This is a genomic window from Cobetia sp. MM1IDA2H-1 (genome assembly GCF_002916775.2).
GTDB lineage: Bacteria > Pseudomonadota > Gammaproteobacteria > Pseudomonadales > Halomonadaceae > Cobetia > Cobetia marina.
Window position 1 is genome coordinate 1,378,042 of sequence record NZ_CM133225.1, and the last position, 115,343, is coordinate 1,493,384.

Consider the following 115,343-nt stretch of genomic DNA (forward strand, 5'->3'; position numbering starts at 1 on the left):
GCATCAAGGTCACACGTCGTGACGTCTTCCTGCGTCTGCCGTATTTCGATCACATGCACCGTTTCCTGCCTGCGTTGGTGCGGGCCCAGGGCGGCAAGGTGCAGTCCTTGCCGGTGCGCCATCGTGAGCGTGTCGCCGGGGTTTCCAAGTACGGCTTCTTCGATCGATTGTGGGTCGGCATCAGCGACATCATCGGCGTGATGTGGCTGGTGCGTCGCTCGCGCCTGCCCTCGCCGCTGCAGAATCTCTCCGGCAATGCCGTCAGTGAGACGCTGTCGCCGCTGGAGGTCGCGCTCCATCCCGCATGCAGAAACCGTGATGTATCGGAAGTCGGTGAGCATGCCGCCAGAGACATGTCGGGGATCGATACCGGCAGGGCGGCTGGGGCGGTCGATCTCTCTGGCATCGCCACACCTCACGCCGGCGTGGCGCGGGGAGCACACTGATGGATGTCAATCCGTGGTGGGTGGCCCTCGGCTTCGGTGGTCAGGCGCTGTTCTCGGCGCGCTTCATCATCCAGTGGCTGGCCAGCGAGAAGGCGCGTCGTTCCATCGTGCCGCGCGCCTTCTGGTGGTTCTCGCTGGCAGGCGGCATGACCTTGCTGGCGTATGCCATCCACCGCCAGGACCCGGTGTTCATCGCCGGCCAGGGGGCCGGACTCCTCATCTATCTGCGCAATCTGAGCCTGATCAAGCGGGACCGCGCGTCACGCCAGCAGGCGGCCAGTGACGATGCACCGAGCGTCGAGAAGCCCACCGCTTCCTCAAAGGCCTGCGAGCCGGAGGGCTCACTCCTCGCGGCAGGCGACAGTCGGCTGCGGGCCGAGCACGCTCGACTCGCGGAGGAGAATGCCCGACTCACCCATGAGGTGGCGCGACTCGAGGCACGAAGTGCTCGGCACAAGGCATCGTGCGCATGACGACGATGCTTCAAGCCCGTCTCTATCAACGCCTCGCCCGCCACCCCTGGTGGAGCCTTGCGCTGCTGTATCTGCTGGTGTCGGCCATCGGGCTCGGCATGCGCATGCCCTGGCCGGCGGATGAGCCACGCTTCGCGCTCAACGGTCTCGAGATGTGGGTTACCGGCCACTGGTGGCTGCCGCATCGCGGGGGAGAGCTGTATCCCGACAAGCCGCCGATCTTCATGTGGCTCAGTGGCCTGGCCACCGGCGTGAGTGGCGACATCCGCATCGGCTTCGCCTTGCCGTCGCTGATCGCCGGGGTGGTGACGCTGGCGCTGAGCGTGGATCTGATCCGTCGCCTGCACGGGAAGCGCGTCGCCTTCATCGCCGGCCTGTGGCTGATCGCCACGCTGCAGTTCGTGCTGCAGGCACGTACCGCGCAGATCGACATGCTGGTCACCGCCTTCATCATGCTCGGCTGCTGGGGGCTGCTGCGCCATGCACTGCTCGATGATGGTGTGCGCTACTTCCATCTTGGCTGTTTCGCGATGGGACTGGGCATCATCACCAAGGGAGTCGGCTTCCTGCCGCTCCTGATGTTGCCGTTCTGGCTGCTGGCCATGCGCCGAGCGTCGCGCTGGCGCAGCGGTGGCCAGCGTGCCGGTCAGCTGTCCTGGCGTGAGCTGTTGATCGGGCTCTGCTGGTTGCTGGCAGCACCACTGGCCTGGGTCGGGCCGATGCTGGTGATGTCGCTGCTCTCTGCCGACCCGGAGCTGGCAGCCTATCGCGACAACCTCCTGCTCAAGCAGACCGCCGAGCGCTACGCCGACAGCTGGCACCACCTCAAGCCCTGGCACTACTTCCTGACCCAGGTGATTCCCTGGGCGTGGATGCCGCTGCTGTTGACGCTGCCCTGGTGGCCGAAGGCTCTCGCCACCCGCTTGTGGCGTCGTGATCTGCGCGTCTGGCTGCCGTTGAGCGGTGCGGTCTTGATCGTGGTGTTCTTCTCGCTGTCCCCCGGCAAGCGGGGCGTCTACCTCCTGCCGGCGCTGCCGCTGCTGGTGGTCGGCCTGGCGCCCTTGTTGCCCGGCCTGTCCAGAAAGCGGCATGTCGCCTGGCTGGCCTTCGCGCTGTGCGCGGGACTTGCCGGCATCTTTCTGGGCGCGGCACTGCTGGGGGCCGCTGGACTTCCGGCATTGACGAGGCTTGCCGAGCAGGAAGGCCTGGTGCCCTGGGGATGGTGGGGGCTTCTGGGTGGGGCTGGCGTGGCGCTGTGCGCGTGGTGGAAACCGCGCGGTGGCCTGCTCGCGCTGGGCAGCTGGCTGGTGGTCTTCTGGGTCCTGTGGGGGACCTGGGGCGCGCGACTGATGGACCCGGTGCGCAATCCGGCGGCACTGATGGCTCAGGTCGCCGAGCAAAGTGATCACCAGGCGCTGGCGATCCCTGACTTCCGGGAGCAGTACCTCCTGCAGGCGCGCCAGCCGCTATGGCACTTCGGCTACAAGACGTCGGAGGCGGACCAGTTCTCGCGGCTGTATGCCTGGCTGCAAGCGGCGCCGCAGCATCGCTGGGCCCTGATGACTCCCGGGATGCTCAAGCGGCATGCCTGCCTGGAGGCAACGCAGGCCATCACGCTGAGTGAACCGGATGAACATTGGGCTCTGCTGCCCGGAGGAGCGGCGCTGGCGTGTCGTGGCGATGCCGATGCCGCGCCGATGTATCTGGCGCCGACCTCGGTCTCCGATGAGGCGGCGCGGTTGATCGGTCTCCCCGGGCGCCATGACGTGATGACGGAGGCCCGCCCATGAAACGTCAGACACCCCGCTCACGTGTGATCAAGCGCAGCGAGACGGAGCCCGCCACCCGGGCTGGCCGCTGGCGCAAGGCGATGGCGCTGGCCGGAAGCGCCGTCAACTCAGGTGCCAACCTGTGTGCCAGCGAGCGGCTGTGCTGGGCACTGTGGCTGACCCTGCTGATGGCAGGAGCGCTGGCGCGACCCTATCTGCCCATCGATGAAACCCGCTATGTCTCGGTGGCGTGGGAGATGTGGCATTCCGGTCACTGGTTCGTCTCGAGCATGAATGGCGCTCCCTACGCGGACAAGCCGGTGCTGTTGTTCTGGTTGATCCACGCCGGCTGGGCGGTCTTCGGGGTCAATGAAGTCTGGCCGAAAGTGCTGATGCCGCTGGTCAGTCTGCTGGGGATCTGGCAGCTGGGACGCGTCGCTCGCACCCTGTGGCCGGTGGCCGCGGGGGAGGGCGATGAATGGCAGATGCGTGAGCAGTGGGTCTCTCTGACCCGCTGGACGCTCGCCGGTTGCCTGATGTGGATGCTCTACAGCCAGGCCTTGATGTTCGATGTACTGCTGACCACCTGTCTGCTGGGGGCGCTGCGGCCCTGGTGTTCGCCGCTGGGGGCTCAGCCCTTGCCTTGGAAGGCGGTGGCGGAGAGTGGGCTGTGGCTGGGACTTGCCCTGCTGGCCAAGGGGCCGGTGGCGCTGTTGTGGTTTGCTGTGGTGGTCGGCTCGCGCCCCTGGTGGACTCAGGCGAAGGCCCGCCAGGTCTGGGCCGGCGAGTGGCGCGGCTGGGGAATGAGTCTGCTGCTGGGGCTCGTGGTGCTGTGCGTGTGGTTGCTGCCCGCCGTCATCACCGGGCCGGCCAGCTACGTGGAGGACCTGCTGTGGGGGCAGACGGCGCATCGGGTCGTCGCCGCGCAGGATCATGCGCGGCCGCTGTGGTGGTATCTGCCATGGCTTGTGGTGTTGATCTTCCCGTTCAGCCTGCGTCCGCGTCTGCTGCTGGAAGGGTTTCTGGCCTCGATTGCCCAGCGGCCGACGGCCGAGCAGCCATTGCTGAGGCTGGGACGCGTCTGGGCGCTGAGTGGCCTGCTGATCTTCTCGCTCATCTCCGGCAAGCAGGTGCATTACCTGATGCCGCTGCTGGTGCCGCTGAGCCTGTTGCTGGCCTGGGCGGCGCTTCGCCAGCCACCGGCTCATGGGGCGCTGCGGCTGCTGGCGATGACAAGCGGTGGACTGGGCGTTGCCAGTCTGGCACTGGCGGTCATCGTGATGCCGTCACTGGCGCCGACAGGCCTTGCACGATGGTCGGCGGACTCTGCACTGGTGGCCTCAAGCAGTGCCAGCCTGTCGAGTTTCCTGGCTGGCGCAGGCTTGCTGGCATTGATGTCAGGTCTGTGGCCGTCCAGCGCGACGTCTGGGGCAATCAGTGCGCGTCAGGTGTCGGGTGTGCAGACCCGCCACGACGGTGTCCTGAATGCGCAGCGCCGCCTGGTGCTGGGCAGCGTGTTGCTGGTGACCTGTCTGTTGAGCCTGACATTGCGCCCGCTGTGGCCGCATCTGGATCAGACCGCCATCGCGCAATGGATCAATGGCCGACAGCAGGCTGGCCAGCAGGTGGCTGTCGTCGGCTGGGACTATCAAGCGACCTGGCAATTCACCGGCCGTCTGACCCGGCCACTGGAGACGCTCACGCGGGATGCGGGGTCGCTTAGCGCCTGGCAGGCGGCGCATCCGGATGGCTGGCTGGTGATCGAGGCGGAGAAGTGTCTGCGTCTGCCAGGCACGCAAGGCCCGCTGGCCGGCATGCGCGACTGGTGTCAGGCGGCAGCGGATGGCAAGGCGGATACCTCACGGATCTTCCATCAGGGACGCCATCGAGTGATGACGATTCCCGCAGCGGCGTTGGGCGGCTTGCTGTCCGCGTCATCAAAGCGGGACATGTCCGCGCAGGAGAGACAATGAGCATGAAGATTCTGGTCACGGGAGCCGCAGGCTTCATCGGCGCCGCGCTGTGCGAGCGCCTTTTGCAGGAAGGCATGCAGGTCGTCGGACTCGACAACCTCAATCCCTATTATCCGCTGGCGCTGAAGAGGCATCGTCTGGCGCGACTCGAGACGTTGGCCAGCCAGTGTGCGGGAGAGTGCGGCGATGGCCGCCGGCCGGGCAGTTTCCGCTTCGTGCCGCTGGATCTGGTCGAGCGCGAGGCGTTGCTCGCCTTGATGAAGGACGAAGGCTTCGAGGTGGTCGTCAACTTGGCCGCCCAGGCCGGGGTGCGGCATTCCATCAGCCAGCCCTTCGATTACGTCGACAGCAATCTGGTCGGCTTCGTCAACCTTCTCGAGGCGTGCCGTGCCGCGCGTCCGAGTCATCTGCTCTACGCCTCCAGCAGCTCCGTCTACGGGGATGACGCCGCTCAGCCTCTGCAGGAAGCCCAGGTGGGGGAGCGGCCGCTGTCGCTGTATGCCGCCACCAAGCGAGCCAATGAGCTGATGGCCTACAGTTACTCGCACCTCTATGGCATGCCGGTGACGGGGCTGCGTTTCTTCACCGTCTATGGCGCGCGCGGCCGACCGGACATGGCGCCGCTGAGATTCGCGCGCAAGCTGCTGGCCGGTGAGGTGATCGATGTCTACAACCGGGGGCAGATGGCACGTGACTTCACCCATGTCAGTGACATCGTGGAGGGCATCTTCCGTCTCATGCCGCTGCCACCCGCTCAGGTGTCCAGCGCGGCACCGTCACGGGTGCTCAATCTCGGCCGTGGCGAGCCCATCGCGCTGGGAGACTTCATCAACGGACTGGAAGCGGCGCTTTGCATCACGGCCCGCAGACGTCTGCTGCCGATGCAGCCGGGCGATGTCGAGCGCACCTGGGCTGACACCTCGGCACTCCAGGCGCTGACCGGCTTTCGGCCAGTGGTCAGTCTTGCCACGGGGCTTGAGGAGCTGGCCGAGTGGGCGCGGCACTATCCGTCGCTGCTGAGCGAGACGCAGGATGAGCGAGAGCACGAGGCGTCGGAAGCCGCGAGGGGACTGACGGCGCAGCACTTGAGCACCTTGCGCGGCATGACGAGCATCAGACCGCCGGCATCGGCGGGGCTGGCCTTCAGTGCAGAAGCGCCCTTCAAGGCTTGACGGGTTTCCAACGCAGCGGGCCCCGCCACTGAGTGGCGGGGCCCGCTGCGTCCTGCTTCAGTCTGCCGACATCAGCAGCGACCTTCGCAGTTGGCCGGCTTGTCGTTGGCGATGCGCCAGTCTTCCTCGTTGGCCAGGGTGGCCAATGGAGACAGCATCGCGAAGTCGAAGGGCGTCAGGCAGGTGTCGCGTTTCACGCGCTTGGGCCAGTCGTGATTGGCCAGTGCCGAACGCCCGATCGCGACCAGGTCGGCGTGCTCAAGCGCCGCCACTGCCTTCTCGGGGCTGTCCACGCCGCCATTGGTGATCAGCGTGATGTCTGACTCCAGAGCCTTGCGCGATTGGTCGGCCAGCGCCGTCAGGCTCAGCGAGCGCTCGTCAGCATTCGCTGCCTCGGGGAAGGCGGGCGCGGCGACATCGCCACCCGTCAGGTGCAGGAAGTCCAGGCCAGCCTCGATCAGGTGCGAGAAGCGCGCACGAGCCGCGTCAGGTCCACCGGCCCAGCTGAGGTCCGGCTCGGTCACGGTGCCCTGCGACAGCCGCATGCCGAGTGGGAAGTCGTCGCCGACGGCCTCACGCACACTGCGGATCACCGCGAGCGGGAAGGCCAGCCGGGCAGTGGCATCGCCGCCCCAGGCATCGTCGCGCTGGTTGAAGCGCTCACTGATGAACTGGTGGATCAGGTAGCCGTTGGCACCGTGCAGCTCGACCCCGTCAAAGCCAGCTTCCCTGGCCAGGCGAGCACTGGTGGCAAAGCCGGCGATGGCCTCGTGAATCTCCGATTCGCTGATCTCGCGAGCCAGCGGGAAGGGGCCGGAGCCGCCGTAGAAGCTGAGCATCTCGCCACTGGCCCGGCTCTCTGAGGGCGCGACCACCTCATCCTTGAAGCGGTTGTGCTGAGTCTGGGCGCCGGCATGCATCAACTGGGCGATGAGTCGGCCGCCTTGTTGATGCACGGCCTCGACCACCGGGCGCCAGCTGTCCTGCTGGGCCTGAGTGGCCAGTCCCGGCTGGTTGGCGTAGCCCTGGCTGAAGGCCTCATCGGTGTACAGGCCCTCGGTGACCAACAACGAGAAATCGCCGCGCGCGAAATCGCGGTAGTAATCGACCATGTCGAAGTGGACCAGGCCATCCTCCTGGGCGCTGGTACGGGTCATCGGCGCGAGCACCAGGCGATTGCGAAGCTCAAGCTCGCCAAGCGTGTGAGCGGTGAACAGTGTCTTGGTGTCTGTCATGCGTAACTCTCCTGCGGAGATGACTCCGCTGTCGTATCCGGTCGTGGGACCTGCACTGACTGCGTACTGAACAAGACGGAAATCGATGCAGTGCTGGCGTCATGCAGACGCCGTGCAGTGGCCTTGAGGGATGATCGACGGATCATCTGTATGCGATATATCGTGCCTGCCGAGGTGGGGTGTCACAAGCGGGATCACTGGAAGGAGAGTGTTGTCGTTTCGACAACTTGATTGCGTAATTGCCTGAATATCAAGGGATTTTCGTAATCACTTCACGGTTGCTGCATATTGTGGCAACGGTGTACTGCTTTCCATGCACATGCCCTGCACCCACGCATGTGCATGCAACGAAACAGGCCCCACAACCAAGGGTTGCGGGGCCTGTTTCATCCGCGGGAATCGTGTCTAGGGCGAGGGCTCAGCCCGGGCGATCACTTGCCGTCACATTGGGCAGTCTGCTTGCCGCCGGAAGGTGGGCAGCCGAACCAGTTCTCGGTCGGCTTGGCCTGGCCAGTATTGGCATGTCGTCCCCCCTGGCTTCCGATATCCCCGCCGTCGAGGCTCTTCTGTACCTGACGCTTGGCCTCATCCTTGGATTGCTGGCTGGCCTCGGGCTGCTGGTGCTGCTGGTAGTTCGCCCCATTGTCGCGGGAATCCTCAGCGGTACGCGTGGAGTGGCTGGTGGTCGGCTCGCCGTTCGAGGAGTGCTGGGAGGCAGCGGCACCACTGACTCCTGTCTCGGTATTCATCTCGTCGAAGGCATAGGCCGGGGACAGGCTCAGGCAGCCCAGCATCATGGCGGCGATGCCGACACCGTAGCGCGTCTTGCGTGAAGCGCCTGCTCGGAAGGGGGAGGGAGTCGTGAATGACATGTCGAGTGCTCCTTTGGGGAAACGGCGTGGAGCATGGGCCAGGCCATTCCGTGAGCAAGTCAATGAGTGCTTGCTCGTTGTACAAGAGACATCCAGCCGTTGCGCTGTACTGGACGCTGATGGAACAGAGATCGGGGCAGATGACGAGAAATCAACTCTCGCTGACGTTCCTGTATCGCTGGCAGGTGAGGTGGCTTGCGTATCCGGTGGTCAGGGCGGTTATCTGGTGTCGGGCCCTTGAAGTCGTCGCCTGGCATGACAATGTGATGGGGAGAGGGCAACGGCCCCCTGAGAGTTCACCCAGTCAAGGAGACACGCATGACGATCAAGAAAACCGGTTCCGCGCATTGGGAAGGTAGCGTCAAGCAGGGTAAAGGTACCGTCAGCAGTGAAAGCGGCGCCCTCAAGGATCAGCCCTATGGTTTCAATACGCGTTTCGAAGACGGCGCGGGTACCAATCCTGAAGAGCTGATCGGCGCAGCGCATGCCAGCTGCTTCTCCATGGCGCTGTCGATGATGCTGGGAGAGGCAGGCCATGAGCCGAGCGCCATCGATACCCGCGCGACCGTGCATCTGGACAAGGATGACAGCGGTTTCAGCGTCACCAGGATCGCGCTGGTGACCAAGGCCAAGGTGCCGGGCATCAGTGACGCGGACTTCCAGGCGACCGCCGAGAAGGCCAAGGCCGGCTGCCCGATCTCCAAGCTGTTCACTGCCGAGATCACCCTTGAGGCGTCTCTCGACAGCTGAGACGCTCGCCAGCTGCCCTCGGCTCTTTCGGGTGAGGCAGCTGTAGCGCATCCCCTCAGCAGGGGGTTGCGCCAATGAAAAAACCGCCCTGAGGGGCGGTTTTTTGCGTGGTATCTCTCTTTTTCCTAACTCTCTATCTCTCTATCTCTCTTTCTATCCATTTCTCTCTATCCCTATCTCTATCTCCATCCGCTTCCATCCCGGTCAGCGTTCGTCGGGCCTTTTCGCATCATCTGGCTCATCGGGTGGCAGTTCCTCTTCGCTGATCGCCCCGGCATGTTGCATGGCGTTGCGGCGGGATTGCAGACGCGTCAGAGGGGTGCGACTGGGCGTGCGGTACCAGCGGATGTTCTCGCGGGAGCATTGCTCGAGTTCCGCGATCACCTGAGCGCCAAGCAGCAGGATGATGGCACCAACCTCCAGGCCCAGCAGCAACACGATCAAGGTGGCCAGCGAGCCATAGATGGCGCCCACGAAGGACAGGTGAGTGAAGTACCAGCTCAGCGCCAGACGTGTCAGCTCCCACAGGGTCGCCGCGACCAGCCCGCCGACCAGTGCACGGCGAGTGGAGACGCGTGTCTGGGGCAGGATCTTGTAGATGGCGCTGAACAGCCCGAACATGCCGACGATGCTGATCAGGTAGATCACTTCACTGCCCGCCTCGCCGAGCGTGACCTCGATACCCGTCAGCAGGGTCAGGGCATCATTCATCGCCGAGGCCAGTGCCACCAGCAGGGTCAGTGCCAGCAGGCCAGCCCCCAGTACCATCACGAAGGCATAGGGCAGCAGGGCCGAGATCCAGGCACTGCGTTTGCGAATCACCGGGTGCTGATGAAAGATCAGCGCGATGGCATCCTCCAGCATGCGAAAGGCCAGCCCGGCGAAGAACAGCAAGCCCCCCATCCCGATCCAGCTGATCACGTCACGGTTGTCCAGCAGCTTGCGCACGGCATCCAGCAGCACGTCCTCCTGCCCGGGTCCCAGATGCTGGACCTGGATGGCGATGATGCTCATCAGACGTGACTCATCGACCAGATGCGTCAGCAATACGCAGCTCAGGGCGAACAACGGCACGCTGGAGAGCAGGATGTTGTAGCCCACTCCCCCCGCCAGCAGTACGCCACGATTGGCGATGAACTGGCCCAGTACCCGCCAGGCGAAGGCGATCAGGCGGGGGAGAAAGCGCAGCAGTCGCGCGCGCCAGGTATCGTCAGCCGTGTCCGGCATCAATGGCCTCCTGGAGAATCGGTGGACTGGCAAGGCGTCACGAGGTGCCGCCCTTGAGTGCCCGTCGGCTGCGGCTTTCGGCGCGATGTGCCAGCAGGGTCGAGGTCGAATAGAGCGCCAGCCCTGACCAGATCAACACGAAGGTGAGCAGCATCGAGGGCTGCAAGGTCTCGTGGAATACCAGCAACGCGATGGCGAACTGCATGCTCGGATTGATGTACATCAGAAAGCCGACGGTGGCGAGGCGCAGGCGGCGTGCCGCGCCGGCAAAGGCCAGCAGCGGGAGCGCCGTCAGGATACCGCTGGACATCAGCAGCACGCTGGCGGGCAGCTCCAGCGGGCCGATGCCCGTGGCCAGAAAGCGTGACTCGCCTGCCTGCCACAGACCCGCGATCAACAGCAGGGCGAGGGGCGCCAGCATCAGCGTCTCGACGAACAGCCCCGACAGGCCATCCAGCGCGACACGCTTGCGCAGCAGCCCGTAGGTGCCGAAGGACAGCGCCAGCGAAAGGGTGATCCAGGGCAGCTCGGAGAGATTGAGAAACTGCAGGCTCAGGCCCAGCGCCGCCAGCCCCAGCGCCACGCCCTGCAGGCGAGTCAGGCGCTCCTTGAGCACCAGCATGCCCAGTGCCACGTTGACCAATGGCGTCAGGAAGTAGCCGAGGCTTGCCTGCAGCACTTCATGCTGCTCCACCGCGAAGATGTAGATCCCCCAGTTGGCCGCGATCAACAAGGCGCACGCCAGCCCCGGCCATAGTTGCCGTGGCCTGGACAATGCGCTGCGAATCGGTGACCAGCGCTTGAGCAGGCTGATCAGGAGGATGAGAAACACGCAGCTCCACAGGATGCGGTGCAGCAACACCTCCCAGGCGGGGATGCCGGAAAACAGCGCGAAGTACAGCGGAAAGCAGCCCCACATGGCATAGGCCGTCAGGCCGTAGCCGACCCCCTTGAGGCCTTCGCGACGGGCCAGGGCTGCCGCTTCATCGCTCTCGGGCGAGCTCTGCGCCTGGCTCATCGCGAGTCACTCTCGCCATCCTGAGCCAGTGGCTTGCCCGCGATGTAGTAGCCCGAGGGGCTCAGCGCGAGGAAGAAGGTCTCGGCCTCGGGGTAGCCGGCTTCGCGCATTGCCTGGTGGATGGCCTCGCCACAGACGTCACGGACCTGCTGGCCGCGTTCGAACCACAGCACCTCGACGAAGGGAAAGGCATCCACCGTCTGGCCGTCGAAGACATATTGCGTGCTGATGCACTCCAGCGTGAACTCATCGCGCGGCGTCGCCGTGGCCTCACTGAGCTGGTCGACAAGCGTGCGCGAGACGGGGGCGAGACGGGCGGGGGTAACGCCATGGAAGCGAAGCTGAGGCATGCAGGGCTCCTGGAGCACGAATGAGTGGGGGTGACAGCGCGCGTGGTCGACAGGCGGACCGAGGTCCATGCGCCGAGCCTCATCAGCCGGCGCTGACGGAGCCGGCATCAAGCCCCGCGCAACATCAGCATAAGGGGAAGCGATGGCCTGCGTCGTGCCTTCAGGCCGCGGCAGCATGTCGATGGTCAATATATCATCGGCGACTCATGCACACATCCGCTGGCTGAGCCGCGCGGAGTTGTGGGCCAGTTCCCGCATTGCCTCTCACATCTGAGCGCCACAGACGGTAGAATGGGCGCATTCATGCTCGCGATGGCATGCAGGCCTCACACCCTCCATCACCCGCAAGGCGTGTCCCGGGAGGGCGGCATGAGGGCAAGATGACCGAGGATCAGGGAGACGGCATGACAGTGACGAATCCATCAGCAACGTGGGAAGACGCAGGCAAGTTGCGTGTCAGCCTGGTGCAGGCCGATCTGCGCTGGGAAGACCCGGCAGAGAACTGTCGCCTGCTGGGCGAGCAGCTGGACGCCGCTGGCCTGACGGCCGGACCTGACGGCCACAATGCCCTGACCGACCTCATCGTGCTGCCCGAGATGTTCGCCACCGGCTTCACCATGAATTCCCGTGAGATGGCCGAGCCGATGGAGACCAGCGAGAGTGTCGCCTGGCTCAAGGCGCAGGCTGTCGCGCGCGGTTGCGTGATGACGGGCAGCATTGCGGTACTCGAGGGAGACGAGTGCTACAACCGCATGCTGTGGGCCACGCCGAGTGGTGAGCTGAGGCATTACGACAAGCGCCATCTGTTTCGCATGGCAGGCGAGCATGAGCGTTATGGCATGGGCAATGAGCGGGTGATCGTCGAGCTCAACGGCTTCCGGATCCAGCTGTCCGTCTGCTATGACCTGCGCTTCCCGACCTGGCTGCGTCAACGCCCCGTGATTGGCGGCATGAGCGCGGCAGAGTGTGCCACCGGCAGCGCCTTCGAATATGACCTGCTGCTGTGCGTGGCCAATTGGCCGGGCGTACGGCGGCATCCGTGGCGCACCCTGCTTCAGGCACGCGCCATCGAGAATCTGGCCTATGTGGTGGGCGTCAACCGAGTGGGTGACGATGCCAACGGGCTGCACTATACCGGCGATTCCATGGTCTGCGATTTCAAGGGCGAGCCCATCCTCGACCCCGCGCCAGACCAGCCCTTCATCGAGACGGTGACGCTTGAACGCGGCGCCCTCGACGAGTTTCGAACCAAGTTTCCGGCGTGGATGGACGCCGATCATTTCACTCTGGAGGCCTGATGCGCCTGGACAAATTCCTTACCGAAACCACGGATCTCAGCCGCAGCGATGCCAAGAAGGTCGTGCATCGCGGCGATGTCACCGTGGATGGTGAGGTAGTCAAGAACACCGCGCGTGCCGTCAAGGATGGCATGCGCGTCGAATGGAACGGCGAGCACCTGGAACTGATGGGCCTGCGCTATCTGATGCTCCACAAGCCGGCCAATGTCGAATGCACCACCAAGCCGGGCCTGTACGAGCGCGCGCACGACCTGATCGAGCTGCCCAATGTCGAGCGCCTGAGCATCGTAGGGCGTCTCGATGTCGACACCACCGGTCTGGTGTTGATGACGGATGACGGCCAGTGGAACCACCGCGTCACCTCACCCAAGAAAGCCTGTGCCAAGCGTTATCGCGTGACCCTGGCGCGCCCGCTGGAAGGGGATGAGCTGGCGCGTGCCGTGGAAGATTTCGAACACGGCCTGATGCTGGACGGCGAAGAGAAGCCGACGCGTCCGGCACGCCTCGAGATGGAAACGGCCACCGTGGGTCTGCTGTGGATCACCGAAGGCCGCTATCACCAGGTCAAGCGCATGTTCGCGGCCATCGGCAATCATGTCGAAGCCCTGCACCGCGAAGCCATCGGCGACGTGGAGCTGGACCCGGAGCTGGAACCCGGCGAATGTCGCTTCCTGCGTCCGGAAGAGATCGCCAGCTTCTGATTGTCAGCGTCTGACCATCAGCGCCATATCGTCATGAAAAGCCCCCGTCATTTTCCTCAATGGCGGGGGCTTTTTCATGTGCGTCGTTGGCCGCCGAGCCTTGTATCGATCCAACGATCGCGCTTAAGGTAAGCGTTGTCTGCTCGTATTGTGAATTCTTTGCGGGAAGCGCGTTTTGCAGAAGTGAAATTTATACTGAGATCGTCTTCAATCAAACGCTTGTTTCCAGTATTTTCATGACAATGGCGTCTCCATAACAACAACGAGGAAAATCCACTATGTCGTCCCCCTTCACCAAGTCCCACCTGATGAAACCCCTGCCGCTGCGCATGGCGCTGGCGGGCAGTGGCCTGCTGCTGGCGACCCTCTCGGCACCGGCAAGCGCCGCGGAAGATGCCAGTGTGGTATTCGCGGCGCCGCCGTGGCCGGGCGTGACCATGAAGACCGAAATCGCCTCCGAGATCTTCGAGGCGCTGGGTTATTCCCCCACCACGCGTCAGCTGGGCGCGCAGATCACCTATGAAGGCATCTCGCTCGGGGAAGTGGATGTCTATCTGGCCGCCTGGCTGCCGGGGCAGAGCACCATGTACAACGCGGCGATGGAAAAAGGCGCCATGGTCGATCTGGGCAACAACGTGAACGGCGCGCGAGCCAATTTTGCCGTACCGCGTTATGTGGCCGAAGCCGGCGTCACCTCACTGAACGATGTCGACAAGCCGGAATTCGCCGACAAGTTCGACAAGACCATCTACTCCATCGAGATCGGCTCGGGCTCCAGCGAGATCGCCAACCGTGCCGTCGACGAAGACATCTACGGCCTGGGTGACTGGGACCTCAAGGAATCCTCCACCGCCGGCATGTTGGGGACGGTGGCCAATGCCATCAAGCGCGATGAGTGGGTCATGTTCGTCGGCTGGACCCCCCACTGGATGGGGGTCGAATACGACATGGTCTTCCTGGAGGACCCCAAGGACCTGTGGGGCCCGGGTGGCGGCGCCAGTGACGTGAAGACCCTGGCCAACAAGGCATGGTCGCAAGCGCATCCCAACGCCACCGTCTTTCTGGATCAGATCGCCTTCACCTCCGAGGAGCAGAGCGAGCTGATCTATGGCTTTGGCAAGGAAGAGCGCCCGCAGGAAGAGGTGGCTGGCACCTGGATGAAGGCCAATCCCGCCAAGGTCAAGGGCTGGCTGGAAGGCGTGACCACTCGAGATGGCAAACCCGCCTGGCCTGCCGTGCAGAAGGCGCTTGGCCTGCCGGACGCCTGACGTGTCGATCCCGAACCTGTCACTTCCGTCTGCACGGCTGAACACTCGGTCTTGAAACTCGGTCTTGAAACTCGGCGACATTGGATGACACAGCCTGCGTGCCTGTTGTCGCCGGCAATGTCTGATCAGAACCCCGCTCCTGGAGCGGGGTTCTCGCGTTTCTGGCACCTTCTCACTGCCCGTCGAGCCCCATCGCAGCATCGTCATGCAAATCTTGCATGGAAAATCAAAATAAAGAATTGGTCGGACCTGTTCGCGCTGTATCACCATGACCCCGCATTCTGCGTCGCCTCAACGCGCAGCAAACAACAATGACAAGCAGGGTTTACCTCATGGCTGATACTGATTCGTTCGCCGAGCGCGATTCGCGCACCTCTGGTCCTGTCGCGCGCTTGCTGTTCCCGTGGACAGGCTTGCCGCTCTGGAAACAGATCTTCATTGCACTGGTGCTGGGCCTTGGGTTGGGCATCCTGCTCAACCAGACCGGCCGCGTCGATATCGCCGCCGACATCAAGCCGCTGGGGGATCTGTTCATCCGCGCGATCAAGATGCTGATCGTGCCGCTGGTCTTCGTCTCGCTGGTCACCGGCGTGGCATCGCTCGACAACCTTTCCCGCCTGGGGCGTCTGAGCCTCAAGACACTGGGGCTGTATCTGGGCATGACGGCGGTGGCGATCACCATCGGCCTGGGGCTGGCGGCTCTCTTCCAGCCGGGCGTGGGTATCGACCTGGGCAGCGCCGCCGGTGTCGAGGTGCGGGAAGCGCCGACTGCCGTCGAGACATTGCTTGGCCTGGTGCCGACCAATGCCGTCGAGGCCTTCGCCGAGGGCAATGTGCTGCAGATCATCGTCTTCGCGATCCTGTTCGGCCTCTCCATCACGCTGGTCGGGGAGAAGGCGCGTCCGGTGCGCGTGTTCTTCGAGTCCGCGGCGGAAATCATCTACCGCATGACCAGCATCGTCATCGCCTTCACGCCCTACGGTGTCTTCGCGCTGATGGCCTGGGTCGCCGGAACCTACGGGCTGGCGATGCTCGCGCCGCTGGCCAAGGTGATCGCCATCGTCTATCTGGGCTGCATCGTGCACGCCGTGGTGGTGTATGGCGGCCTGCTGCGCTTCGTCGCGCGCCTCAATCCCGTGCGTTATTTCCAGGGCAGTGTCGAGCCGATCATGCTCGCCTTCACCAGTACTTCAAGCTCCGGCACCTTGCCTGTGACCATGATGGCCGCCGAGCAGAATCTGGGCGTCAAGCGCAGCGTCTCGAGCTTCGTGCTGCCGCTGGGCGCGACCATCAACATGGATGGCACCGCGCTGTATCAGGGTGTCTGCGCGCTGTTCATCGCCCAGGCCTACGGTGTCGATCTGGGCATGACCGAGTACGTCACCATCATCATGACCGCCACTCTGGGCTCCATCGGCACGGCGGGCGTGCCGGGGGCGGGGCTGATCATGCTGTCGCTGGTGCTGACCTCCGTCGGCCTGCCGCTGGAAGGGGTTGCCATCATCGCCGGGATCGACCGTGTGCTCGACATGGCACGTACCGGGCTGAACGTGGCCGGCGACTGCGCCGTCAGCTGTCTGGTCGCCAAGAGCGAGAAGGCACTCGATGAAGAGGTCTTCAACACCCCGCACGTGATGCGTTCGACCTTGAGCTGAGCGTCGCGCTGATGGAGGGAAGTGGCCTTCACTTCCCACTGACCGGCAGCCAGGAGGCGCTGCCGGTCGTCCTTCCCCAGGAATCTGTCGCCCTCAGGCCGACAGGCATGTCAAAGATGGTCAGGAGAATCGCGCCATGGAAGCGTCTGCCACACGGCTTTCTGTCAATCGGCTTTCTGCGGCTGGACTCGCTGCTGGCGGGCCCCGCAACGCGCCGGACACCGTCACCCGCTACGGTGTGGTCGGCGGGCTCGGAGCGCTGGGCAGCGCGGATGTATTGCTCAAGACCGTGCGTGCGGCCCAGTACTGCAAGCCCCCGCGCCGGGTGGACATCGCTTTCGAACAACGTCACTTCGAGGATGGTCCCGGCATCGCGGAAGAGGGCTATGACCCGCTGCGCCGCAAGTTCTATGTCTACAACGTGCTCAAGGACATGCAGGGCAAGGTCGAGAATGCGCTGGTGCCATGCTTTCTCTCGCATACCTTCCTGGCCGAGATCACCCCGGAAATCAGCGTGAACGTGGTGGATATCTTCGAGGCGCTGCAGGACCGCATTCGCCGCGAGTACCCTGACGTTCGCAAGATCGGTGTGCTGACCTCAAGCTACGTGCGCGCCTCTGGCATCTTCACGCGTCGTCTGTCCGGGCCCGTATCCGAGCCCATGACCCGACCGGAAGGTGCCGAGCCCGGCGCGGAGCTCGAGGTGCTCTACCCGGAGGCGCGCGTGCAGCGCGAGGCATTGATGGAGGCCATCTATGGCCCGACGGGCATCAAGAGCGGCCATCATGGCGGTGAATGTCTGCAGCAGCTGATGGAAGCCTGCGATAATCTCATTCGTCAGGGAGCCGAGATCATCGTGCCGGGCCTGAGCGAGATCCCGGTGATGATGGCCTCGCTGCAGCCTCTGATTCCGGTGCCGTTGCTGGATTCCAATCGAATCTACGCCGAGTACGCGCTGGGACATGATCGCGAGCAGGAAGGGCGGCAGTTCAAGCTGGGCGTGCTGGGCGGCGTCGGGCCCGCTGCGACGGTGGACTTCATGCGCAAGGTGGTGGGACTGACACGTGCTGAGCGCGATCAGGATCACCTCAAGATGGTGGTGGAGCAGAATCCGCAGATTCCCGATCGCACCGCCAATCTGATCGGCAACGGGGAAGACCCGAGCATCCCGATGCTCGCCACCTGTCAGCGACTGGAAGCGGACGGTGCCAATGCCATCGCGATTCCCTGCAATACCGCGCATGCCTTCGTGGCGCGTATCCAGCCCTATATAGGCATCCCGATCATCAACATGCTGACGGCGGTGGTTGATCATATCGCCGCGCGGGAGACGCCGGTGGCGCGGGTCGGGCTGCTCGCGACCAGTGGCACCGTGGCCAGTCGGGTCTACCACGACATCCTCGAAGCCTCGAGGCGTGAGACGCTGGTGCCGGACGCCTCCCATCAGGCTTGCGTGATGGACGCCATCTACGGACAGCAGGGCGTCAAGGCGGGTCACACCTCAGGCGAATGCAGTCTGATGCTGGAAGCCGCCATCGAGCACCTGCTGGCCCAGGGGGCAGAGGTGGTCATTCTGGGCTGTACGGAGCTGCCGCTGATCGAGTTGCCGAAAGCGTTGCGTGAGCGCGTAGCCTTGCTGGACCCCTCGGAGATACTGGCACGCCGCTGCATCGCCTTGGCGCAACAGCCCGATGACGTCGAGTTGGAGAATGTGGCGCTGTGAAAACAGCGAGGGAAACAGACAGCACTGACTACGCGGAAGGAAGGAAGGAAGGAAGGAAGGAAGGAAGGCATGCAAGAGGACAGGAAGACCAGCCACGCTATACTGCGGCGCTACATGCCTAACTCCAGGAAATCGCCGTGGAAATGAACTGGCTGGAAGACTTCCTCACGCTGGCCGTCACGCGCAATTTCTCGCGCGCGGCTGAGTTGCGCAACGTGACTCAGCCGGCCTTCAGCCGCCGGATACGCAATCTGGAATACTGGGTGGGCGCGACCCTGATTGATCGCAGCCTGTTTCCGGTTGGGCTGACACCGGCCGGCGAGTCCTTCCAGCGGACGGCGCAGGATGCGCTCTCGGTATTGCGGGTCGGGCGGGAAGAAGCACTGGGCTTCGTGCCCAAGATCGAAGAGGTGGTGTCGATCTCGGCCTCCCACACGCTGGCGGTCAGCTTCTTCGTCGACTGGCATGAACAGCTCCAGACCCGGCTGGGCAAGCTCAAGGCGCGTATCGTGCCGGACCACGTCGCCGGCTGTGTCGATGCGCTGATCAGCGGCAACTGTGATCTGATGCTCGCCTACAACAGCCCACTGCTGCCGACGCTCACCGACATGGTGCGCTATCCCTCCATCGTGCTGGAATCCGAGCGTCTGGTGCCGGTGAGTGCAGTGGATGGGGCAGGGCAGGCGTTGTTCTCGCTGGAAAGCGACACTCCGCAACCGTATCTCTGCTACTCCAGTGACAGCTATCTCGGTCGGCTCACCGCGCTGATCCTCAATCGGGAATCCCTCTCGGCACGCCTCAACTTCTGCTACGAATGCTCGATGTCAGATGTGCTCAAGCGCGGGGCCCTGGCCGGCAGTGGTATCGCCTGGGTACCGGAGCGCGCCGTACGGGATGAACTCAACGCCGGTCGCCTGCGCATCGTCGGGGATGACCGCCACACCGCTCCTCTGGATATCTGCCTGTTTCGGCATGCCGAGCACGAACAACAGGTCGCGGAGCGCATCTGGCAAGCCTGTCTGGACACGCAAGCCAGCCGCACAGTCACCTCCGCCACTCAAGGGTGACCTCTCGGCCATAACGCCAGTGGCGGTGAGCGTCATCCGCCCACCGCCACTGGTCTTCGCTCTCATCCATCATCTCGCCAGGCCCGCGCAAGGGTATCGCAGACTCACGACAGGCGCCGTGAATTGGCCGTCGTGCGCTTGTGCAGCGGCTTGATGAACTGCGTACCCCTCGTCCACCACGGCACGACCTTGCCACCCGACATCGCGTTCATCCACGCCTTCTGCATCACGAACCACATCTCCCAGCTGGCGGCGATCTTCTCCGACACCATCTTCTGGTTCTCCGCGATCATCTTCGGATCCAGCGGCGACTGCGTCCCCCACAGCTGCGTGCGCGACATGATGGTGGACATCGCCGTCGACCACATCTCCACCGACGTCGTCCCCAGCTTCCAGACATCGAACATCGCAGCAGGTGTCGTCGGGACCAACTCAGACCAGGCAGGTTGTTGAGTCATTGTGCTCTCCACGTAAAGGAACCTCATGACAGTCTTACGCCTGTTGATGCTGCAGTGCAACATTAGTTTTTTATATCCCTGAATGTGAGCGCGAGGCAGAGCCTCCCTTATCACCACTTTCCATACAAAACAATGAGTTAGCGATAGGTGATGGCTTGGGAAGCCGGAATTTTCCGTGCCTTGGCGGAAATTTCCCGTGGGGCTGGGGAAAGTGGATTTTTGGGATTTGTTGGCAATGTCTTACGTAGGCGTATGAATTTTATGAGGCTGGGTATCAGTTCAGTCAGACAGGGCACGTAGGTGTTGGCGAACGTCGCGGAAATTTCCGGCGCGAAGTTAGGTGCGATAGAGCGGAGGGGTCGGCGAGGCGTGTTGGAGATCGAGTTTAGTGTCTTGTTAATGCGACGCAGAGTGTCGCGTTGAACTAACGATTTCTTCTCGCGCTTGCCTCGACTCGGCTATTATTAGGTTTCTTGAAATTTCCTATATTTTAATATGCATTTCTCGCCAAGGCAGGACGCCATGGTGGAAGGCCATGAGACGGAGCTCGCCCCAGAGGTAAGCGCCGTGCGGTAGCCGTGCTAAAAGTAGAAGGTTAGTTGATCTTGGGACTCATAATCCCTTGGTCGCTGGTTCGAGTCCAGCTGGGCCCACCAATGAAATCAGCGTCTTAAGAGTTTTACCTGGTGAGTCCCATAGTCCAAGGGTACAGTTTCGGTACAGTGCCGATCCTTCAGCCCCCTGGAGACTTTCATGGCCACCATCGTCAAGACCCCTGCCGGTAGCTGGAAGGTCGTCATCTGCAAGACCAGCTGGCCTACCACTGTTAAGACCTTCCGCACTAAGCGTGACGCTCAAGATCTGTTTAAGTAGACGCTGAACAATCCGGTGCGTTCTTGGCTTCAACCTGATGATTTTTGGTGAACATGGCGAGACGGCAAACGAGGGCTCTATGCCTATACCAATCTCTGGGATCAGGCGAAGAAGCAGGCCAAGCTCGATGACCTCCGCTTTCATGGCCTACGCCATGAAGCCGTCAGTCGCCTGATAGAGGCGGGTTTTTCCGACCATGAGTTCGCGGTAATCAGCGGCCACAAGTCTATACAGGCCCTGAATTCAAGCAATAAGCGCAGCACCTGCGGTATCCAGGCCTCCTGAGTATTCCTTAGAAAAACCTGCGCCGGAGTCCGGTAGCCGAGTCGCTTCCGAGGACGGTCATTCAGCTTTTCGACCACCTTGCGTAGCTCTGCATTGCTGACTTGGCGGAAATCCGTTCCTGTGGGGAAGTACTGCCGTATCAAGCCATCCGTATTCTCGTTGGTCCCACGCTGTCCAGAGCAGTGGGGATCGTAGAGGTACATCCCGTCGTCACGGCCTTGGCCACCGCTTCGTGGCCAGCGAATTCCAAGTCACTATCCAGTGTGACCGACTGGACCGCTCCCCGACGCGGCATCAACAAGCGGATCATGGCTGCTTGCGTCAACTCGGCCGATATCCTGGGCAGTCTTGCCGCCAGTAAATAGCCACTGCGACGCTCGACCTGCGTGACCAAGCCTGATTGCTAGTGGCCCTATATCACGGTGTCGCCCTCCCAGTGGCCGATGAAGCGCCGCTCATCAATTTCAACTGGGCGGCTCTCGATACCGACTCGGTTAGGGATCTGCCCAACCCGGCGCTCTTAACGTGCGTGCGGTGCTTATTGTGGCGTTTGGGCTGATGAAGATGCCGCCAAAGATCATCACTCCGCACCTTATCGCCCCAGATCAAGGAGTCGATTCATTGATGACTGACACTAATGCCAGCCAAGGGCGCCATGAAGCCACTGATTCGCTATGAGCCCCACTCCTCACGTAGCCGAACGTCAACGGCGGCCATCATGCCGGGAAGGTGCTTTGTTCACTTGGTAGCAGTGCGGCGCCGATGATCACTGAGTGTCTGGGCCTGCTCGGGATCATAGCCATCAGCGGTGGCGTTACGGCGAATTTCACGGCTGATCGTGCTGCTGTGGAGGTTCAGCTCCCTGCCGATCTGGCGCTGGCTCATGCCCAAGTCATAACGGGCGTGGATCTGGTATCGTTGGGTCTGGGTCAGCTGTCGGTATTCCATACTGTGCTTCACTTTGGTCGGTGAGCCGAGAAGGGTACCGGCGCTGGCCCTCCTGCCTCTACCGTGCGGTCCAAAGTGCTGCGTTTATTCTATGAATCCAGGGATTCTACGGCGATATACACACCTATGGGCAGAAGATTTAGTTTTGAAGCTGCATGGGTTGAGAAAAATCTAATGTATTTGGCCTGATATGGGATAAATTTGTGTGGTTAGAAGCTGCTTTCGACGCAAAGCCGACGTGATAAAAAATGGTGCATGTGAGTTCATTCCTGTTGTGTGGTTTGCAAAATTTACTGCCTTATTCTGTCAAGATATAATGCATTACTCTGATATGTTTCAATAGCTTAAGGGGAGGCGGATTTCGATATGAAAAGAGTTAAGCTTATAGGGGGGGGCATTTAGTCGTTGGCTTGTCAGTTAAATTGTTGGTAGGCTTTGATCTATGGTACTGTCGTCTAGTGGTCTAAGACGCCCGCCGATTACGTCTGTTTGTTAAAGCGGGTAACTGAGGTTCGAATCCTCACGGTACCACCAATATCAGGAATTTATATGAATAGTGAGGGGCTAAAGCAGTTTCTAGCTACTGTTGGTGATGCTGTCCATTCAGTGAATACAATCTGCGTGGGTCTAACCTCTGTGCGTTCAGGAACGATAGAAAAGCCAGAGGACCTGACAATAAGTTGGTCAAGCTCGGACCCTGCGACTTCAGCTTCGAAAGCTCGTTTATTTGCTCTTCGAGCTTCATTAGTGTTTGTAGAGGAAGCACTTTTGAAGTACTTAGGGTTTTTAAAATCCTGCATCTTTGCCGATGATAAATTGCGAAAGGCACTTTCTACAGAGAAAGCCGCAGATAAAGTAATTGAGGTCTCTAAGCATCTTCCCAATGCAGAGCCATATTGGTGCCCAATGGTTGTGTTACTGGTACGTTGGCGGAATAGAGTTGTTCACAGTTCGAATGTCGGGCTAACAGTTAACCAGAAAAAATTGTTAATAGATAACGCACAATTGTTGAAGGATAGGCATGCTGGAATTGATATTGATAAAACTATTAATAACTTCGGTTCTGGTCAAATAACTCTCAAGGATTTTACGACGCTTATAGCAATAACAGTGCGATATGTGCGCCACATCGACGAAGAGCTAAAGCCCAACATTTATACTGTTGATGGGTTCTTTAATTGGCTGGAGCAAAGAGATCTAATAGGGGCGTACAATAGTGTAATTAACGCTAATGGTGAAGCCACTCGCCGCCGAAAGCTAAAGGCATTCATTAATACGGAGTTTTCCGATATTTCAGATGAGCTCATCGAGAGATTATTTAAACACGGACCAGTGAGACTTTGAAATATATGATATCGTGTTGATGGTTGATAATACGGCTTCGTTGTTTTCTTAACTGATAGTTTTTGCAAGGTCTACGTTTTTTTCATGTTTTATACAGATGATTTTATGTGGGAAGTGATGGGTATAAGGGCGTTGCCGCCGGTGCTTTATCACTATACGTCAATAGAAACTTTAGCATTGATATTGGAAAACCATAATTTACGCTTTTCCCGACTTGATAGTGTTAACGATCCAGAGGAGGCCACTGCTTCAGATCTTACAGCTGCATCAACGCTTGTATTTGGTTCATGTTGGACGGCGCAAGATCGAGAATCCATTGCTATGTGGAAAATGTATACGCCAAATATGCAAGGGGTGCGTATTCGTCTCCCAAATAACCCGTTTCTAGGACGTAATGCCCCTACCGTATGGGAAAAGGGAGGTGCTACACAGCGCATTGATGCTGAGATTGTCATAAATCGCGGAAATGGAGGCCTCGGCATTTCTACTTATTACGTCACTGGTCCAAATAAAATTCATTATACTGATGACAAATCTTATCTAAACGGGACATGCTTGGTGGATGATGATGGACGTTGGTCCGTGCAACTGTACGACCTTGGCATGGTAAAGAACACTTATTGGTCATTTGAAGAAGAGTGGCGGTACAAGGTACTCGCTACCTTCTCAGAGATACCTCTTCACGAACCCAACCTTCAAGCTCATCCGGCTTTTGATCTTACGAACTATCCAGTGCTTGAAGAGGCACTTTTTGTACCTTTAGCGAAAGATTGCTTCGACGAAATGGAAGTTCTGCTTGGCCCTCGTGTAACACTAGAGCAAGAGCTGATAGTTAATAATCTTCTTAATAAGTATGCACAGAAAGCAACTTTAAGACGAAGTGAAATTAATGTGAGGATGTGAAGAAAAAGGACTCTTCGATGCCAGGTGTGGAATTAGTGTCCTGAAATGGTCCAAGATATGGGTGCCCGAACAGACTGGAGAATTGACATGGATGGTACTCAGATCCTGACCCTTGGCTTGGGCTTGGCAAGCGCCTTGGAAACCCAAGGACCAGTATCTGGGCACCACATCATCCCCACATCGTCTCGAGCTTTACGTGGAAGCCGATCGGGGCAGTTTTCATGCCTGCCCGGAATGCGGCAAGGCATGCCCGGCGCATGACTTTGCCGACAAGTCCTGGCGACACCTGAACTTCTTCCAGCATCATTGCTATCTCCATGCCAGCATCCCTCGCATCCGGTGTCCAGAGCACGGCGTCAAGCGAGTCGAGGTGCCCTGGGCTCGCCCTGACCGCGGCTTCACACCGTGGTATATACAGGCTGCCATGTCGCTGGTGAGGGAGATGCCTGCGCTCGCCGTCTCTCGGCAATTGGAAGTCACTGACAAGCGTCTGTGGCGAATCATGCATCAATACGTAGGCCGCATGCAGGGAAATTTGGATCTTTCTCAGGTTGCCAATGTCGGGATAGAAAAAATAGTATTACGCCGATATGTGATGCGTGATGCGTGATGCAGTGGCAGACCACACTCTTCTCAATCTAATGGCAAAAGCACTCAATACGTTAGAACGACATGCTGACCAGGTTGTGAGGCGCTGGCACTCATTCCTGACGAGCGCACGTCTAGAATGTATGAATGTCCTCTTTCAATTAGCCAGATCACCTCCGTGCGGCTACCGAAACAAAAGCAATTTCATTGTGATGATCTACTAGGACGGCAGTCCCGTGGGATGCATGCTGGATGAAGTTAAATCTACATAAAAATTCGAAGAGATCCTTTACTACCAGGCTATGAGTCATGGCAATCAGTAGCTCAAGTCTCTTAATACCCCTCAAGATGTGGTAATCACCAGCACTCTGGGCCTCTTCTTGTATCTTAATGTGGCTATAATTCAGAGATTACACGTCCATCGCTTCAAGATCACAATATTGTCCCTCAAAACACAATAAATGGCTAAATTGAAAAGAGGAAGTTATCTCGCCTTTTTGGCAATTTGTAGATGAACATGGATGGCCCAGATGCCTCAGGTGCTTTCTGTCCAACAAACTTGCCTTTATTCCAAAGTGTTGGTGTACAGAAGATTTCTGTCGAGACGCTCATGGTATTTTCCTCCACCGGGCGGGGGGGGGGGCAAAGGGTGGCTCAATTCAAGCTCGACATGTTCTAAGGTTAATTTACAGTCGGGACTCTGACCCTAGATTCATAGAATAACCGCAGCACTTTGGACCGCACGGTAGAGGCAGGAGGGCCAGCGCCGGTACCCTTCTCGGCTCACCGACCAAAGTGAAGCAGAGTATGGAATACCGACAGCTGACCCAGACCCAACGATACCAGATCCACGCCCGTTATGACTTGGGCATGAGCCAGCGCCAGATCGGCAGAGAGCTGAACCTCCACAGCAGCACGATCAGCCGCGAAATTCGCCGTAACGCCACCGCTGATGGCTATGATCCCGAGCAGGCTCAGACACTCAGTGATCGTCGGCACCGCACTGCTACCAAGCGGACAAAGCGCCTTCCCGGCATGATGACCGCCGTTGCCGGTCGGCTACGTGAGGAGTGGAGTCCAAAGCAAATCAGTGGCTTCATGGCGCCCTTGGCCGGCGTTAGTGTCAGTCATCAATGGATCTACTCCTTGATCTGGGACGACAAGGCACAGGGTGGTGACCTTTGGCGGCATCTCCGTCAGCCCAAACGCCGCAATAAGCACCGCACGCACGCCAAGAGCGCCGGGTTGGGGAAGATCCCCAACCGAGTCGGTATCGAGCACCGCCCAGATGAGATTGATGATCGGCGCTTCATCGGCCACTGGGAGGGCGACACCGTGATACAGGGCCACAAGCAATCAGGCTTGGTCACGCTGGTCGAGCGTCGAAGTGGTTATTTACTGGCCGCACGACTGCCCAAGATCTCGGCCGAGTTGACGCAAGCAGCCATGATCCGCTTGTTGAAGCCGCGTCGGGGAGCGGTCCAGACGATCACACTGGACAATGGCTCGGAATTCGCTGGACACGAAGCAGTGGCCAAGGCCGTGACGGCGGCGATGTACTTCTGTGATCCCTACTGCTCTGGACAGCGTGGGACTAACGAAAATACGAATGGCCTGATACGGCAGTACTTCCCCAAAGGAACGGATTTCCGCCAGGTCAGCAATGCAGAACTACGTAAGGTGGTCGAAAAGCTGAATGACCGTCCTCGAAAGCGACTCGGCTACCGGACACCGGCGCAGGTGTTTCTAGGAAATACTCAGGAGGCCTGGATACCGCAGGTGCTGCGCTTATTGCTTGAATTCAGGAGTTTAAGCCACCAGCCTCAACTGCTGTCTTTCGAAGCGTGATGAGGTGGCGGCCTTCTACTAGGTTTTTTTAAACTACGGTGAGGGTGTCATTAATCATATGACCTTGCATAGCGCTGATTATTGACTTCATAGTAAGCCCTTCTTCTTCCAGTAACTCAGCTGCGTTAGCTGTCCAAACTAAGTCCCCAGGTTCGGTAAATGTGGTGCGGAGTGAACGTACCACATAAGTTGCATGTTTAGCCCATTCAATAAAGGTGTCTTCTGACCAAAAGCTAACTTCTGTTGTGTGTGGTGTGGCGGCCTCTCTGATTTTTTCTACGCTAGAAACAATTACAGGTGTAATTTCGACATTGGAAAATTCAGGGTGGTTTTGTTTGATCCACGATGGGTGGGAAGCCGCTTGGCGAGCTTTTTCCACATGAACACTACCGTCTGGGTCGGCACCTACGTAATCCTCAAAGACAATTCCATGATCTAGAGAAACCCACCATGGATCAGGGGAACCTTCTTTTTCTATCTTGTGAGAGATAAATCCTAACAATTCGCCAAGAGATTTTTGTGCTTGCTCGAAGGTTTCGTGCTTCTTGAGGCCGTTAAGTATATCTGATTCTAATTGAGCAAATTTACGGTTGTGAATGGTTCCAAGGCTTTTAAGTTTTAACCCAATTCTTTCAACCTGGTCCTTAGTGGCGATATCTGTCGTTGCAATACCTTCTTCTTCAGGGTTGTTGGCTCTTGTAAAGCTTGCTAGCCAGCTAAGCTCGGGGGCGGCTTTATAAGCTGCGGAGAAGTGTAGTCTTATTTTTTTCTCCAAGCTGTTATCACAGTTGTTCATGGCAACGTACGCAGCCTTACCTGCTAAGTAATGCCAAAGCGCTCGGTAGCCTCTTAGTTCGGAATCTCCTAAAAAACCTAATACGTTTTCAGCTGATTCTACAGCTTGTTGATAGTTTTTTCGCCAAATAGCAGTCTGGTATTCAATTTCATGTTGCACTGCGCTGTCAAGCTCTTCGATTGCCGGAAGCCCTGAGCGATGGCTCTTGGATCGTTCTTCAATAATCATTTGGTTAGCCTGAGCCCACTCTTGACCATTGGCCTGGAATATTTGATAAAGCTCCAGCATTTCTTCTGCGGTTCTGTCAGATGATTGTTCCACACCAAATTTTATTTCAGCCTGTAATTCTGGGTGAAGATACTTTCGGCGTTTAACATCCGCAATGTAATCTGGAAGGTCTTCGCCAGTTATGACAACAGCGGAGTAGTCTTCAAGAGATCTTGTGCATCTTCCAATGGCTTGAACTACTCGGGTTAGTACGCGTTCATTAAAAAGGATGTTTGCTCCCATTCGCGACATGAGGAATCGCTCTTGAGAGTTCATCGCTTTTGGTAAACCTTCGATAAATAGAAGCCGGCACTCATCACTGGCAAAATCAACGCCATCGTAGCGGTTTGCTGCAATAACAGCGGCATGAGATGAGGAGGTAAACGGTGTCTTTGTTTCCTCAATTTCCTGAGGCCAGAAAATTTCAAGTGAGGGTATTTCTTCAAGTTTTTCAGAAATTGTAGAGGCTTTTTTGTCACTCGGAGTTAGGAATAAAGACCTTGTAGTCTTCTCAACAAGTTTTCTTTTGAAAGCCTCGGTTTCAGAGTCATCTAAAGACATCTCAGGAAAAATAAAAAATCTTCTTCCCACTCCTTGGGCGTCCCAGCCATCTGGTGGGTTTAATCTGTGAATGTTTTTTCTCCCGGTCAGGCGCTCAAGATCCCCCCCAGCTCCGAGAGTTGCGGACATGAAGATTCGTTGCTTTGGAGAGCAGAAAGGTAAGTGTGAGAAAGTCGGAGGTAATAATGGGCGGATTAGAATGCCTTGTGTGGAAAGAAATATTTGGCAGGCATCTAGGTTGTCACGCAGATAAGACCAAGGAAAATATAGTGATGTTCCCTGAACGTTTGCATCCAGTGCTTCAATTAATTCATCTTGTATATCCAGCATGGTAGATATTGGAAGCATATCTACCCATGATCTATCTGAAATATCATCCCACTTGCCTCGAAGTCTGGTTGCATCGAGAGTATTGATATGAGGCTCGATGATGGAGCAGATAATATCTAAGGTGGAAGATGATTTTTCAGTAGTTCTATCTATGAGTAGACTCCACTGACTAGCAATATAGTTTTCAGATGTGTGTGCATCGTCAAGGATTAATATGTCACAGTCTTTAAAGTAAGAGTTCGTGTTGAAAAGTGCGGAGTAGGTCGCGATGCCTATTCTTTTGACTTGCTGGAAATTTGTTTTGGATGCTGGGGAGAATTCGTGTTGAGAGCCAGTGAAAACTTCAACTGAAAGTCCGTATTTTTCTTCAGCCTGGTTAGCTACTTGATAGGCCAGCTGCTTTGTTGGACAAAGGAAAAGAACTTTTTCTTGGTATTTTATTCTTCTCCACTCTGCAATCAGTAGGCCGACTAAGGACTTTCCGCTACCAGTTGGTAATTGAAGGGCTACATCTGATTTATCTTGTGGGAGTTCAGCGTAAGCTTGCATGATTGCCGCTTGGTGCGGCAAGACGTCAGGGAGCTTTCTGCGGCTCAAGTCCCGGAATAGCTTATCCGGTGACGACGGAACTGTAGAAGTGCTGGAAATTGATCTAAAACCCATTATCAGACCCTGCTCTTGATAGCTTTTGTACTTACAAATTTAAGTGCTTGGTTTTTTGCGGCAGTGCTTTCGTTTAATTTACTTTGAGTAAATTGTTGGATGCTGATACTGCTTCCATACGAAATTTATCTCTTCGTAACCCATTTTTCTATTCTTAGTGTAGATTTTCAATCCTACGTGGATCAATTTTTTTGGTGATTGAAATCTTGGGTGTTGATGTGATAGAGATTTTCCTTGCGTCGGCGAATATTCCTCTGTGAATCCCTCCATACTGACTTGACGGCAGCAGTACACTAGGTTCTGTACGAAAAGTCGGCTCGTAGGAAGCGAAGTATGTAAGCTAGGCATACCATCGCATAAAAGCTACGGGCCAGCTTTTCATATCGTGTCGCAATACGACGAAACTCTTTCAGCCAACTGAAAGAGCGCTCCACGAAATTCGCTGACGGTACATGGGTTTATCGAAAACCCGTGGAAGGCCTGGACGGGGTTTTCGCTTTATCCTTCGTTGGGCGATGATCGGCTTGATTCGAAAGCGGTCGCAGTAACGGCGCAGCTCATCACTGTTATAGCCTTTGTCTGCCACGATGTAGCAGCAACGTTTTCGTGGCCGACCGAGACTCCCCGGTAGATGAACTTATTCCAGGATGAGCATGAATTACAGGGTATCCGACTCTTGGCCTCCCGATAGTGTGAAAGCGATGGGCCAGCCAAGACGATCACAGTTCATATGGATTTTGGTCGTGATGCCCCCACGACTCAGACCCAACGCATGGTCTAAGGGTTCTTCAATCCCCCTTTTTGCCTCCACCAGCAGAGGCGCGTGTTGCTCGAACAGCGGTTGAGTCGATCATCCAGGTCTCGAGATCCATCAGGCCATCTTCATGAAGTCGAAGTTGAAGCCGCGACAAGACCGCCTCAAAGGTACCGTCATCACGCCATTGTTGGAACCTGGCGTGGACACTACTCCAAGGGCCATAACGTTCGGGAAGGTCGCGCCACTTGGCGCCAGAGCAGAGGGCCCAAAAGATACCGTTCAGCATCTGCCTGTCGTCTTTCCTAGGCCTGCCCATCGACTGAGCCGGTGAGACAATGTCTTCGATCAACTGCCATTGGCTATCAGAGATTGCGTAGCGCCCTGTCATATCGCACCTATGCTGGATGTGCATGAGTCACATTAGCAAGAACGACACTTCGTACAAAACCTAACGGTACACACCAGTTTCCTGTGCTATCTTCAACCTTCGCTAACCTACTGAATCCAAAGAACTGTACCTTTCCCTCGATCACGGCTGCTTTTCCTTGAATGTCAGTAACATACTGATTTAAAAGCGAACTCATAATTCCCTAGTCTAATCCTTAAGGTTTCAGTCGACTAGTACCTCCAGCCTTATTCTTCCTCCCCAGCCAAGCCCCCGTACTTCCCTTTGAAATACAGCAGTGGCCGAGCGGTCGCACCAACATCCAGATTCAGTCCCTTTACTTCCCCGATCACGATCAGGTGATCACCTGCGGGGTGCTCTGCGTGAATCTTGCAGTCGAGCCAGTGCAGACTGTCATTGATGACCGGGTTGCCGAGGGGGGAGAGCTGCCAGTCGATGCCTTGCCATTTGTCTGCGCCGCGCATGGCGAACTGGGTGGAGACATGGCTCTGCTCGCTGGAGAGGATGTTGACGGCGAAGCGCTCTGCCTGGCGAATCTTCGGGTAGCTGAACGAGCTTGCCTTGACGCTGAAGGAGACCAGCGGTGGATTCATCGAGACGCTGTAGAACGACTGGCAAGTGAAGCCGATGGGTTCTTCGTCGACCTGGGTAGTGATGATGGTGATACCGGAGGCGAAGTGGCCGAGGGCTTCACGGAAACTGGCGGAGTCGATGGTGGGGGCTGGGTTAGTGTTGGAGAGCGACATGGCAAATCCTGGGAGATTGGGGAGGTGGTAATTGTCAGCCGTAGGGGAAGGGCTGCAGCGATAGCGCTGGTCTGGGCGCTTGAGTGACAGGGGTGAGAGTGATGAAAAAATGGCCGTCGTGAATCCTTCACGATGGCCATTTTTGTTTGCGGCGGTGTCCGCCACTGTTGCTTTCACTCTTGAGCACGACTGTCGGGCCAAGCCCGGCGTTATTTCTCAGTGCTGTGCCTTGGCCAGTTCAGTGTTCTGCCAAGCGATCAGCGCTGCGCTTCGAGTTCCTTGCGCACGATGGCGGCGCCGGCGCTGAGTGCCTGCAGCTTGCCGCGGGCAACTTCACGGGAGAGAGGTGCCATACCGCAGTTGGTGCAGGGGTAGAGCTTGTCGGCATCCACGAACTTCAGTGCCTTGCGCAGGGTCTCGGCGACTTCTTCCGGTGTCTCGATGGTGTTGTTGGCAACGTCGATGGCACCGACCATGACCTTCTTGCCACGGATCAGCTCGATCAGCTCCATCGGCACGTGGGAGTTGTGACATTCCAGCGAGACGATATCGATGTTGGATTGCTGAAGCTTCGGGAAGGCTTCTTCGTACTGACGCCATTCGGAGCCCAGGGTGTTCTTCCAGTCGGTGTTGGCCTTGATGCCGTAGCCGTAACAGATGTGGATGGCGGTCTCGCACTTGAGGCCTTCGATCGCACGTTCCAGCGTGGCGATTCCCCATTCATTCACTTCATCGAAGAAGACGTTGAAGGCCGGTTCATCGAACTGGATGATGTCGACGCCCGCCGCTTCAAGTTCCTTGGCTTCCTCGTTGAGGATCTTGGCGAATTCCCACGCCAGCTTCTCGCGGCTTTTGTAATGGCCATCGAAGAGGGTGTCGACCATGGTCATCGGCCCCGGCAGCGCCCACTTGATCGGTTGATCGGTCTGCGAGCGCAGGAACTTGGCATCCTCGACGAACACCGGCTTCTGGCGAGAGACCGGGCCGACCACGGACGGCACGCTGGCCTCGTAACGATCACGGATCTTGACGGTTTCGCGCTTCTCGAAATCCACGCCATTCAGGTGCTCGATGAAGGTGGTGACGAAGTGCTGACGCGATTGCTCGCCATCGCTGACGATATCGATCCCGGCGTGCTGCTGCTCCTGCAGGGAGACGCGCAGGGCATCCTGCTTGCCCGCGACCAGTGCCTCACCTTCGAGCTTCCAGGGGGACCAGAGGACCTCCGGTTCGGCGAGCCAAGACGGTTTCGGCAGGCTGCCAGCGGTGGAGGTCGGGAGTAATCTCGTCATGATGAATAACCTTGTCCTTGGAATGGTTCAGATAGCGAATGTCGTTCGTCGATCAGCGCGCGCTGTTTGCGGATCAGTGAGCTGACCGATGATGGATTTATTTGTTGGCTGACCAGTTGGCGGACCACTGCTCGAGCAGGCTCTGGTAGGGCTTGATGAAGCTCTCTTCCACGAACTTGCCTTGCTCGATGGCGAGCTGGCTGCGCTCTTCGCGGTCGTACACGATGCGCGTCAGTGAATGGTCCTGTTGCTTCAGGCTCGCCTGATAGGATTTGCCGGCCACGGAATTGGCGTTGTAGACCTCGGGACGATAGATCTTCTGGAAGGTGTCCATGGTGCTGATGGTGCTGATCAGTTCCAGATTGCTGTAATCGTTGAGCAGGTCGCCGGTGTGATAGAAGGCCAGCGGCGCAACGCTGCCCGGCGGCGTGAAGTAACGCACCTTCAGGCCCATCTTGCTGAAGTACGCATCGGTCAGGGAATCATCATCCTGGCGATATTCCACCCCGAGGATCGGGTGCACGTTCTCGGTCTGCTGATAGGTCTTGGTGGTGGAGACGCTGATGCAGATGACCGGCGGCTTCTTGAAGCATTCCTTGTAGGCGGGGGAAGCCACGAAGGCCTGGAACAGGTTGCCGTGCAGCTCACCGAACTGCTCCGGTACGCTGAAGGAGTCCTTGCCCTTGTTGTGCTCCAGCAGGCGTACGCTGAAGTCATAATCACGCACGTAGGACGAGAAGTTGTTGCCGGTCACGCCATCAATGCGCTGATTCGTCTGGTGGTCGACGATGGTGGTCTGCAGGATCTCGATGATCGGCAGGGCATTGTCGGAACGCGCCGCATCGATGTTCAGCTCGACGGAGATGATGTCCAGCTCGACGGAGTAGCGATCGCCCTTGGGGTTGTCCCAGTTGGCCAGCGCATTGAATCGGTTGTTGATCATGTTCAGCGTGCTGCGCAGATTCTGCTGACGGCTCTCACCACGCGCCAGGTTGGCGAAGTTGGTGGTTAGGCGGGTGTTTTCCGCCGGCGTGTAGTTCTCGTCGAAGCGCAGACTCTTGATGCTGAAACCGAATTCGTTGCTCATGGTCGTTCACCCTGATCCTGAGAGAGAAAATTCACTGTGTCGTCGATATCTTCCCGTGATCTTTCAGGCGTCTCGTGAGCAGGTTGCTCTCTGTAAGAATGCATCCATGCCGGGAGAGGCACGCTGCTCGCCATCACGTTCCATGTGCTGGCTGTGAAGTGCAGCGTCATGGGAAGTCTTCATCAACGATCTGATGGAGGTGAGTATCTAGTGCCTAGCTCCATGAGACAAACTGGATTTTTTAATGTTCAAGTTGAGTAAGATTCATGATGAGGGCGGGCGTCATTTCGGGCGCTATGAAAGCCGGCGAATCGAGCGGGGATAGGCGGGCTCAGCAAGCGCGCAATGTGAGCCGCAGAGACGTTGACGCGAGGAGTAGGTAAGAAGGGAAAGAGGGGTAAGAGGGGCAAGAATGGAAAACACACACGCTGGCCCGAACTTCCGCTCGGGCCAGCGTGTGTAGCAAGCACCTGACGCTTCAGAGCACAACACCCTCATGCACTCTTCACGTTCTCCATACTCGGCCATGATGATGCAGCTGGTTCATGAGGCGAGCGGCTGATGATTAGGCGCGACCAGGCCATGACGGCGCATGCGGCGGTAGATGGTGGGGCGCGAGACGCCGAGTTGGCGGGCGACCTGGCTGATGTTCCAGTCCGTGTGGCGCAACAGTTCGAGCAGTTTGTTGGCGTCCGCATCAGCCCCTGCATCGGGCCCAGCAGACGTGAGCGCTGGAGAGGCCGGGTTCGAGGAAGCGCCGGATGTAACGGGGGAGGAAGCGGCAAGCGGGCTGGCAGCCCCGCGGGCGCTGCCGGTGTGGGTCTGGCAGACCTCCGGTAGGTCATGCAGGGTGATTTCATCGCCTTCCGCGGTGGCCATCGCGAAAGCAATCGCATTGCGCAGTTGGCGGATATTGCCAGGCCAGTGATGATTCAGCAGCGCACTGATGGCATCGGCGCGCAGGTGGAGTGTCTGGTCGCGTTCGGCCTGTAGCTCCGCATGCAGCTTGCGAATGAGGTAGTGGCGGTCGGCGCGCTCACGCAGCGCAGGTAGCAGGAGTTCGGCGCCGTTGAGTCGGTAGTAGAGGTCTTCGCGGAATTGCCCGCTGGCGATCAGCTCCGTGACATCGCGATGCGTGGCAGTGATGACGCGAATATCCACCTTGATGGGCGTCTCGGCCCCCAGTGGCGACACCTCTCGCTCGGCGAGCACGCGTAGCAGGCGCGACTGGAGCGGCAGCGGCATGTCGCCGATCTCATCCAGAAACAGTATGCCGCCGTCGGCCTGTTGGATCAGGCCACGCATGCCCTTGGGTCTTCCTCCCGTGAAGGCGCCCGGCAGATAGCCGAAGAGTTCGCTTTCAATCAGCGATTCCGGAATGGCGGCGCAGTTCACCGCCACGAAGGGTGCCTTGGCGCGTGGCCCGCTGTCATGCAGCGCCCTTGCCAACACTTCCTTGCCGGTCCCCGTCTCGCCACGAATCAGGATGCTTACGTTCTCATGGCGCATGCGGCGCGCCAGCTTGAGCAGCCGGTGCATGGAAGGGTCATCTCCCGCGAGCTGGTCCAGCTCGGGCACCGGGTCATCCTGCTGGTTGACAGTGGGGAGGGCCTTCACCGGATAGCCGCGCGGCTCGATCAGGGTCACGAAGACGGTGGCATCGTCCGCCCGCAGGCGGAATGCACGAATCTGATCCCGGTTGGCGTGCGGAATACTCAGCAGCTCATTGAGCTCTCCATCGAACAGTTGCGTGACGGCGGGCAGGGTGGAGACCGTCCACGGTGGCCAGCGTTCAAGATGCGCATCGATCAGGCGTCGGCCTTCGTGATTGGCGGCGATCACCTTGCCATCTTCCTGAATGACAAACAGGCCACGGCCATTCAGGTGCACGAATTCCCGCGCGGTGTCGAAGCGCAGGATCAAGCAATCCCGATAGCGATGCAGGAAGTAGGCATCCTCGATCATGCGGGCATGCAGGGTGACCAGGGAAAGCGCAAAGGTCTGGCTTTCCTGCGGGCGGGGCGATTTCAGCGCCGAGATGTCGAGGGCGGCGATCACTCGGCCCTGGGGGTCGGTGATGGGGGCCGCGGTGCAGGTCAGGTCGATGTGGGTGGCATCGAAGTGCTCACGCTGATGGCAGGTGACGGCTGCGCCATCGTGCAGACAGGTGCCCGCCGCCGAGGTGCCGGCATAGCGCTCGTTCCAATCTGACCCGAGGTAGAGGCCCGCGCGTCGCAGCTCACTCAATTGGTCACGCTGACCGCGAAAATCCACCGCGATGCCGCGTTGATCGGTGAGGATAAGCGCATAGCCATGTTGTGCGATCTGACTATAGAGCCGCTCCACCCCGGCACGCGCCACGTGCAGCAGCTCATCCGCCGATTCCTGATGATCGCGCAGCGCCTGCTGGGTGAGAACGCGGACCGGGCGAGGGCGGCTGGGGTCGAGCTGGTATTCCTCCAGACAGCGCTGCCAGGAGCGACGGATAACGTCGCGCTGCGTCTCGGGGAAGACGTCGCGGCCTTCGCCCAGTTGCATCAGGGTCTGGATATGCTGCCGCTTGTCGGACGGCATCGTGTCGAGTTGGCGGATCATGGCTGCCTCGGCGCTGGCCGTCTCGAGACGGCTCTTTTGATAGTGGCGATGGCGCTTGTGAAAGTGACTATGGCGCTTGTGAAAGTGGCAAGCGCAGTTGTCACAACAGGGGCCATGGCAAAAGCGGCGTGTGCTCCCTCAAGCGTATGCGGTGTGGCGGGAGCGTCAATCATCCTGTCCTGCATCCTTGGTCGGGGCGTTACAGGTGTAACGCGACGTGTCAGGCGTACGGCGTACAGTTGTCACGAAGAAGGTAAAAAGCCCAGCGAGACGAAGAGGGTGGTGATGCGGTAGTGGCGCATATTTGTCATGCACGACAGGTGCTTACGAGCTTTGTCAGGCGTGCATGACAAAGCTGGCATGCTTGATGCCTTGGATGGAGGGCGTGACTACAACATCCAACAACACGCGGAGAGACGCCATGACCGCACGCACGCCAACTCAGATCGCTCAGCAATGGCTCGATGATTTCGAGTCCTCCCTGGCTCAGCGCGATATCGCCCGGGTTCTCTCGTTGTTTGGCGAGGAATGCTTCTGGCGCGATTTGATCGCCTTCACCTGGAATATCAAGACCTCAGAGGGCAAGGACGAGATCCAGTCGATGCTCGCGGCGACCCTCGAGCATGTCGCTCCCTCTCGCTGGCAACTGGATGGTGAGGCCAGTGAGGCCGGCGGCATCGTCGAAGCCTGGTTCACCTTCGAGACCGCAGATGCACGTGGCAAGGGCTTGTTGCGCCTGAAGGAAGGGCGCTGCTGGACACTGTTGACCGCCATGCGTGAACTCAAGGAATTCCCCGAACCGCTGGGTATGCAGCGTCCCAAGGGCGCCGAGCATGGTGCCAACAAGCAACGTGAGACCTGGCTTGAGTCGCGTCAGCGCGAAGAGGCTGAGCTGGGCTACGAGCGCCAGCCGTACTGCGTGATCATCGGTGGCGGTCAGGGCGGTATCGGGCTGGCCGCAAGGCTCAGACAGATGGATGTGCCGACCATCGTGATCGACAAGAATCCACGTGCGGGCGATGCCTGGCGCAATCGCTACAAGTCCCTGTGTCTGCATGATCCGGTGTGGTACGACCACATGCCTTACATCCCCTTCCCGGCAAACTGGCCGGTCTTCGCGCCCAAGGACAAGGTCGCGGACTGGCTGGAGATGTACACCAAGATCATGGAGCTCAATTACTGGAACTCCACGGCCTGTGAGAGTGCGCACTTCGATGAGGCAAGCGGCGAGTGGGTGGTCGAGGTGGTGCGCGACGGCAAGCCCGTGACCTTGCGGCCCAAGCAGCTGGTGCTGGCCACGGGCATGTCGGGCATGCCCAACGTACCGCACTTCCCGGGGGCCGAGTCCTTTGAAGGCGAGCAGCAACACTCCAGTCAGCACCCGGGACCGGATGCCTACCGTGGCAAGAAGGTGATCGTGGTGGGGGCCAACAATTCCGCTCACGATATCTGCGCTGCGCTGTGGGAGCACGATGCAGACGTGACCATGCTGCAGCGCTCCTCCACGCATGTGGTGAAGTCCAACTCGCTGATGGAAGAGGCGCTGGGACCGCTCTATTCCGAACAGGCAGTGCAAAACGGCATCGATCATCACAAGGCGGACCTGATCTTTGCCTCGATTCCCTACCGGATACTGCCCGACTTCCAGCGGCCGATCTTCGAGGCGATCCGCAAGCGCGACGCCGACTACTACCGTCGGCTGGAGGCGGCGGGCTTCCTGCTCGATTTCGGTGATGACGATTCGGGCCTGTTCCTGAAATACCTGCGCCGGGGCTCCGGCTACTACATCGATGTGGGCGCCTGTGATCTGGTCGCCAATGGTGACATCAAGCTGCGCAGTGGCGTCGGCATCGAGTGCATCAATCCGCGCTCGGTCACCCTGACCGACGGCACGGAATTGCCCGCCGATCTGATCGTCTATGCCACCGGCTACGGCTCGATGAACGGCTGGGCGGCACGCATCATCTCGCAGGAGGTCGCCGACAAGGTCGGAAAATGCTGGGGCATGGGCTCCGATACGCTCAAGGACCCCGGCCCCTGGGAGGGAGAGCTGCGCAACATGTGGAAGCCGACCCAACAGCAGGCGTTGTGGTTCCACGGCGGTAACCTGCACCAGTCCCGTCACTACTCCCAGTATCTGGCGCTGCAGCTCAAGGCGCGGCTCGAGGGTATCCCGACGCCTGTCTACGGCCTTCAGGAAGTCCACCACCTGAGCTGAGGCCAGTGGCGCTGGGCACTGTGCCAGCGCCGTGGCAGCAGCGCAGCATTTGCAGATTTCAGTGAGAGATTCAGGAGACGACTCATGCAACTGAACGACAAGATTGCACTGGTGACAGGGGGGGGGCGCGGGATCGGTCGGGGGGTCGCGCTGACATTGGCCAAGGCGGGGGCGGATGTCGTGGTGGCGGATCTGGATCTTGCCATCGCCCGTGAGACCGCGGCGGACGTGGAGGCATTGGGTAGACGGTGCCTGGCGCTACAGGTCGACGTCTCAGATGCGGCCTCCGTGCGGCGCTTGATCGAGGAGGCCGAAGTCGGGCTTGGCCCGCTCGATATCGCCGTCAACAATGCCGGCATCATCGGCATCCATTCACTTGATGCACTGACGGTGGAGGAGTGGGATCGCGTCATGAACGTCAATGCGCGAGGCACCTTCCTGTGCACTCAGGCCGAGGTCGCCGTGATGCGCTCACGCCGCGTCGGGCGGATCATCAATGTGGCCTCGATGGCTGGCAAGGTCGGCTTCCCTGATCTGTCTCACTATTGCGCTTCGAAGTTCGCGGTCATCGGCTTTACCAACGCCGTCGCCAAGGAAGTGGCAGCGGAAGGCATCACCGTCAATGCGCTCTGCCCGGGAATCGTCGGCACCAGCATGTGGCGGGGCGAGAGCGGACTCTCGGCACGCTGGAGTCAGGAAGGCGAAAGCGAGCCCGCTGCATGGGAGCGCCTGCAGAAGAGCCTGCTACCTCAGGGAGTCGCCCAGACCCCTGAGGACATGGGGCAGCTCGTGGTCTACCTCGCCCAGGCCGAACACGTGACAGGGCAGGCCATCGCCGTCGATGGTGGCTTCACGCTATGAGTCGGCAATGAGCCAGCATTGAGTCAGTACTGAGAGCAAGGCTGAGCTCAGTGGCTGACGGCAAGGAGTGATCGCATTACACAACGCCGCCTCTCAGGAATGGGAGGCGGCGTTGTGGTATCTGGTCAGTTGCTCAGAGTATTCAGTCCCACTTCACTCTGCACTGAGCGGCTAGCGATAGGGATCAGTAGAGGTGAACGGCTTCCAGGCGGGCGAGCGATGCCCCTTGTTCGTCGGTCAGGGTCAGTGTCTTGCCTTCTATCTGCCAGCCCGACACCTCGTTGAGTGTCGCGAGGAAATCGCGTTCGAGCGTCGCTACTTCACCGGGGCAAGCCATGCGAGTGGTGGCCAGACGGCCGAAGCCGAGTTCTTGCTCGTCATGGTGATATTCCCCCATCAGGCGATTGCAGCCGGTGGAACCGGCCACTCGCGAGTCTTGTGTATGCAAGACGATATGGGCTTCACGCTTGCCATCCACCACGGGTGTCGGCTGGTCCTCGAGTGCCACCAGCTTCCAGTAGGTGTTCTCTAGCGGCTCGTCGACGGCTTGAGAGTCGGCGGAGGATTGAGCGCCTGCGCAGCCGCTCAAGGTGAATACTGCGCTCATCACGGCGGCCCATGTCATCACTTGCGCTTGTTTCATGCGGGTGTCTCCCTCACTAATAGGTTGTCTACGTCGATTTCGGGGCTGTGCTTTTCGGTCTGTGCTTTCCGGGGGCTGGGCTCCAGGAGCGCTGGAGTCTCTCGCAGACAGCAACATCGCCAGCGTGGTCATCTGAAGCGTTGTAGGCTGAATCAGGAAGACGCGTTACGCATTCTGAAACAATCGCCAAGGAGTTGTCATGCCAGCCACCCGCACGACCTCGTCCGCGAGAGAGCGGATACATCTGTGGTGGGATCTGTTCATCATCGTGCTCGTGATCGCCAATCTGGCATTGCTGCTGTTCGATAGTCTCTTCCTGATTCCCCCGCTGAACACAGCCTTCGCGGCCGTGACACCCGGGTTGCATGCGGCCTATGAGCAGAACATCCACGCCAATTTCCTCTCCATCGACCTGGCGTTCGTCGCCGTCTTCCTGCTCGATGTGCTGGCGGGGTGGGCAGTGGCCATTGCGGAGCGACGCTATCACCGCTGGTTCTTCTATCCCTTCGTGCACTGGTATGACGTGCTGGGGTGTATCCCGCTGAGCGGCTTCCGTCTGTTGCGTGTGTTGCGTGTGATCTCGCTGCTGTTCCGTCTGCAACGCCTCGGCATGATCGATGTTCGCCGCTGGTACCTCTACGGAGTGGCGGCCAAGTATCTCGACATCCTGCTGGAGGAGCTGACGGACCGTATCTCCCTGCGCATGCTCGATAACGTGCAGCAGCAGTTGCGTGATAGCGATGACCTCTCATCGTCGGTGATCGAGCGTGTGGTGGAGCCTCGCAAGCAGGCCTTGATCCAAGAGATCAGCCTACGACTCGAGTCCATGGCAGGGGATATCTATACCCAGAACCGCGACGATACCCTGCGCTATGTGCGGGGGCTGGTCAGTCGCACCCTGGCGGAGAGCCCGGAGCTCCAGCGTGTCTCGCGCCTGCCCATGGGCACCCAGCTGACGAAAGGGCTGGAAAGCTCGCTGTCGGATCTGGCCTGTCACCTTGTCGATGAAGCCTTGGCGGGCCTGCGCTCCAAGGAGTTCTCGGCGCTGGTGGGGCATCTGGCAGAGAGTGGTTTCGATGCCTGGGCGCGCACTGACCCGAGAACTGAGCAGATCACCGAGCAGGTGCTGATCGACATGCTGGAGCTGCTCAAGGAGCGCATCGCCGTGAAGAGCTGGCAGAAGAAATACGAGTGAAGACAGGTGTGCCTGCAGGGTCATGTCGCGCCTGGCCCGCGTGCAGGGCAACTCTCTGCACGGGGCAGCCCCTTGAAAGTCGGTCACGACCTCCCGACATCAGTATCTCGGCAATGGATCTGTAACACCCAAAAGGACGTCTCGATGTCATATGCACCGCAACCCTCAAGCGACACTCACGACCTCGAGCAGGCGAAGACGTGGCTACGTACCTACCAGCGAGTGCGAGCTGCCACCGAGGCGATCTGTGCGCCGCTGCACAAGGAAGACTACATGGTGCAGAGCATGGCGGATGTCAGCCCGCCCAAGTGGCACATCGCCCATGTCAGCTGGTTTTTCGAGGCCTTCATCCTGAAGCCGTTTCAGCCCGGCTATCAGACGCTCGATCCCGCCTACGATCACCTCTTCAACTCCTACTACGAGACCCATGGCGTGCCGTTCCCGCGGGCTGAGCGTGGCGCAATCTCGCGCCCGACCGTCGACGATGTCTATCGCTATCGGGCGCACGTCGATCAAGCCATGCAGGCCTTGCTGAAGAATCCGCCCCAGGAACATCTGCCGGAGATTCTGCGCCGTCTGGAGCTGGGTCTACCGCATGAGCAGCAGCATCAGGAGCTGCTGTTGATGGACATCAAGCACATCCTGGCGCAGAACCCGCTGTGTCCGGCTTATCGGGTTGATCTGGCGCCAGGCTTGGCACCGACGCCTGCGCGGGAGGTGCCGCCGCTGGGCTGGCTGGCCTATCCAGCCGGGATTCGCGAGATCGGCCATGATGCATCCGAGGGTGGCTTCGCCTACGACAACGAGATGGGCCGCCACCGTCAGTTCGTCGAAGCGTTTCAGATGGCGGATCGTCCAGTGACCAACGGCGAGTTTCTCGCCTTCATGCAGGACGATGGATATGCCACTCCCGAGCACTGGCTGGCGGATGGCTGGGCGACGGTCAAGGCGGAAGGTTGGCGGGCACCGCTTTACTGGGTCGAGCGCGACGGCGTCTGGCATCACTACACCCTGGGCGGCCTGGTACCGGTGGACCTGAGCGCGCCGGTCTGCCATGTCAGCTTCTTCGAGGCCGATGCCTATGCGCAATGGGCGGACGCGCGTCTGCCCACCGAGGCCGAGTGGGAGACAGTCGCTCAGGATGTCCCCCTGACGGGCAATTTCGTCGATCAGGATCATCTGCAGCCAATCGCAGCCGCGAAAGCTGACGGCATGCCGGGTCAGATGTTCGGCGATGTCTGGGAGTGGACGGGGAGTGCCTATCGTCCGTATCCCGGCTTTCGCAAGCTGCCGGGCAGCCTCGGCGAGTACAACGGCAAGTTCATGTCCGGTCAGATGGTGTTACGCGGAGGCTGTTGTGCCACGCCGGCAGACCACATCCGCGCGACCTATCGCAACTTCTTCCCGCCCGAGGCGCGCTGGGCATTCTCCGGCTTCCGGCTCGCCAGGGATGGTGGGGTATGATGGGCTGCCCCCCTTCAGAACGCGTTGCCAAGTACCTTCATCTGCCGCTTTAATCTGCCGCTTCTATCTGCCGCTTCTATCTTCTAACTCGTAAAGGAGTGTTCATGGCCGACCACCCCGAACCGCGTATTACGCTGCATCCGAAATCCTCGCGGGTGCGAATCCTGGTCGGTAAGACAGTGATCGCTGACACCGGCAGCGCGCTGGAATTGCGCGAGAAGGGCTATCCGCCGAGGCTCTACCTGCCGCGCGCCGATGTGGCGATGGCGAAGCTCTCGGTCTCTCACACCCTCACCCATTGTCCCTTCAAGGGCGACAGCACCTATTACTCGCTGCCAGATCTTCCTGATATCGCTTGGAGTTACGACCAGCCCATCGAGGAGATGCAGGCGATCGCCGGGCGATTGGCATTCGATGCTGACAAGGTCTCGTTGGAGGTGGAGTGATGTCAGTCAGGGCAGCAGGCTAGCAGCCTTGGCTTGACCCGCTGACCAAAATCACCGCATGTTTAACATGAGCTATAGCTTGATGACTCCAACTCGGACGGAGATGACAAGATGCGAAAAATGATAAGAGCGCTGTCATTATTCTCGGCAATGTTTCTGTTAGCGGCATGTGCGGATAGCCATCAGCTCACGAAGTCGGCTGGTTCACCGACATTTTCCCTAGATTCCTCTGACACTATCTATGTATCAGTGCCAAGAGATGGTGTTTATGGCTCTCAGCGTTATACCGGCTCTGGCCTGACGACCGCTCAGATAATTCAAGGCGCGTTTCTCAAGCACGTAGATAGCGTGAGTTACGGCAACTCTACTCAGTCAAGAGACGATGCGTGGGAAGCCGCTATGGAGGCCGGCGCTCTCTATCTGGTCTATCCCACTATCTTGCATTGGGAGGATAGGGCCACTGAGTGGTCGGGCAAGCCTGACCAAGTCGAGGTCAAGATGCAGGTGATAGACGTTGCCACGAATACCACGGAAGCCACCGCGATAGCCAAGGGCAAGAGTGGGTTGGCCACCATGGGAGGGGATCATCCTCAGGATCTCTTGCCAGACCCGGTTAATGAATTCGTTTCATCGCTGTTTAATGCCCAATAAGTTAATGAAAACAGTGGCTTGATCGCTGGTCAGTCATTAGAATCCTGCGCTTGCTGCACCGCGCCCAGCCATCGGGCGCGGTCATTGTTCATCCGCATTGGCCTGCCGCAAGCGCGCCGCAGCCTTATCTTTCCCTTATCCAGACTCAGTACTCCGGTTGGACGAATCACCCCGCTTGATTCCTTTCCGTACAGGCTGCACCAGGAGTCAAGACAGTGGTTGTCCCTTCGAACATTGCGCCGGTGATGAGTGTGCTGCTATGCCTCGTGCTGGCATCCTTCGTCAGTCGTTACCTCAAGTCTCCCCGCATGAAAGGCCGCATCGGCGAGTGGCGAGTGCGCTGGATGGCGCGCCGCCTCGGCAAGCAGGGCTATCGGGCCTTGCACAATGTCACCCTCAATACCACGAACGGCACCACCCAGATCGATCATGTGCTGCTGTCGCGTTTCGGCTGCTTCGTCTTGGAAACCAAGAATATGAAAGGCTGGATCTTCGGCAGTGAGCACGAGGCGAACTGGACCCAGCAGTTTCCCCGCCAGTCGTTCAGCTTCCAGAACCCGTTGCGTCAGAACTACCGGCACCTCAAGGCGCTGGAGACAGCGCTTGGCGTACCATTCGAGCACCTGCATTCGGTGATCATCTTCGTCGGCAGTGCCAGGCTCCAAGGCGAGATGCCAGTCAACGTAACGCGTGGTGCTGGCTTCGTTCCCTTCGTACAGTCGTTCCAGACCCCCGTCTTCAGCGAGGCACAGGTTGAGGCCATGCATGAGGCGCTGCTGACGGGGCGTCTGGCCCCGACTCGGGCGACGCAGCGTGCCCATGTACAGCACCTCAAGCAGCGCAATGCTCCACAGGTGAGACGTGAATGCCAGGAATGCGGCAGCCGGATGGTGCTGCGCACTGTCAAGGCCGGTGCGCGAGAGGGCCAACAGTTCTGGGGATGCTCGGCCTATCCGGAGTGTCGTGCGACACAGACGGTGTGATGCTTGGATTTAGGGAATAAATGCTGCAATTATTCTATGAATCCAAAAATTATCCCTATAGGGATAATTAGCCAGACATAGCGATGCTAACCATAAATTTTCCCTGCAGGGAAAATGGTTAGTATGCGGGCTGTGAGCGCTTTGATTTTTCTCTTTCATGACAATTGAGGGCGATCAGGCTGTCAAAGTATCAAGGAGGTCATCGCACCACGCATGAACTGCTAATGCTCCATCCGTGTGTACAGACTCGGACGGCCCACTGCACCTCCTGATTCATCCCGACCGCCGGGCGTGAGATAGCGCAGGTGGACTCTGAGTGCAACACCGCAAGTGATGGAGGGTGATGCATCGGGGTTGGGCTATCTCTAGCCCGCCGTCCACCTGCGCTTCGACTTCGATGGGCGACAGCCAGTATGCGAGTATGCGGCTTTCATCTTCAGCGTCGCTTCATCAGCTCCAGAAGTACCTCACCATGTATCTCACCTAGCACATGCGTGTAGTGATGTGTCAGTGTTTGAGAGTTGCGGTGCCCGATCAACTTGGCGAGTAACTCGAGACGATGACCTCGTACCTTGGCATCTTTTTCCAGTACGTCGTAGACCGCTCGGCGGCAGTTCGCCAGTGCTGGGGGAGTGAAGGACCAATGCCCTCGGCAGGCGGAGGAAAGACGATCCAGGAGCTGAGGGTAGTCGTCGCTGTAGAGGCGAAGTACGAGCCACGAGATCGCGTTGTGCCTCAAGAGATGAAAATCGAAGTGGATGTCCTCCAACTTCAGTCCGGGCGTGAGGGCACCTCGGAGAGACTGCCGGGCCCATGCCATGAGCGGGGTCAGCAGGCTCTCTCTTGAATAGCCCAGCGGAGAGCTTTCTGGCCCCAGCAAGGCAATGTTCTTCAAACGATGCTGGCCAGCAAAGGACTCTCGGCGCCTATCAATCCATTCTTTCACCAGCGTCATCAATTCTGGGGATATCAAAAGGTGAAGAGGAACGCTGCGACGAGCATTTGCGGTCTTCCCAGCATGGATTTCTACGTAACAGTAGGTGGGGCCGTTATCTCCCGGCTGATTGATGATGACGTCATGCAGTGTCAATGCCATGACTTCTCCAGCTCGCAGGCCCCCGTAGTAGCCAAGGAGGAAGGCGATCAGCCAGCTGCGCCGCAATCCACTCCGTCTTCGAGAGAGCGCCCGGGTCAGATGTTCCGCCTCGTGCGGCATGATCAGATGTGTACGCAATGTACTGATGAAGCGACCTCCCTCACCCTGCACGGGGGGAATACCCGTTAATCGATCGTTACCTTGGCAGAAGCTGATGAACTGATTGAACGTCTGGAAGAAGTTGTGGGACGTCGAAGTGTCCCAGCCTTTCTGAGTCGGTAGCTGTTCGCTGATCGCCTCCATCAGTTCTCCATCCCAGAGCGTCAACCATGGGATATCGGGCAACATCATCAAGGAGGTGGGCGTCAGTCGACTCAGGTAAGTCCTGAGCGTGCTGGCTTTGTTGCCTTGAGTGCTCGATTGATAAGACAGCCATAGCAGTATCCAGAGTGGGTAGCTGTCTTCGCCCAGCATGTGTATCAGCTTCTTCGCGTAGCGAGACGTAATGGCGTCATGCCGCTGGATCGCAGATTCCCCTTTGGGGGTTATCAGACCTTCATGCTCCAGTTCGGTGATATACGCATATAGCTGGTTGCCTGCTTTCACATACCAGTCTGTTGATAGTTGATCCTGCCTGTATCGAGGGGAGGTTGATGGTGACGATTCGTTACTCCTGACGCCTCCTCCCATAAGGAGTTCAGGGGTGTGAAGATCAATCTCGATGTCTTCCGGTTCAGAGACATTCATTGCGTCAGAAGCGCTTGACGTATTGGAGGTAGGGAGAGTTTCCGCCGAAAAAAAGAGGCTTTCGTCATGTTGCCAAGGAGAGCGCCAGCTACACACTGGCAGGGGATAGCGTCGAAGCAGCTGTGACCAGAGGGGCGCAGGGCCCAACAATGTCGTGCACCGGAAGGCATGACGAAGCAATGATCGGACATTCTTCAGCGAAGCGGAGGAACCAGTCCTGCGTGATGCCTGGCTATCTAGTAGCTGTGAAAGACCGGTGACCAAGAGCTGATCCAGATGGGCAGCTCGTGCTTCCAATGGACTGTTCAGATCCAGCGTAGCATCCGAGGAGAACCACCATACATCTGCTTGCTGGGAGGAGGTGGCTGGTGATGGGACAGGGGACTGACGGCAAGCCCTGAGTAGCCTTTTGAGATGATTCGGGATTTTTAGCCGGTAATGGGCTGGATGTGTTCGAGATAACCCTGGCAGACAGCCGATGAACCAATGGTGGGGGCCGCGCTTGGTGTTCAGGCGTGGCAGATGCTCTGGGCTCAAGTTCAGCAAGGTATAGCGAATCACTTCTTCCTCCATCCCCAGCAGGGTACCCATGCTCAGGGCCAGGAAGAGAAGAGACTGCTCTGGCGTGCATTGGTTGGCGGGGATGCTCTGCAGGGCGCGTACCGAATCCAGCACCCGTTGCTGAACCTTGATATCTCGTGATGAGGTAGCCGCGGATGAGGGTCTGACCGGACGCTTGATACTGGTCGGAATCGTAGCCTCGAAGTCAGGCTCTCGGTTGAGGTGAGTCAGTACAAGCGCGACTTCCTTGGTGACCTTTCGGGAGCTGAAGTCGAGTTCAGCTTCCTTGGCAAGCTGGATGGCGTTACGAATCAAGGCTTGTACATTTTGCTGGTTCAAGCGTGTAGCACTGTGTCGAGCGCGAGATGGCTTGGTGGAAGGCGCATTTTGCGCTCTAGCCTGTGCCCTGGTTACCTTTTTCTTATGCCGTTGCCAGGCGTAGCGCGCGACATTCATACGGAAATGTCTGAGCTCTTCAGAGGAGGAGAAAAGGCGATGATCTGGATCATTCCAGCGACGGAATACCCTACCCAGTGTTTTCGAAAGTTCGATCGGAGACAGCTTCGGAGTTGTAAGCTCTTGGATCGTGGCCTGGGCAGGTACATCGGTTTTCTTCCGAAGGTCAATGGGGGTAACAGTGCTCATCATCTATCTCCTTGAATGGCTGGTGTGGCGTGCTCAATGGGCCATGGGAGGTCGTCTCTGTGAAGCAGATCCGGCGTCAAGCCGCATCGTTTGGCAACATCGGTTAGTGCGCTTCGTGTCGCCGATTGAATCAGGCTCCGATCACTGGACGGGGATTGGAGTGAATGTCCTTGGGTGGTGTGTCCAGCGAGCGCACTAAATTCAGCGTGAGAAAGTCGCGATTGAAGTGCGGTGATCATACTGTGGCGCGTGATATTGGAAGGCTGGCGGCTCCACTGGCTCAATTCACTTGCCAAAGGCGATGACATGAAGGCCGGAAGATCCTTGAGCCACTGTCGCCAGTCAGCATGATGCATGCATCGCTGCGTCAACATCATTGTCGAGGCATTGAACTTCCATTGAACGGGGTAGGCGACTTGCTCATGCCCAAGAAAGTCTCCCTTTCCACCTTGGCGTTTCCACCATTGCTGCCACTCCTCCCGCCACTCATGCTGAAGCCGGAGCAACGCGCCAAGGGCAGGGACAAGTGGAATCTGGCGACTTTCCTGTGCTCGAGCTGAATCCTTGTCACGTAGCCAGAGCGTATTTTCCAGCAGCTCACACTGGGTTTTGGATCCAATTGGGCGAGCCAAGGTGCAGAGCTGCCATGCAAGTAAGGTCAGCGCCCCCAATATCTGTCCTTGTCGGGCAATGGCTTCGCCGACTGCTCGTAAATTGCTACTACGTTTCCTTTGCGAGGTAATCAATGAGGTAACCAGCATGGCGTGATTCTTGGTAAGTTGCGTCAGCAAAAAAAGCGGCCGTTTGAAGTAGCTCGGCTCCTGGGCTTTTGTGGATCCCACGGTGTGATCTTCGCGAGGTGTACGACAGTCTTCTTCTAACAAAGGGAATAGGCCAAGCGCAGCTTGAGCCGAGAGAAAAGCCTTCTGAATCTTGTGCAGAGGTATCGTTCGATACGTTGCCGGGGCAGAGAGCGAAAGCGGGAGCTCGCCTCGCAACCAGGTCGCGATCACTTCATCTTCACAGGCAGGTACCACCCAATGATGATGACTGGCGGACACGCGCCTCAACGTCAGAGTACTTCCGGGACGGTTATCCCCCCAGCGCTTGAGTTTTTTCTCGATCAGTGATTTCAGTGCTTTGAAGGGCTGGGCGCCGGGGAGCCATACCTTTTCGGCCATGAGTGACTGATTGAGAGCGTTGGGCAAAGGTAACGTGATGATGGTTTCGTTAGGTGCCTTGTTGACAGAGTAATGGAGTAGCCCCTCCTCCGGTGACCAGCTGGGAATTTGATCCAGTGTCTGGCAGATGATCCACTCACGATTGCTATCGCTATTGAGGGGCAGCTTGGGGGATCGGGATATTACCGTCGTCTGCAGCAAGCGCTCAGGTCCTAGTCCACTGCAAAGTAGAATGCTAAGAAATGCCAAGGCTTGTCGGTTTGCAATGGCACTCTCAGATTCTATGAGAAATTCCTCATCTTTCGGTGGTTGGAAGATACGTAAAGCTGCTAGAACCTCTTCTTGTGGGCGTATGCTGATGTCTGCAGATGTCTTGAGACTGCGGGCCTGTTGCAAGAGCTGAACGCGTTCAAGGTGAAGCGCCTGATCGCCTTGTGAAAGCAGCGTGTTATGGAATATCTCCTTCGTTGGGTCAAGGGGCGAGATGCTGCTTTGGTTCAGGTCATCAGATGATGATTCATTCTGATGTTCATTGCCATACGTGAGCTCTTCATCATCTTCTATGAAGGTTTTATCAAGTGATTGGATTGACCTATCCAATGAGAAAGAGTCGGTATATTCAGCGTGAATTTGATGAGATTCTTCACTGAGCCAGAGTGGTGAATCACGAAGAATTGTGTCGACATGTTGGCGTCTTTTTTGATTTTCATTGCGAGCTCTATGCTGTTTTCTTATTGGGCTGCGAGTGAGCTGGCTCGGTTGATAAATTTCGTCAAGCAAAGCGCGTGTTGCTTCCTTATTGCGCAGATGGTTGGGATGCTCCGATGGACGATCAGTTGCTGTATCATAGGCATGAAGAAACTGTTCGAGCAGCTCCAAATCAGCATCGGAAAAATGCTCGGGAGGAGGAACTAACTGCTCCCCCAGGGTAGGGGAAATGGGTCTGGGGAAACTGTTTTGAATATCATCCAGATCACCCCAGTTAAGTAGCCGCTTAAGCGTCTTTCTAAGCTCAAGTATCTGGGTGTAGTATTTTATGGCAGAGCTACGTGTCACAGTATGATAAGGCTGACCAAAAATCAGTCTAAGCAGCTTTCTGATACTGCTTACGCGAGGGTCAGTGAGCGACTTAAATCGGTAATTTACCGTATAATGAAGGCAGTGAGACATTCTATAATTTCGATGTGTCTCGTCTTCCATAAAAAAATGGCTTTCTAGAAACTTTTCTACTTGGGGCACAAGGTCTGGCACCGAGTAATCGGCGGCAAAGAGGCGAGCACTGAGGCGATATTCTGAGGCAATCAAGGGTGGGAGGCTCCCCTTGAGCCACTCCGGTACAAGGGGCCAGCGGGACCCGATCGCATTGAGGTCGTAATTATCCAATATTTGGTCAGGTAGTTGGTGTTCACTCACGTGAAATCCTCCTGTTTATCAGTCAAGCGAACTTGAAAGTGCAAGTCCCATTTGCGGATTCGAGTCGGTTTCCTCCTTGTTATTCGAGTGCTTGCTTTTTTCTTTAGCGTTGCTTTTCTTATTGATATCTGGTTGCTGCTTCCTATTATCTTTTCGTTTACTACGAGCGTTTTTATTATTTGTTTCAGCGGCAGTAGCGGCGTGTACCGTATTCCTATCTTTAGATACACCGCTTTGGTGAGTATTTGTGTTTTTATTTATTTCGTTCATAAATTTCCTGATCGAGTCAACAGAATAACGATGCCTGAACATTGATGAGATTTGCTTGCATTTTATTGGCAAGTTTTGTTGAGTGACTACATTGCTCCATGCGTATTGTAATCTTTCATCACTCATGAAGTTTCTGAGTATATTGTTCCATAACTTCTTTTCGTTAATTTTGATATCGCCAGTGGTATGTAGGTTGTGGATATTGATCCATTCCCAGCCAAGCTCAAGCAGAGGCTGTAGCATCTGGTAATAGAATCTCAGCACCTGGACTTCATCTTCGTTGAGTCTGCCGATATCGATCTCGATGCAAAATACACTTTGTGAGACGGGCACTTTATGTGTGGATACGATGGCTTTTATGACATGAAAATTCACGAACTCCTCGGAAGTGTGAGTCGACTGAACGTTGCTGCGGAAGCGGACAGGCGCTAGGGGCAGGCTCTCTGTCGCGACCGTTGGTCGAAAAGCATGCTCCTCGTTCATAAGCTCGGCGGTGTCCACCTCGAGTACTCGCTGATGGATGACAAGCGTCTTGTCAGCGCTGATTTTCACTAGTGACGGTGTATAGGTAGCATCTGGCATATTGATAACTCCAACGATAGGCAAAGGGGGACCGAGACGTATGAGAGAATCATTCGTCGAGTTCATGTCCAGCAAACGCGAGTAACTTTGAGTAGTGATGATCAGTCGAGCAATACACCCGACCTGTAGAACGATATTTCTGGGAGTGCCGCCTCCTGATATATCCAAGCTGAATCAGTGTGTACTAATAGCATAACTCAAGTGGCAAGAATCTAAGGTATCTTTTAACCGTCAAAATCGACCGTTTCGAGAGCATTAGGGCTTTTTGACGTCAAACTTGGTAGATATTTTGTATTACGAGCTCTTGAGCGATTGCTTTTGTCAATTCATCGATTATTGAACGGTAATATGCTGCTCATGTTCATCAAAAGTCGTTGGCGCTGTTTTCGAAAGGGTCTGCGACCCGAATATACTCCGTCAAGGTGCTGAGATGTCTGTGACCTGTCACGCGTTGTATCTGCTCCAGGCTCTTCCCCCGCAGATGAGCTTCAGTGATCAGGCCAGCACGCATGCTATGTGTGCTGAATCCGCGTGAAGCCAGGTTTGACCGCTCAAGCCCCCTGATCAACGCATTCTGAAAGGCAGTTCGAGAGAGTTTCGAGCCTCCTGGCCTGCCGCCCAGCGAGACGCTGCGAAATACCGCACCTCTCTGGATATGGGCGGCTTCCAGCCAGCGATACAGGAGATTGACGGGGCAGTAGGGGAGCGAGGTATCCGCATGGTGAATGGCTTTGACTTCATGTCGTCCTTCTTGATTGGTCTTGCTACGGGAGAGCCTGACCAACACGCCTCGTGTATCCCATGTGAGGTGCTCGACACGAAGGTTGAGGACTTCGCTGTAACGAAATGCTCCATAGAACGTCAGGCAGAACATGGCGGCGTCGCGCAGATCTCGCAACTCGCTCAAATCCAGGCTATTCAGCAGCTGATGCAGATCGTCTCGCATCAAGGCTGGTGCACGTTTCACCGGCACTTCATTGAGGCGTGCACAGCCGCGCATGACCCCCTTGATCATTTGCTCATTGCCCAGGGTGGGGCAATTCATGACAAGGTGCCAACGCCGTAACGAGCACAGCTGTCGCTTGAGCGTATTCGGTTTATAACCGTCCTCGAAACACCGGGTGAGGTAGTTGGCAATCTCCGTGTCGGTGCTGGGGAGAGTGCCGCCACGCCTGAGAAACATCCGTATGTCGCTTTGGAAGGCTCGGATGGTACTCGGTGCAAGGCTTGCCATGATCAGCTTTCGTGCCGAGACCGTCAGGCAAAGTCCCGGCAGAGAGTCCTGGTTTCCCTGATAGGGGATCACTTGCATTGCCTGAGGTCTTCGTCTTTGAGGCGGGTGGATGCCTGTCGGTGGTCTGGACACCATGAGGGATCTCCATCGATGTCGAAAAGTTGGAATGGGGGCCGATATGCGCTGTGAGGTGGCCATCGAATTTCACGCTATCACCCTTCGTAAATCAGCCAACCCGAAATGCATGCCCTAGAAGGCATGGAGAGTTGAGGGTCGCGCATATGCAGGGTTATTTGAGTAATACCACTGGTAAATGTGCGATTTGTGGATGTTATGATTAGGGTTAAGCTATAAAAAAGTGAAATCATCTGTTGGCTGGGCGGGCGTGGCTGCCGAGCCGCCTCCTGTAATCAGAGCGATACCAGGCGCGCCAAGAAGGCGTTGGAGAACGCCACATCATTTGCCAGATCAAGAGTGATCTCTCGTACTCCCTCTGAGAAGCTCACACACTCACTCATGGGGGCCTGAGCATGTGGCGCGCCATGCATGTCAATCGTGGGGAGTTCTCCGCACGTGCCGGGGTCGTTGGAGGCTATCGAATCAGTGGCTGGAGAGACGATCGAGGCGGGTAGCGTTGGGGAGGAGAAGGAATCCAGTTGGATCGCAGCATGCTCGTCGGGCAAGTCGTCAAACAGTCGATAGGCGTAGTGTCGTAACGTGCTTTCGTTGAGGGCATAGAAATAGCACGCATCATCCTGTGCATGTCGACGCCGTATGATCCGGCCTAGCACTTGGCGAAAATACTGTTCGGTCCTGACGTGGCTGAGATAGCAACATACCTGCAAGCGGGGAATGTCGATCCCTTCACTGACCATGTTGACGGAGACAATCCACGAGGTATGGCCGTAGCGAAACGCCTCAAGTCGTGCGTGCGCTCCTTCTGCCTGGCTGGTTACCAGGCACACCGTCTGTCCCATCTGTTTCAGACAATCAGCGATGTCTTCTGCATGAGAAATGTTGGATGCCACCACCAATCCTGCGGCGGTCGGGTCTTTCTCCTGAAGCTGTCGCAAGCGTTGGCAGCTGACGTCCAGCAAATGCTGCTGAGGTCCGGGGTGACGCAGCAAGGCGGCGTAATGCACCCCTGGGTGACGCAGTAAGGCTGGGATGCTTTGGTAATACAGTGTCTCGCGCTGCGCCTGCTGCTCAGCCACCATACGTATGTCGTCGTTATCTATTAAATAGATCTGGGGAGTACGGCAGACATCATCCTGGATGGCATCACGCAGGGGATAAGTGAAGTCTGGGACCAGCGCGAGGCGGTCACTGTCCGCCGATGGCAGGGTTGGCACCGATGGCTCGGACGCTGAGGCGGCTTCATGGCTCGGTGCCATATAACGCAGCATGGGGAGACAGCTGCCATCAGTGCGCCAAGGAGTGCCTGACAAGGCGAGCGTAAAGCGAACATCGCGCTCCAATGCCAAGAGTGCCAACCCCCATTGATTGGCGCCGGTGGCTGCCGAGCTGGTGTAGGCGTTTTTTGCGGCGCATGCTGTCGCGCCGGCGGCATGGTGGCTTTCGTCCCAGACCAGCAGGACACGCCCTTGGCGACAGAGTTGCTTGAGGTCCTCCAGGCGGAAGCTGAGCGCTTGATAGGTCAGCGCGATACCGATGTCCCCCAGCCTGCCCTGCATGGGCCGCCCCAAAATCTGCGAAAACGTCTCGCGTGCACGCTCCACCACGGCAGAGGTGGGGCCGAGATAGATGACGTGATCAATGCTCCCGTTGAGAATCAGCTCCTCAGCCAGGACGGCGGCCATCAGCATCTTGCCCGCACCCGGGGTGGCCTGGCACAGGAAATGGGGCCGCTGATCCGAAAGCCGTTGAAGCGCTGTCTCAATACAACGCGCTTGCCAGGCTCTGAGTGTCGGGCTTGTCAGAGAGGGCAGTAATCGATTGATCTGACGCGGCGTCATGAGGCACCTCCAGCATGGCGTTTTGCAGAGAGCGCCAGCACGGCAGCCAGTTGTCCCTGAAGTTCGCAGGCGCGCTGAATTGCATCCTCCTGAAGTGGAGCGATGTCGGGTTTCGCCTCCGGATAGTCCTTTGCCAATTGATAGAGGTGCTCGGCTTCCGCCCTCGCGGCCCGCATGGATTTTTTCAAGGCTCGACGTTGTTCCTGCAGTGCTGCATCGAGCGATAGGTGCGATGTGCTGTCGGTTTTCGACGTGGGCAGTTCCTGTCGATTGCTCGGCAGTGGGATATCCGGTGAGCGCTCCGAAGTGCTATCGATGAGTTGATAGACACGGCGACGCTTGCCGATGGTGTCGGATTGCACAACGTGACCATCAATGACCAGGCGATCGATCAGGTCACCGACACGCTGCAGGACAATAATGGGTTTATAGCCCGCCAACTCTGGATGTTTCATCAGCTCGTTGCGGCAGCTGACTTTCGTGAAATGAGTCGGTTTATCCTTCAAGGCTTTTAGCCACTGCTGGAAGTGCTGTTTGATCAACTGTCCTCGCCGATAAGCTGCGGCAGTTGAGGAATCTTGGAATGTGGGAGTGCTCGAGGTGTGAGGGGGAGGAGAGCGATGCTGGCTCTCTGAGATGACGGTAGATGACGAGTCGTGTGACGCTGAGGTCTCAGGCGTCTGGGAAGACTCGGCTATTGCCTTGCCTGTAGCAGTGGGCGCAAGAGGAGTAGATGAGGGTTTTTGTGTGGTATGAGAAGAATTCGAGGTCATGACAGCACCTCGTTGCAGTTGCCAACGATACGTGCACGACAGTCTTGGGAAGGGGGATCGGGATAGCCACCATAGGGGGTGGGCAGATTGGGGCTACGCGGAGATGCCGTAGTCTGAATGACCATGGTTGAAGCTCCTTGGATATGGGAGCCGCACCCGCTGTCGCCAAACAGTGATGGGGGCGGCCGTACGCGGGTTGGCGAACCGGCATCCAAGAAACCGGCAGACCCGGAGGTCTCCCGCGCACGACCGCCATAACGCATGGCAGCCACAAAAAAAGCGCCAACCATGGTCTGGGGCGCTTGTGCGCCTTGGATGATTTCGAGTCGCCAAACCCGATCGAGGATTTTGCCTCGGTAAACTGAATTTAGCAGATGAAAGAGAGGTCGTAAATATCACCTTCCGGTTCGTATCGAACGTTATCTGATTTCGTGAGAAGTGCGGGGGAGTGTTGAGTGTTATGGCGACAACATTCAAGACTGCGACGACGTGCATATCGTGGGGCGTCATTGTCTGCGCCTTGAAAAGGCTGAGGCTATCTGGCCGCGAAGATTTCCTCCACTTCCTTGTCACGCACTTTTTTCGCCATGCCGGTCAGCAGCACCTCTCACTACGGGGATGGCCCCTCAGGCGACGAGCACTGCTTTCTGAACGTGTTGTGTCAGCAGTCCCCTCAGATGGCCAAGGCCACCAGGAAGCGAGAGACCATGTTGTAGGCGGCAACCGTGGCGACGGCTTCGACAGTCTGCTGTTCTCCGAACAGGGTCTTGAGTGTCTCGATGATGGCGCCATCGACTTCCACCTGGCGGGTTGATTGATCCGTCAACGCCAGCAGTGCACGTTCTTCTTCATTGAAACGCGATGAAATGCCTTCCTCACGCAGCGCATCACATTTTTCCTGTGTGCCGCCGGCCTCCAGGTAGGCGGGTTGGTGTACTTGCCATTCAAACTCGGCCCGATTGAGCACGGCCACGCGACACATGATCAACTCGCGATATTCCAGGCTGAGCGTGAAGTCCTTGCGAACACGGCCCAGCAGCCCATTCCAGCCCGTGGCCAGGGGCACACTCTTGAGCAGATAGCGATCGATCCCGATCAGCTCTCGGTTGGGGCGGCGTGCTTGCATGCTTTCCAAGAGGTCAGCAGGGATGGCATCGCCGTCCTGCCAGGGAGTGACACGTGGTTTTGTCTCAAGACCTGCCGCCATGGAGGGGGAGGAGGTTAGGGTGGTGCCTGATTGCGGGAAGGAGTTTGACTGTGACATGGGGCTCCCTGTGTCTAGAAAAATGCCATGCCCCGGGACGCACGTGGTGGTGGTGTCTGTCGCAGGGTGGGGCAATGATGGTGGGGAGTGGCAATATGCGGGGATGGGCGATGCAATAGGAGCATCGCCACGTGTGGGCCCTGAAATGGATTGCCTGGCTGAGCAAGTCAGTTGGTGCGATGTGGTCAGGGGCATGACCCGGTGATCATTTGGCCGCGAAGATTTCCTTTACTTCCTTGTCGCGTACTTTCTTCGCCATGCCGGTCAACAGCACCTTGAACAGCAGGCCACTCACCAGGGCGGAGAGCGTCAAGGTGAAGAAACCGGCCAGGATCCAGTCCACCAGGACGAAGCCGCTATTCGTCAGGGTCGGGTGATAGAACACCATGCCAGCGAAGACCACCCAGTGGCTGATGCAGAAGAAGCATTGGAAGAGGTGGCCGATCATGTGGCCAAAGCGTTGTGCGTACTGACGCAACGGTGCGAACAGCTCACCCTGGGTGATCGATATCGCGATGCTGCTGGCCGCCAGGGCCATCACGAAGCAGGTCCATAGCGCGTTCAGCGTCTCGGGGGAAAATACGGTAGTCATGGGGATCCTTGTGTGTCTTCGTCAAACTGACGAGTGGGGAAAAGTCAGTGGGTCGTGCTCAATGTCTGTCGATGCGGGTGTCTGGTTATCTCTCAGCCTTCTGTCTTGCGTGCGGTCAGCATCCGGTTGACACCTTGGGTGGCAGCATCGATGGCGCCCGCGAGGTGACCCGGGAATTGCGGCGACCATTCACTGGCAATGCCGTACAGGTGTTGATGCCAAGGACCCTCATTCGCTTCCGGTGGCGGTACCGAGACATGGGATGCCACGTCTTCCAGGTCTGCCGGGCTCGCGATGAAGGGTGAGGTAGCCCAGTCCTTGAGGGCATCGCTTTGGGGGCTGGCCGCCTGAGGGCCAAACAGGCGACCCAGCTGTGCGCGGCAGTGCTGACGTAATGCCTCCGGCGTGATCTGACGTCGGTAACCAGCCGGTACCCCCACGAATCCGAAGAGTGCACCCAAGCCTTCCATTGGACTGGCATCGTGAATCTCCACCATCGGGCCACGCGCGCTGCGTGCGGTACCGGACAAGCCGGTCTCGCGCCAGAAAGGACGATCGTAGACCGCGAGATACTTGGCATGGGGAGCCATCCAGGTCGCGGTCTGCTGCCACTGTGTTGTCAGAGCGCTCGGGAGTGCCGGCGTGAATTGGATATGCTGGAGTGCCTGACGTGGCGGAACAGCCAACAATACCTGCTCCACCTCATGGTTCATGCGTTGCCCGCTGCCATCCTCTGCACTCAGCGCAATCCCCTCTGGCAAGCGCTCGAGATGACGGACGACCTGCCCAGTCAATACCTTTTCCGCGGGAATATCGCGACGCAGTCGCTCGATCAGCGCCTCCATTCCTCCCACCACACGCATGGCGGTCAGCGAATCCCTGACGCCAGCGGTGCGCAGAGGTTTCTTGTCCGTGGCGCGCTCGAGGAGGCTGTCGCCTGCCGTTTGTTGCGCAAAGCACTCCAGATCCAGTGTCTGTATCAGCTGTCCCATCTCGCGCTGATGCTCAGGCCAGAACCAGGTCGGCCCCAGGTCCAGGCGCCGACTCGTACCGGTGTCGACGCCTGCTGGCAGCAGGGACGCGATCCTTCCTCCCGGGTCTGACTGAGCCTCCAACACGAGGTAGTCCCGCATGCCTCGGCGTTCCAGCAGCCAGGCCGCATACAGGCCTCCGAGTCCGGCACCAATGATGATGACTCTTGATGAGTGCTGACTCATGGCGTCTCCTGAATGGCCAGATGCCCTGTCTTGAGGTAGAAGGTCGCCCCCTGTGTACCGGCGGAAAGCATCAGCGGTTCGCTGGCTGGCAAGCGCAGCCAGCTGCCGGCAGGGCAGGACCCGTGCCCCGGGTGCAGGCAGCCCTCCAACACGAGAAGTTCGGCACCGCCAGTGTTTGTCATCAGCGGAAGCTCGGCATGTGGCGCCATGCGCTGCAGGCTCACCTGCTCGGTGGCACTGGTATACAGTGGGCAGACCTCGCGCCCATCCTGCTCATGCCAGTTGGCCGGGTCCCGCGTGTTGATGCGTACCGCCTCATGCTCCTCGGACGGCATCTGCCGCAGCTTGACGAAGATCACGCAGCCGTCGGTGCTGCTGGGGGTGTGTCGCGAGTCTGGCGGGTTGCGCAGGTACCAGCCTGCAGGGAAGTGGAGCGAGCCATTTTCCGTGAAGGTGCCGGACAGCACGAGAATCTCTTCGCCTTGTGGATGCTCATGCGCTGAAAAGTGGGAGTCTGGTGCATATCGGACCAGGCTGGTGGCTCGTGCCTTCTCCTCCCCGATACGATCCAGCATCATGCGTTCGACGCCTCCCTCGGGGGACGGAACCCACTGGTAGTGATCGGGTGTGATGCTGGCACGTCGTGAGAAGTCGGCATTGAGGCGCATGTAGAGCATCTCCACGTAGGCGAGAGGGGAAGAAAACCTTTTTCAATGTCTGTCGGTCACCACACTCGAGCGTCATGGCATGAGCAGGACTGCACACATACCGGCAAGGTGTCACGATCGGTGATTGCGGGTATTCTGGAAGCTGATTGCCCATTCAACAAACGAGATTAACTAGGCAGTAGGGAAAGAAAAACTTTATCGCCATGACATCGCCCAACCATCTGAATGCCTTGCGTGCCTTCGAAGCGAGCGCCCGCCACAAGAGCTTTGCCGCTGCGGCAGAGGAACTGCACGTGACTCCTGCCGCTGTCGGCCAACTTGTGCGGGGATTGGAGGAGTGGCTGGGTGACTCGCTGTTTCATCGTGCCAACAGCGGCAAGACACGCCTTATCCCGACAGAGCTTGCAGAGCAGGCACTACCCGATATCCGCGCCGGATTCGAGAAGTTGTCACTCGGGGTGGAGCGCCTCAAGGATGGCACTCGGCGTAGCGTGCTGACGGTGACAGTCAGTCCCGCCTTTGCCGCCAAATGGCTGTTGCCACGCCTGCATCGTTTTCAGGCGGCGTGGCCTGACATCGATGTGCATCTGGATACCAACCACAAGCCGGTCGATTTTTCACGGGAGCGGGTGGATATCGGGGTACGCTACGGGCCGGGCAAGTGGAAGGGCGTGGTGGCACAGGAGCTGATGCATGAAGAGGTCTACCCCGTCTGCTCGCCACAGCTGCTACGTGACCCCGAGCGCTTGAAGACGCCCGCAGCCCTGTTGGATGAGACACTGATTCATGACTTGTCCATGGAAGGCTATGACGGTTTTCCCTCGTGGAACGGCTGGTTCAAGAGAGCCGGTCTCACGGATGCTGATTCATCGCGCGGTCTGCAGATCAACAATTCTGCTGCAGTGCTGCAGGCCGCGATCGATGGTCAGGGTATTGCGCTGGCGCGTGGAGTCATGGTTCACGATGATCTTGTGTCGGGGCGTTTGATCAGACTGTTTGATGGAGTGATGTGTGCCTCCTCCCTGGCGTATTACGTGATCCATCGACCCGAGGTCACCCACGTGGCCAAGGTACAGGCATTCCGTGAATGGTTGCTGGAAGAAGCCGGGCTCAGTTGCCGAATACCCTCGACGTCAGGGTCGTGAGCGGCTCTGTGATCAAGCAAGTCTACCTGGCGGGTCATTAGCCAATGACATCAACGAGCAGGCATTCCGGGAATGGTTGCTGGAAGAGGTCAGCTGAGTGTTCAGTTGACGTGGTCGAGTGGGCAGGTCCCCTCGGCTTACAGCTTGGGCAGTATCGGGGTAGCCATCGCACACCTCATCCTGCCCGATAACGCGCCTGAGTACTCGAGGGACTCTCACCGAACAGACGGCGATAGTCCCGGGCAAACTGGCCCAGATGATAGAACCCCCAGTCGCTGGCGATCTGACCGATCGTGCTCGTTGACAGGGGATCGCAAAGCCGCCGCCGTACTTGATTGAGTCGGTTGAAGCGGATGAACTGCATCGGACTGAGACCAAGGATGCTGGTGAAGCTATTGTGCAGTGTCCGCTGACTGACGTGGGCGATACGACAGAGACTCTCGATGCTGACCGGTGCAGGCTCCCCTCGGTTCATATGCTCGCGTACGCGCTCCACTACCTGCCGTCGATGGTGATAGCTGGGGTAGCGGTCGGTGAGAGGTGTCCATTCCTCAAGAATGGCGGCAACAGCCAGTGACAGAATGCCCTGATGCACCTGAACCTCGAATCCCGGCCCCTGTCGCTTGATCAGGCGGTCCATCAGGAAGGTGACCCCTCGCCGAGTCCCTTGCGTCACCCCGAGTCGCATCGTGTGCTGCGGATCCCCTTCCAATAGCGTCAGTGCCGACTCCCCCGCGACCTCGAGCAGCCAGTCACGCCGCAACACAAGACAGTGGATCGCGAAAGTGTCCGGGGTGGTCAGCTCGAAATCATGCCCGCCTGGCTGACACATGATATCGCCTGTCTCAAGCGCGTAGCCATTGATCCGGCAGGGCTGACGTTCAGCCGGAATGCCGATCCACAGCGAGTCAGGCCAGACATGACATTGCTGGTCCAATGCCTGACTGGTGTATTCCTTGAATACCTGCATTCCCGGCAGATGGAGTTCATCAATACGCCCATAGAAGGCACCCTGACCGTATTGATCATAGTGTTGCGCCCAATCGGTCAGGTTGTGCGCCTGCTCATTGACGTCCCATGCCTCTCGCGTGCACTTGCCTGGTGCATGCTCGAAAATCCCGTGCTGCCAGGTGGCATCACTGTCATCCATTCGTGATACATCTTCGTGCATTGATCAATCAACTCATTGTTCTTGTTGGTTTTTTCAGCTTTGCCAGATGCTGATAACGCATTCCTTCTCGCTGTCGTTAGTCTGAGTCATGCAACTTTCGCGCACAGAGTCATGCCGTGAGCCAAATTCTGGGTCGTGAGATTGGCCACTGGCTTCTGACCGCAGACGAAGTGTGACACCGAGACCGCAAGGTCCCCGGTCTTCCCATGTCAGCGAGGTGGTGAGATGTATACGGAAACTCTGATAAATCAAACAAGACACGAGTTGGTCACTTGCCTGGAAAAATGGCACATGTCGGAAACATCGCGGATCTCGCTGCTGACCATGTCAGAGAACGCGACCTTTCTGGCCGAGGATGATGAGGCGGGACACAGGATCATCATTCGGGTTCACCGCCCGGACTATCACTGCCGAGAAGAGATCGAGTCCGAGCTGGCCTGGATCGATGACCTGCGCACGACGGCACGGATCAATACGCCGGCCCCGGTCATGACGACGACAGGCAGCCCTGTGTTGAGCATCTCCGCCGGTGGGCAATCCCTGCACGTGGTGGCCTTCGAGCATGTGGCCGGCAGTGAGCCGGATATCGACGATGACTTGCCGCAGTGGTTTGAACGCCTGGGCGCGATGAATGCCACGCTGCACGAACACAGCCGTCGCTGGCAGCCCCCTGAAGGCTTCGTGCGCAAGCGTTGGGACCTGGAAAGCATGATCTCGCCCCGTGGGCTGTGGGGCGATTGGCGAAATGCGCCGGGCATGACGGTGGAAGAGGCCCAGGCCATCAATGCTGCCATCCCCTATCTCAAGTCGGAGATTGCCCTGTATGGCACGGCGCCACAGCAGTTCGGTCTGGTCCATGCCGACCTGCGCTTGACCAACCTGCTGGTGTCACGGGACAGCATGACGATCATCGACTTCGATGACTGCGGCTTCTGCTGGTATGCCTATGACTTCGCTGCCGCGATCAGCTTCCACGAGATGGAGCCGAGCGTCCCGCAGCTGCGCGATGCCTGGATCAAGGGGTACCGCTCGGTGGCCGAGTTCTCGACGGCAGATGAGGCAATGCTGGATACCTTCATCATGCTGCGTCGCATTCTGCTGTGTGCCTGGCTGGCCACGCATCAGGAAAGCAAGGAAGGCAAGACATTGAGTGATGGTTTCAGCCGGGATACAGCCATCATGGCGCGGCGCTATGTTCAGCAACGAGGGGGCCAGTCACGAGAGGGCCAGCAAGGTGTCGTGCAGACACTGGGCGTGCAGACACCGGGCGTGCAGACACCGGGCATGCAGGAACACGACGATCAGGCGGATGTTGATCGGACGAGTACTGTTCGGACAGGTACAGATCGGACAATCAATGACAAGGTGAGGATGGCGTGATGGAAAAGGTACGCGGGATTCTGGATCAGAACGCCTTCAGCATGGCGCACATCGACAATGCAGATGCGCGAATCGGCGCACTGGTTCGCAAGCGGCTGGAAACGGTAGGGCCGACGTCCATGCTCTTCTATGAGGAGCCGCTGCACATCGTACGAGGGGAGCGGGTCTGGTTGTTCGATGATCAAGGCAAGCGCTACCTGGATGTCTACAACAATGTGCCGTCCATCGGCCACTGCCATCCTCGCGTGGTCCAGGCGGTCGCCGAACAGATGGGGACCCTCAACGTGCACAACCGCTATCTGCACGAAGGCATCCATCGCTATGCCGAGCGCCTGCTGGACACGCTGCCGCGCACGCTCAATCGACTGGTGATGATGTGTACCGGCAGTGAAAGCAATGACATGGCGCTGAGGCTGGCGCGTGGCTGGACGGGCCGGCAGGGGATCATCGTCACCGAGGCGGCCTACCACGGCAACACGGCCGCCGTGACGGAAGTCTCACCATCCTCCTACAAGCAGGGAACGCCGCCGGATCACGTGCATATCCTGCCGATCTCCCGGATGAGTGAGCAGGCAGACCCGGCCGCCTGGTTCGCCGAGCAGGTGCGGTTCGGCATCGAACAGCTGGAGGCGAGGGGCCATGGATGCGCGGCGCTGCTGGTCGACTCCATCTTCTCGAGCGATGGCATCTATGCCGACCCCGCAGGTTTCCTGAAGCCTGCGGTCGAACTCCTGCAGTCCCGGGGCGGGCTGTTCATCTCCGATGAGGTCCAGCCCGGCTTCGGGCGCACGGGACAGGGGATGTGGGGCTTCTCGCGCCACGGCGTGACGCCGGATGTGGTGACCATGGGCAAACCGATGGGCAACGGCTTCCCGATGTCCGGGCTGGCGGCACGTGAGGAGTTGCTGGCGGTGCTGAACGCCGATGTGGGCTACTTCAATACCTTCGGCGGCTCACCGGTGGCCGTGGCGGCGGGCACGGCGGTGCTGGACGTGATCGCCGAGGAAGACCTGATGGCCAATGCCACACGTCAAGGCGAGTACTTCAAGCGACAGCTCCAAGATATTCAGGCACGTTTCGAGGAGGTGAGCGATGTGCGAGGCGCCGGGCTGTTCCTGGGGCTGGATCTCTGTGACCCGACGCGTGACGGAGCGCCGGACGCCCAGCGCACCACGGCGTTGATCAACGACCTCAAGCGCAATGGTGTGTTGATCGGCGGGGCCGGCAAGTCCGGCAGTACCTTGAAGATTCGCCCGCCACTGTGCATCGAACGCTCGGAAGCCGACCTCTTCCTGGACAGGTTCGAGCAATCCCTGAAGGCAACGGCGAAATGAGCCAGACAGCGCGACAGGGTAGCTGATGTCAGTTCGAGTCCGAGTGGCACGGCGCTGTAGGCAGGAACGGGACGATGGGCGCGAATATAGCCCCGCCCGAACGTGATAGCTTCCGTCACTGACGACAAGGCCCCACTGGAGGATTCCGTGGGGCCTTGTCATGTCTGGCGCGAAGTGGAGGGGAAGAACGTCAGCGCTGCTTGAGCTGATCGCGCAGGCCGGTCGGGACCTGTTTGATGATCAGACGATCGCTGGCCTCATCGTATTCCACTGAGTCACCCAGCAGGTGCGAGTCAAAGCTGATCGAGACGCCCGCGGCGCGCCCGGTGAAACGCTTGAACTGGTTGAGCGTCTTCTTGTCCGGCGGGATCTCCGGTGACAGCCCATAGTCGCTGTTGCGAATGTGGTCGTAGAAGGCCTGCGGGTGCTCTTCATCGATCAGCTCAGACAGCTGGTCCAGCGTGATCGGCTCGCCGAGCTTGGCCTGGTCGGTGGCGTAATCGACCAGGGTGTCGGTCTTCTGCCGGCTGGCTTCCTCGGCCATGTCTTCCTTCTCGACATAGTCACTGAAGGCCTTGAGCAGGGTGCGGGTTTCCTGGCCGGCATCCCGCTGCTCCTGCGCGCCCAGCGTTTCGGCGAAGGCCTCGGCGAGCTTGGTGCGTCCGCGATCACGTGCCCAGGACAGATAGGGGTGAGAGGTCGAGCTGCCTTGCCACTGACTGATATCCAGTCGCGCGGCCAATGACATCTGGGTCAGGTTGAGCTGGCGGGCAGGCGTCACCGCAAGGGTCTCGTCGATCGCGAAGCCATCACGATGGTGCAGCAACGCCATGAACAGATGACGCGTCTCGCCCTGTTGGTGATCCACCACCAGCAGATGGCCGCCTGTCGGGAGGTTGTCATCGATCAACGGCATGAGTCGACCGGCAAGCGTCTGGGTCAGGCTCGCGAAATCGCTGTCACCTACGAGGAAAGACGCCAGCTCGGTGGGGAAGGCGGCTGGCGCGTCTTCATTGAAACGTCCCCAGTTCTTGGCCTTGCCGTGGTAGGCATCATTGAGTCCGGACACCAGATCCTCCAGTGCATCCGATGCCGGCAGGGCGGTGGCGGCAGGCACCAGCTGGGCTGGCGTCTCGCTATTGCCCTTGTCGATACGGTGAATGATGCTGTGCAGGATCGGCATGGAAACCTCCCTCGGCTACGATGAACGGGCTGGGGATGATACCTGCCACGATTCGGCAGTGGTAGGGCTGTAGGCAGTCGGGAAGAGCGCCTTGTCTATACACCTTTTCTGCAAGGCGCCCATTAGGAGCTGCCTGTCAGAGGAACCTCTGACTTTATTTTGTTGAATGCATCAGTGGATGGCTGCTGTCGTCTCTACTTCGTCATGACATGCCTCAAGGAGCGTCCTTAAGGTATTAGCATCGATAGCGCCGCGCTTTCCAATCACGATTAATTGTGTGCCTGGCGTTGTTCCCTTCCATGCCCCCGCAGGCGTGATCTCGCAACGCGTTCCTACAAGATGAAGAATGCATCTCTGGTCGTGAGCTTCCGCGACATGACAAATGCCCTTGGCACGGTAAATAGTGGCGGGGAGGTTAGCCATCACCTTGCGGAGAGCCTTCAGGTTCAGTGGGGTATCGCTTTGCCAGCTCCACGTATCGAATAGATTGTCGTGATGGAGAGGGGCTGCCCTGAACGTCTCAAATGTCATCATGGATGCTGGGGCGTTACCGCCATCAGGACTGACAGGTTCAGCAGCCACCTTTCTCTCCACACCGAGTAACAGCTCCAGTGGGACTACACCATATTCACTTTCTATCACGCGTGCGTTCGGATATAGCCAACGTGCCTTGAGTGAAGTGTGTTGATCCGGTGTTAGTAGGTCAGTTTTGTTGAGTATGATGATATCAGCAGCATCTAGTTGCTCGGTGGCAAGCCGTGTCATATCACTATCCAGATCATCAAATTGAGCAGCATCGACTACCGTCAGAATGCCATCGATATGGAGCGACTGACGAAACTGAGGATAGCGCAAAGTGTTGGCGATCTTGACAGGATTCGAGACACCGCTGGCTTCGATGACCAGATGCTCGGGACGTGTCTGTGGGTCTGCCAACAGCGTGGAAAGTTGCGCGATCAGGTCGCCCTCCACCGTGCAGCAGATACATCCATTCGCCAGACTGACGGTGGTCTGGGTCTGACTGACGATCAACTGTGAATCAATGTTGATAGCCCCGAAGTCATTCACCATCACGGCCATGCGGCGACCATGGTCACTGTTGAGCAGATGATTGAGCAGCGTCGTCTTGCCCGCACCGAGAAAGCCTGCGACCAGCGTGACGGGAATGCTATGTTGTTGTGTCATGGGAGTTTCTTCTCAGTATTGAGCCAAGCCGCTTCGCTTGGCTCGTGGTCAGGAAGTCGGGTGTCAGAAAGCGGGCAGTGGTTCCTGCCAGGTAGCAGCCATATCGGTATCCGTGAAGGCTCCCAGACGATCCCAGGTCACTTCTCCTTCCAGCAGAGTCAGCTCCACTTGTGTGGTATGCAGATTTCCCTTGATGTCGATATCGAAGAGGTCACGGTCCAGCACGATAAGATCGGCCGACTTGCCGACTGATATTGATCCCGCGTGTTGTTCGACTCCCATGCACCATGCGCCGTTGATCGTCATGACACGGATGGCTTGCTCTAGAGAGATGGGGTGACCAAAGAACTGACCTTCTTCTTCACCGAAGGGGTTTTGACGGGTAATCATGGCTTCGAACCCGATCCACGGGTTCAGGCTAGAGACTGGCCAGTCTGTCCCCATCACGGCATTGCCGCCGGCCTCAATGACGCCCTTGAAGTTGTAGGCACGCTGCATGCGTTCTTCGCCGAAGACAGCGCGAGCATTCGCGAAGGAGGAGGGGAACCACCCCACGGGCGAGAATTCTGCAGTGACATCCAGTGCCTTGAAGCGTGCAAGGTTGGTATCCAGTAGCGTTGTGCTATGGGCGCATTGATGACGCACGCCATTATTGCCATTACGTGCTCTTGCCTGAGCGACGGCATCCAGGAAGATATCGGAAGCTCCATCACCGGTGCAGTGCGCGATGACACGAATCCCTTTGCGATCCATGTCGACCACCATGTCGACGATATGCTCTGGCGTGAGATTCAGGTGTCCTCTCCAGTTCTTCTCGCCTGGCCAGGGAGTTGATAGATAGGACGAACGTGATTCATGAGTGCCATCGAAGTGAAACTTCACCGCATTGGCATTCAGGCGATTGCTCCGATAGTAATGACGCTCTCCTGCCAGTAGCTCCCAGCGCCGTTTGACCGGGAAGATATCATCCTGCCAGCTGATGGCTGCTTCTACTCGGACGGATAGCTTGCCATCTTGATCGAGACTGCGAAGTGCATTCAGGCGGTGTTCGCAGACGTGCACGTACTTGGTGCCCACCACGCCATGTCCGCTCTGGAAATGCAGCCCCTCTCGATAGGCACGTGTCAGCGCATGCTGCGGTGTTGGTGGCATGGTGGCGTGGATGATGGCGTAGGCACCATCGACCAGAATGCCGGAAGGTTCATGGGTAATGGAGTCTCGCTCGATATAGCCATGACGTGGGTCCTGAGTCTCAGCGGTAATGTTTGCCAGCGCCAGCGCGCGCGAGTTGACCATCATGCAGCCCCATGAGCGATCAAGAATGGCCACGGGGCGATCAGGCATGAAGCTGTCCAGCCAGTCACGATCAGCGACCAACCCAGCCTGCTTGAAGGTATAGCGCACGAAATATTGGCCGTAGATCCAGCCATCGCCCGGATGACTGTCGGCGTAGTCGAGTATTGCCTGCTTGACCTCCTCCGGGGTGGGATCCTCGAGGCCGATATTCAGATAGTCGGCATAGCCGGGTGCTAGCGCCAGGTCGGGGTGAGTATGCATGTCATAAAGACCGGGCATCACGAAACGACCTTCAAGGTCGATGACCTTGGTGTGGTCTCCAATGAAGGGTGTCACATCATCTTCATTACCGACGGCCATGAAGCGACCACTGCGAATCGCGACGGCTTTTGCCCAGGGAGTATTGTCGTCCACGGTATGGATGTTGGCATTGATCAATACGATATCGGCGGTCTCCGTCGGTGAGGAGGCCGCTATAAAAGAAGGTGTCGACAGAGTGCTGGAGGTAATCATTATCATGAACTCATAATCTAAAGGAGAAGGCACAGCGCGAGAGTAGAGCGAGGCGCGGGCGTGCATCACGATGGGATACACGCCCGTTCATCAGCCGATCATCCAATGTCCCAGCAGGGCGAGGATAGGTAGCGAGATCAGCACTCGCAGGGCATAGATCATGACCAGATCACGTAATGTGAGCCCAATGTCAGCTCTGACCAGGATGATGGCAGCTTCGGTAAAGAAGATGATTTGAGTGACGGCGACACCCGCCATCACGAAGCGTGTCACTTCGCTTTCGATTCCAGCACCTAGAATGGAAGGCATGATGCTGTCGACGATGCCGGCGAGTAGCGCGGGCGCTGCCTGAGCAGCCTCAGGAAGACGCAATAGCTCCAGATAGGGCACCAATGGCAGTGATAGCACCTGGAATAACTGGGTGAACTCGATTAGTGCCAACCCGACACATCCCACCAACATCATGGCCGGATAGATGGAGAAGGCCACATCTGCGCTGATCTGAAGCCCTTGTTTAAGCTGTTCTGTGGGAGAGTTGGCTTGCTCGGCACGTTCGACGGCGCGGCGTAGACCAAGGGCCAGTACACCTTCACCAGGACGACGATCTGTCTTGAGCTGCTTGCCGACTGCGGGATGGTAGACCGGCAATTTGTTACGAAGCGGTGGCAGCTTGGGCACAATGATGGCGCACAGGACGCCGGTGATGGCAACGGCGATGTACCATTGAATGAACATCTCCTCGAGGCCGATCAGCTTAAGCAGCAAGTAAGAATATGCAATCGAGACGATCGAGAAGTTGGTCGCGATCGTGCACGCCTCACGGCTGTTGTAAAACCCCTGACGGTACTGCTGAGTCGTAAGGATGATGCCCACGCTGGAGGCTGACAGCCAAGAGGCGAGGCAGTCCACTGCTGCTCTCCCCGGCAAGCCGAAGAGACGCTCGAACATGCGGCTGCACAAGGTGCCGGCGAACTCCATCAGTCCGTAGTCAGTCAGCAGAGGTAATAGCAGTGCTGACAGGAAGTAGATGGCCAGGACGACTGGGCCAACATCATAGAGCATTACGCCGCCGGTATTGCGGCTCCATACCCACTCAGGTCCTATCTCGAAATAGACCATCGTCATCAACAAGGCGCCGATGACGCGTACGATGGTCCAGCCCATGCCGGGATTGAATAGCGTGATCAAGCGTCCCTTGCGGTGGCGTAATGGACTGAAGGTGACGGCCAGAGTAATCAGACTAGGAATGGTGGCGACCGCGGCTGTTGCTGTCACCATGAGGGGTTTGAGTACATCATTGATGTAGTCGATGACGAACGCGATCATGATCGTCGTCCGACCATCAACACTGATGGGCGTAAAGAAAAGCAAAACGCCGAGAAGAGTGGGGATCAGGCATTTGAGCAGCTGTTTCGTGCTGTAGCGAGATTGAGGGACTTCTGAGGCGACGGGAGTCGGGCGGTCGGCCATGGGACGCGTACCTTTTTTATAGTTGTAATGGCGAGTTGATGGTTGTCGTGAATCATCAATCTGTGCTTTTACGATGTCATCGTGCAGGCAGCTCGTGCCAGTACGAATGTGTCCAGCGTGAATATGTCTGTCGTGCTCATCCGGAAACGGCGTACCGTTCTAGAGACGGAAGTCGGGCGCTTCTCTGTCCAAACGCCGTAGTTCCGCAGCCCAGGTCAATGCCACGCTTTCTGCGTGGTAGCGAGGGTTCTCGAACTGCTGAGCAGTGAATTCACACTCTTGTGGTGAAGGCATGATGAGAGGGCGACCCATCTTCATCGCCTCAAGCTGAATCTCGCAGGCCTTGTTGAGGTAGAACATGTTGAAGTAAGCCTCAGCGACACTGCGGCCGGTGGTTAGCAGTCCGTGATTGCGCAGAATGGCGCATTGTCGATTACCGAGTGCTGCCACGATGCGATTACGGACTTCAAGATCGAGTGGAATGCCTTCGTAGTCGTAATAGGCCACGCGATTGTAGAAGGCCATGTTGGTTTGATTCAGAGGAAGAAGACCCTCTTCTAATGCCGCGACTGCCATACCAGCCAAGGTATGAGTATGCATGACGCATACGGCATCATGGCGATGCATGTGGATGGCACTGTGAATCGTGAAGCCCGCAGGATTTACCTCGGCATCATCAATATTCAGTTTCTGCCCATCAATACCGATAGTGACCAGATTGGAGGCGGTAATCTCTTCTGGCAGCAAGCCATAGGCATTGATCAGGAAAGCCGGTGTCTCACCTGGCAGGCGTACAGATATATGAGTGAAAACTTGATCGCTCCAGCCGTTTCGCTCAAGCAGGCGATAGGCGGCGGCCAGATCGGCTCTCAAGGTCTCTTCAATCGCGGGTTTTGGCATGTGGCGCACTCTCGGACGGGAAGGCATAAGAAAGCGGTACGGCTCAGGACACGGGATAAAGGAGTGCTCGTCCTGTGGCAGGCTGGCCTTGCATGCATCCTAGGTTGCTTGTGAGAGAGCGAATATCGATTTATTCTTCAGAAGTTCATTCCAAAAAGTCATGACCTACCATGCAACGACAGCTCCCCAGCATGATATCTCTTCGGTGCATCGTCGCTTTCGCACGCTTTTCCAGCGTCACAAGAGCCGCTGAAGAGTTGAATCTTACCCAGAGTGCCGTGAGTCGCCAGATCAAGAATCTGGAGGCGTTTCTGGGCTGCCCGCTGGTAACGCGTTCTCGACAGCGGCTGACGCTCAATGAGTTGGGGCAAGCCTATGTGCATGAGATATCGCCGTTGTTGGAGAGTCTTGAAACAGCGACTCATCATGTACGCACCAGTCACGTTGGTCATCTGCGTATCGGAGCCGAACCTTCGTTTACCTCTCGCTGGTTATTGCCAAAACTCAAGTCCTATGCAGTACTCAATCCCGAGATTGAGCTCGAGATCATGAATGATCTGCGCCGGCTGTATGACAGTCATGAAGGCTATGATGTCGGTATCCTTTTTGGAGAGGGTGAATGGCCAGGATTTGATGCACGTTTTCTCATGTCCAGTGAGCTACTTGCTGTGTGTACACCGGACTTGCTGACTGAAAAGGGTCCTGTCATTGAGCGGCAGGATATTCTGCGTTACCCGATTCTCCATCATGTGGCGCATTCACCTTTGATGAAATCTTCCACTCAGTTGTGGTTGGAAGCAGCGGGGCTATCGATCAGAGAGTGCAATGCATTACCAGGGCAGCGGTTGGAGCACTTCCAGTTTGTTCTTGAAGCGGCTTTACATGGGCTCGGGATAGCCATATTGCCGCGCTATTTCGTGACACCAGAGCTTGCTGAGGGGCGGCTGGTGATCGCAAGCACCTCGCCCTTGAGGTGCGGTGGTTATTACGTAGTTGTGCCCTCAGGGCAGCATGACCCCAAAGTCAGCCGCTTTGCGGATTGGTTGTTGTCCTGGGAGTCTTGATATAGGCGACTATCAGAGGGCTGGCTGGTGCGGGGTACATCATAGAACTGCCAATGGTTCCTTCCTCACGGACAGGTCTCGCCCTGGATCAGCTGTGTCGAGAGTCGGTGTGATGAGGCGGGCTCCAGCCCCAGAATCATTCGCGCGGCAAGGCGGCCTTTCTCGGTACTGTCCTGATGGACGGTGGTCAGGCGCGGTGACCGATATTGTCCTTCCTCGATGCCATCGAAGCCGGTGATACGCAGATCCTCGGGAATTCGGATACCACGTTGTTCGGCCAGGGTCACGGCGGTCAGAGCAATACGATCTGACATGCACAGCAGGAGGTCTGGCCGCTCGCTGGCTGGTAGGTCGAGTATCTCTGCCAGCACCGGCGCGCAGACCTCATAGGTGTTTTCCTCGATGTTCCACATCGACACAGAATCGGGGGGGATATCCTGCTCGGCAAGCGCACGATGAAAACCCGCCAGACGCGAGCGTGTGATGGTTCGACCTGCCGGGAGCAATGCGTGGGCATCGGTGATGAGACCATTGCAGGGCGTTTCCGTCAGGCGCAGGTTGACGATCCCGATACGACTGGCGGGTGACTGTAAGGCATGTTGCGCGATGTTGTAGCAGGCGGGCTCATCATCCACATGGATGGCAGGGTGGCCGCCCAGATCGAAGTCGACCGCCACGATGCGCTTTTGACCCGCGCTCTGGAGTTCCTCCACCAGCGTCATGCTGGCCATCAGCCCGTAGACGATGAAGCCATCGGCAATGCTGAAAGATCCGGGCACCTGGGAGGCATTCTGGCGGCCTGAAAGCAGCAGTAGGGTATGGCCATGGGCGTCCAGCACTTCGGCGATGCCCGACAGCAGTTCGCTGGCGACGGCATCCTTGAGGCTGTAGGTCAGCGTCTCCGCGAGTACCACGGCGATGATCCGTGAACGCCCTGTACGCAGACTGCGCGCCTTGGCATCCGGGCCACGGTAACCAAGGCGTTTGGCCTCCTCGAGAATCCGCTCGCGCAATGCAGGCGAGAGCTGGTCGGGGCGGTTGAAGGCGTTGGAGACACTGGCGGTGGAGACGCCCAGTTCTGCGGCTAGCTCCTTGAGAGTGATGCGGGGAGGCGATGACACAGGCGACGGGTTCCTAGAGTGGAGACAGATACGGTCAAGAGAAATTCAGGATATCGATCAGTCTAATGTATGCCTAGTCCAGCGTATGAGTTTGGGACCACAGCAGGGACTGACCTGTCTGTGACCATCGGGGCGGGAACTTGGGTGAGTGGAGAGGGCACTCAGCTCTGCGTGAGCCAATTGACATCACGCAGAGCTAATTCTGAAGATTGGCATTCCCTCTGGATTGGGGACGTTCAGGCTGCCTGGCGTTGCTGAGTCAGGCTCAGCGCGCGATCCTGACTGTCGAAGAGATGCACGTGCTCCAGGTCCGGCACCAGTGCGACGCGTTGGCCGATCTTCCACTGACTGGGGGCTTCACTGCGGTGGATCAGCAGGCTGTCGCCGTCTTTCGGATCCAGGTAGACGTAGACTTTATTGCCCAGGTACTCGACGTTGACGATCTCGAAGGCGTTGTCGCCACGGGCCTCTTCCAGGCAGAGGTGTTCGGGACGAACCCCCAGCGTCAGACGGCTGCCGGTGCGTTCGTTGCCCGCATCGCGAGGCAGCTCCAGCTCGCCGATCCCGGATGTCGTGATGCGACAGCCATTGCCCTCGCTTCGCAGCAGCTCTGCCGGCAGGAAGTTCATGGTCGGGGAGCCGATGAAGCCGGCTACGAAGCGGGTCGCCGGGGCCTGATAGAGCGTCTGGGGGCTGCCGACCTGCTCGATGCGCCCATCACGCAGTACCACGATCTTGTCGGCCAGCGTCATGGCTTCGACCTGGTCGTGGGTGACGTAGACCATGGTGGAGCCCAGGCGGTGGTGTAAGCGGGCGATCTCGTTGCGCATCTGCACCCGCAGTGAGGCATCCAGGTTGGAGAGCGGCTCATCAAATAACAGGATCTTCGGCTCACGCGCCATGGCGCGCCCCATGGCGACGCGCTGGCGTTGGCCACCGGAAAGCTCCTTGGGCTTGCGGTGCAGCAACTCCTCGAGCTGTAGGATGCGCGCCGTTTCCATCACACGTTGCTCGACGCTTTCCTTGTCGGTCTTGGCAAGCTTCAGACCGAAGGCCATGTTCTCGTACACCGTCATGTGCGGGTAGAGCGCATAGGACTGGAAGACCATGCCCACGCCGCGCTCACGCGGGGGAAGGTCATTGACCAGATCGCCGGCGATATGCATCTCACCGTCGGTGATCGACTCCAGTCCGGCGATCAGGCGCAACAGGGTCGACTTGCCACAGCCTGATGGCCCGACGAAGACCACGAATTCGCCGCTGCCGATCTTGAGATCCAGATCCTTGATGATGTGCGTGCTGCCGAAGGTCTTGTTGATCTTGGAGAGGGTTACGCTTGTCATCTTGCGACTCCCAGCCGGTGCTCGGCACCGGCTTTCGAAAGAAGGTTAGTCGAGTGCCAGGAAGGCAGCCTGATAGGCCGGCAGTACCAGGCGCGCTGCCTGGGGCTGAGCCTCGTCCAGTTCGGCAGTGAAGCCCGTGCCCTCGAGAAGGCGCGCGCCGCCTGCGTAGGCTTGCGGCAGTGCGGTGGTCCGTTCGGTGCCGGTCAGGTTGAAGAGACACAGCATGCGCTGGCCATCGTGCTCGCGCTGAAAGCCCAGCAGCTCGTCACCCACGTCCACCAGTTCAATGTTCCCCTCGCGCAGGACCGGGTGTTGGCGGCGGAAATTCATCAGGGCGCGGGTGGCATGCAAGACCGAGTTGGCGTCGTCTTCCTGATTGGCCACGGCCAGCGGCAGGTGGCGTTCATCGACCGGCAGCCAGGGCTCGACACTCGAGAAATCCCCCCGGGCCGTCTGACGCCAGGGCATGGGAGTCCGGCAACCGTCGCGGCCCTTGAATTCCGGCCACAGCACCTTGCCGTAGGGGTCCTGAATACGCTCGAAGGGCACCTCGGCTTCCGGCAGGCCCAGCTCCTCACCCTGGTAGAGGCAGACGCTGCCGCGCAGTGACAACACCATGGCCAGGGCGACCTTGGGATAGGCCACCGGGTCTTCGTCGGCACCCCAGCGGGTGGCGCTGCGCACGACGTCGTGGTTCGACAGGGCCCAGCATGGCCAGGCATCACCGGCCAGACGCTGGAAGCGCTCGATGACTTCGCGGATATAGCCTGCTGAATGCGGGGCATTGAGCAGATCGAACCCATAGGCCATGTGAAGCTTATCGCCCCCGGCGGTGTACTCCGCCATGCGCTCCAGCGGCTTGTCGTCACCGATTTCTCCAACCGTGGTGGAACCCGGGAATTCATCCATCAAGGCGCGTAGGTCTTTCAGGAAGTCGAGGTTTTCCGGGCGGCTCAGGTCATAGACGTGGCGCTGCCAGGTATAGGGGTTGGAATCCGGGGCACCCAGTGTCTTGGCTTCGCCCGCCGGCACCGGCGGATTGTCGCGCAGGGCCTGATCGTGGAAGTAGAAGTTGACGGTATCCAGGCGGAAGCCATCGACGCCGAGTTCCAGCCAGAAGCGCATGTTGTCGAGCTGAGCCTGACGGGCCTCCGGGTGATGGAAGTTCACGTCGGGCTGGCTGGTCAGGAAGTTATGCAGGTAATACTGCTGGCGGCGCGAATCGAAGGTCCAGGCCGAACCGCCGAAAATCGACAGCCAGTTGTTGGGCGGCGTCCCATCGGGCTTGGGGTCTGCCCACACGAACCAGTCGGCTTTGTCATTCGTGCGATCCTGACGGCTTTGCTGGAACCAGGGGTGCTGGTCGGAGGTGTGGCTGATCACCTGGTCGATCATGACCTTGAGATTGAGCGAGTGAGCGCGCTCCAGCAGCACCTTGAAGTCCTCCAGGGTGCCGAACATCGGGTCGACATCACGGTAATCGCTGATGTCATACCCGAAGTCGAGCATTGGGGAAGTAAAGAAAGGGGATAGCCAGATGCCATCCACGCCCAGCGATGCTACGTAATCGAGTTTGGCGGTAATCCCCGGCAGATCGCCGATCCCGTCGCCGTTGCTGTCCAGGAAGCTGCGCGGGTAGATCTGGTAGATGACGCCACCGCGCCACCAGCTGGAGGAGGTCTGCATTTGGGTTTCGAGCAATGACATGAAGATTATCCTTTGACGGCGCCGGCGGTCAGGCCGGATACGATGCGGCGCTGGAAGATCATCACCAGGATGACCAGCGGTATGGTGACGGTGACGGAGGCGGCCATGATGGGGCCCCAGGGGAGCTCATGCTGGCTGCCGCCGGAGATCAGGGCGATGGCGACCGGCACGGTGCGTTCGCTGTCAGTCAGCGTGAAGGTCAAGGCGAACAGGAACTCGTTCCAGGCCGCGATGAAGGCGAGCAACCCGGTGGTGGCCATGGCCGGCCACATCAGGGGCAGGAAGACCTTAGTGATGGTCTCCCACGGCGTGGCGCCGTCCATGATCGCGGCCTCTTCCAGTTCCATGGGCAGTTGACGCATGAAGGTCGTCAGTACCCAGACGGTGAAGGGCAGCGTGAAGATGGTGTAACTGAGAATCAGGCCACCGGGGTTGTTGTAGAGATTCAGGCTGCGAATCACCTCGAACAGCCCGGAGAGCACCGCGACCTGAGGGAACATCGAGACCCCGAGGATGATCAGCATCACAGTGGAGCGGCCGCGAAAGCGCACGCGTCCCAGCGCATAGGAGGCGGTGATGCCCAGCAGCAGCGCGATCAACACGACGCTCAAGGCGATCAGGATCGAGTTGCCGATCGCCTGCAGGAAGCTCTTCTGCGCAAAGATCTGGGCGTAGTTACTGAAGTCCAGTGAGGTCAGCCAGTAGTTGACCTCGAACAGCTCACTGGACGGTTTCAGTGAGGTGATGACCGCGTAATAGAAGGGGAACACGGCGTAGACGATGATGATGGCGATCAAGGCCCATTTGCCGACCAGCTTGGCGAGTCGGGTCATCTGGTAGCGATTCATCGGATGCTGATTCATTTATCCACTCCCAGTTGGCGGCGGCCAAGGTAGAGGTAGACCACGACGGCCAGCGCGATGATCAGGAACAGCATCGTGGAGGCGGCACTGCCGTAGCCCACGTCCTGGAACTCCACCAGTTGCTGGCGGGCGTAGATCGACATGGTCATGGTGCTGGACGAGTTGGAGGTCAGCACATAGATGACGTCGAAGACGCGCAGTGCATCGAGAAGACGGAAGATCACGGCGACCAGCAGGGCCGGGGTGATCAATGGCAGGGTGACGCGGAAGAACACCTTCACCGGGTGGATGCCATCGACCTCGGCGGCTTCATAGCAATCCTTGGGCAGCATCTGCAGCGCGGCGAGTACCAGCAGTGCCACGAACGGGATGGTCTTCCACACATCGACCATGATCACGGCCCACATCGAAAGATCGGCATCCGCCGTCCAGGCCAGTGGCGCATCGATCAGCCCCAGCCCCATCAACAGGTGGTTGATGATCCCGAACTGGTCATTGAGCATCCAGGCCCACATCTTGGCGGAGACGATGGTCGGGATGGCCCAGGGGATGAGCACTGCGGCGCGGACCAGCATGCGCCCCTTGAATTCGGCGTTGAGCAGCAGGGCCACGATGATGCCGAAGACGACTTCCAGCGACACCGAGATGACGCTGAAATAGACGGTGTTCCAGACGGAATTCCACCACACCGGGTCAGCCAGCAGGCCGTACCAGACGCCGTCGTCCTTCACGAGATAGTTTTCAAAGCCGATGAAGGCGGCGCCGGTCGTGTCCGAGAGCGAGGCATCGGTCAGGCTGAGGTAGAAGGTTCTCAGCAGTGGCCAGCCGGCCACCAGGGCCAGCGCGACCAGCATCGGCGCGAGATAGGTCCAGGCCGCACGTACCCGCTGGCGTCTGACCCTGGTACCGCGTTTGCGGGTCCGGGCCGAGGGCGTGTCCGTCGGCACTGACTCATTGAGCGTGGTTGTCATGCGAAACCTCCCGGGTTACCAGCGACGACGTTTGATGCGAGCCAGCTCGCCCTTCAGCTGAGCCACGGCCTGGGCGCCGCTCTGCTCGCCGCTCAGCACACTGTGGGTCGCATTGAAGAAGGCGTTGCTGACCTGGCCGTAGTTGTCACCGGTGACGGCAGACGGACGTGCCACGGCATTGGTGAAGGTGTCGTAGAGCGTGCCGAAGAAGGGCACGGCGGTGAGCACCTCTTCATCCTGATACAGCGCCGTGAGGGTCGGGTTGTAGGCGGCCTGGATGGCCCGGCGTTTCTGCTCGGACTCACCGGTGAGGAAAGCCACCAGCTGTGAGGCGAGCTCGGGGTTCTCGCTGTACTTCGAGACCGCCAGGTTCCAGCCGCCCAGCGCCGCTGCGCTTTCTCCCTCGGCGCCGTGAGGCAGCTTGACCACCCCGACCTTGCCAGCCACCTTGCTGTCATCGCTCTGGGTCAGCGACCAGGCGTAGGGCCAGTTGCGCATGAAGACGGCGTTGCCGGACTGGAAGATGCCGCGGGCTTCTTCCTCGGAATAATTGAGCGCCCCCTGCGGGGTGATCTCGCCGATCCAGCTGGCGGCCAGGTCGAGAGCGGAGGCCGTATTGGGGTTGTCGACGGTGATCTCGCCATCGGCATCGACAATGGCGCCACCGTCGTTGCTGGCGACCCATTCCAGCGCATTGCAGGTCAGGCCCTCATAGGCACGCCCCTGGAAGACGTAACCCCACATCTTCTCGCTGCCGGCCTCGCGTTCCTTGGCCTGGATCTGCGTGGCGGTCTCTGTCAGCTCCTGCCATGTTTCGGGAGGTGCGAACCCGTACTTTTCCAGCAGGTCCTTGCGGTAGTAGAGCACCCCGGCATCCGTGAACCAGGGCATGGCCACCAGGCGGCCATCGACCGTGTTGTTGTCGATGATGGTCTTGAAGTGGCCCTGCGCTGCCTCTTCGCCGAGCGTCTGGTGCAGATCAAGCAGGTGATTGCCGAGCAGGCCCGGCCAGACCACATCGATCTGCAAGACGTCGATGTCACCGGACTGGGCCGACAGAATCTGCTGATAGAGCGAGAGGCGTTCCGTCGAGGAATTGGGCGTGGAGACGATATCGACCTCATGCCCGGTCTTGTCTTCCCAGGCAGCGACGCCCTGTTCACAGAGTTCCAATTCGGCCCCGACCGCACCGCAGGAGATGGTCAGGTCCGCGCCCATGGCAGGGGCGGTGGTGGCCGCTCCCAGCAGGGCGAAGCTTGAGGCGATTAGCGTCTTGTGTTGCATGGTGGATCCTCGTCACTTGTTGTTGTTTGACCCGCATCGGACGTCTGGGTGGGGGAGAGTCACAACGTCGTCCGATGGTGGTTTCTTAATCGATTAAGGGGTGATCACAGTCAAGCGATTGGCGTCGATATCCGCAACCTGAACTTTGGTCTTGCTGTGGCCAATATGTCGCCAGAAATGGGAGTTTTACGCGGTGATCGCTCCCCTTTGGTCGAATTTCGACATAAGTCGTGTGTCTGGAGCGCCGGATTGCCACTAGGATCTTAAACGATTAAGTGAATGTGGCAACCCCTCCAACACCAACGCCAATGATTCGGGCGCCACTTCGCTGATCATCGCCAAGCGAGTGATTCGTCAACAACAATAAAGGCTCTCTTCAACATGACAACTCCCCCTCAGCACCCGCTCAAGACCCCAATTGTCATGGCCGTTGCCATAGCGGTCATGAGCACCAGTGGACTCGCCAATGCCGACGGGGCAGGCGATATCGAGGCGCGGCTCGCAGAGCTGGAACAGCGTATCGATGACGCCGAACAACGGGCCAGAGCGGCTGAACGTCGCGCCGCCGAGGCAGAGCGCGCGATGGCCGTTCAGCGCCAGTCGAATGAGGTTGATCAACCTGCGCGCGTGACCGCGCAGACCGAGGACCTCGAAGAGCGTCTGGCGGCCGTCGAGCGTCAGGCCAGTGGGGAAGAAGGTTTCTCCTTCAATGCCTATGCCCGCTCCGGGCTATTGATCGGCGAAGGCGGCAAGAGCATCGAAGGCGGCCCCTATCTCACGCCGGCGGGCTCGGTGGGCGGGGCGGTCGGGCGGCTGGGGAACGAGCCCGACACCTACGTCGAGTCGGTATTCAACTACAAGACCCGCTACGACAACGGGACGAAGGCGCTTTACCGCACCATGATTGCCGACGGAGTAGAGACCAGTAACGACTGGACCTCGGACGAGTCCAGTCTGAACGTACGACAGGTCTTCGTGGAGTTGAGCGATCTGCCGAGCTTTACCGGCGCCTTCGAGAATTCCTCCATCTGGGCGGGCAAGCGCTTCGATCGGGACAACTTCGATATTCACTGGCTAGACAGCGATTTCATCTTCCTCGCCGGGACCGGCGCAGGTATCTACGACGTCCAGCTTGCCGATGACTGGAAAGCCAACTTCTCGGTCTACGGGCGCAGTTACAGTGAATATCCGACAGAGGACTCCGATACTGGCGGCAATACCGACAACCTGACGTTCACCATGAACAACTATGTCGGCCACTGGCAGTGGATGGTCAGTGCCCTGTCGGCGGCAGACAATGAAGAGCGCGCCATGGACACGGGTGCCGAAGCGGCCGATTCCGGCTTCCACACCATGCTGGTCTACCATGGCGACAGCTTCTTTGGCCTCGCCGATGGCAGCTTCAAGGCCGCCGTGCTGCATGGCCGCGGGCTCGGCGCGGAGACCAAGGTCATCGGGGCTGACGGGAACCTGACGGATGACGCCACTTCTACTCGCCTGGGGCTTTACGGCACGACCTATCTCGCACCCAAGTGGCGCTTCGCACCAGCCGTCTTGGCAGAGGTGAGCAAAGATCGCTATGACGGCGGAGATGAATATTCCTGGGCGACCTTCAATGCGCGTCTGGCCAATGAGCTGACGACGAATTTCGAGATGCAGTACGAGCTGAGCTATCAATGGATGGACCTGGACCCCGGCTCGACAGGCAATGCCGTGGAAGGCGGGTATCGCAAGTTCACCATTGCACCGACCTTCAAGCCTGAAGTCGGTGGCTTCTGGAAGCGTCCGGAAATTCGCCTGTTCGCGTCCTGGAGTGACTGGGATGAGGAGCTCAATGATTACTCCGAAGATGATGCTCTCGGGAGTGCAGGCTTCACGGGAGGCGAATGGGCCTTCGGTGTCCAGAGCGAGGTATGGTTCTAGGAGCAGGATGCCAAGCTGATCATCGCCTGCCAGTGCTTCGATCTTGCCCGCGGTTAGCCGCGGGTTTTTTGTGACGCCATCACTGGATGGTTGAGACGCTGACCGCAACAAACTGACGAGGAGATCTTTTTTCGTAATGCTGGGAGGAGCTGCTTAGAAAGTCGGCATGAATTTTCAGTGTCGTTGTCTTTTGCTTATGCAGCTTGATAACTATGGTGCCATTCCTGAATTAATTAATTGATGGGCATACGAGAGGCTAATAAAGGATAGGTTCTTTGTGAAAATTGATCATCCGGCATCTTATAGTGAGTTGTTGATGGGTTATACTGAGCATTTTGCCCTATACATTTAATGGCAGTTGTCACATTGGTGGTTGAAGGCTGGGAAATCGCGGTATGCCAAGGAAAGATGAAGGGAACTTTTTGTCGACGATGTTGTATTGAGTCGGCTGGCTCGCGCTGTATTTCATTTAAAGTCAGTGGTCGCGCCACCAATGAGATGAAGCGGTAGGGCTGTTGTTGAGCCCTAATATCTGTGCTAGCTTATATTCGTAGCCTGCCATGAGGCTCAATCACAGCATGTGACTGGTCATTGGTTGATTTTTATTTGTCGCATTATCTATTTGATTTAGGAGACTGCCATGAATAGTGATATCGCCGAAGGTAAGTGGAAGCAACTCAAAGGTAAGGTCCGCGAAGGTTGGGGAGAGCTTACCGATGAAGATGTCGACGAAATTGCGGGTCGTAAGGAGCACTTTGTCGGGAAGGTTCAAGAGCGTTATGGCATGAACAAAGAAGACGCTGAAAAGGAATGGAATAAACTGTCCGATTCGTGAAGCTTTTTTAATATATATTTTATGTTACCGATGCTTGCACTTTGCAGGCATCGGTTTTTTTGTGTCTGAGCTCAAGCAATCAGAGCAGCACGCATGGTATACGGGGGTTTAGAGCATTCTCTCGAGAATACTTGGGATGGCTACTCGATAGCCGAGGCGCTGTCGGGAATGGTCATTCCGTTTCTCGACGCACCTTGCGTAGCTCAGTATTACTGACATTCTTGGAGACTGCCCCTTGGAGAAGTACTGGCGTGTCAAGCCATTGATATTCTCCGTGGTCCCTCGCCAGGTGGGGCTATAGAGGGCATGGCAATACATTTACTGTCAAAGCCCTTTGCGACATCTTCGTGATTGGCGACCTCCGAGTCGTATCCAGGGTCATCGTCTGGGGGTACCGCGAAGAGGCACCAGCAACCGATGCATCGGCTGTTGCGTCAGTTCTACTGGGGTCCTGAGCCGTCGTGCTGCCAGAGATAGTCGCCAGGGTCGTGTTATCGAAAGGCGGCTATTGACTCCCTGGTGGCACACGTCAAAGCCAACGTGATATGGCTGTATTCTTCATCATGCGCCTGCTGCATGCTTGCGTGATCCGCGGTATGGTCGGCCAATGATTATCCAATGTGGGGTGGAATGCCTTGATGAGATGTTGAGCATTGAGCCCCGTTAGGGAGTGAGCATGAAGAAGTCCGAGGACATATCCTCATCCAAGCGTGTCACCATCACTGAAGTTGCCAAGGAGGCCAACGTCTCGATTGCGGCGGTCTCTCGGGCAATGAATCCTGAAGGCAGCAGCTCCCCCGAGATGCGTAGCCGGATCCTGGCGGTAGCCGAGCGAATGGGGTACAAGCCGAATCGTCTGGCACGAGGCATCAAGTCGCAATCCAGCCTGATCGGGATTCTCGTGACCAATTTCGAGAACCCTGTCTACCTGGCGATTCTCAGCGAATTTTCTGCTGCGATTCAGCGGCATAACTGCCACACCTTGTTGATCAACGTGAATACCGAGAAAAGCATCTCGGAGGCTGTCTCGTTGGTGATGGAATATCATGTCGATGCCTTGATCGTCACTTCTGCATCGGTGCCGCCGGAGTTGGTCGAGGCCTGTGCGAAGCAGAATACGCCTGTGGCCATATTCGGGCGTGATGGAGAAGATTCCGGCGCCTGTGTGGTGACCTGTGACGATGTCGAGATGGGGCGCATGGCAGCAGATCATCTCATTGATCTCGGTTATCGTCGGCTGGCTTATGTGGGGGCGTCGACCAAGGAGCAGGCAACGCTGGATAGAAAGCGTGGCTTCATCGAGCGGCTGGAGCAGCGTGGGCTGACCTTGCATGGCGTGGGGGAAGGGCATCGCCACAGCTACGATGCGGGTTATGAAGCCACCTGTGAATTGTTCGCGGAGGCGGAGGTCATTCCTGATAGCATCTTCTACTTTGATGACATCATGGCATGTGGCGGTATGGACGCCATACGTCATGAGTTCTCGCACCGCATACCACAGGATATCGGTATCGTCGGGGTGGATGACATTCGCTTTGCCTCAAGCAAATCCTATGATCTGACGACGATCTGCCAGCCATTCACGGAAATGGTCAACAAGACGGTGTCGTTGTTATTCGCGCGCATCAAGCAAGGTGGCATGGCGCCCAGTCGGGTCATCATGCCGTGTCAGATCACGCAACGCGGTTCGACTCGTCACGTCAACTGACACGCGCACTGCAGAACGCTTGATAGTTTTCTCGTGAAATCTTCTCTGGTGGCGGAGCAGCACTCTCTTGGTAGTCCGCCTGGAATACTGGCGATTCGTTGGCACATCGGTGGATTTTCGTTCTTTCTCGTCCCTTGGTCTAAATGGCTTTGAAAACATTTTCAAAGCCGGTTTGGCTGCGCTAGGCTGCTTGATATGCAGCGTACCAAAGCCAAGGAAAAGCCCCTGTGGTACGCGATAGAACAATAACGCCATCCACGCCTGAAGCCGAGACGCCCAATGACTCAGCAGACACCGCCCTCATTCGATCACCGTTCAAGCTCACAGCAGACAGCGGAACACCAGTCGAGCACTTTGGCCCCCAAAGTGCTGCGCATGGGGATGATCGGGGGAGGCGTTCAGTCTTTCATCGGTCAGGTCCATCGTGCGGCGGCGCAGATGGATGGACGGTATCGTGTCGTCGCCGGTGCGCTGTCATCGAATCCCGAGCGTGCTCGCCAGCAGGCGGAACAACTCAACATCGCACGTGGTTATGGCGATGGTGAATCACTGCTACGCGAGGAAGCTGCCCGCGAAGATGGTGCTGAGGTGATCGCCATTCTCACGCCCAACGATAGTCACTTCGTCCTGGCCAAGCTGGCTCTGGAGCTGGGCTTTCATGTCGTCTGTGAAAAGCCGCTGGTCAATGATCCGGCTCAGGCTCGCGAGCTTGAAGCGATTGCCGAGCGGGCAGGGCTGCGCTTCTGCATGGCCTATGGCTATACCGGTTATCCCATGGTGCGTCAGGCACGCGCCATGATCGAGAATGGCGAGCTCGGTGAAATCCGTCAGCTGCAGTGTGACTACGTTCAGGGGCACCTGGCCTGCCTGACGGATGCGGAAAAGACAGGCCACGACTGGCATATGGACCCCGCCATCGCGGGGGAGTCGATGATACTCAATGATATCGCGACCCACGCCTTTCATATGCTCGAGTATGTTTCCGGGCTTGAGACCAGTGAATTGAGTGCCGATGTCACGGCCAGCGTGGCCGGACGCGAAGCGCACGATAATGCCAACGTAATGTTGCGCTATGGCAATGGTGCCCGCGGCCTGATGTGGATTACCCAGGCGGCTGCCGGCGCCGAGCATGGCCTGAGCTTCCGGATCTTCGGCAGTCTCGGGGGGCTCGAATGGCATCAGGAAACCCCCAATCAGCTCCTGTTCCGCCGTATTGATGGCGCTCCTGTGCTGCTCTCCAAAGGGGCAGCAGGACTTCATGAAGCCTCCACGCGTATCTCTCGTGTGGCCTTTGGACACCCCGAAGGTTATCGCGAAGCCTTTTCTTCCCTGTATAGCGACCTCCATGAGGACATCACTGCCTGCCAGCAGGGGACTGAGCCGCACCCATTGGCCTGCTGGTATCCAGACCTGCGCAGTGGTGTGCGTGGTGTCGAGTTCGCCGCCACCGCGCTCGACTCCAGTCGACGAAATGGCGATTGGGTGTCTCTCCCATCACGGCGGACAGTCAATTGACGCGCTGATTCGGCTGTTGAATTGAGATAGCCAATGCCACTTCATTCAGGAATGACGCAATGACGGGCCGCCCTCGAGGCAGCCGGTGCGGATTCTGCTACGCCATTGTTCGGTCAATTACGTTGTAAGGAGTACGGGATGAACAGGAAAGGGGTCGACGATCTGCGCAGTAATCGCTGGTTCAAGCAGGATGATCTGCGCTCTTTCGGGCATCGCTCTCGCGTCAAGCAGATGGGTTACTGGGGAGAGGAGTTCGTCGGCAAGCCGGTGATCGCCATCGTCAATACCTGGAACGACCTCAATACCTGCCATTCTCACTTTCCTGAGCGGGTCAAGGATATCAAGCGTGGTATCACGGCAGCGGGGGGCTTTGCTGTCGAACTGCCTGCCATGTCACTGGGTGAGCAATTGATGAAACCCAGCGCCATGATGTATCGCAACATGCTGGCCATGGAAGTCGAGGAATTGCTGCGCAGTTACCCCGTGGATGGCGCCGTGGTCATGGGCGGGTGTGACAAGACCACGCCGGGCGTGCTCATGGGCGCGATCTCCATGAATCTGCCGACCATCTATGTCCCCGCTGGTGCCATGCTGCGCGGCAATTACCGTGGTCAGGTGTTGGGGAGCGGTACGGATGTCTGGAAGTACTGGGATGAGCGACGTATCGGCAACGTCAGTCAGGGTGACTGGAACGAGATCGAGAATGGGATTGCCCGCTCCCCGGGCACTTGCATGACCATGGGCACGGCGGCAACGCTGATGTCGATCGGTGAATCGCTGGGCATGAGCCTGCCGGGGGCCTCAAGCATCCCCGCGGTGGACGCCAATCACAACCGTATGTGCTACGCCAGCGGCAAGCGAGCGGTGGAAATGGTCTGGGAAGATCTCAAGCCGACCGATGTCATGAGCGAGGCCTCCTTTGATAACGCGATTGCTGTCGACATGGCGATCGGTGGCTCGACCAACGCCATCATCCACATCGTGGCTATGGCACGTCGTCTCGGAATCACGCTGCCGATGGAGCGCTTCAACGAGATATCGCGTCGTGTGCCGCTGGTGCTGAACCTCAAGCCTTCCGGCGAATATCTGATGGAAGACTTCTTCTATGCCGGAGGGCTTCCGGCATTGATGACGAACATCGGCAGTGAGCTGAAGCTCTCCGCCATGACCGTGACCGGTCGCACCCTGGGCGACAACATCGAAGGCGCCAAGGTCTGGCGCCCGGAAGTCATTCTCCCGCTGGACACGCCGGTTAATGCCTCGGGCGGGACTGCCGTACTGACCGGCAGCCTGGCGCCGAAGGGGGCCATCATCAAGCCGACCGCGGCGGACCCTCGTCTGCATGTCCATCAAGGGCCTGCCTATGTGTTCGAGAATATCGCCGACCTCAAGGCGCGTATCGATGATGAAGACCTCCCGGTCACGGCTGACAGCATCATCGTGCTCAAGAATGGCGGGCCGGTGGGCGGCCCCGGCATGCCGGAGTGGGGCATGATGCCGATTCCGGCCAAGCTGCTGAAACAGGGCGTGCGCGACATGCTGCGTATCTCCGACTCGCGCATGAGTGGCACCAGCTACGGGAGCTGCATTCTGCATGTGGCGCCGGAAGCCGCCGTCGGCGGACCGTTGGCCATCGTCAAGACCGGCGACATCATCGCCGTGGATGTCCCCAATCGGCGGCTGGACCTGATGGTCGATGAGGAGGAGATCCAACGTCGATTGGCAGATTGGCAGCCGCCCAAGGACCGGCACCCTCATGGCTATGCCTCTCTCTACAAATCGCATGTGACCCAGGCAGATGAAGGCTGTGACTTCGACTTTGCCAATGGTGCCCCTGGCAGTACTCCTGAGCCCGATATCTATTGAGCGCCGCTGCCTGAAGCAGGGAGAGAAGGTCGAGGGTATCGGGGGCAGAGAGATAGAAGGTGTAAGCCCGCAGGGGTATCCACGCATGTGCCATAGCCATCGTCGACGGGAGTCCAGGAAATGGCGGAAATCGAACTGCTGATAGAGAGCCGGGCGGAGTTGGGTGAATCCCCGATCTGGGATGCCAGTCGCAACAGCCTGTTATGGGCGGACCTTTATGCCCCGGCGATCGAGCGCTACTGCCTGAGTGATGGCAAGCGAGAGCGTCGCGTGCTGCCTGAGACGCTGGGAGCATTCGGGCGCTGTGCCGATGGGCGTCTGATCGTTGCCATGCGTTCGGGAATCCATCTGCTCGATTTCGCGTCTGGTGCATTGGAGTTCCTGGCCTGCCCACCCGGAGAGCCGTTGGCTGGCACGCGCTTCAATGACGGTAAGGTAGCGCCGAATGGACACTTCGTGATCGGCACCATGGATGAGGCGAGTCGTTCACGGCCGCTGGGGCATTTTTATGATGTCGCTCCCACTGGACAGACCCAACGGCTGCAGTCAGGCCTCATCGTCGCCAATGGCCTGGCCTGGAGCGCTGATGGACAGCGCATGCTTTTTGCGGATACGCGGCGCGACACCATCCATGTCGCGGACTACTGCCCGGAAAGTGGTGTCATGGGCACACCGCGTGTATTCGCCGAGACCCAGCCTGCACTGCACGGCCGCCCCGATGGCGGAGCGATGGATATGGCGGGAGGCTACTGGAGTGCAGGCGTCTTTGGCGGAGTCCTCAATTATTGGGATGCCCAGGGACGTCTGGCGCGCCAGGTCCGCCTGCCATGTCCCGGCCCGACCATGCCGTGCTTCGGCGGGGCCGATATGACAACGCTTTACGTAACCACCTTGCGCAAGGGGATGAGCCCTGAGGCGCTGGCCGCGGCCCCCTTGTCCGGCAGCGTCTTCGCGCTGGAGGTCGAGGTGCCGGGCGTCCCCGTCGCCGCCTTTGCCTCTCGCTCTCCAGCACCACCCGACATGCCGAGTGGGGGACGCTCCCCCTCTCGGGTCACGATTCGTGAGCCTCATGAGTGACCTGTCCCTTGTGACTGCCACCATTGATGAACTTCAGAGGGAGATCCCATGCGCCTCAATCGTCTTAAGCAACGCATTGCCCAAAAGGAGGGCGTGGTGAATGGCTGGCTCTCCATGCCGTGTGCCTTCTCGGCAGAGATCATGGCCCATCAGGGCTGGGACAGCCTGACCATCGACCTGCAGCACGGAGTGATCGATTACAGCGATCTGCTGCCGATGCTGACGGCCATCTCCACCACTGACACCGTTCCGCTGGTGCGGGTGCCGAGCCTGGAACCCGGTTTGATCATGAAGGTGCTGGATGCCGGTGCCTATGGAGTGATTGCTCCCTTGATCAACAACGCGGAAGACGCCCGGGCACTGGTGGCTGCCTGTCGTTATCCCCCGCTGGGAATGCGCAGCTTCGGCCCTCATCGCGCCATGCTGTATGGCGGTGCGGATTATGCCCATCATGCCAACGACGAGATGCTGGTGCTGGGCATGATCGAGACCCGCGAAGGCGTGGCGAACCTGGAAGAGATACTGGCCGTGGAGGGGCTGGATGGCATCTATATCGGCCCTGCGGATCTGGCGTTGTCACATGGGCACACACCGGGGTTCGATCACGGTGATGGCCCCATGGATATCTTGATCGACGAGATTGTCGCACGGGCTCGGCAGCACGGCAGCGTCATCGGTATTCACAACGGCAGTGCCGCGCATGCGCGACGGATGTTGGCGCGTGGCTGTGATCTGGTCACGGTCGGAGCCGATACACGTCTGTTGATGGCAGGGGCACAGGCAGTACTGAAGGACATGGAGCGCAGCGCGAATCATTGTGAAGGCTATTGAATGCACCTGGCCGTGGCAGTCGTTCGCATGAGCCAGCGATACGCTATCAGAGGAGAGGCAAAATGAATCAGTTCGCACGTTATCCCAGCCTGGAAGGCCGGCATGTCTTCATCAGTGGCGGTGCCAGCGGCATCGGCGCGACCTTGGTAGAGCATTTCTGTGAGCAGCAGGCGCGAGTGAGTTTCATCGATATCGATGATGCCTCTGGCGAGGCCCTGGCGGCGCGTCTGACCGATCAGGGAGGAGAGGTTCATTACCGCCATTGCGATGTGACTGATATCCAGCAGCTGCGCACGGTCATCGAGGCTGCAGCAAATGAGTGGGGGCCGATGGGGGCCCTGGTCAACAATGCCGCGCGTGATACCCGGGTACCGCTCACGGAGCTGGATGTCGAGACATGGGATGACCTTCAGGCCACCAATCTTCGCCATGTGGTGTTTGCCTGTCAGGCAGTCTTTGCCGGGATGCAGGCGGCGGGCGGCGGGTCGATCATCAATTTCAGCTCGCCCAGCTTCCTGCGTCGCTCGCGGGACATCTCGGCCTATTCGAGCGCGAAGGCGGCCACCATCGGTCTGACGCGCACCTTGTCGCGTGACATGGGAGATGCGGGAATTCGCGTCAATACCGTGCTGCCGGGGTGGATCATTACCGAGCGTCAGAAGGCGCTGTGGTGGAATCCCGAGCTGGAGAAGCAGGTATTGGAAAATCAGAGCCTGCACCAGCGGGTACAGCCCGAGGATGTGGCTCGGATGGTGTTGTTCCTGGCAGCGGATGACAGTCGCATGATGACGGCCCAGACCTATATCGTGGATGGTGGCCTCGTCTAGCCATGCTGAAGTGGTCATGGCGTTTTCGCAGAGCGTTTTGGGAGGCTGCGTTTTACATGCATCACTCCACATGAAGCGCTTTTCGTGCCAGCGCCACTGGCAATGAGATGGCGGCTTTCGCCAGAGTGATATCGAGTGCTCCTTGGGATGATCAATAGGATAAGGGTGATCGAAGCGACAGTTTTATAGGCTGCTTCAATCATGCCAAGACATCCTTATTGAACTTTAATCCAAGGAAAGCACTTTTTTTGAAAATGAAGATGAAAACGTTTTCAGGCGCTGCTAGTGTCTTTTCAAACGGCGAAGAATTCAGCGCTGACCATCATTTTCCTACGTCATCATCACTGAGCTTCAGGTGCGGATTTTTCGACCTGAATGCACACAATAAAACAACGCCATATGCTCGTCGGGAGAGAGGAATGAAAACGATAAAATTGACCGTCTCCGAGGCCATCGCCAGATACCTGGCGGCGCAGAAGATTGAACTCGATGGCAATGTCGAGACCTTGTTCGGTTGCGGGTTCGCCATCTTTGGCCACGGTAACGTGACCTGTCTGGGGCAGCAGCTGCACAACATCCAGGACACGATCCCGATCTGGCGCGGCCAGAATGAGCAGTCCATGGCGGTTGCCGCCGTTGCCTACGCCAAGGCCAACAAGCGCCAGCGCATCGGGATCGCCAGCACCTCCATCGGGCCGGGTGCCACCAACATGATCACGGCTGCGGGTATTGCGCACACCAATCGCCTTCCGTTGCTGATGTTCGCCGGCGATGCCCATGTCTCACGCCTGCCAGACCCGGTGCTGCAGCAGGTCGAGCATGCCCATCAACCAGGCCTGAGCGTCAATGATGCCTTTAAGCCCGTCACTCGCTATTGGGATCGCATCACTCATCCCGCACAGATCATGCAGTCCTTGCCGACAGCGATCGCGACGCTGACGGATCCCGCGAATTGCGGGCCGGTCATGATTTCATTGCCACAGGATATCCAAGGCGTTGCCTATGACTATCCAGAGGCACTCTTCGAAGAATGCATCCATCATATTCGTCGTCCGGAAGCCGATACGCGTGCTGTACAGCATGCCATTTCCCTGCTGGAAAAGGCCGAGAAGCCGCTGATCATCGCTGGCGGTGGCGTTCATTATTCCGAAGCAAATCAGTTGCTGGCCGACTTTGCACAACGTCGTAATATTCCGGTGGTCGAGACGATTGCGGGCCGTTCTTCGCTGCTGCAATCCCACCCCTGCAATATCGGCCCGATTGGTGTGACTGGCTCGAATTCCGCCAATGCCATGGCGGCACAATGTGATGTGCTGGTGGCCATTGGCACACGCTTGCAGGACTTCACCACCGGATCCTGGTCGGTATTTCGTAATCCAGCGCTGAAGATCGTGTCAGTCAACGTGGCGCATATGGATGCCATCAAGCATCGCGCCATGGCGGTCATCGGCGATGCTCGCCACACTCTGGAGCGTCTTGATTCCGGGTTGGGTGAATGGCGAGCCGATCAGCGCTGGCTGGAAAAGGGCCAGGCGGAGGTCGCCGAGTGGAAATCCCTGTGCGCCAACCGTGGCGAGATCATGCCCGGCGAGATGGCGTCCTACGCCCAGGTCATTGCTAGCGTCAATGCGGTGCAGGAACCCGGCGATACCGTGCTGACTGCCGCCGGTGGCCTGCCGGCAGAGCTCAACATGAACTGGCAGAGCAAGCAGCTCGGCAAGTTCGATATCGAGTTCGGCTTCTCCTGCATGGGATATGAAGTAGCGGGCGGCTGGGGCGCCAAGATCGCCAATCCCGACAACGAGGTCGTGGTCCTGGTCGGCGATGGCTCCTACATGATGATGAATTCCGATATCTACAGCTCGGTGCTGACGGGCCACAAGATGATCGTGCTGGTGTGTGACAACGCCGGGTTTGCGGTCATCAACAAGCTGCAGAACAACAGTGGCAACCCTTCCTTCAACAACATGCTGGCCGATTGTCGCAGCCAGGCCGATGAGCTGGTACGTGTCGACTTCCTCAAGCATGCCCAGTCGCAAGGTGCCTATGGTGAGCACCTGAGTGACATCAGTGATTTCCGGGCCGCCTACCAGCGCGCCAAGGAGAGCCCGCGGACCTACGTTATCGTGGTGGATATCGATTCCAGCAAGTGGTCTTCCTGTGACTGCTGGTGGGATGTGGGGCTACCCGAAGTCGTCCGCGAGGATGTGAATGAAGCGCAGGTTGCCGCCATGAATGCCGGCCGTGTTCATCAGCGTCGCGGACTCTGATTCTGCGGGACTTTGATTTTGCGGAACTTTGATTCTGCGTGAGTCGTGGGGCCGGGCGGACACCGCAACGGGATTCATGAACACGCCTGCAATGACAACGCCAATTACCAGCACCCATGCATTTGCCAGGAGAACCCAGATGTTCAATGAAGAACACAATATCGCACCGCTGCGATGGGCCATGGTCGGTGGTGGCCGTGGCAGTGAAATCGGCCACGCCCATCGTGCTGCTGCCCATCGTGACAACTTGTTCCAGCTGGTCGCCGGTGCCTTCGATCTCGACGCGGAACGCGGGCGTGAATTCGGCACCAACCTGGGGCTCGATCCAGAGCGTTGCTACCCGGATTACGCCAGCCTGTTCGAGGCCGAAGCTGCTCGCGAGGACGGCATTCAGGCGGTCAGCATCGCCACGCCCAACAGCACCCACCATGCCATCAGCCTGGCAGCGCTCAAGGCCGGTCTGCATGTGATCTGCGAAAAGCCGGTGACCTTCACGGTTGCCGAGGCCGAGGAGCTTAAGGCCGAAGCACAGGCGCGCGGTCTGGTCTTCGGTGTCATGTATGGCTACAGCGGCTATCAGATGCTTCACCAGGCCCGCGCCATGGTGCAGTCGGGTGAGCTGGGGCAGGTGCGCATGGTCAACATGCAATTTGCCCATGGCTTCCATAGCCAGCCGGTCGAACAGGTCAGCAGTGGCGCCAAGTGGCGCACCAGTCCTGCCGTTTCCGGGCCGACCTATGTGCTGGGGGATCTCGGAACGCACATCTTCTATGCCGGCCAATTCATCACCGGACTCAAGGTCGAACGCCTGATGTGCCACCGCCAGAGCTTCGTGGCCTCGCGGGCGCCGCTGGAAGACAACGCCCAGGTGTTGCTCCAGTACCAGAACGGCGCGGTGGGATCACTGTGGGCTAGTGCGGTGAATGCGGGCTCCATGCATCAACAGAAGATTCGTGTGGTGGGAGAGAAGGCCAGTATCGAATGGTGGGATGAATATCCCAACCAGCTGCGCTACGAGGTCCAGGGCGAACCGGTACGGATTCTGGAACGTGGCATGGGCTATCTGGCCGAGGGCGACAACGCCGTGAACAGCAATCGCATCGGCGGCGGCCACGCGGAAGGCTTCTTCGAATCCTGGGCCAATGTCTATCACCGTTATGCACTCGCTATGCAGGGCGCTGAAGCACGACGTAACGGCACAGGCACTCAACACCTTGGCCTGTCGGAGCAGGAGCTGGAGTCTCTCTGGTTCCCCAATATCGATGCAGGCATCGAAGGCGTGCGGTTGCTGGAGTGCTGTGTGGAATCCTCTGACAACGAGAATCGCTGGGTCGCGTTCTGATCTGACTGCGACATCAGGAGCGCCTCATGTCGGTTCCACCGCTGCCACTCGGTCGGCACCCGATGTGAGGCCTCGTTTCCACGTCACTGACGATGGTCATCCCGAAAGACAACGACAACGCCAAGAAGAAGGACATCATCATGCACATCAAGCTTTCCAACGCACCGTGTTCCTGGGGTATCGAGTTTGCCGACAACCCCGCCAATCCCAGCTGGCAGACCGTGCTCGACGAAATCGCCGGTGCTGGTTTCAAGGCGACGGAGCTTGGCCCACTCAATTACCTGCCGACCGAGCAGGCAGCACTGGCGTCCGCGTTGGACAGCCGAGGGCTCGAACTGATCGCCGGTACCATCTTCAAGCATCTGCATGACGCGTCACGTCGTCAGGAAATCCTGGATTACACCCGTGCGACCTGTGAGGTACTCAAGCCTCAGCAGGGCAACTACATGGTCATCATCGACCATGTCAGCTCGCCACGTACCGATGAAGCCGGTCAGCAGGAAACCGCGACCCGGCTCGATGATGCGCAGTGGAACGAGATGATGGTCACTATCCGGCAGGTGGCGGAAATCTGTCAGGAATATGCGGTCACACCGGTGCTTCATCCGCATGCCGGCACCTACATCGAGTATCGCGATGAAGTGGACCGTGCGATGGCTGAACTGGATGCTGATCTGGTCAAGTTGTGCATCGATACCGGGCACTGCACCTATGCGGGCATCAATCCGGCCGAGCTGATTCGCACCTATGGCGAGCGCGTCGCCTATATCCACTTCAAGGATATTCAGGCGCCAGTACTCGAAAGCGTGGTGAAGGACGGCATCGACTTCTATACCGCCATCGGCCAGGGCGTGTTCTGCCCGCTGGGCCAGGGCTGTGTCGACTTCGACGCGGTCCGCGAGAGCCTGGAATCCATCGGCTATCAAGGCTGGATCACCGTCGAGCAGGACGTGGACCCGACCAAGGACAACAGCGCGCTGGAAAATGCCCGCGAAAGTCGTGAATTCATTGAACGCAGCATTCTTGAAAAGGGCCTGGCGGAAGCCTGATCCGCATGAAGCCCTGTCGTCATCACGCCAGAAGACGGCAGGGCACGGAAGGTACAGCAATGACTTGTCTCGATAGCGTGGTGCGTCAGATGCCACGAGCACTCGAGCCACATCTGCCTCAGCAGTTCTCGTAATACTATAACAATCGATCACGAGAGGTCGTCATGCCCACTTCGCACCCCGATAGCGATACTCCTACAGAATCAGCCAATCCCGCCTCATCCAGTCATCAAGAAAAGCTGACGCCGGCGCAGCTTGTCTTCTTGATCAAGATCATTCTGGTGGCCGCCCTCGGTGGCCTGCTGTTCGGTTATGACACCGGCGTCATCTCTGGGGCCATCGGTCCCATCGCGCAATATTTCGACCTGTCTGCCGCCGAGAAGGGCTGGGCAGTCTCATCCGTCGTCATCGGCTGTATTGGTGGCGCACTTATCGCCGGACGGTTGTCCATTGCCTATGGGCGCAAGGCCGTCTTCATGCTGTCAGCATTGATGTTTACTGCATCAGCACTGGGCTCTGGTCTGGCGAGCACCTTTGATGCCTACATCTGGTGGCGCATTCTGGGTGGACTGGCGGTCGGGATGGCCAGCGTCATGGCACCGATGTACATCTCTGAGATGTCTCCGGGCTATATGCGCGGTCGCACCGTCAGCCTGTTTCAGCAGTCCGTGGTCTTTGGTCAGATGGTGGTGTTCTTCGTGAACTACTTCATTGCTAAGGGCATGGCGGAAACCTGGATTCTGAATCACGGTTGGCGCTGGATGTTGGGATCTGAAGCAATCATTTCCCTCCTGTTCGCCGTGCTGATTCCCTTCGTTCCCGAATCTCCGCGCTGGTTGGTGCTGAAAGGGCGCCTGGACGATGCCCGCCGCGTCTTGGCGCGTTTCTATCATGGTGAAGCCATTGAACGCACGCTGGGCGAGATCCAGAAATCCTTCCAGCACAACGAGAACAAGCGCCATGCATCTCTGCGTACCAAGGGGATGCTAGGACTGGTCGCCATCGGAGTCTTCATCGCGGCTGCTCAGCAACTGACCGGCATCAATGTGGTGATGTACTACGCTCCGGATGTGTTGTCCGCTGTCACTTCCAGCAATGAAGATGCTCTGTTCCAGACCTCCATCATGGGGGTGACCTTCGTCGCCGGTAATCTGCTGGGCATGCTGCTGATCGACAAGGTCGGCCGTCGTCCGCTGTTGATTGCGGGGAGTCTGGGCAGCATCGTCGGCATGACCTTCCTCGGCGTCGTGATCGGCAATGGCGAACCGGGCATCAGCGCCTTGATCGCCCTGATCGTCTATGTCGTCTCGTTTGCCATCTCCTGGGGGTGTGTCTGCTGGACACTGGTCTCCGAGATATTTCCCAATGCGATTCGCGCACGCGCGATGTCACTGGCTGTCGCCGCACAGTGGTTGCTCGGCTTCATCGTCACCCAGACCTTTCCGATGATGCGCCAGAGCGACTTCCTCAATGAGCTGGTCGGTGGTGGATTCAGCTTCTGGCTCTACGCTGTCCTGACCTTCATCAGCTTGATGATCGTGCTGCGCTACGTGCCGGAAACCAAGGGCAAGACATTGGAGGAGCTCGAGAACATCACAGGCACTCGCTTGAGCAAGCGTCGCCGTCGTCTTGCTCGTCAGGGCTTGCCACTGACCGCTGAGTAAACCAGGAGCGCTCTGGACTGTTCATCAAGCCGTCGTTATCTACTCCCGCTGGCAATCTTCACGTGCTGGCGGGAGCATGTCTTGCACCGGGCACTATCGTTCTGCCCCGATACCGATGGCATGATCAAAGGACACCAAGTCACATCCAGAGGACACATGGATGAACCATAACGTCGCGCGGTATGGCCTGATATTGAATACAGAACGGTTCGAGGAGTGTGTCGCTTTCTACCAAGGTCTTTTCGAACTGCCGCTGATGTTCAGAAAGGAAGATGGCAGTTTCAGGCTGACCTGCCTGTCATATGGGGCGGGCTATCTGATGATCGAGAAGGGTGGAAAAGCCATTGAAGGCGGTAAGACCCCAGAACAAGGTAGCGCCAAGCTACGCTTCAATGTCAGGGATATCGATCAGGCATTGGCAGATGTCAAAGCCTGGGGAATCGACGCCGAAATTGAAGAGACACCATGGGGCAGGACCATACATCTGCATGATCCCGACGGTAACCGGGTGGGGATTCGGGATGAGGCGACATTTCTGACGCCCTGACGTTCTGCTTCCACGCCGTGAGACGCTCATCATGGAGGCTCCCCATCAGTAGATGAGCAGTCTGGCTTGTTGCCAATGGTCGTTGCCAGTTGAACAGGTTCTTGCTCCCCCGATTCAAAATTATCACCCTCAACGCTATGAAAGGATTCTGGATATGAAGATTGCTCTACTGGGTGCAGGTCGTATCGGCCGTGTGCATGCCCGCGCCATTACCGAGCATCCGACAGCGCAGCTTGCCTGCATCAGTGATGCCTACGCGCCGGCCGCCGAAGCATTGGCTAGTGAATACTCGGTGCCGGTACTGTCCGCCGAGGAGGTCTTTGCCTCTGATGCGATTGAGGCAATATTGATCGCGTCTTCGACACCGACTCACTCCGACTTCCTGGAGCGTGCCGTGCGTGCTGGCAAGGCAGTTCTCTGCGAGAAGCCGATCGACCTGGACCTCGCGCGCACCCGTGAGTGTCTTGCCGTGCTGGCAGAGCACCCAGTGACCTGCGCGCTGGGCTTCAATCGTCGTCATGACCCGCAATTCGCGGCGCTCAAGCAGGCGGTGACCGAGGGACGTGTCGGTGAGCTGGAAATGATCGCCATCACCAGTCGTGACCCTGAGCCACCGCCCGCTGAGTATATCGCGGCTTCCGGGGGCATCTTCCGCGACATGAGCATTCATGATCTCGACATGGCTGCCTGGTTGCTGGGAGAGCCAGTCAGCGAGATATCGGTCACGGGGAGCTGCCTGATTGATCCGGCCATCGGGGAAGCGGGGGATCTGGACAGTGTTCTGATCAGCCTCAAGAGTGTCTCGGGCAAGCTTGCGAGCATCAGCAACTCGCGTCGTGCCTGTTACGGCTATGATCAGCGCATCGAGGTCTTCGGCAGCAAGGGCATGCTGGAAGCCCGCAACGAGACGGATACGCGACTGCGCTTCACGGGTGAGCAGGGCGTGATGGATGAACGACCCAAATGGTTCTTCCTCGAGCGCTATGCTCAAGCATTCGGGCGTGAGGTCGCCGATTTCGTCTCGGCCTGCCTAGACAAGCGAGCACCTCTGGCCGGGGCCCAGGACGGCCTGGCGGCACTTGAGCTGGCGGAAGCCGCGCTCATTTCCTGGCGCGAGGGTCGCCGCGTGCTGCTCAGTGAGATTCGGTGAGCTTTTGGCACCTTGATGGCCGATCAGGCGAGGCCGTACCCACAGCATGCAAAAGCCCGCCTCTGGACATTCCAGAGGCGGGCTTTTGCTTTCCTGGCGTCACATTACGCCAGAGAGTTTTATACCAGCTCGCGCTTTTCTTCACGTGCGATGCGGCGATCACGTGCGACCGCGCGGCAGATGACGATCAATACCGCCAGGGTGAGCACTGGCCATACCAGTACGTAGGTGGCAAATAGCAATGTCATGTGTGTTGTCTCCCTGTTCTGTCTCGGACGTTATCCAGAATCATGCGCCGGTGGAGGCAGCAGGCTGCGACTGGATCGGTGTTGTCGTATCACGACCACCTGAGTCGAGTGCTTCGTCATAGTTGCCGACACGTGCGGTGATGGTGTCGAAGTCGAAGCGTTCCTGGCGGCTGGCGAGGCTCATGACCACACACACCAAGGTGCTGGTGCCGTAAGCGGTCAGTGAGGCGAGCAGGACGGTGTAGTCGCGCAGGAAGTCAGTCGCGAAGATCAGCATGGCGATCATGGCCGCGATTCCAGCCAGGATGCCGAGGATGCGCCCCAGGAAGCCGAATACCATCAGGCCGATGATCACGCCGCCGCCGATGCTGGCGAGCAGCTCGAAGAACAGGCCGCTCATGCCCGTCAGCGGCACCAGTTCAAAGCGTGCCAGGCAGAACACCACCATCGCGACGATGACCGACGTGGTGAAGGCGGTATTGGTCACTCGGTTCCAGAAGCAGCTGGCGATGACCGGGAAGACGATCGCGCCCCACAGAGCCCCGACGAAGACCAGCATCACCAGGATATCCAGTGAGAAGCTGGCGAAGACGATACCCAGCACCGTGGCGATGATCATGGTCAAGCGGCCGATGAAGAGCATGCGCTTCGGGTCTGGCTTGCCGCGGGCGATATTCTTGCCATAGACATCGGCCATGATAATGGCGGACAGCGCGGAAAGGTCGGAATCCGCGGTGGAGGACAGCGAGCCGATCACCAGAATGAAGAACAGCGCGATGAAGAACGGCGGCAGATACTCGGACACCATCTGAGGGATGAGGTTGTTCATGTCGCCGTTGAGCGGCTCCACCCCGAGTGTCAGTGCCATCAGGCCAATCATGCCCAGGCCGATGACGATGGCGCCATAGCCCAGCGTCGCGGTGAGGAAGGTCGGCTTGATGTGGTCTTCGTTGACGGCGAACAGGCGCTGGGAAATGGTCTGGTTACCGATCGCATAGGCCAGTACCGCGACGAAGAAGGGCGCACCCTGGTTCAGGATGGCATCCGTCGAGAAGAAGTCGGCCTGTTCAGGTGTCAGGTTATCCAGGCCTGCGACCAGCTCTGTCGGGCCACCCATCGCGAAGAACACCGCCGGGATGATCACGATGGCGATCGCCATCAGGGCAACCAGTTGCGCGAAATCGGTCAGCACCGAGGCCCGGAAGCCCGACCACAGGGTATAGAACAGTACCCCCACGCCCGCCATGATCACGCCTGCTTGGAAGGAGAGCGGTGAGAGTACGGACACGAGCGCCCCAGCGGCGGTGAAGTTGACCATCAGACTGATCACGCTACCCAGCAGGTTCGAGAGCGCCAGAATCAGCTGACTGGAGGAGCCATGACGCGCGTGGATCAGCTCGCCAAGCGTATGCGCATTGGGTGCGAGCTTGCGGAAGCGGCGGCCGAAGGGATAGATGAACAGGATCATCAGGGCGCCCCATAGGCCGTAGTGGATCGGGCCTGACACACCATAGGTATAGCCGGAGGTGGCAGCGGCATAGAAGGAGGCCGCCCAGATCCAGGTGGCCGTCATGCTGGCAGCGCCCATGCCGAAGCCAACGCGATGGTTGGAGACCATGAAGGCATCGGCATCTTCATTTTTCTTGCGGATCCCCAGCGTCATCAGATAGGTGCCGCCATAGAAGGCAAGCAGCAGCAGTACGACAGTCAGGGTAGAGAATTGATATAGCGATTCGTTGTTCAAGAACTGGCCCTCGGTAGGGGAACAGGGCGCTACGCAACGCAGTTGCCCGAGGGCAAACGGTTGTCGATAGCGACGAGTAGGAGGGGAAGGTTCTTAGCCGTGGACGTAGTTCTGCGTCATTTGCTCAAGCAAATGGCATCCAGCGCAGCACGTGGGCCGCATCATCAATAATCGGCAATCTCGGTCAATGAAGACGGAGTTGGTGGCACTTCCCGGTCAGACGGGAGTTTGGGGGAGGGCGGCGTGGCATGCATCTGCCTTCATCGGAATAATGATGTCGCATACGCGTCCTTGTTATTGGTCAAGCCTTGCAAGGGCACTGATATGAGTTGCTGGTCAGCCCCAAGCTTGGCAAAACAGTGTTTTTATATTGTCTTGTTATCAAATTCTCTCGCAACGATAAATTATGCGCATGTCAATGTCCACACCCTTGGAGGAGAAGCTTGCCTTTCATTCACGTCAACGGTGGTTGGAAGAGAAAGGGGCGGCGACATCCAGTTGAATAACACGTGGCAGAGTATCGTGGAAGACGTGAATTATTATATAAATAAGCTCATTCGGTATTATATTTTATTGTTTATTAGCACTTATGGATTGCGTCAGCAAGTTGAATGAAATGTTGTCATTCCGATGCGTATTACTTTTCCAGTACTTCAGCAAGATACTTGCTCAATGTCTCAGACAACAACTAACTCGGCTTGGAAGAGGACATTGGCTCATGGGAGAGCGAGTCTTCGCCACGTTCTACCCACAGTAAAACGCCCTATCCGGAGACAGGGCGTTATAAACATGCCCAAGGCAGGCATGCTCAGGACAGGGCAATGCTTACCGAGAGCTTTCTGCCGACTTGCGAGTGCTCTCCCAGCGGAGGTGCGCCTCTGGAGAATAGCTACGTGACGGCGTGTGCTCGAGACCGATCTTGGCGGTACCGATCGACACTAGACGCAGCAGGGAGGCTGTCGCGACAATCACGATGAACAGCGCCGGGACACCCCCGAGGTTGGAGAGCATCTTGATGCCGTCAATGCCCACGAAGGCCGTCATGATCCAGGCGACGGCGCCGATGGTGCAGCCCCAGATGATCTTCATGAGTAGACGATCCTTGGTGTTTTCATCACTGTCACCGGCCATGGCGGCCTGGCTGTCGGTACTGCACAGCTGGCTGATCGCTTCGGTATTGGAGTCGGCTGCCGTCACGAAGGACAGGAAGGCGATGATCAGGAACACCGCACTGACCAGAGTGCTCATCGGCAGTTCGTCAAACAGGGCATAGATGACGGAGCCCGCACCGAACTCATTCAGCAGTTGGTAAAGCGCACCGCCACTTTGCATGTCGAACTGGATAGTGGAGCTTGCGAAGACACTCACGTAGGTAATCGAGAACAGAGCCGGTGCGACCAGGTTGATCAGCATGAACTGTCGGACAGTATAGCCACGGGAAATCTTGCCCAGGAACAGGGCGGAAATTGGTGCCCATGCCATCCAGTTGGCCCAGTAGAAGATACTCCAGCTTTTCGGCCACGGATCGTCATCGAAGGCCCCGGTGAACAGGCTCTTTTGCATGAAGTTGTTGAAATACTCACCCGCAGCTTCGGTGCCATAGCCAAGAATGGTCTGGGTCGGGCCGCACAGGAAGACGAAGGCCATGAAGACGAAGAAGGCCTTGGCGTTGATGGCGGACAGACGCGCAATGCCTTTTTGCAGACCACTGGCCGCGGAGGCGGTAAAGCAGGCCACGATGGCGAGAGTCACCAGTGCCAGCATCAGCGGGCCGGTGCCGGTCCCCAAGAAGCGGTCCAGCCCGCCGGCCAGTGTCATGGCGCCCGTACCTAATGACGATGCCATGCCGCAGACCAGTGCGAACAACGCCAGTGCATCCAGCGCGCGGCCCTTGCGACCGATCAGGCGATCACCTAACAGCGGCACGAAGAGCGTGCCGAGCGAGAACGGTTTACCAAGGTTGTAATGCATCAGAGCGAACAGCAATGCCGGGACGGTATAGATCGCATAGGGCGTGAATGACCAGTGAAGAAACATGGTCGAGAGCGCGAATCTGGCAGCCTCAGGTGTATTGGCAACCACATCGAGTGAACCTGGCGGAGTATGCAGGTGATAGAGCGGTTCCGCGGTTGACCAGAACATGATGCCGACGGCCAGGGTGGTACATAACGTGATGGAAAACCAGCGCCAGGGTGTCAGAATCCGCGTGGCATTTTCCCCCCCGATCCGCGTGCGGCCCAGTGGTGACAAGTAAGTGATCAAGCATGTCACCACCATCGCCAATGCCGTAATCGAGAACAGCCAACCGAACTTGTTGAGTACCCAGTCATTCAAGGCTGTCGTGGTGGCGAGAAATCCTTCGAGATTGATGAGGCTTGCTGCCACCGCGACCATCAACAGGATGAACGGTGGCCAGAAGACCATGGGGCGGATGGAAGAGCCAAACATACGTATTCCTATAATTTCTTGTGAGGGTGCGGATCCTAACCCATAAAATTCTGTTTTGTCAGCGTTGAGATTCGTTCATCAACGGCGTATATACGCGCGCGTTCATGTAATGCGCTGGCGGGATTTCCAGAAAGTTCCGTCCGGAAATTGCGTCAGTGGCTAACGCACCCTAGCTGTCACGCAGGCTGCATGGACCACGACACAGTGCGGGCCATGACACTCAAGAGAAAACCACGACACCCCCGTCGCCTCTCGGCCCGGGGGTGTCATGGTTTCTCCTTGAGGACTTAAGTATCACGCCATCTCGAGCTGACTCAGTTGGACTGGGAAGATTGCCAACGCTGATGGGCTTCTGCTGAATAACTGCGTGATGGAGTGTGCTCGAGGCCGATCTTGGCCGTGCCAATCGAGACCAGACGTATCAGAGATGCCGTGGCGCCGATCACGATGAAGAGCGCTGGTACCCCGCCGAGGTTGGAGAGCATCTTGATGCCGTCAATGCCGACGAAGGAAGTCATGATCCAGGCGACGGCGCCGATGGTCGAGCCCCAGGTGATCTTCATCATCAGGCGACCCTTGCTGCGGTCTTCGCTTTCGTTGCCTGCCAGAGCCTCCTGGCTATCCGAGCTGCAGAGTTGGCTGATGGCGTCGGTATTGGAGTCGGCTGCTGTCACGAAGGACAGGAAGGCGATGACCAGGAAGATCCCCCCCACCAGAGAGCTCATCGGTAACTCATCGAATAGTGCGTAGATCACCGAGCCAGCCCCGGCCTCGCTGAGGATGGTGTTGAGTGCCCCGGCGGTATCCATGTCGAGCTTCAATGTCGTGCTGCTGAACACCGCGACATAGATGATCGAGAAGAGCGAGGGCGCCACCATGTTGATCAGCATGAACTGCCGCACGGTATACCCCCGTGAGATCTTGCCCAGGAACAGAGCCGAAATCGGTGCCCATGCCATCCAGTTGGCCCAGTAGAAGATGGTCCAGCTCTGTGGCCAGGGGTCATTGTCGAAGGCCCCGGTGAACAGATTCTTGCTCATGAAGTTGGTGAAGTATTCGCCAGCCGCTTCCGTGCCGTAGCCCAGGATGGTCAGCGTCGGACCGAAGGCGAACACGAAGATGAGAAAGGCGAAGAAGGCCTTGGCGTTGATGGCGGACAGGCGTGCGATGCCTTTTTGCAGACCACTGGCCGCCGAAGCGGTGAAACACAGCACGATCGCGAGGGTGACGATGCCCAGCATCAGCGGGCCCGAGCCAGTGCCGAGGAAGCGGTCGATACCGCCTGCCAGTGTCATGGCCCCTGTGCCGAGGGACGACGCCATGCCACAGACCAGGGCGAAGAGCGCGAGTGCATCGAGCGCACGTCCCTTGCGACCGATCAGGCGGTCCCCCAGCAGCGGCACGAACAACGTACCCAGCGAGAAGGGTTTGCCGAGGTTGTAGTGCATCAGCGCGAAGATCAGTGCCGGGACGGTATAGATCGCATAAGGCGTGAACGACCAGTGCAGGAACATGGTGGAGAGCGCGAAGCGTGCGGCTTCCGGGGTATTGGGAGTGATGTCCAGCGAGGTGGGAGGCGAGTGCAGGTGGTAGAGCGGTTCTGCCGTTGACCAGAACATGATGCCGACGGCCAGGGTGGTACAGAGCGTGATGGAGAACCAGCGCCACGGGGACAGGATCCGTGTGGCATTCTCGCCGCCGATTCGTGTGCGGCCGAGTGGCGAGAGGTAGGCGATTAGACAGGCGACCACCATGCTCAGCGCCGTGATGGAGAACAGCCAGCCGAACTGGGCCAGCACGAGATTGTTGAGATGGGTGGTGACGGCCAGAAAGCCATCAAGATTGATAAAGCTCGCCAATACGGAGGCGAACAGCAGAATGAAGGGCGGCCAGAAGACCATTGGCCGAATGGAAGCTCCAGACATGGGTCACTCCTTGATCTTGTTATGAGGTGTCCTGTGGGGATTCGCATCAGGGATGAATGTCGCGCCAATGCGGTTGCGGGGTAGGGAGAGGTCTCTCCAGATGGCATGCCATAAATCGAACGTATGTTTCCTGTCATGCCGCCATGTTTGTGATGACCCTGGCTCAGGGGGACGCAGGTCATCAGCTGATTGAGCATGTGGCGTGAGTGCCTGCAGCCTATGGCAAGCCGTGGCGAGAAATCTTGCATCCTGTCGCAATACGAGATGTGGAGGTCGTAATCGGGATAGTAAATCTTGCCGCATAAGCGGCAATACCCATGAAATGTCATGAGCCTTACGCGCCCCGCTGGCTTTGGTATCATCGAAATCAATTGCGCGGGTGGCTGTCAGTGACAGTCACCCGTCTTTGTCATTGTCTTTGCGGTGGGGAGTGAGAGCGAAGTGAACGGCGCTTGTCGGCCCCGAGAATGCCTCCTGCTTCCCCATCGCCTGCCTTTCGTGAGTGTCGTCTATGCCAACCCCTCTGCCACTGCAGAAACTACCGCCCTTGAGTTCGCTGAAAGGGTTTGAAGCGGCTGCGCGTCTGCTGAGTCTGCGCGCGGCTGCCGAGGAGCTGAACCTGACGCATCCGGCCATTGCCAATCAGATTCAGCGCCTCGAAGAGAGTCTTGAGGTGAAGCTGTTTGCCCGTGAAGGCCGTCACGTGGTGCTGACGGCGGCTGGCGAGCGTTTCTATCCGGTCGTGCGTGAAGCGCTGGCGGGTCTGGTGCAAGGCGCCGAGTCGCTGCGCCAGATGCAGCATGCCCAGCCGCTGACGATTCAGGTCTATGTGACGACCTCGATTCGCTGGTTGGCCCCTCGCTTGTCGCATTTCCAGGCCATGCATCCTGAAGTCGAGCTCAAGCTGATGACGTGCAGTCTCGGCTGGGAGTTCGATGAGGCCAATGCCGATGTTGGTATCGTCTTCCGCGATGCGCCGCTGGCGGAGCATCTGCACTGGCGGCCGTTGTTCGAGTCGCGCCTCTTTCCGGTATGCAGCCCTCAGCTGCTGGGCGACGATGCACGCCCGCTCCCCGCGGATGCCTTGAAGACGCTGCCGTTGATTGGGGTCTACACCGAGGGCTGGAATTGGGAGAGTTACTTCGAGGCATTGTCGCTAGGCCCTTGTCCCACCCGCAACTGCATCGTGGTCGACACCCTGGCCGTCGCCCTGGAGATGGCGGCGCGTGGGGAGGGCGTCGCATTGGTCAACGGGCCCTTTGCCGACGATGACCTAGCGAGCGGTCGACTCATCAACCCGACCGGACAGGTGACGACCGGGCGCGGTGAATGGGGCGCCGTCTGTTATCGCGAGCTGGAGCGGGACCCGCGCGTCGCGACCCTCCTTGGCTGGCTTGAGGCACAGAGTCGCAGCGTGCCTGGCTGATCCGCCAGAGCGAGAGCGGTTACGTGACAACGCCACCTTCGGGTGGCGTTTTTTGTTTCTGAGTTCTGGGTATCTGGCATCTACCGGTTGATCGCTGTCCGCTGTTTGCTGTTCGTTCGGTGGCGCGGGGGCTGAGGGGACTCACAAAAATTGTTACCAATCGCCAAATTCTTATGAATTGTTGGCAGACAGGTCGGCCAGTAGGGTGAGCCTCAAGATGACATGGGCCGCGCCGGACAGGATTCCACTCCGTCCCAAGCGGCCCTGTGCAGTACACCGGATAGCCAGCAGGCAGACAGCAGAGAGGACAGCACATGAAAGTCGGATTCATCGGTCTCGGTAACGTGGGTGGCAAGCTGGCAGGCAGCCTGCTGCGCAATGGGCATGACGTCACCGTGCGTGACCTTGACCCGGAAGTCGCCAAGCCTTTCCTCGCGCAGGGTGCCAAGTGGGCGGATTCTTCCAAGGAACTCGCCGAAGCCAACGACATGGTCATCACCTGCCTGCCATCTCCGGCTGCCTGCAGCGCCGTGATGGAAAGCGATGACGGCATCATTGCCGGTCTGTGCGAAGGCAAGATCTGGCTCGAGATGAGTACTACCGATGACGGCGAACTGCGTCGCATCGCCGACAAGGTGCTGGCCACCGGTGCCAAGGCACTGGAAGCCCCGGTCTCTGGCGGCTGCCACCGTGCTGCCACTGGCAACATCTCCATCTTCATTGGCGGTGACCGCGAATCCTTCGAGCAGGTGCTACCGGTGCTGACCAACCTGGGTCGCCGTGTCCTGCACACCGGGGAGCTGGGCACCGCCTCCGTGCTCAAGGTGATGACCAACTATCTGGCCACCGCCAACCTGTGCGCCGTCGCCGAAGCCCTGACCGTCTGCAAGAAGGCCGGCATGGACATGAATACCACCTACGAGGCGATCAAGATTTCCTCGGGCAACTCCTTTGTCCACGAGACCGAGTCCCAGGTCATCCTGAACGGAAGCCGCAACATCAGCTTCACCATGGATCTGGTGCTCAAGGATGTCGGCCTGTTCGATACCCTGGCCAGGAACCTGGACGTGCCGCTGGAAATCTCCCCGATGCTGATGGACATCTTCCGCGATGGTCAGGAACGCTTCGGCCCGCGTGAGTGGTCCTCCAACATCATCCGTCGTCTCGAGGAAGCCGCCGATGTCCGTGTGCTCGGCACCGGCTTCCCGGCAGAGTTGACCGATGACGAGCCGGAAGAAGTCGGCTACGAGGTCGGCGTTACCGGCCGCAGCTGAGCCGTGAAGACTGCCCCGGGGTGCCGTGAGAATGGCCTCCGGGGCATTTGCGTTTGAGACTCACCCTCAGGGAGAGTGTTATCTCCCACCAGCAACGAGAGGTCTGGCATGCAACATCACGACAACTTCTACATCAATGGCCACTGGCAGGCACCCTTCGGGCGCGAGCGCATGGAGGTCATCAATCCGGCCACCGGCGAGCTGTGCGCCAGTGTGCCGCGCGCCGGTGAGCAGGATGTGGAGGCTGCCATCATGGCAGCACGTCAGGCGCTGCCTGCCTGGTCCACGACATCCGCGCAGGAACGCCACGATATCCTGATGGCGGCAGCGGATGAGATGCAGCGTCGCTTCGATGAGCTGCGCGACGTCCAGGTGCTCACCATGGGTTGCCCGGTACAACTGGCCGGCGCGCTGCACGTGGAAGGCCCCATCGAGGGAATGCGGTACTACGCCGAACGCGCCTTCCAGATGGAAGAGGACGAGCGCAAGGGCGATGTGACGCTGATGCGCGAGCCCATCGGCGTCTGCTCGCTGATCAATCCGTGGAACTATCCGCTGCATCAGTTGATCGGCAAGCTGGCCCCGGCGCTGGCGGCAGGCTGCACCGTGATCGCCAAGCCGGCAGAGCAGACCCCGCTGCAGGACTTCATCATGGCCGAGATCTTCGAGAAGGTCGGTCTGCCTGCAGGTGTCTTCAATGTGGTGACGGGCGAGGGTAGCGAGATCGGTCCGGTGATGTCCGGCCATCCGCAAGTGGATATGGTGTCCTTCACTGGCTCCACTATTGCCGGAAGCAAGGTCGCCGAGAGTGCCGCGCCCACCGTCAAGCGGGTCTGTCAGGAACTGGGCGGCAAGTCGCCGCTGCTGGTGACCGAAGATGCCGACTTGGCCGCGGCCGTGCGCTTGAATGTCGAGAACATCATGGCCAACACCGGCCAGACCTGCGACGCCTTCACTCGCTTGCTGGTGCCGCGTTCGCGACTGGAAGAGGCGACCCGCCTGGCAGTCGAGATCGCCAATGAGCAGGTGGTGGGTGACCCGAACGACCCGGCGACCACCATGGGGCCGCTGGTCTCCGAGCGTCAGCGCGAACGTGTCCTGCATCTGGTGCAGCGTGCCATCGATGACGGTGTCGAGCTGGCGCTCGGTGGCGTCGAGCCGCCCGAAGGGCTCGAGAAGGGCTGCTATGTGCGTCCGACCATCTTCACCAATGTCAGCAATGAAATGGAGATCGCCCGTGAGGAGATCTTCGGCCCGGTGCTGTGCATCCTGCCTTACGACGATGTGAAGCAGGGGATCGCCATCGCCAATGACAGCGTCTATGGCCTGTCATCTGCGGTCTATGCGCGTGACGCCGAGGCAGCATTGCCCATCGCCCGCTGCATGCAGGCAGGGCAATGCTATCTGCAAGGGGCGGAGTTCTCCTTCGATGCCCCCTTCGGTGGCTACAAGCGTTCCGGCAATGGCCGTGAATGGGGTGACGAAGGCCTGGCGGAATATGTCGAGGTCAAGGCACTGCTCGGGGCGCCGGCCATCTCCTGACAGAAGGCGGGCCGCGCCGCCGTGATGCCACGCAAGATACCCGTGATTCGTGAGGCCAGAGTGGCCCGTGAATCACGGGTATCTTGCATTCGCGCCATCGACCATTCGCGCCATCGACAAAAGGCGCCCTCAAGGTGCTTGTCGGCTGTCGCAGCCGCGTTTCGCTATCAGAGCAACATCGATAACGTCTGTCAGATCGCTGGGCGCTGAAAATACCTATATATAGTGGCAAGACTTTGTGCGGTGCAGCATGACGGGCTCGCCAGGCAACGTTTTCGGCCTCAGATGATGCGCGAGGACAGCTGGCGCGCCGCCTGGACCAGATGCTTGGAGTAGGCGCGTGCCTGCTGCGGATTTAGCCAGTCCTGGCTGATGACGGCGCTGATGGCGGCGATGGGCTCATTGCGCATGTTCAGTACAGGCGCGGCGATACAGCTCAATTGTCCCTCGGCATCGCCACTGGACACGGCATACCCGAGGCGTTGCGCACGCTCAAGTTCGGCATCCATCTCGTCACGGCGTTCGGCCAGTTCGGGCGTGATACGCGTGGCAGCCTCCAGGTACAGCTGACGCGAGCTCTCGGGGCGCATGGCGAGAATCGCCTTGCCGGCGGCGCAGGCGTGCTGGGTCATGGTCTTGCCGATATAGAGGTTGTAGCTGCCACTGCCGGAGGCATCGACCTTCGAGATCACCACCACCTGATCCCCGATGGGGATGCACAGAAAGATCGAGCGGTGAATCTCGTTCTTGAGAATCTCCGCGATGGGGTAGAAGACCGGGATCAGGCTCTGCTTGTTGTAGATCGTCGAGGAGATCTGGAAGATGCGCGAGCCGATGCAGTAGGACTTCTTGCGACCGGGATCGTGAGCGACCAGCTGATGGTACAGCAGGGAGTTGATCACGCGGTGACCGGTAGCGGGCGAGATGCCGGTGGACTCACAGATTTCCGAGAGCGTCAGCGGGTAGGAGGCTGCCGCAAGCAGATCCAGAATCATGACACTGTGGTCGACGGCAGGGGCTTTGGTCTTCTCGTGATTCATGAACGCGGGGTCACTCCGAAACGCGAATCTCGGTCACAGGCGGTTTCTGGCCAAAGGCTGTGACACTGTGACGACGGATGGGGCGATGCCTCGGGCTGCATCGCCCATCCGTGGAAAGGGGAACGGCCCATAGGGTACCAGACCCATGAGCCGTTCGTGGGGTTGGCGGCTATCCGCCGGGTCAGTCTGCGTGGTCGGCCAGCACCAGATCCGCGCCTTTTTCCGCCACCATCATCACCGGCGCATTCAGATTGCCGGAGGTGATGTTGGGGAAGATGGCAGCGTCGATCACGCGCAGTCCTGACACGCCATGCACCTTCAACTGACTGTCGACCACGGCGGTGGCCTTGTCCGGCCCCATCGTGCAGGAACCGCACAAGTGATAGATGGAGCCACCCTGGGAGCGGAAATACGCAAGCATGCTGTCCTCATCCTGCACCGTCTCGGCCGGGGCGACCTCGCACTCGGTGATGGCCTGGAGAGCGGGCGCGCCCATCAGATTGCGCACCAGACGACTGCCCTGAATCACCTCATCGATGTCCTTCTGGGTACTGAGGTAGTTGGGACAGATCGTTGCCGGGTCTGCCGGGTCTGCCGAGGACAGTGAAATGCTGCCACGGCTGGTCGGTCGGCAGGAATTGAAGGCCAGCAGGAAGCCGGAATACGGCTCCGGTGTCAGCTTGGCTCTCGGGTCGTTGGGAATCTGGTAGGACATCGGGTTGAAGTAGAGCTGGATGTTCGGCTCTGACTCCGCCTCGCTGCCCCGGAAGAATCCTCCGGCCTGATTCACGCTCATGCCCAGCGGCCCGCTGCGGTTGATCAGATACTGCAGCCCTGCCTTTGCCTGGCCCCAGAAGGACGCGAAGTCATCGTTCAGCGTGGTGCGATTGGCGCGGTAGTAGTAGCTGGCGCACAGGTGGTCCTGCAGATTCTGACCGACGGCCGGCAGGTCTACCTGTGTCTCGATACCATGCGTCGCCAGCGCCTCACGCCCGCCGATCCCCGAAAGCTGCAGCAGCTTCGGGGAGTCCACGGCGCCGGCGCAGAGAATGACTTCGCGACGCGCCGTCACCTCGATGACTTCGTCATCAAGCCGGTAGGTAACACCCGTGGCACGCTTGCCGCCATCGGGCGTCTCTTCCAGCGTCACGCGCTCCACCCGACAGATATGCTTGAGCGTGAGGTTGTCGCGTGACAGCGCCGGCTTCAGGTAGGCGGTATTGCTGGAATCCCGCTGTCCCTTGCGGATGTTGGCCTCATAGATGCCAGCCCCCTCGAAGTGTTCGCCATTGAAATCATCATTGAGCGTGTAACCCAGCTCGCGGGCCCCTTCCAGCCACGACTGGCAGATCGGGTGTGCGCCATGTTTCAGCGGCGTGATGCCGATCGGCCCCTGGCCGGAGCGATACTCGGTGTCGCCATCCGGGTGGCATTCAAGACGCTTGAAGTAGGGCAGTACCTCGCGATAGGACCAGCCGTCGTTGCCGGCGCGCGCCCAGTCATCGAAGTCCGAGGCCTGGCCCCGGACATAGATCATCGCATTGATGGAGCCGGAGCCACCCTGCACCTTGCCGCGGGGGGTATAGATCTTGCGCCCCCCCATCGCGGCTTCTTCCTTGCTGTAATACATGTAGTTGTAGGTCGGGTTGTAGTAGGTCTTGGCGAACCCGACCGGCACCTTGATCCAGGGCGAGGTGTCCTTGCCGCCGGCCTCCAGCAGCAACACGCTGTGGCGTCCGCTGGCGCTGAGCCGGTTGGCGAGGATGCACCCCGCCGACCCGGCACCGACAATGATGAAATCGTATTGCATCGGCATTACGCCTCCGGCTTGCGCTTCCAGTCGGTGCTGGACTGTTCCTTCACGTCATACGGACGCGGGTCCATGCTCAAGTGCAGGGTTCGGCCGGTGTAAGGCGAATTGGCCTTGACCACGTCCATGTCCAGCTCAACCCCCAGGCCCGGCTTGGTGGAGGGGATGATGTAGCCATCACGCCACTCGATCTTCTCCTTGAGCACATCGGCGTGGAAGCCATCCCAGGTACCGATGCTTTCCTGGATCAGGAAGTTGGGCGTGGCGGTCGCCAGCTGGATGCTGGCCGCGGCGCCGACCGGGCCGTTGTAGAGATGCGGGGCGATCTGGGCGTAATAGACTTCTGCCAGCGCCGCGATCTTCTTGCCTTCCAGAATGCCGCCGACGCGCCCCAGGTTCATCTGCAGGATGGAGGCCGCGTTGTTCTTGAGCACATCGTGGAATTCGTACTTGGTGGTCAGGCGCTCACCGGTCGCGACCGGGATGGAGGTGTGGTCTGCCACACGCGCCATGGCCTCGCTCTGTCCCGGCGGCACCGGCTCTTCCAGCCACAGTGGATCATACGGCTCGAGATACTTGGCGAGACGAATGGCGGATGCCGGCGTCATCTGACCGTGGGTACCGAACAGCAGATCACAGCTGTTGCCGACCGCTTCGCGGATGCGGCGGCAGAAGGTGGCGCTCTTGTCCATGCCTTCCAGAGACAGCATCTGGCCGGAGTAGGCGGTGTAGGGGCCGGCCGGATCGAACTTCAGCGCGGTGAAGCCCTTCTCGCGGTTTTCCAGTGCGCATTCGACAGCCAGCTCGACGTTGTCATAGTCGTAGTTGCCGCGTGCATCCTTGGGGTACAGGTAGGTGTAGGAGCGCAGCTTGTCGTGGACCTTGCCACCGATCAGCTCATACACCGGCAGACCGGCCGCCTTGCCGACGATATCCCAGCAGGCCATCTCGAGACCGCTGAGCACACCCATCATGGTGAGGTCAGGGCGTTGGGTGAAGCCACTGGAGAAGGCTTCGCGGTACAGACGTTCAATATGATGCGGGTTCTTGCCTTCCAGATAACGCGAGAAGACATCGGCGATCGCCTTGCTCATGACTTCCGGGTGGAAGGTGGCGGCATAGACTTCACCGACCCCTTCGATGCCGCAAGCGGTACGTAGCTGAACGAAGATCCAGTACATGCCGCCGACGTGGGGCGGCGGCGTGGCGACGATGTGTGTCTCGCAACTGACAACTTTCATGGTGACAGGCCTTTCAGTGGTCACTGGCTAGCAGGAGATGGTGGAAGCGCACTGCCTGGCATGCAGACATTCGACGCCAACAGCGCGCTTCCGGAAAGAAATGGGGTAGGGCTTCAGCGCCTCCGGGGAGAGGGCTCCCCGAAGGCGTGACAGGTAAGACGGAATGGCGTGATCAGTAGTTCATCACGACCAGACGGGTCTGGGTGTAGTCGAGCATGCCGTGCTTGCCATCATCGCCGCCCAGGCCAGAACGCTTCCAGCCGGCGTGGTAGCCCTGGTAGGGGTCCGCCGGGGTGCGGTTGATGTAGAGCTCGCCGGCTTCGATGTTGTTGGCGACCTTCATGGCGGTGCGATAGTTCTCGGTGAAGACCACGGAGGCCAGACCGAACTGGTGGTCATTGGCCAGTGCCAGCGCTTCATCCACATCGCTGTAGGTCAGCACCGGCAGTACCGGGCCGAAGATCTCTTCCTGCACGATCTCCATGTCCTGACGGCAACCGGTCAGCAGGGTCGGCGGGTAGAAGTGACCCTTGCCTTCGGGGATATAGCCGCCGATTTCCAGAGTGGCGCCGTCATCGATGGCGCGTTCCACCATCTGATGGATGTTGAGGCGTGAATTCTCGTTGATCAGCGGCCCCATCAGGCTGGCATCTTCCAGGCGGTTGCCGAACTTGACGCCTTCCATCTGCTGCTTCAGCTGGGCGACGAAATCGTCATAGACGGATTCGTGCACATAGACACGCTCGATGGCGGTACACAGCTGGCCACAGTTGGTGAGGGTAGAGGCCGCGATCTGTGCCGCTGCCTTGGCCAGGTTGGCATCCGGCTCGACGATGGCCGGTGACTTTCCGCCCAGCTCCAGCGAGGACTTGGCGATGTTGACCTGGGAATATTCCAGCACCTTGCGACCGGCGCCGACGCTACCGGTCAGGGTGATCATGCCCACCTTGGGGTGCGTGCAGACGGCTTCTGCGGTGCCGTGGTCCATCGCCAGGATGTTGACGATGCCTGCCGGAATGCCGGCATCCTGAATCGCCTTGGCGATCTCGAAGGCGGAGGTCGGGGTGTTGTTGCTCGGACGCACGACCACGGCATTGCCGGTGATCAGCGCCGGGGCGATCTTGCGCAGCAGGGTGAACACCGGGTAGTTGAACGGAATCAGGCAGGCCACGACGCCGATGGGCTCACGCTGCAGCAGCAGGCTTTCATTGGGAGTGTCGCTGGGGACGATCTCGCCCTCGATACGACGTGCCCACTCGGCGTGGTAGCGCGTGATGTCGGCGGCGTAGACGGCTTCATTGGTGGCGTCTTCCAGGCTCTTGCCGGACTCATCTGCCAATGCCTGGCCGATGGTATCCTTGCGCGCCATCAGCGCCTCGGCAAGCTTGTGCATGTAGCCGGCCCGCTCGGTGCTGGTCTTGGCACGCCAGTCCTTCTGAGCCTTGGCCGCAATGCTCACCGCTTCAAGCGCTTCGTCAGTGGTTGCTGCCTGCACCTGACCTACCAGTGCTTCAGTGGCCGGGTTGTAGACCGAAATCATCTCGCCCTGGGATGAGGCGACGAAATCGTTGTTGATGAAGTTCTTGTCGCTGCGCATGCATCACTCCTCCTGAATTTGGCCTACAGGCTATGAAGTGATGCCAAGACTGTCAAACAGTTTTTCACATGTAGAAATAGATTTCTGTATATGGAATTAATGGCTTGTCTCTTGTCGCGAATATTCGCCGCCGAGAACATTATCCCGCGCATTCAATCGATGTCCGCAGTGGTTGGCAGCTCCGCCATTCGCGAGATAACACCATGAGTCGGGCGCTATCACACAGACTGCCCCGCTGGCTTAGCAGGCGGCAGACCGCAGATAGCAGGGGACGGAGCGAAGAGGGGAGAGGACAGAGCGAAGAGCGCAGTGCGAAGAGGAGAGACGGGAGATAGAGAGAGCAGCTAGGGAGCAGATGAGGAGAACAGATAGAGAGAGCAGACCACGCGTCTGACCGGAAATGATGGCAAGTCTTGTACCGATTTCTGGTGTCGAATCCATCATGACATAACCTCCTTTCTCGCCAGTCATGCCGCGCTTCACGTAGTCGTTAACGAGCTTTCAGCGTAAGTGTTCACTCTGTTGAGTCATTAACTAAATCAGTGCATTCCTATATGCTGTGCAGCCTGATTGAGAGCCATGGACGGTCTTGTACAACAGGGCATCGTCTACGATAACTGCCAGGGATGCAGAACATGTCAGATTCATGGGTACTCGACGCCTTGCTGTCGTCGTTTGATGTCTCACTGAGCCAGAACGAGCGCCTGCTCACGCTTGAGATGAGCGGTGCTGATTTCATCCCGCATCGTCTTGTAGGGGAAGAGCGCATGTCGCGTCCCTTTGCCTACACCCTCGACTGCATCTCCCAGAACGGCGATATCGAACTCAAGACCCTGATGGCGCAGCCGGCGGCGCTCTCGGTGCGTCAGGCCGATGGCAGCTACCGCAAGCTCTCGGGACTGGTCGAGTCCGCCGCACTGCTCGGTGAGGACGGCGGCGTCTTCTATTACCAGCTGACGCTGGTGCCGTGGCTTTCGATGCTCAAACTGGGGCGTGATAGCCGCATCTTCCAGGACCTCACCGCCGTCGAGGTCATCGAGTCGGTGTTCTCGAATCACGCCATCGCGCAGGGCGAAGCCCAGGGCGGCTGGCGGCTGGATCTGCGCCGGGAGTATCCGGCGCGCAGCTACTGCGTCCAATATCGCGAGAGCGACTTCCAGTTCGTGAATCGCCTGATGGAGCAGGAAGGGCTGTTCTACTACTTCGAACACGCCTCTGACGACAGCGACTTCAATGGCCACCGCCTCGTCATCACCGATGATGTCGCGACCTGCGCACCCGTCGAGCCGCAGGTGATTCGCTTTCATCGCCAGGATGCCACTGAGCTGGAAGACTCCATCACCCAGTGGAGCGGCCGTCGTCAGCAGCAGCCAACGCGTGTCAGTCTCGGGACGTTTGATTACAAGCAGCCGGGCCTGGAAAAACGTTCCGGCCAGGACACGCGCAGCGATCAGGGCAACCTCAGCGAGCAGGAAGTCTACGACTACCCCGGCGAGTACTACTTTGATGACCACTCGCGCGGCGAACGCCTGACCGTCAATCGCCTCGAGGCGCATGAATCGCGCGCCAAGCGCTTCTACGGCGCCGGGGGCACCCGCCAGTTGAAGGTCGGCCGCTGGTTCGAGCTCAGCCAGCACGCCCGCCATGAAGACGGCGACTCCAGCGAGCGCGAATTCCTCGTGCTGGGCCTAACCGTCTGCGCCGAGAATGCGCTGCCAGTCTCTGCGCACCTCAAGGCGCTGCCGGGCAGCCTGCAGGCGCGCATGGCCGAGGCGCGCCAGGCGCATGGCCTCAATGAAAGTGCTCACGAAGACTACGTCGATGTCGGCACCGGCCAGTATCTGATCGACTTCGAATCCCAGCGCCTCAGTCAGCCGTATCGTCCGTCTCTCGATCATCCGCGCCCCAACCTCGGTGGCCCGCAGACCGCGATTGTCGTCGGGCCCGAGAACGAAGAGATCCACACCGATTCGCTCAACCGCGTGCGTGTGCAGTTCCACTGGGACCGCAGCGAGAAGGGCGCCGCCGATGCCAGCTGCTGGCTGCGTGTCGCGCAACCCAACGCCGGCGCTGGCTGGGGCAGTGTGTTC

The 115,343-nt window shown here is 58.6% G+C and carries 88 protein-coding genes, 1 tRNA gene and 4 pseudogenes (2 of these 93 only partly in view); 48 read left to right on the plus strand and 45 right to left on the minus strand.

Features of this window, described 5'->3' with window-relative positions:
- The 5 genes in view from BOH68_RS05930 to BOH68_RS05950 are tightly spaced (each overlapping or abutting the next) and all read left to right on the plus strand, a layout consistent with a single transcriptional unit that may run on beyond the window.
- Positions 1–446, plus strand: partial view of a glycosyltransferase family 2 protein gene (locus BOH68_RS05930; RefSeq protein ID WP_255303021.1) — the end only. Its footprint begins 526 nt before the window's first position; 446 of the gene's 972 nt are visible here — the last part of the coding sequence; its start codon lies beyond the left edge, outside the window; the stop codon is at positions 444–446.
- Positions 446–919, plus strand: coding sequence for a lipid-A-disaccharide synthase N-terminal domain-containing protein (locus tag BOH68_RS05935; protein ID WP_077372823.1), 474 nt, complete (start codon positions 446–448; stop codon positions 917–919). The genes BOH68_RS05930 and BOH68_RS05935 overlap by 1 nt, the downstream gene beginning before the upstream one ends.
- Positions 916–2,709 carry an ArnT family glycosyltransferase gene (locus BOH68_RS05940; protein ID WP_077372826.1) on the plus strand — a complete coding sequence of 598 codons (1,794 nt, stop codon included), beginning with the start codon at positions 916–918 and terminating at the stop codon, positions 2,707–2,709. Before BOH68_RS05935 ends, BOH68_RS05940 begins: the two co-directional genes overlap by 4 nt.
- Entirely contained in the window at positions 2,706–4,661 is a 1,956-nt protein-coding gene (locus BOH68_RS05945) for an ArnT family glycosyltransferase (RefSeq protein ID WP_077372829.1), read from the plus strand. The genes BOH68_RS05940 and BOH68_RS05945 overlap by 4 nt, the downstream gene beginning before the upstream one ends.
- Positions 4,658–5,833 carry an NAD-dependent epimerase/dehydratase family protein gene (locus tag BOH68_RS05950; RefSeq protein ID WP_308457321.1) on the plus strand — a complete coding sequence of 392 codons (1,176 nt, stop codon included), beginning with the start codon at positions 4,658–4,660 and terminating at the stop codon, positions 5,831–5,833. The genes BOH68_RS05945 and BOH68_RS05950 overlap by 4 nt, the downstream gene beginning before the upstream one ends.
- Before the next feature lie 71 nt (positions 5,834–5,904).
- On the opposite strand, the gene BOH68_RS05955 is transcribed toward BOH68_RS05950, so the two are convergent.
- Together BOH68_RS05955 and BOH68_RS05960 are read right to left on the minus strand one after the other, a co-directional pair.
- Positions 5,905–7,068: an oxidoreductase gene (locus BOH68_RS05955; protein ID WP_077372832.1), complete on the minus strand. Its 1,164-nt coding sequence runs from the start codon at positions 7,066–7,068 to the stop codon at positions 5,905–5,907.
- 431 nt (positions 7,069–7,499) lie between these two features.
- Positions 7,500–7,940 (minus strand): hypothetical protein, encoded by a 441-nt coding sequence (locus tag BOH68_RS05960; RefSeq protein ID WP_077372835.1) that lies wholly within the window; start codon positions 7,938–7,940, stop codon positions 7,500–7,502.
- Between the two features lie 318 nt (positions 7,941–8,258).
- Here BOH68_RS05960 and BOH68_RS05965 point away from each other — a divergent pair, with 318 nt between their 5' ends.
- Entirely contained in the window at positions 8,259–8,690 is a 432-nt protein-coding gene (locus BOH68_RS05965) for an OsmC family protein (RefSeq protein WP_077372838.1), read from the plus strand.
- 204 nt (positions 8,691–8,894) lie between these two features.
- Here BOH68_RS05965 and BOH68_RS05970 read toward each other — a convergent pair whose 3' ends face one another.
- The 3 genes from BOH68_RS05970 to BOH68_RS05980 are packed head-to-tail and all read right to left on the minus strand — an operon-like array spanning position 8,895 to position 11,285.
- Complete coding sequence (locus BOH68_RS05970) at positions 8,895–9,917, minus strand: YihY/virulence factor BrkB family protein (RefSeq protein ID WP_077372841.1); 1,023 nt, start codon at positions 9,915–9,917, stop codon at positions 8,895–8,897.
- A 37-nt stretch (positions 9,918–9,954) separates the two neighbouring features.
- Complete coding sequence (rarD, locus tag BOH68_RS05975; protein WP_077372844.1) at positions 9,955–10,935, minus strand: EamA family transporter RarD; 981 nt, start codon at positions 10,933–10,935, stop codon at positions 9,955–9,957.
- Positions 10,932–11,285, minus strand: coding sequence for a DUF1904 family protein (locus BOH68_RS05980; protein ID WP_169477152.1), 354 nt, complete (start codon positions 11,283–11,285; stop codon positions 10,932–10,934). The genes rarD and BOH68_RS05980 overlap by 4 nt, the downstream gene beginning before the upstream one ends.
- Positions 11,286–11,689: 404 nt before the next feature.
- Between BOH68_RS05980 and BOH68_RS05985 the strand changes: the two genes are divergently transcribed.
- The 6 genes from BOH68_RS05985 to BOH68_RS06010 all read left to right on the plus strand — a co-directional run bounded on the left by BOH68_RS05985 (position 11,690) and on the right by BOH68_RS06010 (position 18,997).
- On the plus strand, positions 11,690–12,583 hold the full coding sequence (locus tag BOH68_RS05985) for a nitrilase family protein (protein ID WP_077373264.1): 894 nt from the start codon (positions 11,690–11,692) through the stop codon (positions 12,581–12,583).
- Positions 12,583–13,284: a pseudouridine synthase gene (locus BOH68_RS05990; protein WP_077372850.1), complete on the plus strand. Its 702-nt coding sequence runs from the start codon at positions 12,583–12,585 to the stop codon at positions 13,282–13,284. Before BOH68_RS05985 ends, BOH68_RS05990 begins: the two co-directional genes overlap by 1 nt.
- A 278-nt stretch (positions 13,285–13,562) precedes the next feature.
- Positions 13,563–14,552, plus strand: a complete 990-nt coding sequence (locus BOH68_RS05995) for an ABC transporter substrate-binding protein (protein WP_258038168.1) — start codon at positions 13,563–13,565, stop codon at positions 14,550–14,552.
- A 332-nt stretch (positions 14,553–14,884) separates the two neighbouring features.
- The gene (locus BOH68_RS06000; protein WP_077372853.1) at positions 14,885–16,207 is read left to right on the plus strand and encodes a dicarboxylate/amino acid:cation symporter; all 1,323 of its coding nucleotides are present in this window, start codon (positions 14,885–14,887) and stop codon (positions 16,205–16,207) included.
- Between the two features lie 136 nt (positions 16,208–16,343).
- Positions 16,344–17,930, plus strand: a complete 1,587-nt coding sequence (gene cuyB, locus BOH68_RS06005) for a cysteate racemase (protein WP_077372856.1) — start codon at positions 16,344–16,346, stop codon at positions 17,928–17,930.
- 143 nt (positions 17,931–18,073) lie between these two features.
- Entirely contained in the window at positions 18,074–18,997 is a 924-nt protein-coding gene (locus tag BOH68_RS06010; protein ID WP_077372859.1) for a LysR substrate-binding domain-containing protein, read from the plus strand.
- Positions 18,998–19,101: 104 nt separating this feature from the next.
- On the opposite strand, the gene BOH68_RS06015 is transcribed toward BOH68_RS06010, so the two are convergent.
- On the minus strand, positions 19,102–19,455 hold the full coding sequence (locus tag BOH68_RS06015; protein WP_258038169.1) for a hypothetical protein: 354 nt from the start codon (positions 19,453–19,455) through the stop codon (positions 19,102–19,104).
- A gap of 1,020 nt (positions 19,456–20,475) precedes the next feature.
- On the opposite strand from BOH68_RS06015, the pseudogene BOH68_RS06020 reads away from it, so the two are divergent.
- Positions 20,476–20,613, plus strand: a pseudogene (locus BOH68_RS06020) (hypothetical protein); the annotation flags it as partial.
- Here BOH68_RS06020 and BOH68_RS06025 read toward each other — a convergent pair.
- Positions 20,572–21,561: pseudogene (locus tag BOH68_RS06025) on the minus strand (IS30 family transposase). The pseudogenes BOH68_RS06020 and BOH68_RS06025 sit on opposite strands and share 42 nt — an antisense overlap.
- A 444-nt stretch (positions 21,562–22,005) precedes the next feature.
- On the opposite strand from BOH68_RS06025, the gene BOH68_RS06030 reads away from it, so the two are divergent.
- From BOH68_RS06030 to BOH68_RS06055, 6 genes and pseudogenes are all read left to right on the plus strand, one after another.
- A tRNA-OTHER gene (locus tag BOH68_RS06030) sits at positions 22,006–22,095 on the plus strand.
- Positions 22,096–22,110: 15 nt separating this feature from the next.
- Positions 22,111–22,905 (plus strand): hypothetical protein, encoded by a 795-nt coding sequence (locus BOH68_RS06035; protein WP_139345419.1) that lies wholly within the window; start codon positions 22,111–22,113, stop codon positions 22,903–22,905.
- A gap of 84 nt (positions 22,906–22,989) precedes the next feature.
- On the plus strand, positions 22,990–23,808 hold the full coding sequence (locus tag BOH68_RS06040) for a DUF2971 domain-containing protein (protein ID WP_077372862.1): 819 nt from the start codon (positions 22,990–22,992) through the stop codon (positions 23,806–23,808).
- Positions 23,809–24,004: 196 nt separating this feature from the next.
- A complete protein-coding gene (locus BOH68_RS06045) occupies positions 24,005–24,418 on the plus strand; it encodes a helix-turn-helix domain-containing protein (RefSeq protein ID WP_374700394.1) in 414 nt (137 codons plus the stop codon).
- Between the two features lie 31 nt (positions 24,419–24,449).
- Positions 24,450–24,620 carry a transposase gene (locus BOH68_RS06050; protein ID WP_374700398.1) on the plus strand — a complete coding sequence of 57 codons (171 nt, stop codon included), beginning with the start codon at positions 24,450–24,452 and terminating at the stop codon, positions 24,618–24,620.
- A gap of 583 nt (positions 24,621–25,203) precedes the next feature.
- A pseudogene (locus tag BOH68_RS06055) lies at positions 25,204–26,195 on the plus strand (IS30 family transposase).
- A gap of 77 nt (positions 26,196–26,272) precedes the next feature.
- On the opposite strand, the gene BOH68_RS06060 reads toward BOH68_RS06055, so the two are convergent.
- The 6 genes and pseudogenes from BOH68_RS06060 to BOH68_RS06085 form a co-directional block, all read right to left on the minus strand.
- Positions 26,273–28,861 carry a DEAD/DEAH box helicase gene (locus BOH68_RS06060; RefSeq protein ID WP_077372865.1) on the minus strand — a complete coding sequence of 863 codons (2,589 nt, stop codon included), beginning with the start codon at positions 28,859–28,861 and terminating at the stop codon, positions 26,273–26,275.
- A gap of 293 nt (positions 28,862–29,154) precedes the next feature.
- A pseudogene (locus BOH68_RS06065) lies at positions 29,155–30,006 on the minus strand (IS5 family transposase).
- Between the two features lie 245 nt (positions 30,007–30,251).
- Entirely contained in the window at positions 30,252–30,770 is a 519-nt protein-coding gene (locus BOH68_RS06070) for a flavin reductase family protein (RefSeq protein WP_077372867.1), read from the minus strand.
- A 257-nt stretch (positions 30,771–31,027) separates the two neighbouring features.
- Positions 31,028–32,062, minus strand: coding sequence for a methionine synthase (locus BOH68_RS06075; RefSeq protein WP_077372870.1), 1,035 nt, complete (start codon positions 32,060–32,062; stop codon positions 31,028–31,030).
- 97 nt (positions 32,063–32,159) lie between these two features.
- The gene (locus tag BOH68_RS06080) at positions 32,160–33,149 is read right to left on the minus strand and encodes a DUF1852 domain-containing protein (RefSeq protein ID WP_077372873.1); all 990 of its coding nucleotides are present in this window, start codon (positions 33,147–33,149) and stop codon (positions 32,160–32,162) included.
- A 543-nt stretch (positions 33,150–33,692) separates the two neighbouring features.
- On the minus strand, positions 33,693–35,744 hold the full coding sequence (locus BOH68_RS06085; protein ID WP_258038170.1) for a sigma-54-dependent Fis family transcriptional regulator: 2,052 nt from the start codon (positions 35,742–35,744) through the stop codon (positions 33,693–33,695).
- A 421-nt stretch (positions 35,745–36,165) separates the two neighbouring features.
- On the opposite strand from BOH68_RS06085, the gene BOH68_RS06090 reads away from it, so the two are divergent.
- Together BOH68_RS06090 and BOH68_RS06095 are read left to right on the plus strand one after the other, a co-directional pair.
- Positions 36,166–37,962: a flavin-containing monooxygenase gene (locus BOH68_RS06090; RefSeq protein WP_077372876.1), complete on the plus strand. Its 1,797-nt coding sequence runs from the start codon at positions 36,166–36,168 to the stop codon at positions 37,960–37,962.
- 84 nt (positions 37,963–38,046) lie between these two features.
- Positions 38,047–38,823 carry an SDR family NAD(P)-dependent oxidoreductase gene (locus BOH68_RS06095; RefSeq protein WP_077372879.1) on the plus strand — a complete coding sequence of 259 codons (777 nt, stop codon included), beginning with the start codon at positions 38,047–38,049 and terminating at the stop codon, positions 38,821–38,823.
- 184 nt (positions 38,824–39,007) lie between these two features.
- On the opposite strand, the gene BOH68_RS06100 is transcribed toward BOH68_RS06095, so the two are convergent.
- A complete protein-coding gene (locus BOH68_RS06100; RefSeq protein WP_077372882.1) occupies positions 39,008–39,466 on the minus strand; it encodes an META domain-containing protein in 459 nt (152 codons plus the stop codon).
- 199 nt (positions 39,467–39,665) lie between these two features.
- On the opposite strand from BOH68_RS06100, the gene BOH68_RS06105 reads away from it, so the two are divergent.
- The 5 genes from BOH68_RS06105 to BOH68_RS06125 all read left to right on the plus strand — a co-directional run bounded on the left by BOH68_RS06105 (position 39,666) and on the right by BOH68_RS06125 (position 44,205).
- Positions 39,666–40,661 carry an ion transporter gene (locus tag BOH68_RS06105; protein WP_077372885.1) on the plus strand — a complete coding sequence of 332 codons (996 nt, stop codon included), beginning with the start codon at positions 39,666–39,668 and terminating at the stop codon, positions 40,659–40,661.
- 144 nt (positions 40,662–40,805) lie between these two features.
- Positions 40,806–42,125 (plus strand): ergothioneine biosynthesis protein EgtB, encoded by a 1,320-nt coding sequence (gene egtB / locus BOH68_RS06110; protein WP_077372888.1) that lies wholly within the window; start codon positions 40,806–40,808, stop codon positions 42,123–42,125.
- A 104-nt stretch (positions 42,126–42,229) separates the two neighbouring features.
- Positions 42,230–42,571: a DUF427 domain-containing protein gene (locus BOH68_RS06115; RefSeq protein WP_077372891.1), complete on the plus strand. Its 342-nt coding sequence runs from the start codon at positions 42,230–42,232 to the stop codon at positions 42,569–42,571.
- 111 nt (positions 42,572–42,682) lie between these two features.
- Positions 42,683–43,222 carry a DUF4823 domain-containing protein gene (locus BOH68_RS06120; RefSeq protein WP_077372894.1) on the plus strand — a complete coding sequence of 180 codons (540 nt, stop codon included), beginning with the start codon at positions 42,683–42,685 and terminating at the stop codon, positions 43,220–43,222.
- 215 nt (positions 43,223–43,437) lie between these two features.
- Positions 43,438–44,205 (plus strand): nuclease-related domain-containing protein, encoded by a 768-nt coding sequence (locus tag BOH68_RS06125; RefSeq protein ID WP_219815748.1) that lies wholly within the window; start codon positions 43,438–43,440, stop codon positions 44,203–44,205.
- Positions 44,206–44,641: 436 nt separating this feature from the next.
- On the opposite strand, the gene BOH68_RS06130 is transcribed toward BOH68_RS06125, so the two are convergent.
- From BOH68_RS06130 to BOH68_RS06180, 11 genes are all read right to left on the minus strand, one after another.
- Positions 44,642–47,254: a site-specific integrase gene (locus BOH68_RS06130; protein ID WP_139345420.1), complete on the minus strand. Its 2,613-nt coding sequence runs from the start codon at positions 47,252–47,254 to the stop codon at positions 44,642–44,644.
- Positions 47,254–49,848 (minus strand): hypothetical protein, encoded by a 2,595-nt coding sequence (locus tag BOH68_RS06135; protein ID WP_139345421.1) that lies wholly within the window; start codon positions 49,846–49,848, stop codon positions 47,254–47,256. Before BOH68_RS06135 ends, BOH68_RS06130 begins: the two co-directional genes overlap by 1 nt.
- Positions 49,849–49,866: 18 nt before the next feature.
- Complete coding sequence (locus BOH68_RS06140; RefSeq protein WP_077372912.1) at positions 49,867–50,700, minus strand: hypothetical protein; 834 nt, start codon at positions 50,698–50,700, stop codon at positions 49,867–49,869.
- A gap of 364 nt (positions 50,701–51,064) precedes the next feature.
- On the minus strand, positions 51,065–52,012 hold the full coding sequence (locus BOH68_RS06145; protein ID WP_024952250.1) for a site-specific integrase: 948 nt from the start codon (positions 52,010–52,012) through the stop codon (positions 51,065–51,067).
- A gap of 332 nt (positions 52,013–52,344) precedes the next feature.
- Positions 52,345–53,910 carry a DEAD/DEAH box helicase gene (locus tag BOH68_RS06150; RefSeq protein WP_077372919.1) on the minus strand — a complete coding sequence of 522 codons (1,566 nt, stop codon included), beginning with the start codon at positions 53,908–53,910 and terminating at the stop codon, positions 52,345–52,347.
- A complete protein-coding gene (locus tag BOH68_RS06155) occupies positions 53,907–54,452 on the minus strand; it encodes a hypothetical protein (protein WP_077372922.1) in 546 nt (181 codons plus the stop codon). The genes BOH68_RS06150 and BOH68_RS06155 overlap by 4 nt, the downstream gene beginning before the upstream one ends.
- Before the next feature lie 227 nt (positions 54,453–54,679).
- A complete protein-coding gene (locus BOH68_RS06160) occupies positions 54,680–54,808 on the minus strand; it encodes a hypothetical protein (protein WP_258038172.1) in 129 nt (42 codons plus the stop codon).
- A gap of 548 nt (positions 54,809–55,356) precedes the next feature.
- Positions 55,357–55,947, minus strand: coding sequence for a carboxymuconolactone decarboxylase family protein (locus BOH68_RS06165; RefSeq protein ID WP_258038173.1), 591 nt, complete (start codon positions 55,945–55,947; stop codon positions 55,357–55,359).
- Between the two features lie 205 nt (positions 55,948–56,152).
- Entirely contained in the window at positions 56,153–56,539 is a 387-nt protein-coding gene (locus BOH68_RS06170; RefSeq protein WP_077372931.1) for a DUF1360 domain-containing protein, read from the minus strand.
- A gap of 92 nt (positions 56,540–56,631) precedes the next feature.
- Positions 56,632–57,756, minus strand: coding sequence for a flavin monoamine oxidase family protein (locus tag BOH68_RS06175; RefSeq protein ID WP_077372933.1), 1,125 nt, complete (start codon positions 57,754–57,756; stop codon positions 56,632–56,634).
- Positions 57,753–58,424: a cupin domain-containing protein gene (locus tag BOH68_RS06180; protein ID WP_077373289.1), complete on the minus strand. Its 672-nt coding sequence runs from the start codon at positions 58,422–58,424 to the stop codon at positions 57,753–57,755. Before BOH68_RS06180 ends, BOH68_RS06175 begins: the two co-directional genes overlap by 4 nt.
- Positions 58,425–58,627: 203 nt before the next feature.
- On the opposite strand from BOH68_RS06180, the gene gcvA reads away from it, so the two are divergent.
- Positions 58,628–59,569: a transcriptional regulator GcvA gene (gene gcvA / locus BOH68_RS06185; protein WP_077372936.1), complete on the plus strand. Its 942-nt coding sequence runs from the start codon at positions 58,628–58,630 to the stop codon at positions 59,567–59,569.
- A gap of 175 nt (positions 59,570–59,744) precedes the next feature.
- Here gcvA and BOH68_RS06190 read toward each other — a convergent pair whose 3' ends face one another.
- Entirely contained in the window at positions 59,745–60,740 is a 996-nt protein-coding gene (locus BOH68_RS06190; RefSeq protein ID WP_258038174.1) for a helix-turn-helix domain-containing protein, read from the minus strand.
- Between the two features lie 291 nt (positions 60,741–61,031).
- Here BOH68_RS06190 and BOH68_RS06195 point away from each other — a divergent pair, with 291 nt between their 5' ends.
- Positions 61,032–62,120, plus strand: coding sequence for a phosphotransferase enzyme family protein (locus tag BOH68_RS06195; protein WP_258038175.1), 1,089 nt, complete (start codon positions 61,032–61,034; stop codon positions 62,118–62,120).
- The gene (locus BOH68_RS06200) at positions 62,120–63,454 is read left to right on the plus strand and encodes an aspartate aminotransferase family protein (RefSeq protein ID WP_077372945.1); all 1,335 of its coding nucleotides are present in this window, start codon (positions 62,120–62,122) and stop codon (positions 63,452–63,454) included. The genes BOH68_RS06195 and BOH68_RS06200 overlap by 1 nt, the downstream gene beginning before the upstream one ends.
- Positions 63,455–63,644: 190 nt before the next feature.
- Here BOH68_RS06200 and BOH68_RS06205 read toward each other — a convergent pair whose 3' ends face one another.
- The 5 genes from BOH68_RS06205 to BOH68_RS06225 form a co-directional block, all read right to left on the minus strand.
- Complete coding sequence (locus tag BOH68_RS06205) at positions 63,645–64,637, minus strand: nucleoid-associated protein (RefSeq protein ID WP_077372948.1); 993 nt, start codon at positions 64,635–64,637, stop codon at positions 63,645–63,647.
- Positions 64,638–64,808: 171 nt separating this feature from the next.
- A complete protein-coding gene (locus BOH68_RS06210) occupies positions 64,809–65,822 on the minus strand; it encodes a CobW family GTP-binding protein (RefSeq protein ID WP_077372951.1) in 1,014 nt (337 codons plus the stop codon).
- A gap of 63 nt (positions 65,823–65,885) precedes the next feature.
- Positions 65,886–67,712, minus strand: coding sequence for an amidohydrolase (locus BOH68_RS06215; protein ID WP_258038176.1), 1,827 nt, complete (start codon positions 67,710–67,712; stop codon positions 65,886–65,888).
- Positions 67,713–67,721: 9 nt separating this feature from the next.
- Positions 67,722–69,101: a YjiH family protein gene (locus BOH68_RS06220; protein WP_077372954.1), complete on the minus strand. Its 1,380-nt coding sequence runs from the start codon at positions 69,099–69,101 to the stop codon at positions 67,722–67,724.
- Positions 69,102–69,260: 159 nt separating this feature from the next.
- Entirely contained in the window at positions 69,261–70,001 is a 741-nt protein-coding gene (locus BOH68_RS06225) for a class II aldolase/adducin family protein (RefSeq protein ID WP_077372957.1), read from the minus strand.
- Positions 70,002–70,171: 170 nt separating this feature from the next.
- Between BOH68_RS06225 and BOH68_RS06230 the strand changes: the two genes are divergently transcribed.
- A complete protein-coding gene (locus BOH68_RS06230; RefSeq protein WP_219815750.1) occupies positions 70,172–71,065 on the plus strand; it encodes a LysR substrate-binding domain-containing protein in 894 nt (297 codons plus the stop codon).
- 65 nt (positions 71,066–71,130) lie between these two features.
- Here the strand turns inward: BOH68_RS06230 and BOH68_RS06235 are convergent, their stop codons facing one another.
- The 6 genes from BOH68_RS06235 to BOH68_RS06260 all read right to left on the minus strand — a co-directional run bounded on the left by BOH68_RS06235 (position 71,131) and on the right by BOH68_RS06260 (position 78,354).
- Positions 71,131–72,186 carry a LacI family DNA-binding transcriptional regulator gene (locus tag BOH68_RS06235; RefSeq protein WP_170877359.1) on the minus strand — a complete coding sequence of 352 codons (1,056 nt, stop codon included), beginning with the start codon at positions 72,184–72,186 and terminating at the stop codon, positions 71,131–71,133.
- A gap of 236 nt (positions 72,187–72,422) precedes the next feature.
- Complete coding sequence (locus tag BOH68_RS06240) at positions 72,423–73,529, minus strand: ABC transporter ATP-binding protein (RefSeq protein WP_077372960.1); 1,107 nt, start codon at positions 73,527–73,529, stop codon at positions 72,423–72,425.
- A gap of 45 nt (positions 73,530–73,574) precedes the next feature.
- Positions 73,575–75,215, minus strand: a complete 1,641-nt coding sequence (locus BOH68_RS06245; RefSeq protein ID WP_077373301.1) for an alpha-glucosidase — start codon at positions 75,213–75,215, stop codon at positions 73,575–73,577.
- A 26-nt stretch (positions 75,216–75,241) separates the two neighbouring features.
- Positions 75,242–76,099: a carbohydrate ABC transporter permease gene (locus tag BOH68_RS06250; RefSeq protein WP_170877360.1), complete on the minus strand. Its 858-nt coding sequence runs from the start codon at positions 76,097–76,099 to the stop codon at positions 75,242–75,244.
- On the minus strand, positions 76,096–77,070 hold the full coding sequence (locus tag BOH68_RS06255) for a carbohydrate ABC transporter permease (protein WP_077372963.1): 975 nt from the start codon (positions 77,068–77,070) through the stop codon (positions 76,096–76,098). The genes BOH68_RS06250 and BOH68_RS06255 overlap by 4 nt, the downstream gene beginning before the upstream one ends.
- A gap of 15 nt (positions 77,071–77,085) precedes the next feature.
- Complete coding sequence (locus tag BOH68_RS06260; protein WP_077372966.1) at positions 77,086–78,354, minus strand: ABC transporter substrate-binding protein; 1,269 nt, start codon at positions 78,352–78,354, stop codon at positions 77,086–77,088.
- A gap of 423 nt (positions 78,355–78,777) precedes the next feature.
- Here BOH68_RS06260 and BOH68_RS06265 point away from each other — a divergent pair, with 423 nt between their 5' ends.
- From BOH68_RS06265 to iolG, 14 genes are all read left to right on the plus strand, one after another.
- On the plus strand, positions 78,778–80,277 hold the full coding sequence (locus BOH68_RS06265; protein WP_077372968.1) for a carbohydrate porin: 1,500 nt from the start codon (positions 78,778–78,780) through the stop codon (positions 80,275–80,277).
- A 640-nt stretch (positions 80,278–80,917) separates the two neighbouring features.
- A complete protein-coding gene (locus tag BOH68_RS06270) occupies positions 80,918–81,112 on the plus strand; it encodes a CsbD family protein (RefSeq protein WP_043334054.1) in 195 nt (64 codons plus the stop codon).
- A 676-nt stretch (positions 81,113–81,788) separates the two neighbouring features.
- Complete coding sequence (locus BOH68_RS06275) at positions 81,789–82,820, plus strand: LacI family DNA-binding transcriptional regulator (RefSeq protein WP_054555839.1); 1,032 nt, start codon at positions 81,789–81,791, stop codon at positions 82,818–82,820.
- 381 nt (positions 82,821–83,201) lie between these two features.
- Entirely contained in the window at positions 83,202–84,335 is a 1,134-nt protein-coding gene (locus BOH68_RS06280) for a Gfo/Idh/MocA family protein (protein ID WP_258954883.1), read from the plus strand.
- Positions 84,336–84,473: 138 nt separating this feature from the next.
- The gene (gene araD, locus BOH68_RS06285) at positions 84,474–86,201 is read left to right on the plus strand and encodes an L-arabinonate dehydratase (protein ID WP_077372974.1); all 1,728 of its coding nucleotides are present in this window, start codon (positions 84,474–84,476) and stop codon (positions 86,199–86,201) included.
- 120 nt (positions 86,202–86,321) lie between these two features.
- On the plus strand, positions 86,322–87,278 hold the full coding sequence (locus tag BOH68_RS06290; protein ID WP_077372978.1) for an SMP-30/gluconolactonase/LRE family protein: 957 nt from the start codon (positions 86,322–86,324) through the stop codon (positions 87,276–87,278).
- Between the two features lie 48 nt (positions 87,279–87,326).
- Positions 87,327–88,109, plus strand: a complete 783-nt coding sequence (locus BOH68_RS06295) for an HpcH/HpaI aldolase family protein (protein ID WP_077372981.1) — start codon at positions 87,327–87,329, stop codon at positions 88,107–88,109.
- Positions 88,110–88,171: 62 nt separating this feature from the next.
- Positions 88,172–88,936, plus strand: coding sequence for an SDR family NAD(P)-dependent oxidoreductase (locus BOH68_RS06300; protein ID WP_077372984.1), 765 nt, complete (start codon positions 88,172–88,174; stop codon positions 88,934–88,936).
- 218 nt (positions 88,937–89,154) lie between these two features.
- Positions 89,155–91,206: a 3D-(3,5/4)-trihydroxycyclohexane-1,2-dione acylhydrolase (decyclizing) gene (gene iolD, locus BOH68_RS06305; protein WP_308457322.1), complete on the plus strand. Its 2,052-nt coding sequence runs from the start codon at positions 89,155–89,157 to the stop codon at positions 91,204–91,206.
- Positions 91,207–91,345: 139 nt separating this feature from the next.
- Positions 91,346–92,548: a Gfo/Idh/MocA family protein gene (locus BOH68_RS06310; protein WP_077372990.1), complete on the plus strand. Its 1,203-nt coding sequence runs from the start codon at positions 91,346–91,348 to the stop codon at positions 92,546–92,548.
- Positions 92,549–92,640: 92 nt separating this feature from the next.
- Positions 92,641–93,597, plus strand: coding sequence for a sugar phosphate isomerase/epimerase (locus BOH68_RS06315; RefSeq protein ID WP_258038180.1), 957 nt, complete (start codon positions 92,641–92,643; stop codon positions 93,595–93,597).
- A gap of 164 nt (positions 93,598–93,761) precedes the next feature.
- Positions 93,762–95,261 (plus strand): sugar porter family MFS transporter, encoded by a 1,500-nt coding sequence (locus tag BOH68_RS06320; protein ID WP_077372993.1) that lies wholly within the window; start codon positions 93,762–93,764, stop codon positions 95,259–95,261.
- Between the two features lie 160 nt (positions 95,262–95,421).
- Entirely contained in the window at positions 95,422–95,808 is a 387-nt protein-coding gene (locus tag BOH68_RS06325; RefSeq protein ID WP_077372996.1) for a VOC family protein, read from the plus strand.
- A gap of 154 nt (positions 95,809–95,962) precedes the next feature.
- On the plus strand, positions 95,963–96,958 hold the full coding sequence (gene iolG / locus BOH68_RS06330) for an inositol 2-dehydrogenase (RefSeq protein WP_077372999.1): 996 nt from the start codon (positions 95,963–95,965) through the stop codon (positions 96,956–96,958).
- A 119-nt stretch (positions 96,959–97,077) separates the two neighbouring features.
- Here the strand turns inward: iolG and BOH68_RS06335 are convergent, their stop codons facing one another.
- The 4 genes from BOH68_RS06335 to BOH68_RS06350 form a co-directional block, all read right to left on the minus strand.
- Entirely contained in the window at positions 97,078–97,206 is a 129-nt protein-coding gene (locus tag BOH68_RS06335; RefSeq protein WP_215824257.1) for a putative transporter small subunit, read from the minus strand.
- A 40-nt stretch (positions 97,207–97,246) separates the two neighbouring features.
- The gene (locus BOH68_RS06340; protein WP_077373002.1) at positions 97,247–98,950 is read right to left on the minus strand and encodes a sodium:solute symporter family protein; all 1,704 of its coding nucleotides are present in this window, start codon (positions 98,948–98,950) and stop codon (positions 97,247–97,249) included.
- A gap of 825 nt (positions 98,951–99,775) precedes the next feature.
- On the minus strand, positions 99,776–101,398 hold the full coding sequence (locus tag BOH68_RS06345; RefSeq protein ID WP_077373005.1) for a BCCT family transporter: 1,623 nt from the start codon (positions 101,396–101,398) through the stop codon (positions 99,776–99,778).
- Positions 101,399–101,712: 314 nt separating this feature from the next.
- Positions 101,713–103,323, minus strand: coding sequence for a BCCT family transporter (locus BOH68_RS06350; protein WP_077373009.1), 1,611 nt, complete (start codon positions 103,321–103,323; stop codon positions 101,713–101,715).
- A 547-nt stretch (positions 103,324–103,870) separates the two neighbouring features.
- On the opposite strand from BOH68_RS06350, the gene BOH68_RS06355 reads away from it, so the two are divergent.
- The 3 genes from BOH68_RS06355 to BOH68_RS06365 all read left to right on the plus strand — a co-directional run bounded on the left by BOH68_RS06355 (position 103,871) and on the right by BOH68_RS06365 (position 107,565).
- Complete coding sequence (locus BOH68_RS06355) at positions 103,871–104,749, plus strand: LysR substrate-binding domain-containing protein (RefSeq protein ID WP_456821156.1); 879 nt, start codon at positions 103,871–103,873, stop codon at positions 104,747–104,749.
- Positions 104,750–105,063: 314 nt separating this feature from the next.
- Complete coding sequence (locus tag BOH68_RS06360) at positions 105,064–106,023, plus strand: NAD(P)-dependent oxidoreductase (protein WP_077373015.1); 960 nt, start codon at positions 105,064–105,066, stop codon at positions 106,021–106,023.
- A gap of 108 nt (positions 106,024–106,131) precedes the next feature.
- The gene (locus BOH68_RS06365; RefSeq protein ID WP_077373018.1) at positions 106,132–107,565 is read left to right on the plus strand and encodes an aldehyde dehydrogenase family protein; all 1,434 of its coding nucleotides are present in this window, start codon (positions 106,132–106,134) and stop codon (positions 107,563–107,565) included.
- Positions 107,566–107,846: 281 nt separating this feature from the next.
- Here BOH68_RS06365 and BOH68_RS06370 read toward each other — a convergent pair whose 3' ends face one another.
- From BOH68_RS06370 to aldA, 4 genes are all read right to left on the minus strand, one after another.
- Complete coding sequence (locus tag BOH68_RS06370; protein WP_077373021.1) at positions 107,847–108,605, minus strand: IclR family transcriptional regulator; 759 nt, start codon at positions 108,603–108,605, stop codon at positions 107,847–107,849.
- Positions 108,606–108,786: 181 nt separating this feature from the next.
- A complete protein-coding gene (locus tag BOH68_RS06375; protein WP_258038181.1) occupies positions 108,787–110,421 on the minus strand; it encodes a GMC family oxidoreductase in 1,635 nt (544 codons plus the stop codon).
- Entirely contained in the window at positions 110,421–111,656 is a 1,236-nt protein-coding gene (locus BOH68_RS06380) for a mandelate racemase/muconate lactonizing enzyme family protein (RefSeq protein WP_077373025.1), read from the minus strand. The genes BOH68_RS06375 and BOH68_RS06380 overlap by 1 nt, the downstream gene beginning before the upstream one ends.
- Positions 111,657–111,828: 172 nt before the next feature.
- Positions 111,829–113,253, minus strand: a complete 1,425-nt coding sequence (gene aldA, locus BOH68_RS06385) for an aldehyde dehydrogenase (RefSeq protein WP_077373028.1) — start codon at positions 113,251–113,253, stop codon at positions 111,829–111,831.
- Positions 113,254–113,888: 635 nt separating this feature from the next.
- On the opposite strand from aldA, the gene BOH68_RS06390 reads away from it, so the two are divergent.
- Positions 113,889–115,343 carry the 5' portion of a type VI secretion system Vgr family protein gene (locus BOH68_RS06390; RefSeq protein ID WP_077373031.1) on the plus strand. The gene runs 1,152 nt beyond the window's last position, so only the first 1,455 of its 2,607 coding nucleotides appear in the window; it begins with the start codon at positions 113,889–113,891; its stop codon lies off the right edge, out of view.

What these genes read in the sequence shown, in the direction of transcription:
- BOH68_RS05960 (WP_077372835.1), bottom strand. Translation starts at nt 7,940, where the DNA reads ATGTCATTCACGACTCCCTCCCCCTTCCGAGCAGGCGCTTCACGCAAG.
- BOH68_RS06375 (WP_258038181.1), bottom strand. Translation starts at nt 110,421, where the DNA reads ATGCCGATGCAATACGATTTCATCATTGTCGGTGCCGGGTCGGCGGGG.
- BOH68_RS06210 (WP_077372951.1), bottom strand. Translation starts at nt 65,822, where the DNA reads ATGACACAACAACATAGCATTCCCGTCACGCTGGTCGCAGGCTTTCTC.
- BOH68_RS06040 (WP_077372862.1), top strand. Translation starts at nt 22,990, where the DNA reads ATGTTTTATACAGATGATTTTATGTGGGAAGTGATGGGTATAAGGGCG.
- BOH68_RS06370 (WP_077373021.1), bottom strand. Translation starts at nt 108,605, where the DNA reads ATGAATCACGAGAAGACCAAAGCCCCTGCCGTCGACCACAGTGTCATG.
- BOH68_RS06140 (WP_077372912.1), bottom strand. Translation starts at nt 50,700, where the DNA reads ATGCCAGATGCTACCTATACACCGTCACTAGTGAAAATCAGCGCTGAC.
- BOH68_RS06195 (WP_258038175.1), top strand. Translation starts at nt 61,032, where the DNA reads ATGTCGGAAACATCGCGGATCTCGCTGCTGACCATGTCAGAGAACGCG.
- BOH68_RS06090 (WP_077372876.1), top strand. Translation starts at nt 36,166, where the DNA reads ATGACCGCACGCACGCCAACTCAGATCGCTCAGCAATGGCTCGATGAT.
- BOH68_RS06120 (WP_077372894.1), top strand. Translation starts at nt 42,683, where the DNA reads ATGCGAAAAATGATAAGAGCGCTGTCATTATTCTCGGCAATGTTTCTG.
- BOH68_RS06345 (WP_077373005.1), bottom strand. Translation starts at nt 101,398, where the DNA reads ATGTTTGGCTCTTCCATCCGCCCCATGGTCTTCTGGCCACCGTTCATC.
- BOH68_RS06380 (WP_077373025.1), bottom strand. Translation starts at nt 111,656, where the DNA reads ATGAAAGTTGTCAGTTGCGAGACACACATCGTCGCCACGCCGCCGCCC.
- iolG (WP_077372999.1), top strand. Translation starts at nt 95,963, where the DNA reads ATGAAGATTGCTCTACTGGGTGCAGGTCGTATCGGCCGTGTGCATGCC.
- BOH68_RS06360 (WP_077373015.1), top strand. Translation starts at nt 105,064, where the DNA reads ATGAAAGTCGGATTCATCGGTCTCGGTAACGTGGGTGGCAAGCTGGCA.
- BOH68_RS06300 (WP_077372984.1), top strand. Translation starts at nt 88,172, where the DNA reads ATGAATCAGTTCGCACGTTATCCCAGCCTGGAAGGCCGGCATGTCTTC.
- BOH68_RS06280 (WP_258954883.1), top strand. Translation starts at nt 83,202, where the DNA reads ATGATCGGGGGAGGCGTTCAGTCTTTCATCGGTCAGGTCCATCGTGCG.
- BOH68_RS06015 (WP_258038169.1), bottom strand. Translation starts at nt 19,455, where the DNA reads ATGACTCAACAACCTGCCTGGTCTGAGTTGGTCCCGACGACACCTGCT.
- BOH68_RS06075 (WP_077372870.1), bottom strand. Translation starts at nt 32,062, where the DNA reads ATGACGAGATTACTCCCGACCTCCACCGCTGGCAGCCTGCCGAAACCG.
- BOH68_RS06275 (WP_054555839.1), top strand. Translation starts at nt 81,789, where the DNA reads ATGAAGAAGTCCGAGGACATATCCTCATCCAAGCGTGTCACCATCACT.
- cuyB (WP_077372856.1), top strand. Translation starts at nt 16,344, where the DNA reads ATGGAAGCGTCTGCCACACGGCTTTCTGTCAATCGGCTTTCTGCGGCT.
- BOH68_RS05945 (WP_077372829.1), top strand. Translation starts at nt 2,706, where the DNA reads ATGAAACGTCAGACACCCCGCTCACGTGTGATCAAGCGCAGCGAGACG.
- egtB (WP_077372888.1), top strand. Translation starts at nt 40,806, where the DNA reads ATGTCATATGCACCGCAACCCTCAAGCGACACTCACGACCTCGAGCAG.
- BOH68_RS06070 (WP_077372867.1), bottom strand. Translation starts at nt 30,770, where the DNA reads ATGTCGCTCTCCAACACTAACCCAGCCCCCACCATCGACTCCGCCAGT.
- BOH68_RS05940 (WP_077372826.1), top strand. Translation starts at nt 916, where the DNA reads ATGACGACGATGCTTCAAGCCCGTCTCTATCAACGCCTCGCCCGCCAC.
- BOH68_RS06190 (WP_258038174.1), bottom strand. Translation starts at nt 60,740, where the DNA reads ATGCACGAAGATGTATCACGAATGGATGACAGTGATGCCACCTGGCAG.
- BOH68_RS06230 (WP_219815750.1), top strand. Translation starts at nt 70,172, where the DNA reads ATGCAACGACAGCTCCCCAGCATGATATCTCTTCGGTGCATCGTCGCT.
- BOH68_RS06335 (WP_215824257.1), bottom strand. Translation starts at nt 97,206, where the DNA reads ATGACATTGCTATTTGCCACCTACGTACTGGTATGGCCAGTGCTCACC.
- BOH68_RS06245 (WP_077373301.1), bottom strand. Translation starts at nt 75,215, where the DNA reads ATGCAGACCTCCTCCAGCTGGTGGCGCGGTGGCGTCATCTACCAGATC.
- BOH68_RS05995 (WP_258038168.1), top strand. Translation starts at nt 13,563, where the DNA reads ATGTCGTCCCCCTTCACCAAGTCCCACCTGATGAAACCCCTGCCGCTG.
- BOH68_RS06160 (WP_258038172.1), bottom strand. Translation starts at nt 54,808, where the DNA reads ATGGTCATTCAGACTACGGCATCTCCGCGTAGCCCCAATCTGCCCACC.
- BOH68_RS05950 (WP_308457321.1), top strand. Translation starts at nt 4,658, where the DNA reads ATGAGCATGAAGATTCTGGTCACGGGAGCCGCAGGCTTCATCGGCGCC.
- BOH68_RS05985 (WP_077373264.1), top strand. Translation starts at nt 11,690, where the DNA reads ATGACAGTGACGAATCCATCAGCAACGTGGGAAGACGCAGGCAAGTTG.
- BOH68_RS05935 (WP_077372823.1), top strand. Translation starts at nt 446, where the DNA reads ATGGATGTCAATCCGTGGTGGGTGGCCCTCGGCTTCGGTGGTCAGGCG.
- BOH68_RS06145 (WP_024952250.1), bottom strand. Translation starts at nt 52,012, where the DNA reads ATGCAAGTGATCCCCTATCAGGGAAACCAGGACTCTCTGCCGGGACTT.
- gcvA (WP_077372936.1), top strand. Translation starts at nt 58,628, where the DNA reads ATGACATCGCCCAACCATCTGAATGCCTTGCGTGCCTTCGAAGCGAGC.
- BOH68_RS06225 (WP_077372957.1), bottom strand. Translation starts at nt 70,001, where the DNA reads ATGCCAAAACCCGCGATTGAAGAGACCTTGAGAGCCGATCTGGCCGCC.
- BOH68_RS06220 (WP_077372954.1), bottom strand. Translation starts at nt 69,101, where the DNA reads ATGGCCGACCGCCCGACTCCCGTCGCCTCAGAAGTCCCTCAATCTCGC.
- BOH68_RS05970 (WP_077372841.1), bottom strand. Translation starts at nt 9,917, where the DNA reads ATGCCGGACACGGCTGACGATACCTGGCGCGCGCGACTGCTGCGCTTT.
- BOH68_RS06170 (WP_077372931.1), bottom strand. Translation starts at nt 56,539, where the DNA reads ATGACTACCGTATTTTCCCCCGAGACGCTGAACGCGCTATGGACCTGC.
- BOH68_RS06095 (WP_077372879.1), top strand. Translation starts at nt 38,047, where the DNA reads ATGCAACTGAACGACAAGATTGCACTGGTGACAGGGGGGGGGCGCGGG.
- BOH68_RS06320 (WP_077372993.1), top strand. Translation starts at nt 93,762, where the DNA reads ATGCCCACTTCGCACCCCGATAGCGATACTCCTACAGAATCAGCCAAT.
- BOH68_RS06270 (WP_043334054.1), top strand. Translation starts at nt 80,918, where the DNA reads ATGAATAGTGATATCGCCGAAGGTAAGTGGAAGCAACTCAAAGGTAAG.
- rarD (WP_077372844.1), bottom strand. Translation starts at nt 10,935, where the DNA reads ATGAGCCAGGCGCAGAGCTCGCCCGAGAGCGATGAAGCGGCAGCCCTG.
- BOH68_RS06105 (WP_077372885.1), top strand. Translation starts at nt 39,666, where the DNA reads ATGCCAGCCACCCGCACGACCTCGTCCGCGAGAGAGCGGATACATCTG.
- BOH68_RS06365 (WP_077373018.1), top strand. Translation starts at nt 106,132, where the DNA reads ATGCAACATCACGACAACTTCTACATCAATGGCCACTGGCAGGCACCC.
- BOH68_RS06250 (WP_170877360.1), bottom strand. Translation starts at nt 76,099, where the DNA reads ATGAATCAGCATCCGATGAATCGCTACCAGATGACCCGACTCGCCAAG.
- BOH68_RS06130 (WP_139345420.1), bottom strand. Translation starts at nt 47,254, where the DNA reads ATGAGCACTGTTACCCCCATTGACCTTCGGAAGAAAACCGATGTACCT.
- BOH68_RS06165 (WP_258038173.1), bottom strand. Translation starts at nt 55,947, where the DNA reads ATGTCACAGTCAAACTCCTTCCCGCAATCAGGCACCACCCTAACCTCC.
- BOH68_RS06295 (WP_077372981.1), top strand. Translation starts at nt 87,327, where the DNA reads ATGCGCCTCAATCGTCTTAAGCAACGCATTGCCCAAAAGGAGGGCGTG.
- BOH68_RS06085 (WP_258038170.1), bottom strand. Translation starts at nt 35,744, where the DNA reads ATGATCCGCCAACTCGACACGATGCCGTCCGACAAGCGGCAGCATATC.
- BOH68_RS06175 (WP_077372933.1), bottom strand. Translation starts at nt 57,756, where the DNA reads ATGAGTCAGCACTCATCAAGAGTCATCATCATTGGTGCCGGACTCGGA.
- BOH68_RS06100 (WP_077372882.1), bottom strand. Translation starts at nt 39,466, where the DNA reads ATGAAACAAGCGCAAGTGATGACATGGGCCGCCGTGATGAGCGCAGTA.
- BOH68_RS06310 (WP_077372990.1), top strand. Translation starts at nt 91,346, where the DNA reads ATGTTCAATGAAGAACACAATATCGCACCGCTGCGATGGGCCATGGTC.
- BOH68_RS06150 (WP_077372919.1), bottom strand. Translation starts at nt 53,910, where the DNA reads ATGACGCCGCGTCAGATCAATCGATTACTGCCCTCTCTGACAAGCCCG.
- BOH68_RS06255 (WP_077372963.1), bottom strand. Translation starts at nt 77,070, where the DNA reads ATGACAACCACGCTCAATGAGTCAGTGCCGACGGACACGCCCTCGGCC.
- BOH68_RS06265 (WP_077372968.1), top strand. Translation starts at nt 78,778, where the DNA reads ATGGCCGTTGCCATAGCGGTCATGAGCACCAGTGGACTCGCCAATGCC.
- BOH68_RS05990 (WP_077372850.1), top strand. Translation starts at nt 12,583, where the DNA reads ATGCGCCTGGACAAATTCCTTACCGAAACCACGGATCTCAGCCGCAGC.
- aldA (WP_077373028.1), bottom strand. Translation starts at nt 113,253, where the DNA reads ATGCGCAGCGACAAGAACTTCATCAACAACGATTTCGTCGCCTCATCC.
- BOH68_RS06080 (WP_077372873.1), bottom strand. Translation starts at nt 33,149, where the DNA reads ATGAGCAACGAATTCGGTTTCAGCATCAAGAGTCTGCGCTTCGACGAG.
- BOH68_RS06205 (WP_077372948.1), bottom strand. Translation starts at nt 64,637, where the DNA reads ATGCCGATCCTGCACAGCATCATTCACCGTATCGACAAGGGCAATAGC.
- BOH68_RS06050 (WP_374700398.1), top strand. Translation starts at nt 24,450, where the DNA reads ATGGCAAAAGCACTCAATACGTTAGAACGACATGCTGACCAGGTTGTG.
- BOH68_RS06010 (WP_077372859.1), top strand. Translation starts at nt 18,074, where the DNA reads ATGAACTGGCTGGAAGACTTCCTCACGCTGGCCGTCACGCGCAATTTC.
- BOH68_RS05965 (WP_077372838.1), top strand. Translation starts at nt 8,259, where the DNA reads ATGACGATCAAGAAAACCGGTTCCGCGCATTGGGAAGGTAGCGTCAAG.
- BOH68_RS06325 (WP_077372996.1), top strand. Translation starts at nt 95,422, where the DNA reads ATGAACCATAACGTCGCGCGGTATGGCCTGATATTGAATACAGAACGG.
- BOH68_RS06350 (WP_077373009.1), bottom strand. Translation starts at nt 103,323, where the DNA reads ATGTCTGGAGCTTCCATTCGGCCAATGGTCTTCTGGCCGCCCTTCATT.
- BOH68_RS06260 (WP_077372966.1), bottom strand. Translation starts at nt 78,354, where the DNA reads ATGCAACACAAGACGCTAATCGCCTCAAGCTTCGCCCTGCTGGGAGCG.
- BOH68_RS06200 (WP_077372945.1), top strand. Translation starts at nt 62,120, where the DNA reads ATGGAAAAGGTACGCGGGATTCTGGATCAGAACGCCTTCAGCATGGCG.
- BOH68_RS06060 (WP_077372865.1), bottom strand. Translation starts at nt 28,861, where the DNA reads ATGGGTTTTAGATCAATTTCCAGCACTTCTACAGTTCCGTCGTCACCG.
- BOH68_RS06315 (WP_258038180.1), top strand. Translation starts at nt 92,641, where the DNA reads ATGGTCATCCCGAAAGACAACGACAACGCCAAGAAGAAGGACATCATC.
- BOH68_RS06115 (WP_077372891.1), top strand. Translation starts at nt 42,230, where the DNA reads ATGGCCGACCACCCCGAACCGCGTATTACGCTGCATCCGAAATCCTCG.
- araD (WP_077372974.1), top strand. Translation starts at nt 84,474, where the DNA reads ATGAACAGGAAAGGGGTCGACGATCTGCGCAGTAATCGCTGGTTCAAG.
- BOH68_RS06290 (WP_077372978.1), top strand. Translation starts at nt 86,322, where the DNA reads ATGGCGGAAATCGAACTGCTGATAGAGAGCCGGGCGGAGTTGGGTGAA.
- BOH68_RS05955 (WP_077372832.1), bottom strand. Translation starts at nt 7,068, where the DNA reads ATGACAGACACCAAGACACTGTTCACCGCTCACACGCTTGGCGAGCTT.
- BOH68_RS06240 (WP_077372960.1), bottom strand. Translation starts at nt 73,529, where the DNA reads ATGACAAGCGTAACCCTCTCCAAGATCAACAAGACCTTCGGCAGCACG.
- BOH68_RS06035 (WP_139345419.1), top strand. Translation starts at nt 22,111, where the DNA reads ATGAATAGTGAGGGGCTAAAGCAGTTTCTAGCTACTGTTGGTGATGCT.
- BOH68_RS06180 (WP_077373289.1), bottom strand. Translation starts at nt 58,424, where the DNA reads ATGCGCCTCAATGCCGACTTCTCACGACGTGCCAGCATCACACCCGAT.
- BOH68_RS06000 (WP_077372853.1), top strand. Translation starts at nt 14,885, where the DNA reads ATGGCTGATACTGATTCGTTCGCCGAGCGCGATTCGCGCACCTCTGGT.
- BOH68_RS05980 (WP_169477152.1), bottom strand. Translation starts at nt 11,285, where the DNA reads ATGCCTCAGCTTCGCTTCCATGGCGTTACCCCCGCCCGTCTCGCCCCC.